General features: G+C 59.8%; 104 protein-coding genes, 1 tRNA gene and 3 pseudogenes (2 of these 108 cut by a window edge). 75 read left to right on the top strand and 33 right to left on the bottom strand.

Annotated elements, in window-relative coordinates; all coding sequences use genetic code 11:
- From CFU_RS07770 to upp, 12 genes and pseudogenes are all read left to right on the top strand, one after another.
- Nucleotides 1–761 carry the 3' portion of an efflux transporter outer membrane subunit gene (locus tag CFU_RS07770; protein ID WP_041741507.1) on the top strand. It extends 715 nt beyond the left edge of the window, so the window shows 761 of its 1,476 coding nt (coding positions 716–1,476); its start codon lies beyond the left edge, outside the window; the stop codon is at nt 759–761.
- Between the two features lie 216 nt (nt 762–977).
- Entirely contained in the window at nt 978–1,268 is a 291-nt protein-coding gene (locus CFU_RS07775) for a type II toxin-antitoxin system RelE/ParE family toxin (protein WP_041741509.1), read from the top strand.
- Nucleotides 1,269–1,277: 9 nt separating this feature from the next.
- The gene (locus CFU_RS07780; RefSeq protein WP_014005485.1) at nt 1,278–1,571 is read left to right on the top strand and encodes an addiction module antidote protein; all 294 of its coding nucleotides are present in this window, start codon (nt 1,278–1,280) and stop codon (nt 1,569–1,571) included.
- Nucleotides 1,572–2,000: 429 nt separating this feature from the next.
- On the top strand, nt 2,001–3,908 hold the full coding sequence (thrS, locus tag CFU_RS07785; RefSeq protein WP_041743122.1) for a threonine--tRNA ligase: 1,908 nt from the start codon (nt 2,001–2,003) through the stop codon (nt 3,906–3,908).
- Nucleotides 3,909–3,968: 60 nt separating this feature from the next.
- A complete protein-coding gene (gene infC, locus CFU_RS07790) occupies nt 3,969–4,493 on the top strand; it encodes a translation initiation factor IF-3 (protein WP_081466431.1) in 525 nt (174 codons plus the stop codon).
- Nucleotides 4,494–4,688: 195 nt separating this feature from the next.
- Nucleotides 4,689–4,886, top strand: coding sequence for a 50S ribosomal protein L35 (gene rpmI, locus CFU_RS23745; RefSeq protein WP_014005488.1), 198 nt, complete (start codon nt 4,689–4,691; stop codon nt 4,884–4,886).
- 23 nt (nt 4,887–4,909) lie between these two features.
- Nucleotides 4,910–5,269 carry a 50S ribosomal protein L20 gene (gene rplT / locus CFU_RS07795; protein ID WP_014005489.1) on the top strand — a complete coding sequence of 120 codons (360 nt, stop codon included), beginning with the start codon at nt 4,910–4,912 and terminating at the stop codon, nt 5,267–5,269.
- Between the two features lie 159 nt (nt 5,270–5,428).
- A pseudogene (gene pheS, locus CFU_RS07800) lies at nt 5,429–6,447 on the top strand (phenylalanine--tRNA ligase subunit alpha).
- Between the two features lie 98 nt (nt 6,448–6,545).
- Entirely contained in the window at nt 6,546–8,972 is a 2,427-nt protein-coding gene (gene pheT / locus CFU_RS07805; protein WP_014005493.1) for a phenylalanine--tRNA ligase subunit beta, read from the top strand.
- 114 nt (nt 8,973–9,086) lie between these two features.
- Entirely contained in the window at nt 9,087–9,530 is a 444-nt protein-coding gene (locus CFU_RS07810; RefSeq protein WP_014005494.1) for an integration host factor subunit alpha, read from the top strand.
- Nucleotides 9,527–9,931, top strand: coding sequence for a MerR family transcriptional regulator (locus CFU_RS07815; protein WP_014005495.1), 405 nt, complete (start codon nt 9,527–9,529; stop codon nt 9,929–9,931). The genes CFU_RS07810 and CFU_RS07815 overlap by 4 nt, the downstream gene beginning before the upstream one ends.
- Before the next feature lie 69 nt (nt 9,932–10,000).
- Complete coding sequence (gene upp / locus CFU_RS07820; RefSeq protein WP_014005496.1) at nt 10,001–10,651, top strand: uracil phosphoribosyltransferase; 651 nt, start codon at nt 10,001–10,003, stop codon at nt 10,649–10,651.
- 75 nt (nt 10,652–10,726) lie between these two features.
- On the opposite strand, the gene CFU_RS07825 is transcribed toward upp, so the two are convergent.
- The 4 genes and pseudogenes from CFU_RS07825 to CFU_RS07840 form a co-directional block, all read right to left on the bottom strand.
- Nucleotides 10,727–11,404: a type 1 glutamine amidotransferase domain-containing protein gene (locus tag CFU_RS07825; RefSeq protein WP_014005497.1), complete on the bottom strand. Its 678-nt coding sequence runs from the start codon at nt 11,402–11,404 to the stop codon at nt 10,727–10,729.
- A 27-nt stretch (nt 11,405–11,431) separates the two neighbouring features.
- Nucleotides 11,432–12,328, bottom strand: a pseudogene (locus tag CFU_RS07830) (NADP-dependent oxidoreductase); the annotation flags it as partial.
- A gap of 90 nt (nt 12,329–12,418) precedes the next feature.
- Nucleotides 12,419–13,576: an iron-containing alcohol dehydrogenase gene (locus tag CFU_RS07835; RefSeq protein WP_014005499.1), complete on the bottom strand. Its 1,158-nt coding sequence runs from the start codon at nt 13,574–13,576 to the stop codon at nt 12,419–12,421.
- Nucleotides 13,577–13,645: 69 nt separating this feature from the next.
- Entirely contained in the window at nt 13,646–14,260 is a 615-nt protein-coding gene (locus CFU_RS07840; RefSeq protein ID WP_014005500.1) for a TetR/AcrR family transcriptional regulator, read from the bottom strand.
- A 233-nt stretch (nt 14,261–14,493) separates the two neighbouring features.
- Between CFU_RS07840 and CFU_RS07845 the strand changes: the two genes are divergently transcribed.
- Complete coding sequence (locus CFU_RS07845; RefSeq protein ID WP_041741511.1) at nt 14,494–15,456, top strand: LysR family transcriptional regulator; 963 nt, start codon at nt 14,494–14,496, stop codon at nt 15,454–15,456.
- Nucleotides 15,457–15,488: 32 nt separating this feature from the next.
- On the opposite strand, the gene CFU_RS07850 is transcribed toward CFU_RS07845, so the two are convergent.
- Both CFU_RS07850 and CFU_RS07855 read right to left on the bottom strand, forming a co-directional pair.
- A complete protein-coding gene (locus CFU_RS07850; protein ID WP_041741512.1) occupies nt 15,489–16,601 on the bottom strand; it encodes an NADH:flavin oxidoreductase/NADH oxidase in 1,113 nt (370 codons plus the stop codon).
- Between the two features lie 22 nt (nt 16,602–16,623).
- Nucleotides 16,624–18,420, bottom strand: coding sequence for an ABC transporter transmembrane domain-containing protein (locus CFU_RS07855; protein WP_014005503.1), 1,797 nt, complete (start codon nt 18,418–18,420; stop codon nt 16,624–16,626).
- Nucleotides 18,421–18,704: 284 nt separating this feature from the next.
- On the opposite strand from CFU_RS07855, the gene egtD reads away from it, so the two are divergent.
- Nucleotides 18,705–19,667 (top strand): L-histidine N(alpha)-methyltransferase, encoded by a 963-nt coding sequence (egtD, locus tag CFU_RS07860; RefSeq protein ID WP_014005504.1) that lies wholly within the window; start codon nt 18,705–18,707, stop codon nt 19,665–19,667.
- A 26-nt stretch (nt 19,668–19,693) separates the two neighbouring features.
- The gene (egtB, locus tag CFU_RS07865; RefSeq protein ID WP_014005505.1) at nt 19,694–20,911 is read left to right on the top strand and encodes an ergothioneine biosynthesis protein EgtB; all 1,218 of its coding nucleotides are present in this window, start codon (nt 19,694–19,696) and stop codon (nt 20,909–20,911) included.
- A gap of 1 nt (nt 20,912) precedes the next feature.
- Here egtB and CFU_RS07870 read toward each other — a convergent pair whose 3' ends face one another.
- A complete protein-coding gene (locus CFU_RS07870; protein WP_041743127.1) occupies nt 20,913–21,836 on the bottom strand; it encodes a LysR substrate-binding domain-containing protein in 924 nt (307 codons plus the stop codon).
- 187 nt (nt 21,837–22,023) lie between these two features.
- On the opposite strand from CFU_RS07870, the gene CFU_RS07875 reads away from it, so the two are divergent.
- Nucleotides 22,024–22,641 carry an FMN-dependent NADH-azoreductase gene (locus CFU_RS07875; protein ID WP_014005507.1) on the top strand — a complete coding sequence of 206 codons (618 nt, stop codon included), beginning with the start codon at nt 22,024–22,026 and terminating at the stop codon, nt 22,639–22,641.
- 250 nt (nt 22,642–22,891) lie between these two features.
- On the opposite strand, the gene leuA is transcribed toward CFU_RS07875, so the two are convergent.
- From leuA to CFU_RS07910, 7 genes are all read right to left on the bottom strand, one after another.
- Nucleotides 22,892–24,598 carry a 2-isopropylmalate synthase gene (gene leuA, locus CFU_RS07880; protein ID WP_014005508.1) on the bottom strand — a complete coding sequence of 569 codons (1,707 nt, stop codon included), beginning with the start codon at nt 24,596–24,598 and terminating at the stop codon, nt 22,892–22,894.
- 551 nt (nt 24,599–25,149) lie between these two features.
- A complete protein-coding gene (locus CFU_RS23750) occupies nt 25,150–25,287 on the bottom strand; it encodes a DUF3096 domain-containing protein (RefSeq protein WP_014005509.1) in 138 nt (45 codons plus the stop codon).
- 362 nt (nt 25,288–25,649) lie between these two features.
- Nucleotides 25,650–25,976, bottom strand: a complete 327-nt coding sequence (locus CFU_RS07890) for a hypothetical protein (protein WP_014005510.1) — start codon at nt 25,974–25,976, stop codon at nt 25,650–25,652.
- A 94-nt stretch (nt 25,977–26,070) separates the two neighbouring features.
- Nucleotides 26,071–26,520, bottom strand: a complete 450-nt coding sequence (locus CFU_RS07895; protein ID WP_014005511.1) for a GNAT family N-acetyltransferase — start codon at nt 26,518–26,520, stop codon at nt 26,071–26,073.
- A gap of 46 nt (nt 26,521–26,566) precedes the next feature.
- The gene (locus CFU_RS07900; RefSeq protein WP_014005512.1) at nt 26,567–27,865 is read right to left on the bottom strand and encodes an MFS transporter; all 1,299 of its coding nucleotides are present in this window, start codon (nt 27,863–27,865) and stop codon (nt 26,567–26,569) included.
- A 213-nt stretch (nt 27,866–28,078) separates the two neighbouring features.
- A complete protein-coding gene (locus CFU_RS07905; protein WP_014005513.1) occupies nt 28,079–28,678 on the bottom strand; it encodes a hypothetical protein in 600 nt (199 codons plus the stop codon).
- Nucleotides 28,678–30,699 carry a hypothetical protein gene (locus CFU_RS07910; protein WP_148264785.1) on the bottom strand — a complete coding sequence of 674 codons (2,022 nt, stop codon included), beginning with the start codon at nt 30,697–30,699 and terminating at the stop codon, nt 28,678–28,680. Before CFU_RS07910 ends, CFU_RS07905 begins: the two co-directional genes overlap by 1 nt.
- Before the next feature lie 471 nt (nt 30,700–31,170).
- On the opposite strand from CFU_RS07910, the gene CFU_RS07915 reads away from it, so the two are divergent.
- Complete coding sequence (locus CFU_RS07915; RefSeq protein ID WP_014005515.1) at nt 31,171–32,118, top strand: LysR substrate-binding domain-containing protein; 948 nt, start codon at nt 31,171–31,173, stop codon at nt 32,116–32,118.
- A gap of 93 nt (nt 32,119–32,211) precedes the next feature.
- Here CFU_RS07915 and CFU_RS07920 read toward each other — a convergent pair whose 3' ends face one another.
- The 3 genes from CFU_RS07920 to CFU_RS07935 form a co-directional block, all read right to left on the bottom strand.
- Nucleotides 32,212–33,483 carry a hypothetical protein gene (locus CFU_RS07920; RefSeq protein ID WP_014005516.1) on the bottom strand — a complete coding sequence of 424 codons (1,272 nt, stop codon included), beginning with the start codon at nt 33,481–33,483 and terminating at the stop codon, nt 32,212–32,214.
- 504 nt (nt 33,484–33,987) lie between these two features.
- A complete protein-coding gene (locus CFU_RS07930; protein WP_041741517.1) occupies nt 33,988–34,392 on the bottom strand; it encodes a carboxymuconolactone decarboxylase family protein in 405 nt (134 codons plus the stop codon).
- Nucleotides 34,393–34,409: 17 nt separating this feature from the next.
- Nucleotides 34,410–34,805 carry a MerR family transcriptional regulator gene (locus CFU_RS07935; protein WP_014005518.1) on the bottom strand — a complete coding sequence of 132 codons (396 nt, stop codon included), beginning with the start codon at nt 34,803–34,805 and terminating at the stop codon, nt 34,410–34,412.
- 169 nt (nt 34,806–34,974) lie between these two features.
- Here CFU_RS07935 and CFU_RS07940 point away from each other — a divergent pair, with 169 nt between their 5' ends.
- The 7 genes from CFU_RS07940 to CFU_RS07970 all read left to right on the top strand — a co-directional run bounded on the left by CFU_RS07940 (nt 34,975) and on the right by CFU_RS07970 (nt 44,440).
- The gene (locus CFU_RS07940) at nt 34,975–36,000 is read left to right on the top strand and encodes an aldo/keto reductase (protein ID WP_014005519.1); all 1,026 of its coding nucleotides are present in this window, start codon (nt 34,975–34,977) and stop codon (nt 35,998–36,000) included.
- 123 nt (nt 36,001–36,123) lie between these two features.
- On the top strand, nt 36,124–36,792 hold the full coding sequence (locus CFU_RS07945; RefSeq protein ID WP_014005520.1) for a response regulator transcription factor: 669 nt from the start codon (nt 36,124–36,126) through the stop codon (nt 36,790–36,792).
- Entirely contained in the window at nt 36,789–37,838 is a 1,050-nt protein-coding gene (locus tag CFU_RS07950; RefSeq protein WP_014005521.1) for a sensor histidine kinase, read from the top strand. The genes CFU_RS07945 and CFU_RS07950 overlap by 4 nt, the downstream gene beginning before the upstream one ends.
- A gap of 450 nt (nt 37,839–38,288) precedes the next feature.
- Complete coding sequence (locus CFU_RS07955; protein ID WP_041741518.1) at nt 38,289–41,153, top strand: TonB-dependent receptor domain-containing protein; 2,865 nt, start codon at nt 38,289–38,291, stop codon at nt 41,151–41,153.
- 175 nt (nt 41,154–41,328) lie between these two features.
- Nucleotides 41,329–42,711 carry a pyridoxal-phosphate dependent enzyme gene (locus tag CFU_RS07960; protein ID WP_014005523.1) on the top strand — a complete coding sequence of 461 codons (1,383 nt, stop codon included), beginning with the start codon at nt 41,329–41,331 and terminating at the stop codon, nt 42,709–42,711.
- Nucleotides 42,708–43,907: a trans-sulfuration enzyme family protein gene (locus CFU_RS07965; RefSeq protein ID WP_014005524.1), complete on the top strand. Its 1,200-nt coding sequence runs from the start codon at nt 42,708–42,710 to the stop codon at nt 43,905–43,907. The genes CFU_RS07960 and CFU_RS07965 overlap by 4 nt, the downstream gene beginning before the upstream one ends.
- 8 nt (nt 43,908–43,915) lie before the next feature.
- Complete coding sequence (locus CFU_RS07970) at nt 43,916–44,440, top strand: tetratricopeptide repeat protein (RefSeq protein ID WP_041743131.1); 525 nt, start codon at nt 43,916–43,918, stop codon at nt 44,438–44,440.
- Nucleotides 44,441–44,523: 83 nt separating this feature from the next.
- Here CFU_RS07970 and CFU_RS07975 read toward each other — a convergent pair whose 3' ends face one another.
- Nucleotides 44,524–46,338 carry a M4 family metallopeptidase gene (locus tag CFU_RS07975; RefSeq protein WP_014005526.1) on the bottom strand — a complete coding sequence of 605 codons (1,815 nt, stop codon included), beginning with the start codon at nt 46,336–46,338 and terminating at the stop codon, nt 44,524–44,526.
- Between the two features lie 448 nt (nt 46,339–46,786).
- On the opposite strand from CFU_RS07975, the gene CFU_RS07980 reads away from it, so the two are divergent.
- Nucleotides 46,787–47,389, top strand: coding sequence for a CVNH domain-containing protein (locus CFU_RS07980; RefSeq protein WP_041741520.1), 603 nt, complete (start codon nt 46,787–46,789; stop codon nt 47,387–47,389).
- Nucleotides 47,390–47,395: 6 nt separating this feature from the next.
- Here the strand turns inward: CFU_RS07980 and CFU_RS07985 are convergent, their stop codons facing one another.
- Complete coding sequence (locus tag CFU_RS07985; protein WP_014005528.1) at nt 47,396–48,316, bottom strand: LysR family transcriptional regulator; 921 nt, start codon at nt 48,314–48,316, stop codon at nt 47,396–47,398.
- Between the two features lie 146 nt (nt 48,317–48,462).
- On the opposite strand from CFU_RS07985, the gene metE reads away from it, so the two are divergent.
- Nucleotides 48,463–50,751 (top strand): 5-methyltetrahydropteroyltriglutamate--homocysteine S-methyltransferase, encoded by a 2,289-nt coding sequence (gene metE / locus CFU_RS07990; protein ID WP_041741522.1) that lies wholly within the window; start codon nt 48,463–48,465, stop codon nt 50,749–50,751.
- Between the two features lie 75 nt (nt 50,752–50,826).
- Here metE and CFU_RS07995 read toward each other — a convergent pair whose 3' ends face one another.
- The 4 genes and pseudogenes from CFU_RS07995 to CFU_RS08010 form a co-directional block, all read right to left on the bottom strand.
- Entirely contained in the window at nt 50,827–51,405 is a 579-nt protein-coding gene (locus CFU_RS07995; protein WP_014005530.1) for an ATP-dependent Clp protease proteolytic subunit, read from the bottom strand.
- Nucleotides 51,406–51,524: 119 nt separating this feature from the next.
- Nucleotides 51,525–52,335 (bottom strand): annotated as a pseudogene (locus CFU_RS08000) (MetQ/NlpA family ABC transporter substrate-binding protein).
- A gap of 39 nt (nt 52,336–52,374) precedes the next feature.
- Entirely contained in the window at nt 52,375–53,034 is a 660-nt protein-coding gene (locus CFU_RS08005) for a methionine ABC transporter permease (RefSeq protein WP_014005532.1), read from the bottom strand.
- Nucleotides 53,034–54,074 (bottom strand): methionine ABC transporter ATP-binding protein, encoded by a 1,041-nt coding sequence (locus CFU_RS08010; protein ID WP_014005533.1) that lies wholly within the window; start codon nt 54,072–54,074, stop codon nt 53,034–53,036. Before CFU_RS08010 ends, CFU_RS08005 begins: the two co-directional genes overlap by 1 nt.
- 176 nt (nt 54,075–54,250) lie before the next feature.
- On the opposite strand from CFU_RS08010, the gene CFU_RS08015 reads away from it, so the two are divergent.
- Complete coding sequence (locus CFU_RS08015; protein ID WP_041741523.1) at nt 54,251–54,451, top strand: hypothetical protein; 201 nt, start codon at nt 54,251–54,253, stop codon at nt 54,449–54,451.
- 8 nt (nt 54,452–54,459) lie between these two features.
- A complete protein-coding gene (locus CFU_RS08020; RefSeq protein ID WP_041741528.1) occupies nt 54,460–55,242 on the top strand; it encodes a hypothetical protein in 783 nt (260 codons plus the stop codon).
- A 20-nt stretch (nt 55,243–55,262) separates the two neighbouring features.
- Here the strand turns inward: CFU_RS08020 and CFU_RS08025 are convergent, their stop codons facing one another.
- Nucleotides 55,263–55,793, bottom strand: coding sequence for a PaaI family thioesterase (locus CFU_RS08025; RefSeq protein ID WP_014005535.1), 531 nt, complete (start codon nt 55,791–55,793; stop codon nt 55,263–55,265).
- Between the two features lie 409 nt (nt 55,794–56,202).
- Here CFU_RS08025 and CFU_RS08030 point away from each other — a divergent pair, with 409 nt between their 5' ends.
- The 3 genes from CFU_RS08030 (at nt 56,203) to aceA (ending at nt 60,641) form a co-directional block, all read left to right on the top strand.
- Nucleotides 56,203–56,538: a hypothetical protein gene (locus CFU_RS08030; RefSeq protein WP_014005537.1), complete on the top strand. Its 336-nt coding sequence runs from the start codon at nt 56,203–56,205 to the stop codon at nt 56,536–56,538.
- A gap of 135 nt (nt 56,539–56,673) precedes the next feature.
- Complete coding sequence (locus CFU_RS08035) at nt 56,674–59,052, top strand: TonB-dependent receptor (RefSeq protein WP_081466432.1); 2,379 nt, start codon at nt 56,674–56,676, stop codon at nt 59,050–59,052.
- Between the two features lie 293 nt (nt 59,053–59,345).
- Complete coding sequence (gene aceA / locus CFU_RS08040; protein WP_014005539.1) at nt 59,346–60,641, top strand: isocitrate lyase; 1,296 nt, start codon at nt 59,346–59,348, stop codon at nt 60,639–60,641.
- A 120-nt stretch (nt 60,642–60,761) separates the two neighbouring features.
- Here the strand turns inward: aceA and CFU_RS08045 are convergent, their stop codons facing one another.
- On the bottom strand, nt 60,762–61,238 hold the full coding sequence (locus tag CFU_RS08045) for an Lrp/AsnC family transcriptional regulator (protein WP_041743134.1): 477 nt from the start codon (nt 61,236–61,238) through the stop codon (nt 60,762–60,764).
- Between the two features lie 214 nt (nt 61,239–61,452).
- On the opposite strand from CFU_RS08045, the gene CFU_RS08050 reads away from it, so the two are divergent.
- The 6 genes from CFU_RS08050 (at nt 61,453) to CFU_RS08075 (ending at nt 68,002) form a co-directional block, all read left to right on the top strand.
- Complete coding sequence (locus CFU_RS08050) at nt 61,453–62,430, top strand: ABC transporter substrate-binding protein (RefSeq protein WP_014005542.1); 978 nt, start codon at nt 61,453–61,455, stop codon at nt 62,428–62,430.
- Nucleotides 62,431–62,545: 115 nt separating this feature from the next.
- Complete coding sequence (locus CFU_RS08055) at nt 62,546–63,496, top strand: ABC transporter permease (RefSeq protein WP_014005543.1); 951 nt, start codon at nt 62,546–62,548, stop codon at nt 63,494–63,496.
- Complete coding sequence (locus CFU_RS08060; RefSeq protein ID WP_014005544.1) at nt 63,496–64,290, top strand: ABC transporter ATP-binding protein; 795 nt, start codon at nt 63,496–63,498, stop codon at nt 64,288–64,290. Before CFU_RS08055 ends, CFU_RS08060 begins: the two co-directional genes overlap by 1 nt.
- A 36-nt stretch (nt 64,291–64,326) precedes the next feature.
- A complete protein-coding gene (locus tag CFU_RS08065) occupies nt 64,327–65,589 on the top strand; it encodes a Glu/Leu/Phe/Val dehydrogenase dimerization domain-containing protein (protein ID WP_014005545.1) in 1,263 nt (420 codons plus the stop codon).
- A 45-nt stretch (nt 65,590–65,634) separates the two neighbouring features.
- A complete protein-coding gene (hppD, locus tag CFU_RS08070; RefSeq protein ID WP_041741530.1) occupies nt 65,635–66,711 on the top strand; it encodes a 4-hydroxyphenylpyruvate dioxygenase in 1,077 nt (358 codons plus the stop codon).
- Between the two features lie 202 nt (nt 66,712–66,913).
- The gene (locus CFU_RS08075; protein ID WP_014005547.1) at nt 66,914–68,002 is read left to right on the top strand and encodes a porin; all 1,089 of its coding nucleotides are present in this window, start codon (nt 66,914–66,916) and stop codon (nt 68,000–68,002) included.
- A gap of 45 nt (nt 68,003–68,047) precedes the next feature.
- Here the strand turns inward: CFU_RS08075 and CFU_RS08080 are convergent, their stop codons facing one another.
- The 3 genes from CFU_RS08080 to modA form a co-directional block, all read right to left on the bottom strand.
- A complete protein-coding gene (locus CFU_RS08080) occupies nt 68,048–68,725 on the bottom strand; it encodes an ATP-binding cassette domain-containing protein (protein WP_014005548.1) in 678 nt (225 codons plus the stop codon).
- A 10-nt stretch (nt 68,726–68,735) separates the two neighbouring features.
- Nucleotides 68,736–69,413 (bottom strand): molybdate ABC transporter permease subunit, encoded by a 678-nt coding sequence (gene modB / locus CFU_RS08085; RefSeq protein ID WP_014005549.1) that lies wholly within the window; start codon nt 69,411–69,413, stop codon nt 68,736–68,738.
- A gap of 68 nt (nt 69,414–69,481) precedes the next feature.
- Nucleotides 69,482–70,261 (bottom strand): molybdate ABC transporter substrate-binding protein, encoded by a 780-nt coding sequence (gene modA / locus CFU_RS08090; RefSeq protein WP_041741532.1) that lies wholly within the window; start codon nt 70,259–70,261, stop codon nt 69,482–69,484.
- Between the two features lie 193 nt (nt 70,262–70,454).
- On the opposite strand from modA, the gene CFU_RS08095 reads away from it, so the two are divergent.
- From CFU_RS08095 to pnuC, 10 genes are all read left to right on the top strand, one after another.
- Nucleotides 70,455–70,823, top strand: coding sequence for a winged helix-turn-helix domain-containing protein (locus CFU_RS08095; RefSeq protein ID WP_014005551.1), 369 nt, complete (start codon nt 70,455–70,457; stop codon nt 70,821–70,823).
- A 65-nt stretch (nt 70,824–70,888) separates the two neighbouring features.
- Complete coding sequence (locus tag CFU_RS08100) at nt 70,889–72,652, top strand: ClcB-like voltage-gated chloride channel protein (protein ID WP_014005552.1); 1,764 nt, start codon at nt 70,889–70,891, stop codon at nt 72,650–72,652.
- A gap of 150 nt (nt 72,653–72,802) precedes the next feature.
- Nucleotides 72,803–73,057 (top strand): GlsB/YeaQ/YmgE family stress response membrane protein, encoded by a 255-nt coding sequence (locus tag CFU_RS08105; protein ID WP_041741534.1) that lies wholly within the window; start codon nt 72,803–72,805, stop codon nt 73,055–73,057.
- Entirely contained in the window at nt 73,057–73,602 is a 546-nt protein-coding gene (locus CFU_RS08110; RefSeq protein WP_014005554.1) for a hypothetical protein, read from the top strand. The genes CFU_RS08105 and CFU_RS08110 overlap by 1 nt, the downstream gene beginning before the upstream one ends.
- Before the next feature lie 162 nt (nt 73,603–73,764).
- Complete coding sequence (locus CFU_RS08115; RefSeq protein WP_014005555.1) at nt 73,765–74,670, top strand: 23S rRNA (adenine(2030)-N(6))-methyltransferase RlmJ; 906 nt, start codon at nt 73,765–73,767, stop codon at nt 74,668–74,670.
- 299 nt (nt 74,671–74,969) lie between these two features.
- On the top strand, nt 74,970–77,075 hold the full coding sequence (locus tag CFU_RS08120; RefSeq protein ID WP_190275233.1) for a hypothetical protein: 2,106 nt from the start codon (nt 74,970–74,972) through the stop codon (nt 77,073–77,075).
- A gap of 224 nt (nt 77,076–77,299) precedes the next feature.
- Nucleotides 77,300–78,280: a formylglycine-generating enzyme family protein gene (locus CFU_RS08125; protein WP_050808514.1), complete on the top strand. Its 981-nt coding sequence runs from the start codon at nt 77,300–77,302 to the stop codon at nt 78,278–78,280.
- Nucleotides 78,281–78,434: 154 nt separating this feature from the next.
- The gene (locus tag CFU_RS08130) at nt 78,435–80,708 is read left to right on the top strand and encodes a TonB-dependent siderophore receptor (protein WP_014005558.1); all 2,274 of its coding nucleotides are present in this window, start codon (nt 78,435–78,437) and stop codon (nt 80,706–80,708) included.
- Nucleotides 80,709–80,726: 18 nt separating this feature from the next.
- Entirely contained in the window at nt 80,727–81,938 is a 1,212-nt protein-coding gene (locus CFU_RS08135; protein WP_014005559.1) for a phosphotransferase enzyme family protein, read from the top strand.
- The gene (gene pnuC, locus CFU_RS08140; RefSeq protein WP_041741536.1) at nt 81,938–82,531 is read left to right on the top strand and encodes a nicotinamide riboside transporter PnuC; all 594 of its coding nucleotides are present in this window, start codon (nt 81,938–81,940) and stop codon (nt 82,529–82,531) included. Before CFU_RS08135 ends, pnuC begins: the two co-directional genes overlap by 1 nt.
- Before the next feature lie 22 nt (nt 82,532–82,553).
- On the opposite strand, the gene CFU_RS08145 is transcribed toward pnuC, so the two are convergent.
- Nucleotides 82,554–83,771 carry an EAL and HDOD domain-containing protein gene (locus CFU_RS08145; protein ID WP_014005561.1) on the bottom strand — a complete coding sequence of 406 codons (1,218 nt, stop codon included), beginning with the start codon at nt 83,769–83,771 and terminating at the stop codon, nt 82,554–82,556.
- Nucleotides 83,772–84,261: 490 nt separating this feature from the next.
- Between CFU_RS08145 and CFU_RS08150 the strand changes: the two genes are divergently transcribed.
- The 4 genes from CFU_RS08150 (at nt 84,262) to CFU_RS08165 (ending at nt 89,581) form a co-directional block, all read left to right on the top strand.
- The gene (locus tag CFU_RS08150; protein ID WP_014005562.1) at nt 84,262–84,801 is read left to right on the top strand and encodes a fimbrial protein; all 540 of its coding nucleotides are present in this window, start codon (nt 84,262–84,264) and stop codon (nt 84,799–84,801) included.
- A 235-nt stretch (nt 84,802–85,036) separates the two neighbouring features.
- Nucleotides 85,037–85,810, top strand: a complete 774-nt coding sequence (locus CFU_RS08155; RefSeq protein WP_014005563.1) for a fimbrial biogenesis chaperone — start codon at nt 85,037–85,039, stop codon at nt 85,808–85,810.
- 90 nt (nt 85,811–85,900) lie between these two features.
- Nucleotides 85,901–88,489: a fimbria/pilus outer membrane usher protein gene (locus CFU_RS08160; RefSeq protein ID WP_014005564.1), complete on the top strand. Its 2,589-nt coding sequence runs from the start codon at nt 85,901–85,903 to the stop codon at nt 88,487–88,489.
- 36 nt (nt 88,490–88,525) lie between these two features.
- On the top strand, nt 88,526–89,581 hold the full coding sequence (locus CFU_RS08165) for a fimbrial protein (protein ID WP_014005565.1): 1,056 nt from the start codon (nt 88,526–88,528) through the stop codon (nt 89,579–89,581).
- Between the two features lie 23 nt (nt 89,582–89,604).
- Here the strand turns inward: CFU_RS08165 and CFU_RS08170 are convergent, their stop codons facing one another.
- On the bottom strand, nt 89,605–90,546 hold the full coding sequence (locus tag CFU_RS08170; protein WP_041741539.1) for a hypothetical protein: 942 nt from the start codon (nt 90,544–90,546) through the stop codon (nt 89,605–89,607).
- A gap of 122 nt (nt 90,547–90,668) precedes the next feature.
- Here CFU_RS08170 and greB point away from each other — a divergent pair, with 122 nt between their 5' ends.
- On the top strand, nt 90,669–91,226 hold the full coding sequence (gene greB / locus CFU_RS08175) for a transcription elongation factor GreB (protein ID WP_041743142.1): 558 nt from the start codon (nt 90,669–90,671) through the stop codon (nt 91,224–91,226).
- A gap of 36 nt (nt 91,227–91,262) precedes the next feature.
- Here greB and CFU_RS08180 read toward each other — a convergent pair whose 3' ends face one another.
- From CFU_RS08180 to CFU_RS08190, 3 genes are all read right to left on the bottom strand, one after another.
- Complete coding sequence (locus CFU_RS08180; RefSeq protein ID WP_014005568.1) at nt 91,263–91,955, bottom strand: glutathione binding-like protein; 693 nt, start codon at nt 91,953–91,955, stop codon at nt 91,263–91,265.
- Nucleotides 91,956–92,009: 54 nt separating this feature from the next.
- Nucleotides 92,010–93,158, bottom strand: coding sequence for a pyridoxal phosphate-dependent aminotransferase (locus tag CFU_RS08185; RefSeq protein ID WP_041741541.1), 1,149 nt, complete (start codon nt 93,156–93,158; stop codon nt 92,010–92,012).
- A 127-nt stretch (nt 93,159–93,285) separates the two neighbouring features.
- Nucleotides 93,286–93,777: a putative toxin-antitoxin system toxin component, PIN family gene (locus tag CFU_RS08190; RefSeq protein ID WP_085959138.1), complete on the bottom strand. Its 492-nt coding sequence runs from the start codon at nt 93,775–93,777 to the stop codon at nt 93,286–93,288.
- A gap of 304 nt (nt 93,778–94,081) precedes the next feature.
- Between CFU_RS08190 and CFU_RS08195 the strand changes: the two genes are divergently transcribed.
- The 23 genes from CFU_RS08195 to CFU_RS08305 all read left to right on the top strand — a co-directional run.
- Nucleotides 94,082–94,591, top strand: a complete 510-nt coding sequence (locus tag CFU_RS08195; protein WP_041741544.1) for a GNAT family N-acetyltransferase — start codon at nt 94,082–94,084, stop codon at nt 94,589–94,591.
- Nucleotides 94,592–94,667: 76 nt separating this feature from the next.
- On the top strand, nt 94,668–94,922 hold the full coding sequence (locus tag CFU_RS08200) for a hypothetical protein (RefSeq protein ID WP_041741546.1): 255 nt from the start codon (nt 94,668–94,670) through the stop codon (nt 94,920–94,922).
- An 89-nt stretch (nt 94,923–95,011) separates the two neighbouring features.
- Nucleotides 95,012–95,788: a peroxide stress protein YaaA gene (gene yaaA, locus CFU_RS08205; RefSeq protein ID WP_014005573.1), complete on the top strand. Its 777-nt coding sequence runs from the start codon at nt 95,012–95,014 to the stop codon at nt 95,786–95,788.
- Nucleotides 95,789–95,841: 53 nt separating this feature from the next.
- On the top strand, nt 95,842–96,837 hold the full coding sequence (locus tag CFU_RS08210) for a threo-3-hydroxy-L-aspartate ammonia-lyase (protein ID WP_014005574.1): 996 nt from the start codon (nt 95,842–95,844) through the stop codon (nt 96,835–96,837).
- Between the two features lie 126 nt (nt 96,838–96,963).
- A complete protein-coding gene (gene tpiA / locus CFU_RS08215; RefSeq protein WP_081466435.1) occupies nt 96,964–97,713 on the top strand; it encodes a triose-phosphate isomerase in 750 nt (249 codons plus the stop codon).
- A 57-nt stretch (nt 97,714–97,770) separates the two neighbouring features.
- Nucleotides 97,771–98,211, top strand: coding sequence for a preprotein translocase subunit SecG (gene secG / locus CFU_RS08220; protein WP_014005576.1), 441 nt, complete (start codon nt 97,771–97,773; stop codon nt 98,209–98,211).
- Nucleotides 98,212–98,296: 85 nt separating this feature from the next.
- Nucleotides 98,297–98,381, top strand: a tRNA-Leu gene (locus CFU_RS08225).
- A 146-nt stretch (nt 98,382–98,527) separates the two neighbouring features.
- Entirely contained in the window at nt 98,528–98,887 is a 360-nt protein-coding gene (locus CFU_RS08230; RefSeq protein WP_014005577.1) for an NADH-quinone oxidoreductase subunit A, read from the top strand.
- Nucleotides 98,888–98,890: 3 nt separating this feature from the next.
- The gene (locus CFU_RS08235; RefSeq protein WP_014005578.1) at nt 98,891–99,367 is read left to right on the top strand and encodes a NuoB/complex I 20 kDa subunit family protein; all 477 of its coding nucleotides are present in this window, start codon (nt 98,891–98,893) and stop codon (nt 99,365–99,367) included.
- A 9-nt stretch (nt 99,368–99,376) separates the two neighbouring features.
- Nucleotides 99,377–99,973 (top strand): NADH-quinone oxidoreductase subunit C, encoded by a 597-nt coding sequence (locus tag CFU_RS08240; RefSeq protein WP_014005579.1) that lies wholly within the window; start codon nt 99,377–99,379, stop codon nt 99,971–99,973.
- On the top strand, nt 99,973–101,226 hold the full coding sequence (locus CFU_RS08245; protein ID WP_014005580.1) for an NADH-quinone oxidoreductase subunit D: 1,254 nt from the start codon (nt 99,973–99,975) through the stop codon (nt 101,224–101,226). Before CFU_RS08240 ends, CFU_RS08245 begins: the two co-directional genes overlap by 1 nt.
- Nucleotides 101,227–101,302: 76 nt before the next feature.
- Nucleotides 101,303–101,806, top strand: coding sequence for an NADH-quinone oxidoreductase subunit NuoE (gene nuoE, locus CFU_RS08250; protein WP_014005581.1), 504 nt, complete (start codon nt 101,303–101,305; stop codon nt 101,804–101,806).
- Nucleotides 101,803–103,098: an NADH-quinone oxidoreductase subunit NuoF gene (nuoF, locus tag CFU_RS08255; protein WP_014005582.1), complete on the top strand. Its 1,296-nt coding sequence runs from the start codon at nt 101,803–101,805 to the stop codon at nt 103,096–103,098. Before nuoE ends, nuoF begins: the two co-directional genes overlap by 4 nt.
- A gap of 48 nt (nt 103,099–103,146) precedes the next feature.
- The gene (gene nuoG, locus CFU_RS08260) at nt 103,147–105,489 is read left to right on the top strand and encodes an NADH-quinone oxidoreductase subunit NuoG (protein ID WP_014005583.1); all 2,343 of its coding nucleotides are present in this window, start codon (nt 103,147–103,149) and stop codon (nt 105,487–105,489) included.
- Nucleotides 105,489–106,556: an NADH-quinone oxidoreductase subunit NuoH gene (nuoH, locus tag CFU_RS08265; protein ID WP_041743144.1), complete on the top strand. Its 1,068-nt coding sequence runs from the start codon at nt 105,489–105,491 to the stop codon at nt 106,554–106,556. The genes nuoG and nuoH overlap by 1 nt, the downstream gene beginning before the upstream one ends.
- Nucleotides 106,557–106,572: 16 nt before the next feature.
- The gene (gene nuoI, locus CFU_RS08270; protein ID WP_014005585.1) at nt 106,573–107,061 is read left to right on the top strand and encodes an NADH-quinone oxidoreductase subunit NuoI; all 489 of its coding nucleotides are present in this window, start codon (nt 106,573–106,575) and stop codon (nt 107,059–107,061) included.
- A 112-nt stretch (nt 107,062–107,173) separates the two neighbouring features.
- A complete protein-coding gene (locus CFU_RS08275; RefSeq protein ID WP_014005586.1) occupies nt 107,174–107,845 on the top strand; it encodes an NADH-quinone oxidoreductase subunit J in 672 nt (223 codons plus the stop codon).
- 12 nt (nt 107,846–107,857) lie between these two features.
- Nucleotides 107,858–108,166 (top strand): NADH-quinone oxidoreductase subunit NuoK, encoded by a 309-nt coding sequence (gene nuoK / locus CFU_RS08280; protein ID WP_014005587.1) that lies wholly within the window; start codon nt 107,858–107,860, stop codon nt 108,164–108,166.
- 84 nt (nt 108,167–108,250) lie between these two features.
- Nucleotides 108,251–110,344, top strand: coding sequence for an NADH-quinone oxidoreductase subunit L (gene nuoL / locus CFU_RS08285; protein ID WP_014005588.1), 2,094 nt, complete (start codon nt 108,251–108,253; stop codon nt 110,342–110,344).
- Between the two features lie 41 nt (nt 110,345–110,385).
- Complete coding sequence (locus tag CFU_RS08290; protein WP_014005589.1) at nt 110,386–111,870, top strand: NADH-quinone oxidoreductase subunit M; 1,485 nt, start codon at nt 110,386–110,388, stop codon at nt 111,868–111,870.
- Nucleotides 111,871–111,911: 41 nt separating this feature from the next.
- The gene (nuoN, locus tag CFU_RS08295; RefSeq protein ID WP_014005590.1) at nt 111,912–113,423 is read left to right on the top strand and encodes an NADH-quinone oxidoreductase subunit NuoN; all 1,512 of its coding nucleotides are present in this window, start codon (nt 111,912–111,914) and stop codon (nt 113,421–113,423) included.
- 4 nt (nt 113,424–113,427) lie between these two features.
- The gene (locus CFU_RS08300) at nt 113,428–113,742 is read left to right on the top strand and encodes a DUF2818 family protein (protein WP_014005591.1); all 315 of its coding nucleotides are present in this window, start codon (nt 113,428–113,430) and stop codon (nt 113,740–113,742) included.
- A 90-nt stretch (nt 113,743–113,832) separates the two neighbouring features.
- A protein-coding gene (locus CFU_RS08305) for an NUDIX domain-containing protein (RefSeq protein ID WP_014005592.1) crosses the window boundary here: on the top strand, nt 113,833–114,190 show its 5' portion. The gene runs 200 nt beyond the window's last position; 358 of the gene's 558 nt are visible here — the first part of the coding sequence; the start codon lies at nt 113,833–113,835; its stop codon lies off the right edge, out of view.

Consider the following 114,190-nt stretch of genomic DNA (forward strand, 5'->3'; position numbering starts at 1 on the left):
CCGCGCTGGCGCAGAGCGAGGCCAGCTTGCCGCCTTTGCAAAAATCGCTGGCGCAGCAGCGCGACCGGCTGACGGCATTGGCGGGACGTTTCCCGAGCCAGGAGCTGGAGCAGAAATTCGACCTGGCCAGCCTCAGCCTGCCGCAGAAGCTGCCTCTGAGCCTGCCGTCCAGCCTGGTGCGGCAGCGGCCCGATGTCCGCGCGGCTGAAGCGCAGCTGCATGCCGCCAGCGCCGCTGTCGGCGTTGCTGCCGCCAACATGCTGCCGCAGATAACCCTGAGCGCGAATATCGGCAGCGCCGCCGCGCGGATGGGCGATCTGTTCACCGCGGGCACTGGCCTGTGGAGCCTGGTGGGCGGCCTGACGCAACCGCTGTTTGCCGGCGGCGCGCTGCTGCACAAGAAGCGCGCCTCGGAAGCCTTGCTGGAACAGGCCGCGGCTGAGTACAAGAGCACGGTGATCCTGGCGTTCCAGAACGTCGCCGACAGCCTGCGCGCCTTGCAGTACGACGCCGATGCATTGCGGGCCCAGGATGCCGCCGAACGCGCGGCTGCCCGCAGCCTGGAAATTTCGCGCAAGTCGGTGCAGCTGGGTGAAGCCAGTCCGCAGACCTTACTGACGGCGCAAGGAGCCTACCAGCAAGCCGTGATCAGCCTGGCGCAGGCGCAGGCGGCGCGCTTTGCCGATACCGCCGCCTTGTTCCAGGCTTTGGGCGGGGGCTGGTGGAATCGCGGCGAGGCCCTGGCTGCGACAGCCAGGTAGAAGGATTTGCGTAGAAAGCTGTCGTCGCAGATTGCTTATTTGTGAGTACTCGCGGCCGATTTCCGCGCCACTCCCTATGCCATTTCTTAAATATCATTCAATTGACGCTGGCACCGATGTGACATCCGTAACCTAAGCAAGCTCGGCCGCGCTGCATCATGCAGCGTTTACGGGAGCCTGATTTGACGGAATGTAATTCATGGGATACAGTTGTCTGTGAAGATTATTCAAACCACTCCGATATTTGATCATTGGTTTGCTTCATTGCGCGACCGCAGCGCCAAGGTGCGCATCCAGATGCGCATTGATCGTGCCGAGCTGGGTAATTTTGGCGATTGCGCACCGGTCGGAGAGGGTGTTTCCGAGATGCGGATTCATTTTGGCTGCGGCTACCGCATATATTTTGTGCAGCGTGGCGATGAAATGGTGGTATTGCTTGCCGGTGGCGGGAAGTCGACACAAAGCAAGGACGTCAAGATGGCATTGAAGCTGGCGCGGAAACTTTAGGAGTAACACATGGGAACGATCAAACTGCGTCAGTGGGATTCTGCCGAGCATCTGCAAACCGGCGCCGATATCGTTGCCTATTTCGATGCGTGTCTTGAAGAAGCGGGCGACGATCCTGCCTTCATCGCGCATGCCTTGGGCAATATTGCGCGCGCACGCGGCATGAGCCAGGTGGCGCGGGATGCCGGCCTGGCGCGCGAAAGCCTGTATAAGGCGTTGTCCGGCGAGGGCAATCCAGAGTTCGGGACCATTCTGAAAGTCATGAAAGCGCTTGGGCTGAGGCTGCATGCGACGGCGGCATAAATCAGGACTGACAGGCGACAAGCTGATTGTGGGTGACGATAAGGCGGGACTTGAAGATAGGGTGCGCGCGGGTTCTTTTTTGGCAAACACGCAACACGATATCTTGCGCACTTGCCATGCCACGTGGATTTTCTGGTATGATCGGAAGCATCCTGTTGCCATCGCTGTTATCACTATCTGCGCTGGACGACTGCAACGAATTCAACATCTGTAAGAGCGAGAAAGGCATCCCGGTTATGACACCGCGAACTACCACCACAATCTGTGAGCGACGCTAGTCGAGGCCTTTTTCTACCTGCATGATGAAAAAAGCGCGGCTGGTCCGCGTTTTTTTTCGTCCGCGTTTTTGTTAAGCACACCTTAGTTAAGTACACCTTAATTTCATTCAATCCGGCATGGTCCCGAGCGACCGCCGATATGGGGCTCAAAATGATAGCAGTCAAACTTCCCGATGGTTCACAGCGTCAATTCGATGCGCCGCTGACTGTGGCGCAGGTCGCCGCCAGCATCGGCGCCGGCCTGGCCAAGGCGGCGCTGGCCGGCAAGGTCGACGGCAAGCTGGTGGATACTTCTTTCCTGATCGAGCGCGATGTCGAGCTGGCCATCGTCACCGACAAGGATGCCGACGGCCTGGAAGTGATACGTCATTCGACCGCCCACTTGCTGGCCTATGCGGTGAAGGAATTGTTTCCCGATGCGCAGGTGACTATCGGCCCGGTGATCGAAAACGGCTTCTACTACGATTTCGCCTACAAGCGCCCGTTTACTCCGGAAGACTTGCTGGAAATCGAAAAGAAGATGGCCGAGCTGGCGAAGAAGGATGAGCCGGTGACACGCAAGGTGGTGGCGCGCGACGAAGCCATCGCCTATTTCGAATCGATAGGCGAGGCTTACAAGGCTGAACTGATCGGCTCGATTCCGCAGGACCAGGAAGTTTCGCTGTACACCGAAGGCAAGTTCACCGACCTGTGCCGCGGTCCGCACGTGCCGTCGACCGGCAAGCTCAAGGTGTTCAAGCTGATGAAGCTGGCCGGCGCCTACTGGCGCGGCGATGCAAAGAATGAAATGCTGCAGCGGGTTTACGGCACCGCCTGGGCCAAGAAGGACGAACAGGAAGCTTACCTGCACATGCTGGAAGAAGCGGAAAAGCGCGACCACCGCAAGCTGGGGCGCGCGCTCGACCTGTTCCATTTCCAAGATGAAGCGCCAGGCCTGATTTTCTGGCATCCGAAGGGCTGGACCATCTGGCAGCAGGTTGAGCAGTTCATGCGCCGCGTCTACCAGGACAATGGTTATCAGGAAGTCAAGGCGCCGCAGATCCTGGACCGCTCCCTGTGGGAAAAGACCGGCCACTGGGAGAACTATCGTGACAACATGTTTACAACCGAGTCGGAAAACCGCAGCTACGCGCTGAAGCCGATGAACTGTCCGGGCCATATCCAGATTTTCAATTCAGGCCTGCACAGCTACCGCGACCTGCCGCTGCGTTACGGCGAATTCGGCCAGTGCCACCGCAACGAGCCGTCCGGCGCCTTGCACGGCATGATGCGGGTGCGCGGTTTTACCCAGGACGACGGTCACATTTTCTGTACAGAAGAACAAGTGCAGGAAGAAGTGGCGGCCTTCGACAAGGTGGTGCGCCAGGTGTACACCGATTTCGGTTTTACCGAAGTGGCGGTGAAGCTGGCTTTGCGCCCTGAAAAGCGGGTCGGCGCGGACGAAGTCTGGGACAAGGCGGAAAGCGCCCTGCGCGAAGCGATCCGGGCTTCTGGCACGGAATGGGAAGAATTGCCGGGCGAGGGCGCGTTCTACGGCCCGAAAATCGAATATCACCTGAAAGATTCGATCGGCCGTTCCTGGCAGTGCGGCACCATGCAGGTCGACTTTTCGATGCCGGGCCGACTCGGTTCGGAATATGTCACCGAAGACAACGGCCGCAAGGTGCCGGTCATGCTGCATAGGGCGATTGTCGGTTCGCTCGAGCGTTTTATCGGAATCCTGATCGAAAATCACGCCGGTGCGATGCCCTTGTGGCTTGCTCCTGTGCAAGTTGTTGTTTTGAATATCTCCGACGCCCAGTCAGAATATGTTAAAAATGTTGCACAAACGCTGAAAAAACAAGGGTTTAGAGTAGAGACCGATTTGCGTAATGAGAAGATTACCTATAAAATACGGCAGCATTCTTTGCAGAAGCCGCCTTATATACTGGTTGTCGGTGATAAAGAGCGGGATGCAAACACAGTGGCCGTGCGAGCGCGGGGCAATGTCGACCTGGGTGTGATGCCTATCGACGTACTGGTGGAGCGCCTCAAGAACGAGGTTGAAACCAAAGCCTGAACGGGGCGACCCGAAGCGCAAGAGCACGGCTTAATTATTTGATTTTTAAAGGAAACTGCAATAGCTACGGACAAGTCACATCGCATCAACGGCGAAATTACTGCGCCAGAATTGCGCTTATCCGGTGTCGAGAACGAAGCACTCGGTATCGTCAGTCTGGCTGAGGCCTTCCGCCTAGCGGAAGAGGCAAACGTCGATCTGGTGGAAATCGCACCGACCGCGCAGCCGCCAGTAGCCCGTTTGATGGACTACGGCAAGTTCAAGTACCAGGAACAGAAGAAGGCGCACGAGGCCAAGTTGAAGCAGAAGGTCATCCTGGTGAAGGAAGTCAAATTCCGCCCGGGCACCGATGATGGTGATTACAACATCAAGCTGCGCAACCTGACCCGCTTCCTGGATGAAGACGGCGACAAGGTCAAGATCACGCTGCGTTTCCGCGGCCGTGAAATGGCTCACCAGGACATCGGCATGCGCATGCTGGAACGTCTGAAGCAAGACCTGGAGCCGTACGGACAGGTCGAGCAGTGGCCGAAGATGGAAGGGCGCCAGATGATCATGATCATTGGCCCGAAGAAGAAAAAGTAATTCGATTTTAGGTGGACTGGATGAGCAATCGTCCGGATCGCCCAAAAGCAGCAGACCAGATTCTGCTGCGAAATCCAGTTGTGGCTGTCGTGCAGCTGGGTTTAAACAAGTGAGAGCAGGCATCCAAGCGTAACGTCATGTTGCCACCTGCAATCATGTTAAAAAAGGAGCTGTCCCTCGAGGACAGATAGTGTCATGCCAAAAATGAAAACGAAGAGCAGCGCCAAAAAGCGCTTTCGCGTCCGTCCAGGTGGAACCGTTAAACGCGGTCAAGCTTTCAAGCGTCACATCCTGACCAAGAAGACCACCAAGAACAAACGTCAATTGCGCGGTTCCGTCGGTGTCCATGAAACAAACATGGCTTCCGTCTCACGCATGTTGCCAACCGCTTAACCTCACACTATTAAGGAGTTATTATGCCTAGAGTAAAACGTGGGGTTACAGCTCGTGCCCGTCATAAAAAAATCTTGGTGCAAGCCAAGGGTTACCGCGGTCGCCGCAGTAAAGTCTATCGTGTAGCCAAGCAAGCGGTTATGCGCGCTGGTCAATACGCATACCGTGACCGTCGCAACAAGAAGCGCGTATTCCGTGCATTGTGGATCGCCCGTATCAACGCCGCTTCGCGTGAGCATGGCGTTACGTACAGCGTATTCATGAACGGTCTGAAGCGTGCTTCGATCGAACTGGACCGTAAGGTTCTGGCTGATATGGCAGTGATGGACAAGCCAGCGTTTGCTGCGATTGTCAATCAAGTCAAGGCCAACATCGCTGCGTAACTCATTTACGTATTGCGTAGTTTTGCCATCGCCGCGTAGTTCCGCGGCTTGGCAATCCCGAGCGGGGCAGAGGTCAACACCTTGTGCCCCGTTTGTGTTTTTAACCGCTGGTTTTTATTTTATCAGCGTATTTCGGCTTCATTGGAGCAGGAAAACTGCATGAACTCCCTAGAACAATTAGTAACGCAAGCTCAGGCTGATTTCAGCGCCGCCGCGGATGCCGCCGCGCTGGAAAATGCCAAGGCCAAGTATCTTGGCAAGACCGGCCAGATCACCGAGCAGATGAAGGGGCTGGGCAAGCTGGCGCCGGATGAGCGCAAGGTCCAGGGCGCAGTCATCAACAAACGCCAAAGAGCAGATCGAAGCCGCGCTGAATGCGCGCCGTGACGCCTTGGCCAACGCACAGATGCAAGAGCGCCTGAACGCGGAAGCAATCGATGTCACCTTGCCGGGCCGCGGCCGCGGCGTCGGCGGCATCCACCCGGTGATGCGCTCGTGGCAGCGCATCGAAGAAATTTTCCGTTCCATCGGTTTCGACGTGGCCGACGGCCCCGAGATCGAAACCGACTGGACCAACTTTACCGCATTGAACAGCCCGGAAAACCATCCGGCGCGTTCGATGCAGGACACCTTCTACATCGACGGCAAGGACACTGAAGGCAAGCAGCTGCTGCTGCGCACCCATACCAGCCCGATGCAGGTGCGTTATGCGCGCATGAACAAGCCGCCGATCAAGGTCATCGCGCCGGGCCGTACTTACCGCGTCGACAGTGACGCCACCCATTCGCCGATGTTCCACCAGGTCGAAGGCTTGTGGATCGCCGAAGACATCAGCTTCGCCGACCTCAAGGGCGTCTACCTGTAATTTCGTCAAGGCTTTCTTCGAAACCGACGACCTGCAAGTGCGCTTCCGCCCATCCTATTTCCCGTTCACCGAGCCTTCGGCCGAGATCGACATCGCCTTCGGCAGCGGTCCGCTGAAGGGACGCTGGCTGGAAGTCTCGGGCGCCGGCCAGGTGCATCCTAACGTGGTGCGCAACATGGGGCTGGATCCGGAACAGTTCATCGGTTTTGCCTTCGGTTCCGGCATCGAACGCCTGACCATGCTGCGTTATGGCATCAACGATCTGCGCCTGTTCTACGAAGGCGACCTGCGTTTCCTGAAACAATTTAACTAAAAGCTCCTCGCCGAAGACGCTGCGACAGGCTTGCCCTTGTGCCTCGCCGATCCAGCGTTCCTTGCTTCTGTGACTAAAGGTTTTTGAAGGTTTTACCTATGCAATTCTCTGAAAGCTGGCTGCGTTCCATGGTCGATCCGAAGATGACTTCGGACGAATTGTCCCATCTGCTGACCATGTCGGGTCTTGAAGTGGAAGAGGTCGAGCCGGTTGCGCCGCCCTTTACCAATATCGTGGTCGGCCTGGTGGTCGAGACCGCCAAGCATCCGAACGCCGATCGCCTGAATGTCTGCCAGGTCGATGTCGGCGCCGGCACCATGCTCAATATCGTGTGCGGCGCGCCGAACGTGCGTCCTGGCCTGAAAGTGCCATGCGCGATGGTCGGCGCGATCCTGCCGCCGGGCGCGGACGGCAAGCCGTTCGAAATCAAGCTGGGCCAGCTGCGCGGCGTCGAATCGCAGGGCATGCTGTGCTCGGCGCGCGAACTGAAACTGTCGGAAGACCATGGCGGCTTGCTGGAGTTGCCGGAAGATGCGCCGGTCGGCAAGAATTTCCGCGATTATTTCGAACTGAACGATCTCAAGTTCACCATCAAGCTGACGCCGAACAAGGCGGACTGCCTGTCGGTGCTGGGCGTGGCGCGCGAAGTGTCGGCCCTGACCGGCACGCCGCTGAAGCAGCCGGTGTTCAAGACTGTCAGCGCCAATATCGCTGAAACCTTGCCGGTCAAGATTTCGGCGCCGGACCTGTGCGGCCGTTTCTCCGGCCGCGTGATCCGCGGCCTGAACGCCAAGGCGACGACGCCGCGCTGGATGAAACAGCGCCTGGAGCGCAGCGGCCAGCGTCCGATCTCGGCCCTGGTCGACATCTCCAACTATGTCATGCTGGAGCTGGGACGTCCTACCCACGTGTTCGACCTCGACAAGATCCACGGCGGCCTCGATGTCCGCTGGGGCAAGGCAGGCGAATCGCTCAAGCTGTTGAACGGCAATACCGTCAGTGTCGATGACTGGATCGGCGTGATCGCCGATGACCGCCAGATCGAATCGCTGGCCGGCATCATGGGCGGCGACGCCACCGCGGTATCGCTGGAAACGCAAAATATCTACCTGGAGGCCGCATTCTGGTGGCCGCAGGCGATACAGGGCCGCGCCCGCCGTTTCAATTTTTCGACTGACGCCGGCCATCGCTTCGAGCGCGGCGTCGATTTCGCCACCACGGTCGAGCACATCGAACGCATCACCGCCTTGCTGGTCGAGATCTGCGGCACGCCTGAAACCCAGGTCGGCCCGGTCGACGACCAAAGCGTCAACCTGCCGAAGCGCGATCCGGTCAAGGTGCGCACCGCGCGTGCGATCAAGGTCATCGGCGTACCATTGTCGGACAGCCAGATCGCCGATATCTTCACGCGCCTGGGACTGGGCTTCACCCAGGACAACGGCGTGTTTTCGGTGACGCCGCCGTCGTATCGTTTCGATATCGAGATCGAAGAAGACCTGGTCGAGGAAATCGCCCGCGTCTACGGTTTTGAAAATATCCCGGCCTTGCCGCCGGTGGCGCCGAACGCCATGTACATCGCGCCGGAAAACCAGCGCTCGCTGTTCTCGATCCGGCACCGGCTGGCCGACCTGGATTACCAGGAAGTGATCAATTTCAGCTTCGTCGAAGAAGCCTGGGAAGCCGACTTCGCCGGCAACCTGCAACCGATCAAGCTGCTCAATCCGATTGCCAGCCAGATGAGCGCGATGCGTTCGTCGCTGGTCGCCAGCCTGGTGGCCAACGTCAAATACAACCTGAACCGCAAGCTGAACCGGGTCCGCATTTTTGAAACAGGCGCCGTGTATACACGCAACCAGGAAGTCCAGAACGGGCCGCTGGCGGTCGCCGGTTTTGAACAGCCGAAGCGGGTCGCAGGCCTGGCCTATGGTCCGCACGCCGACGAGCAATGGGGACAGGCCAGCCGCACCGTCGATTTCTTCGACGTCAAGGCCGACCTGGAAGCCTTGTTTGCGCCGGCGGCTTTGCGTTTCACCAAACTGGAGCATCCTGCTTTGCATCCGGGCCGTTCGGCGCAGGTGCTGCTGGGCGACGTTGCGGTAGGTTTTATCGGCGAATTGCACCCGCGCCTGCAGCAGAAATACGAGTTGCCGCTGGCCCCGGTTGTGTTCGAAGTCGACGCCTTGGCGTTGCAGCAACGGCAAGTACCTGCGTATGTCGAGATTTCGAAATTCCCGGCCGTGGTGCGCGATCTCGCAGTGGTGGTCAAACAAGCCGTTTATGCACAGGATTTACTGGATGTTTTTGCTGCTGAGCAGCAAGGCAATCCAGCCTGCCGGATTCTGCAAGCCATTGTTTTATTTGATGAATATCATGGCAAAGGACTGGAAAATGACGAAAAAAGTCTTGCTTTCCGTTTTACCTTGCAAGATACTGAAAACACCCTTCAAGATGACACTGTAGAAGCCGCCATGTCGGCTTTGATCGCTGCTGTCAGCAAGGTGCCAACAGCAAGATTGCGCGCCTGATCTGTAATTGAATGGCTTGATTAAACCTGCAGCAAATGCCGGCGCGCTCGAGACACAGCGGCACGAAAAAAAACGGCAGCGGCAATCCCAAAAAGACAGGGGCGTAACAACAGAATGAACAATATGCAGACAGTAGAATTCGAATCCGTTCTGGACGCCGATCTGAATCGGGCGATGCGTGAAGCGCAAGCCCGTTCGCAGGCAGAAAAGAATTTGCCGACATTGACCAAGGCGGAACTGGCTGAACTTTTGTTTGAACAGGTTGGCCTCAACAAGCGTGAGGCCAAGGACATGGTGGAAACGTTTTTCGATGAAATCCGCGATGCGCTGGAACGCGGCGAATCCGTGAAATTGTCGGGTTTCGGCAATTTCCAGCTGCGCGACAAACCGCAGCGCCCGGGCCGCAATCCGAAGACCGGGGAAGAAATTCCCATCACTGCGCGCCGCGTGGTCACTTTCCACGCCAGTCAGAAACTCAAGGGCATGGTTGAAGCCGCAAGCCTGCAGCCGATCCAGCCTATCCAACAGTTTGCCGCTGCCCTCCCAGCTAATTCATGAACGATCGCATTAGTAAATCCGAGCTTGTCGTGCTGCCGCCGATCCCGGCCAAGCGTTATTTCACCATAGGCGAAGTCAGCGACCTGTGCGGCGTCAAGCCGCATGTGCTGCGTTACTGGGAACAGGAATTCACCCAGCTCAAGCCGGTCAAGCGGCGCGGCAACCGCCGTTATTACCAGCACCACGAGGTGCTGCTGATTCGCCGCATCCGCGAATTATTGTATGAACACGGCTTCACCATCAGCGGCGCCCGCAACAAGCTCGATGGCCGCCTGGGCGGCGCAGCCGAAGCCGAGCTGGCCGAGGCCCGGCAAAACGAAGTCGATCTGGTCGAAGTGCGGCACGAGCTGGAACAGATACTCGATTTGCTGATACCGAAGGTCGAGCAAGCCACTCAGTGAATATTGAGTGAATATTGAATAAACTAGGGAGAGCAATCTCCCTTTTTTGTATTTGGAATAATTACACTTATGCTCAGCGATCCGCGTTTTCCCAATCTTTTCATCCTCAACCACCCGCTGATCCAGCACAAGCTGACCCACATGCGGAGCAAGGAAACATCGACCCGCACATTCCGCCAGCTGCTGCGTGAAATCACGCTGCTGATGGGCTACGAAATCACGCGTGACCTGCCGCTGACGACACAGCAGATCGAAACGCCGATGCAGAGCATGCAGGCGCCGGTGATTGCCGGCCGCAAACTGGCGGTGGTGCCGGTGCTGCGGGCAGGGATAGGCATGAGCGACGGTTTGCTGGACCTGGTGCCGTCGGCGCGGGTCGGGCATATCGGGGTGTATCGCGACCCTGACACGCACCAGCCGGTTGAGTACCTGGTGCGCTTGCCAGACCTGGCGGAGCGGATCTTCATCGTATGCGACCCGATGGTGGCAACCGGCAATTCGGCAGTGCACGCCGTCGACGTGCTGAAAAAGCGCGGCGTCGGCGACGAGCAAATCATTTTCCTGGCGCTGGTGGCGGCGCCGGAAGGCGTGCAAGTATTCCAGGATGCCCATCCCGGCGTCAAGCTGTACGTGGCAAGCCTGGATTCGCACCTGGACGAACATGCCTATATCGTGCCCGGACTGGGCGACGCCGGCGACCGCATCTTCGGCACCAAATAATCCACCGCGGCAGTTAAATAGGGTCAGAGTCGAATTATTTTAATTCGACTCTGACCCTATTTAATGGGAGCTATATCAGCCCAGCAGTTTCAGCACCTGCTGCGCCACCGCAACCGAAGAAGCCGGATTTTGTCCGGTAATCAAATTGCCGTCGGCAACGGCATAGCTCTGCCAATCGGCCAGCTTGCTGTAATTTCCTCCCAGACGGTTCAATTCAGCCTCCACCAGGAACGGCACGATATCGGTCAACTGCACGGCCGCTTCTTCGCTGTCTGAAAAGCCGGTGACTTTCTTGCCTTTCACCAGCGGGCTGCCGTCTGCCGCGCGTACATGGCGCAGCACGCCGGGTGCGTGGCATACCGTCGATACCGGCTTGCCGGCGGCATACATGGTTTCGATCAGTGCGATCGAATCCTTGTCTTCCGCCAGATCCCACAAGGGGCCATGGCCGCCCGGGTAGAACACGGCGTCGTACGATGCCGCCTGCACGGTCGACAGCTTGCTGGTCGATGCCAGTGCAGCCTGCGCTGCGCCATCTTTGCGAAAACGTTCGGTGGCTTCGGTTTGGGCATCGGCTTCGTCGCTCTTCGGGTCGAGCGGCGGCTGGCCGCCCTTTGGCGAGGCCAGGGTGATGTCGGCGCCGGCGTCGAGGAAGGCGTAGTAGGGAGCTGCAAATTCTTCCAGCCAGAAACCGGTTTTCTTGCCGGTATTGCCGAGCTGGTCGTGGGAAGTAAGCACCATTAATATTTTCATCTGGATTCCTTTTGAGTGTCTGATAGGTTATTCGTCGCCAACGCGTATCACCAGCTTGCCGAAGTTCTTGCCTTCCAGCAGGCCGATAAAGGCTTGCGGCGCATTCTCCAGGCCGTCGACGATGTCTTCCCGGAACTTGATTTTGCCGGCGGCGAGCCAGCCGCTCATGTCCTTGAAGAACTCTTGGTAGCGATGGTAGTAGTCGAAGATGATGAATCCTTGCATCTTGATGCGGCGTACCAGCAGCTTGCCCATCAGTCCCGGCAGATGATCCGGGCCTTCCGGTTTGCCGGCGGCGTTATAGTTGGCGATCAGGCCGCATACCGGGACCCGGGCGTGCAGGTTCAGCAACGGCAGGACTGCGCTGAACACGGCGCCGCCGACGTTTTCGAAATAGACATCGATGCCTTTGTCACAGGCCGCCGCGAGCTGCTGCGGGAAGTCGGCGGCGCGGTGGTCTACGCAGGCGTCGAAACCCAGTTCTTCCACCGCATACTTGCACTTGTCGGCGCCGCCGGCGATGCCGACCACGCGGCAGCCCTTGATCTTGGCGATCTGCCCGACCACCGAACCGACCGCGCCGGTGGCTGCCGCCACCACCACTGTCTCGCCGGGCTGCGGCTGGCCGATGTCGAGCAAGCCCATGTAGGCGGTGAAACCTGGCATGCCAAGCACGCCCAGGGCGTAGGATGGCTTGCCGAGTTTTGCGTCGAGTTTGGTCAGGCCCTTGCCATCCGACAGCGCATAATCCTGCCAGCCGCTGTAGCTGAGGACCAGGTCTCCGGCCTTGTAATCGGCGTGTTCCGAAGTTTCGACCCGCGACACGGTGCCGCCGACCATCACTTCGCCGATTTCGACATGTGCCGCATAAGAAGGGGCGTCGCTCATGCGTCCGCGCATGTAGGGATCGAGCGACAGGTTTACTTTGTGGCATGGGGTGACTCCTTCAGTGGAATGAGCGCCGGCGGCGGCCCGCCGGCATGGGCGAAATCAGTTGTGCATATCAGTTGCGCATTACAGGGCCGCTTCGAGGATAGTGCGGCTGACGGCCAGGGTATGGTCCTGGTGTTCGCCCAGCGCTGTCATGCCATGCTTGTCCAGCTGCCCGAGCACGGTCTCGACCGCATCCTGGCCCAGTTCATAGTCCGCCAGGCGGGTCTTGATGCCCAGGCTTTCGAAGAAGTCGCGGGTGCGCTGGATAGCCAGGTCGATGCGCGCATCTTCGCTGCCTTCGGTGATTTGCCAGACGCGTTCGGCATACTGCAGCAGCTTGGCGCGTTTGCTGTTGCGGCGCACCGACAGCAACGACGGCAGCACGATCGCCAGCGTGCGCGCATGGTCGATATCGTATTGCGCGGTCAGTTCATGGCCCAGCATATGGGTGGCCCAGTCCTGCGGCACGCCGGCGCCGATCAGTCCATTGAGCGCCAGGGTTGCGACCCACATCAGGTTGGCGCGGGCATCGTAGTCGTCCGGTTCGGCCAGCACTTTCGGCCCGGTTTCGATCAGGCTCAGCAGCAGGCCTTCGGCGAAACGGTCTTGCACCTGGCCTTGCACCGGATAAGTCAGGTACTGCTCGACGGTATGCACGAAAGCATCGACCACGCCGTTGGCGATCTGCCGCGGCGGCAAGGTGAAAGTCTTGGTCGGATCGAGGATGGAGAATTGCGGGAACACCAGCGGGCTGTGGAAAGCCAGCTTGGCTTGTATCGATTTGCGGGTGACGACGCCGCCGTTGTTCATTTCCGAGCCGGTCGCCGGCAGGGTCAGCACGCTGCCGAAGGGCAGGGCGCTGGTGATGTTGGCGCCGCGCTTGACGGCGATATCCCAGGCTTCGCCCTCAAAATTCGCCGCCGCGGCGACAAACTTGGTGCCGTCGATGACCGAGCCGCCGCCTACCGCCAGCAGGAAATCGATCTTTTGCGCGCGGACTTGCTCAACTGCCTGCATCAGCGTTTCGTAACTTGGATTGGGTTCGATGCCGGCGAACTCATGGATTTCGCGTTTGCCCAGCGCAGCCTTGACTTCGTCCAGGGTGCCGGTTTTCTGGGCGCTGGCGCCGCCGTACAGGATCAGCACGCGGGCATCATGGGGAACCAGGCCGTTAAGTTTGGCGATGGTGTCGCGGCCGAAGACGATCTTGGTGGGATTGTAGAATTCAAAATTCAGCATGTGTTTTCCTTGGGAAGTGATCCGCTCGTGGCGGAGCGGTAAAAAAAATGCGCGAACCGGTGTCGCGCTTCAGTTTGGTATTGGTGGCGGCGCCAGGATGTTGAGGGTGACGTCCATGGCGTTTTCGAGTGCGCTGCGGTCGCGCTGGAGTTTGGCCAGCAGGCTGGCGCCCAGCCACAGCTGGTAAAGCATCTGCGCTGTCTTCTGCGGCTCCAGTTCGATCCGCAGCGAGCCGTCCGCGATGCCCTCGGCGATGCAGTCGGCCAGGCGCGCCATGACCTGCGTCGTGCCTTCGCACAAGGCCAGGCGCATGTCGTCCGACAGGTCGGAGACTTCGGCGCTGAGTTTGACCACTAGGCATTTGTCCATCGCTTCCGCGCCGGACTGGGTGTCGAGCCAATGGCCCCAGTAACGCAGCAGCCGTTCGCGGGCGGGTTCCTGCGCCGGCTGCAGCGTAACCTGCAAGACTTCATCCATCGCCTGCAGGTAGTTGTCGACGTACTGCTCCATCAGGGCCCGGCCGTATTGTTCCTTCGAGCCGAAGTAGTGGTAGAAGGAGCCCTTGGGTATCGCCGCGGCGTTCAGGATTTCACTGAGGCCGACGCCGGAAAAGCCTTTGACGGCGATGATCCTTTGTCCGGCGTCCAGGATGTGGCGCTTGGTGGTGTCGTATTTGTCTCTCATGGTCTAGCCATTCTAATCCAAAATTAGACCGGTCGTCTAATGAGGCTCGTTTTTACTGTAATTTCCCTATGGAAAGCCTAATCCGATTCGATACCTGAGGTAGCGCCTGTCGTGCTCAGGCGACGGCTACCCATGCTTATGCATATCCGTTATGCTAGTGGGGTTTATTGTGCGATTTTCTTGCGCATTTTTGTCTAAACGTTCGCATTCCTATACTAATTCTAGCGCCGCCCATGACATCGCGTACCAACCACCACCTCGATACCTATCTGCTGCGTGTCTTGCACACCTTGCTGGTGGAAAAAAGCGTCTCGCGCACCGCCATCAAGCTGGGACAATCGCAGCCGACCATCAGCAATACGCTCAAGCGCCTGCGCGAGCTGACCGGCGACGCCATCCTGGTGCGCGGCAAGACCGGCATGGTGCCTACCGAACGCGGCCAGGAGTTGCTGGCGCTGGCGAAGCAGGGGCTGGAAGTCATAGAAAAAATCGCGGCGCCGGTAGCGGCGTTCGAGGCCGACAGCACGGCGCGGGTATTCCATATCGCCACACCGGATTACCTGAACATGCTGCTGATTCCATCCATCATCGAGCAGCTGCGGCGGCGCGCGCCTGGCGCCAGCCTGATGGTGCACGCGCTGGATGCCAACCTGGACTACGCCAGCGCGCTGGAAAACGGCCGCTTCGACCTGGTGATCGGCAACTGGCCCGACCCGCCCGAGCATCTGCACCTGGCGCAACTGTTCGATGACGATGTGGTGTGCATGATGCACCGCGACCACCCGGTGGCGAAGAAGGGCCTGACCCTCAAGTACTACCTCGAAATGCCGCACCTGGCGCCCACGCCCTATATTGAAGGGCACCGCAGCGGGATTGACGTCGCCCTGGCCGAGCAAGGCCTGAAGCGCAACGTGCAGGTGACGATCCCGTATTTTGCGCTGGTGCCGCATGTGCTGGCGAAATCGGACCTGATTTTCACTACCGGCCGGCAGTTTGCCGAGCATATCATCGAAGACTGGCCGATCGGCATGTTCACGCTGCCGTTCGATATGCCGAAGATGCGTTTCTACATGCTGTGGCATGCGCGTTCTCATGTGGCGCCGGACGTGGTGTGGCTGCGGCGCCTGATTGCCGAGGTGTCGGCCGACCTCGGCAAATCAAGCGGCAAGTCAGGCGCCAGGCAGCCGGCGCCGTAATTCTGGCAGAGCCGGCCCCGGCTCACTTATCGCTATTCGTTATCGCTATAGTCGACGTTCGGCCGCTGCGGCGATTTGCGTGAAGTCGCGCGCATGTATTGCGGCGCCCATGAAGTGACATCGTGCAGCGCATCGGCCGCGTGCAGCGGCCAGTAAGGATCGCGCAGCAGTTCGCGCGCCATCAGCACCAGGTCGGCCTGTTCGGTGCGCAATATGTGTTCGGCCTGGCCGGGATCGGTAATCATGCCGACCGTGCCGCTGGGGATGCCGGCTTCATTGCGGACCCTGGCCGCGAACTGGGTCTGGTAGCCTGGCCCTACCGGAATCGCGGCGGCTGCGATATTGCCGCCGCTGGAAACGTCGATCAGGTCAACTCCGGCTTCACGCAGCAAGCGGCTCAGGGCCACCGTTTCATCCACATTCCAGCCTCCGTCGATCCAGTCCGTGGCCGACAGGCGCACCAGCAGCGGCAGCTGTTCCGGCCAGACCTGGCGTACCGCCGCCACCACTTCCAGCGCCAGGCGCGCGCGGTTTTCAAACGTGCCGCCGTACTGGTCGGTCCGATGATTGCTGATCGGCGACAGGAACTGGTGCAGCAGGTAACCATGCGCCGCATGGATTTCGACTACCTTGAAACCGGCTTGCTGGGCGCGCAGCGCGGCGTCGGCAAACGCTTTGACGACACCCTTGATGCCGTCGACGGTGAGCGCGCTGGGCGTGGTGTAGTTAGTGTCGAACGGAATCGCCGACGGACCGTCGGTGCGCCAGCCGCCCTGGTCGGGATGGACCCGACCCTGCTGTTCTTCCCACGGACGCCAGACGCTGGCCTTGCGCCCGGCATGCGCCAGCTGGATGCCGGCTACCGTGCCTTGCTGCTCGATAAAGTGCGTGATGCGGCGCAACGGCGCAATGTGCTCGTCTTTCCAGATACCGAGATCCTGCGGCGAGATGCGGCCCTGCGGCAGCACCGCGCTGGCTTCGAAAATGATCAGGCCGGCGCCGCCGACCGCGCGGCTGCCAAGATGCACCAGGTGCCAGTCGTTGGCGAAGCCGTCTTCCGCCGAATACTGACACATGGGGGCAACCGCAATCCGGTTTGCCAAGGTGACGCTGCGCAGCGTCAGCGGAGAAAATAAAAAGGTCATGTTGTTCTTCCTGTGGGTTGGTTCATGCGTCGGCCAGGCCGTTGAACTGCAATGCCGCCAGGCTTGCGTACAAGCCGTTTTGCGCCACCAGTTCGGCGTGGCTGCCGGTTTCAACTATATGGCCGTGCTCCAGCACGATGATGCGGTCGGCGCGCTGCACGGTGGCCAGGCGATGGGCGATGACCAGGGTAGTGCGGCCCACCATCGCCGCTTCCAGCGCGCCTTGCACCGCACGTTCCGATTCCGCGTCGAGCGCGCTGGTGGCTTCGTCCAGCAGCAACAGCGGCGGATTTTTCAGCAGCGCGCGGGCAATCGCAATACGCTGCCGCTGGCCGCCCGACAGGCGCACTCCGCGCTCGCCGAGGAAGGCCTGGTAGCCTTCCGGCAGGCGTTCGATGAATTCGTGGGCGGCCGCCATTTTCGCGGCCGCGATGACTTCGGCGTCGCTGGCGCCGACCCGGCCGTAGCGGATGTTCTCCATCGCATTGGCGGAAAAAATGACGGTGTCTTGCGGCACGATGCCGATCGCGCTGCGCAAGGTATGCAGGTCGAGATACTTGATGTCGACGCCGTCGAGCTTGATGCTGCCTTGCTGCGGATCGTAGAAGCGCAGCAGCAGCTGGAACAGGGTGGTCTTGCCGGCGCCCGAAGGGCCGACCACGGCGACCGTTTCACCCGGCCGGATGTCTAGCGACAAGGCAGACAGGGCGGCGCTCTCGGGGCGCGACGGGTAACGGAAACCGATGTTCTCCAGGGTCAGCGCCGCGCCTTGCGCGGTGCGCGGCGGCAGCGTATCCGGCAGCAGCACCGATTGCACCGGCGATTGCGCCGCCAGCAGTTCCAGCAGCCGTTCGGTGGCGCCGGCGGCGCGCTGGGCGTCGCCCAGGACTTCCGCCAGGGCGCCGATGGAGCCGGCCAGCAAGGCCGCATACAAGATGAACTGGCCGAGTTCGCCGCCGCTCATGCGGCCCTGGACCACGGCGTGCGCGCCCAGCCACAGCACAAACACGATGGCGCCGAACACCAGCAGGATCGCCATCATGGTCAGCACGGAGCGTGCGCGTATGCGCTGCATCGCGGTGCCGAAGGCATTTTCAATCGAGACCCCGAAACGCTGCGCTTCAATGCTTTCATGGGTAAATGCCTGCACGGTCGGCATCGCGTTGAGGATCTCGCCAGCCATCGCCGAGGCATCGGCGACACGGTCTTGCGAATCGCGCGACAGCTTGCGCACGCGGCGGCCGTACCAGACGATCGGCAGCACCACCAGCGCCAGCATCACCAGGATGATCGCGCTCAGCTTGACGCTGGTGATGAACAGCATGACCATGCCGCCGACGAACAGCAGAGCGTTGCGCAAGGCCATGGAAATACTGGTGCCGACCAGCGCCTGGATCAGGGTGGTGTCGGTGGTGATGCGCGACAGCACTTCGCCGGTCTTGGTGGTTTCGAAGAACTGCGGGCTCTGCGTGACGACATGCGAATAGACCGCGCTGCGCAAATCCGCCGTGACCCGTTCGCCCAGCCAGGACACCATGTAGAAGCGCGCAGCGGTAGCCACGCCCAGCACGCAGGCGACGCCGAACAGAGCCAGGAAATACATGTCAATATGGTTGGCCCCCTGGATGCCGCCGGCGCTGAAGCCAAGGTCGATCATCTGCCGGAACGCATAGGGAATCGCCAGCGTGGCGCCGGCCGCTACCAGCAAGGCCAGGCTGGCCATCACGAACTGCCGTTTATACGGAGCCAGGAAGGGAACCAGCCCGACGAGCGTGCCCAGACTGCTTTTTTGAGGTTCTTTGGAAGTTATGGTTGTCATGTCGGTTTCAGTGGAGGCTGTGCAATTGCCTGCAAGCCTGGTCTGGCAACGCTGGCGCAAGATGCGTAGGAAAAATGTGTTTGTGCCAATATTTTTTGCATTTGTATTGCAATCCGTTAAGAGACCGGCCGCGCATTGTATTCTCTTGAAAGGGAACTTCAACCGTCAATCGAATATCGATATACTTTGTGCAGCATGCTGAGCTTGAAAGGGCAGCTTGCTAGTGTAGTGGATGTTGCGCGATAGCGCAGGCCCTCAATCGAGCGCCATCTCAGGAGAATCCCTTGGCTCAATTGTCGCAAGTGGCGCAAACCAGCGTGGCGCCAGAAGAAATCGAACAGCAGCTGGTAGCCGGCCTGCTGGCCGTGCACGCTCATACCTCTCCTAAATACCTCTACGATGTGCTCGGCTCGCGCCTGTTTGCGGCGATCTGCGAACTGCCTGAATATTATCCGACCCGCACCGAGGCGGCGATTTTCGCGCAGTACGAACAGCAGATTGCGGCCGCGGTCGGACCTGCTTCAGTCTTCATCGACCTCGGGGCCGGCAACTGCAGCAAGGCGGCCCGCCTGTTCCCGAGCTTGCAGCCGCGCCAATACGTGGCGGTCGACATCTCGGTGCAGTTCGTGGCGGAAGCGGTGAGCGCGCTGCAGCAGCAGTTCCCGCAGATCAGGATGACTTGCCTGGGCATGGATTTTTCCGCCGAACTGGAACTGCCGCCGACGCTGGACATGCATCACCGCCAGTTCTTTTATCCGGGATCGTCGATAGGCAATTTTGCGCCGCTGGAGGCATTGATGTTCCTGCGGCGGATTCGCAAGGCCATGGCCGGCAGTAACAGCGGTTTGCTGATCGGGGTCGACCTGATCAAGGACAAGGCGATCCTGGATGCCGCTTACGACGACTCGCTAGGCGTCACCGCGGCGTTCAACCTGAATCTGCTGCATCATGTGAATCGTTTGCTGGATGCCGATTTCCGGCCCGCCGACTGGCGCCACCGCGCTTTCTACAATAGCGCGCAGTACCGTGTTGAAATGCATCTGGAAGCCAGGCGCGAGCTCACCGTCCACTGGCAGGACGGCGGCGAACGGCGGTTTGCGCGCGGCGAGCGCATCCATACCGAAAGCAGCCATAAATACACGCGCAAGGGATTTATCGAAATGCTGCAGCTGGCAGGCTTCGGCGCCGTGCAGACCTGGACCGATCCCGACGACTGGTTCATGGTCTGCCATGCCCAGGCCGCCTGAACAAAAACAACCCAGACAGGAACGCAATGCACAAGCTGGCGAAAGCTTTTTCCACGATCCGCGACCAGACCAGCCGGCTGATGCAGCCGCTGTCGGCAGAGGATTGCTGCGTGCAATCGATGCCCGACGCCAGTCCGGCGAAATGGCACCTGGCGCACACCACCTGGTTTTTTGAAACCTTCATCCTGGAACGGTTCGAGCCTAGCTTCCAGCCGTTCCATCCAGCTTTCCGGGTGCTGTTCAATTCGTATTACGAAGGAGTCGGCGAGCAGCATCCGCGCGCCCAGCGCGGCCTGATGACGCGGCCGGCCCTGGACGAAGTGCTGGCGTACCGGCAAAACGTCGATCAGCGGCTGCTGGCTTTGCTCGGGCAAACGCTGGCGCCGGAGCAGGCAGAGCAGCTGTCGGTGCTGGTTGAACTTGGATTGCAGCATGAGCAGCAGCACCAGGAATTGATGCTGACCGATATCAAGCATCTGCTGGCCATGAATCCCTTGCTGCCGCCTTACCTGGCGTCCCATGCGGTGGTGGAAGCCGGCGCCGCTACAGCAGCAGCGGCAGCCTTGTCATGGCAGTCGTACGAGGCCGGGATTGTCGAGGTCGGCCATGCCGGGCAGGGGTTTTTCTTCGATAACGAAACGCCGCGCCACCGTCAGTTTGTCGAATCGTTTTCGATGGCGTCGCGGCTGGTCAGCAATGGCGAGTACCTGGCGTTTGTGGAAGACGGCGGCTACCGCAATCCGCTGCTGTGGCTGGCGGCCGGCTGGGAATGGGTGCAGCAGCAGAAACTGACGCGGCCGCTGTACTGGCAGAGCGCGCATGCGCAATTCGATTCCGCCTGGCGCGAATTCACCTTGCAAGGCCTGCAACCGCTGGCCCTGCATGAAGCGGCTACCCATCTTTCCTTTTTCGAAGCCGAGGCTTATGCACGCTGGGCCGGCGCCCGTCTGCCTACCGAGGCCGAATGGGAGTATGCGGCGGCGAGCCAGTCCGCGGATTATTTTGGGGTGGCATGGCAATGGACCACCAGCAGCTATGCGCCGTATCCCGGCTACGTCGCCTTACCGGGCGCGGTAGGCGAATACAACGGCAAGTTCATGGTCAACCAGTATGTGCTGCGCGGCTCGTCCTCCGCCACGCCGGCCGGCCACGCGCGCCTGAGCTACCGCAATTTTTTCCCCGCGACCGCGCGCTGGCAGTTCAGCGGGATCCGCCTGGCGCGTTCCGCTGAACGTACTCCCTGAGTCAGCGCGGGCAGTTGCCGGGAGCAGCCCGCATCTTGCTGAGATGTTCGATCAGGAAATCGACAAACACGCGTACTGCCGGCAGCAGGCCTCTCTGGGTCGGATAGACCACTTGCAGGTGGCCGGCCGGCGTGCTCCAGTCCGGCAGCACATGCACCAGGCTGCCTTGGTCCATCTCCTCCATGCAGTATTCGGTCGGCAGCATGGTCAGGCCGAGGCTGTGCAGCGCCGCCCGTTTGCGCAAGGAAAAATCTTCCGCCGCCAGCCGCGGCTCCGCCACTAGTTCGAAACGTTCCTTGTCGGGCCCGTCCAGCATCAGATGGACCCGGCGGTCGCGCTCGACCGCGCCCAGGAACGGCAATTTGGTCAGGTCGCGCGGATGCCGCGGGGCAGCGTAGCGCGACATCAGTTCCGGCGTCGCCACCAGCACGCCGGAAGCGGCGCGCAGCCGCCTGGTGGCCAGGTTCGGGTCTTCGTCTTCGAGAGCCCTTACCCGTACTGCGACATCCACCCCTTCTTCCAGCAGGTTGACGCGGCGGTTGGTAAACAGCAAATCGATATTCACCTTCGGATAACGCTCCAGGAAGGCCGGCAACGCGGTCGCCACCTCCGACTGGGCGATCGCCACCACGCAAGTCACCCTGACCGTGCCGCTCGGTTCCGCCAGCGAACTGGTCACCGCCAGCTCCGCCGCTTCGGCGGCGGCAATCACTACCTGGCAATGCTGGTAGTAGCGATTGCCGAGGTCGGTCAGGGCGATGCCGCGCGTATTGCGCTGTAGCAAGCGTGCACCAAGGCGGCTTTCCAGTTCCGCTATGCGCCGTGAAAGGCGCGACTTGGGGATGCCCAGGCTGCGGCCGGCGGCCGTGAAACCGCCTTCCTGCACCACATTGGCAAAAAAATACAGGTCGTTTAAGTCTTGCATGGCAGTCATCCATTGTTCCGTATGTAGAACAATATATCTTATTTTTGCTATCTAGTTCTATTTATGAGCAGGGGGTAGCATGTCTCCAATGGTTCAGAAACCAGGTTAATCAAACTCTGTTGGCATCGCGATATTACGGACGCTATAGATTTTGACCCACTCTTAATTTAATCGAACGGCATATATCATGAAACTTTTACATATTGATTCCAGCATCCTCGGCGACGCTTCGGCTTCGCGCCAACTGACCCGTGAAGTAGTGGCGACGCTGCAAGCAGCGGATTCCGATCTTGAACTGACTTACCGCGACCTTAGCAAAGACGTCACCGCCCATTTGAGCGGCGCCACCTTCGCCGCCAAGGGCACGCCTGCGGAAAAACGCAATCTGTCGCAAAAGCTGGAAGTGGAACTCAGCGAAGCGATCCTTAACGAATTCATGGCCGCCGACGTGATCGTGCTCGGTGCGCCGATGTACAACTTCAGCGTGCCGACCCAGCTCAAGGCATGGATCGACCAGATCAGTATCGCCGGCGTTACTTTCCGTTATAGCGAGAAGGGCCCGGAAGGCCTGGCCACAGGCAAGCGCGTCGTGATCGTGTCGACTGCAGGCGGCAAGCATGCCGGCGGCCCTACCGGCATCGCTCATGAAGACTACCTGAAACTGGTGTTCGGCTTCCTCGGGATTACCGATATCGAAGTGGTTCGCGCCGACGGCCTTGCTTACAGTCCTGAAGCGAAAGAAGCCGGTTTTGCAGCAGCTCGTGCGCGTATCAGCGATCTGACCAGCGCAGTGGCGATGGCCTGAAAGACAGGGCAGAAATGAAAAAACCGCTACGTGGTAGCGGTTTTTTTTTCGTCTGCTGCTGATAGCGGCAATCGGTGCCTTGCACTTGGTAGGGTGGGCAGATTTCTGCCCACGCTGAATTCACTCCTGGAATAACCAGCGTTCCGCGTGGGCACAGGTGCCCACCCTACGGCTGCTGAGGGCACGGTAATGCCCAGGCTGCACCGGAACGGTTGCCGCGTGATCGCCACGGCAACCGGCTAAACAAAAACTAGGCTGCCGCAGCGTTGCCGCCGATTTCCTGGTTGGCGGCCTGGCCGGCGATTTCAATCTGGCGGTTGACTGCGCTCAGGATCGCCTTGAACGAGGCGGTCAGGGTATTGGCGTCGATGCCGACGCCGAAGCCGGTAGGGGCGTCGTTCAGCCGCAGTTCGATGTAGCTGGCGGCTTGCGCATCGGCGCCGGCGCTGATTGCGTGCTCATGGAAATCCATCAGCTTGATGTCCAGTCCCAGCGCGTTGACGAAGGCGTCGATCGGGCCGTTGCCGTGGCCGCTCGAGGTGTGCGCCTGGCCGTCGCGCACGATGTCGATTTCGATCCTGACCGGCTGCGCCTGGCTCGAGTCTTCGCTCATGCGGTGGCCGCGGTACACATATGGCGTTTGCTTGTCCAGGTACTCTTGCTTGAAGATGTTGTAGATGTCGCTGGCGGCGATTTCCTTGCCGGTGGCGTCGGCCGCTTTCTGGATCGCACGGCTGAATTCGATCTGCAAGCGGCGCGGCATGGCCAGGCCGTATTCCTGTTCCAGCAGGTAAGCCATGCCGCCTTTGCCGGACTGGCTGTTGACGCGGATCACGGCATCGTAGCTGCGGCCGAGATCGGCAGGATCGATCGGCAGGTAAGGGATTTCCCAGATGGCGTCGGCTTTTTGCGCGGCGAAGCCTTTCTTGATCGCATCCTGGTGCGAACCGGAGAAGGCGGTGAACACGAGGTCGCCGACATACGGATGGCGCGGGTGGACCGGAATCTGGTTGCAGTCTTCGACGCACTGGCGCACTTCGTCGATGTCGGAAAAATCGAGGCCCGGGTTGACGCCCTGGGTGTACAGGTTCAACGCCAATGTGACCAGGTCGACGTTGCCGGTGCGTTCGCCATTGCCGAACAGGCAGCCCTCGACCCGGTCGGCGCCGGCCATCACGGCCAGCTCGGCGGCGGCGACGCCGGTGCCGCGGTCGTTATGCGGATGGACGCTGATGATGGTGGCGTCGCGCCGGGCCAGGTTGCGGTGCATCCATTCGATCTGGTCGGCGAATACGTTCGGCGTGCTGCATTCGACGGTGGTCGGCAAATTGAGGATGACTTTGCGGGTAGGGCTTGCGTGCCAGGCTTCGACCACGGCGTCGCAGACTTCTTTCGAGAAATCCAGTTCGGCCATGCTGAATGTCTCCGGCGAATATTCGTAGCGCCACTGGGTTTCCGGGCGGGCGTCGGTCAGTTCCTTGATCAAACGTGTGCCGGACACGGCGATTTCCTTGACTTCGTCGCGGCTCTTGTCGAACACAATGCGGCGCCATGCGGGAGCGATAGGATTATACAAATGGACGATCGCTTGTTTGGCGTTCTGCAGCGAATCCACGGTGCGGCGGATCAGGTCTTCGCGCGACTGGGTCAGGACGATGATGGTGACGTCGTCCGGGATATGGTTTTCTTCGATCAGCTTGCGCACGAAATCGAAGTCGGTCTGCGAACCGGAGGGAAAACCGACTTCGATTTCCTTGAGGCCTATCTTCACCAGCAACTTGAAGAAACGCAATTTGCGGTCGGCATCCATCGGTTCGATCAAGGCTTGGTTGCCGTCGCGCAGATCGGTGCTCATCCAGATCGGCGGCGCACTGATGACCTGGTTGGGCCAGGTGCGGTCGCTCAATGGAATCGGCGGGAACGGGCGATATTTGACAGCAGGGTTGTGCAACATCATGGTAGGCCTCTCTTGGAGCTAGTGATTGTGCTGAAGAAAAATGAAACGGAATGGTGCGGTGGCGGGAGGGTTGCCTGACTGCCACTCGAAAATCAACGCGAGGCCAGGCAACCGATCGCTAGCGATAGCAGGGATAGGGTCGGCAAGCGCAAGATATCGAGCGCGTTGCTGTGGCGAAAAAAGGTAAAGCGGATTGGCTGGGATTGCATGGGATCGTGCTCTTTAAAATCGGGATTCCGTCTTGGAAACTCAGGAATCTCAGTTTTACTACCGTTGATTTCTTGACTGGCACCGGTGTTGCTTTTGTTGCCAGTTGCGTCCCCGTCAGAACGGGGTCGAGATCATAGTGCGCGTAGTAGCGATAGCGCTAGTAGCGGCACTAGCAGCATCGCTGGCAGGGCGCCGGCAATGTGCAGTAGGGAGCGGGATTGGATGCGTGTGGAAAACATGTACTTAATGTATGAGATAAAGCCGGATCTTGTCAAGCGCCGCTTGCCGCATGGCGGAAAATATAGCGGAATCCGTGCAGATATGGCCGCCGCAGGGCGTTGTTAGCGGCCAAACAGGCCGATCAGGCCGATGACGATCAGGTACAGGGCGATGATGTAGTTCAAGAGGCGCGGAATCGCCAGTATCAATACCCCGGCGATCAGCGAAACGATGGGGGTCAGGTGCAGGCTGGTAATCATGTGCGCTCCTTTTTTCGAGTAGGGAATAGCTGTGTTGCTGACTCGATGGTACGTCGCCGGCACTCATTCCTGTGTAGGACAATGTCGCCCGATAGCGTAGGAGTTGCACTGATTCTGGCGGGAAAAAAACGGCTTGGCTATCCACTGCGGCAGGAGGAGATACTGCAGCAATGTTGGCTAATGCCGATAAGGACACACACTCCGTCAGGTACCCGAGCTGGAACTTGGCGGTCATCGTCAGCAACGGGCAGGTCGTTGGCGATCACCATTCCAGGCCGGACAAGAGACGGATTTACTCCCTTCCCGGGGAATCCGTCGGCGGTTTCGCAAATCTGCTGAAACTGCCTTAAATCAATAGGGCGCTACAGCGCGCGGGTGCCTGAAATCAGGCGCGTAATAAATGCCGAACGCTCGGTCTTTTGTTTGGGCAAGGCGCGTTCGATTACCGCGGTCCATTGCTCCGACAACTGCTGGCAGGTGGCGCGCAGCACCGGCGCCAGTTCCGGCCAGTCGGACAGGGTGCGCAGATGCCGTTCAATCGTCCTGGCCGACTGCACGCAGGCGTCGTTTGCCAGGTTGTGCATATTGTATTGAGAAATCAGATGCAGCACCGCCGAGATCAAGAGTTCAGGCGGCGTGCGATATTCCTCGGCTGCGGCTGGATCCGCCGCATTGCGTGAACCGTTCATCAGATGCTCCTTGCTCGGCTGGTTTTAAATAGTAATGATTCTCATTTAAATTATTGTCCAAGCCGATCCCGAATGCAAGCACTTTGCTGTTTTTTTATTTCCCGCGCTGGCCAGGCCAGCAGACCATCAGGTGTTCAGCATCTTCCTGGCTGATCTCCTTGAAGCCGAGCGCTTCGTACAGGCGCCTTGCCGGATTGCCGGTCAATACTTTCAGCGCCGTCGGCAATTGCTCACGGGCGGCCTGCTCCAGCACATTCTCGATGATGGCCCGGCCCAGCCCTTGTCCCTGGAATTGCGGCGCGATCTGGATCTGCGCGATATACCACCGGTCTTGCTCGCGGTAAGCTTTCAGCAAGCCGGCATCCTGGCCGCCGATGGCGACGATCCGTGCGTGTTCGAACTGGGCCAGCACGCGGGCCAGCTGCGATGCCTCGTCGCGCGCAGCGTTGACGCGCGCCAGGTGTTCGCTCATGGTCGCATGGCGCAGAGCAATCAGGAACGGCAGGTCGGCAGTGGTGGCGCTTCTGAATTCCAGGGCTTGCATGCCATCCTTTCTGTCGGCGATATGAGCCGATGCAGGCAGTCGCGGTTTATTTGTTCACCAGGTGCTTGGGCACCGACAGCGTCAGCAAGGCGCCCAGCACCAGCGACGCCGCCAGCACGAACATGCCGCTGTTGGTGCTCTGGGTCTGGTCTTTCAGCCAGCCGACCAGGTAGGGGCTGACGAAACCGGCCAGGTTGCCGAGCGAGTTGATCAGCGCAATCCCGGCCGCCGCCGCCGCGCCGCCGAGAAACGCGGTCGGCAAGCTCCAGAACAGCGGCAGCACGGTAATGATGCCGATGGTAGCCAGGGTCAGCGCCGACATCGCCAGCAGGGTATTGTGGTCATATACTGTGCTGAGGATCAGGCCGATGCTGCCGAGCAGCGCCGGGATCGCCACATGCCAGCGGCGTTCGCGCCGGCGGTCGGCGCTGTGGCCGATCAGGATCATGGCGACGGCGGCGCTGGCGTAGGGAATCGCGGTCAGCAGGCCGATGTTGAAGGTGTCGGTGACGCCGGTCGCCTTGATGATGGTCGGCAGCCAGAAGCTGACGCCGTACAGGCCCATGACGAAACAGAAGTAGATCAGCGCCATCAGCCACACGCGCGGGTTGGCGAACATCTGGCCGAGCGAAGCTTCCGCTTTCTGGCTGCTTTCGGCTTGTATCTGCGATTCCAGCAACTGCTTTTCCGCCTCGCTCAGCCAGGCGGCGCCGCGGATCCGGTCTTGCAGGTAAAAGATCACGACCATGCCCAGCAGCAAGGACGGAATCGCTTCCAGGATAAACATCCATTGCCAGCCTGCCAGGCCGTGCACGCCCGGCATGGCTTTCATGATCCAGCCTGATAAAGGCCCGCCGATCACGCCCGAGATCGGCACGCCGGTCATGAACAGCGCCGTCATCTTGCCGCGCCGATGCGCCGGATACCAGTAGGTCAGGTACAGGATCACGCCCGGGAAAAAGCCGGCTTCGGCCACCCCTAGCAAAAATCGCATCACGTAAAACGTGGCTGGGCTGTCGACAAAAATCATGGCGCCGGAAACGATGCCCCAGGTGATCATGATGCGGGCGATCCAGAGCCGGGCGCCGACCCGGTGCAGGATCATGTTGCTGGGTATTTCAAAGATGAAGTAGCCGATGAAAAAAATCCCCGCGCCGAGGCCGTAGACGGTTTCGCTGAATTTCAGGTCGTTGAGCATCTGCAGCTTGGCGAAGCCGACATTGACGCGATCCAGGTAGGAGGCGACATAACAGAGGAACAGCATGGGCAGCAGGCGCCAGGTGACCTTGGCGTAGGTTGCGGCTTCGAATGCACTGCTGGCTGGCGTGTTTGAATTATCTGACATGTCTCTCTACCTGTTGGTTTAATTATAAGAAACGAGGGAAGAATCCGGCCTGGCCGGGATGCCGGATTGGAATGCATTGTAGCTGCACCACGATGGAATGGCTACGGCGCGCTGGCGTCGGCCACGGTCTGGGGAAGACCTCGAATTGCAAGCGGATGATTGGAGGGGAACGATGTGACCCGCGCAGTTTTGAGCTGCGCGGGTTCATCTGGTTCAGCGTTTGCGGCAACCGAGATCATCGCGCAGATACCAGTCCGCGCGCGGCTCGGTTTCCTGGGCAATGCCGGGAGTGGCTTGCGGTATCCGCGCCTCGAGCAGGACAAACTGCCAGCAGTGCCCGGCCCGCTCGCGCAATCTGACCGGTTTGTCGAGTTCTACCGGCTGTGCTGCCGCCGGGCCGTCGATGCGGATGTTGCCGCCGGCGTCCCGCTCCAGGAAGTAACCAGGCAGCAGTTCGCGATGGAACGGACCGTTGACTGTCATCCTGAGCCAGGGCGTCTTGGCGCGAGGAGCACGCAAATCAAGCGACTGGATCGCCCCGGCCGGATGCATGGTGCGGCGGAGCGTGACGTATTGCGCACCGAGATGCCCGGGCAAGGCAGCCGGCCACGGCGCTATCCTTGCCGGTTCCTGTTTGCCAAGATCGATCACCAGTGCGCCGTCGGCAGCGACATCCAGGCGCTCGGCCAGCAGCGTCTGAGCCTCGAAAGGAACGCCGTCAAACCGCAACGGCGCGGCTGTGTCGTAGGCGGCGCAGCCGAGCAGCAGGGCGCCGCACAGGCACAGCCTGAAGGAGCGCGGCAAGGCAACCATTAGCGCGCCGACCTCATGTTCGCCAGGTCCCTGAGCAGGCTGGCCGGCGGCGCATCTTCCTTGACCAGCGTGCCGAGCACCGGCAGGCTGGCCGTCCTGCTGCTGGCTTTCGACTGGGCCGAGCCTGGCAGCGGATCGCTATGCGAATTGAGCACCAGCTGCAGTTTGCTCCAGTCGTCGTTGTCGCTGAGGATGCCTGCGCCGGACCCGTTCAGGTCCATGCGATAGCGTTTTGCCTGCTGCACGCCATCGTAGTTCCAGTCGCCGTAGGCGCCGGCGTCATGGCCGCGTCCGATATTGTCGCTCTCCAGCAGCGAGGCTTCGTTCAGGTTGGCGCCAGAGCCATTCGAGTAATCGATCCTGAAACTGTTGGTCATGGGGCCGTCGTCCAGCGCGCTGGACGGCATGGCATCGGCTGCATATCCCGGCACTGCCACGTGGTTCGTTGTATTGATGGTGTGATACCAGCGCTGGGTCGGCCCCATGCCTTTCGGGTTGGTGGGCAAGCCGTCCAGCTGGTACAGGTAGTTCATGATGCTGAAATAATTGGGTTTGTAATTGGCGTCCTCGAATCCGCCGTGATGCAGGCCGATGGTGTGGCCGAATTCGTGCATGATGGTGCCGGCCTGGTAATTGATCAAGAGATTCTTGTATTTCTGGACGGTCAGGTCGAGGCCGCTGAATCCCCATTTTCCAAGCGTCACCAGGAATTTGTTGCCAGGCAGTTCGGCGATGCCGGAACTGCCTGAGCTGCCGTCGGATTTCTGCGAGGAGGCCATCAGCATGTAGCGGAACACCGGCTTGCGGCGGACATCGAGCGAGCCGCTGGAATACTGGTAGAGGGAGCCGCAGTTTGCGTCCTGCGGGTCGTCAGGCGTGTTGGTGCATTTGTCAAACACCTGCGCGCGGCTGACGTCGCCCGACAAATTGAAATCTGCAGGGGCGAGCGCCGCGTTGAACAGGTTGCCGGCGTCGAAATGCACTTGGGTGTTGTGCGCCCGGAATGCCGCCACTACTTTTTGCAATGCTTCCTTGCGCGGACTCAAGGCCGGATCCGTGCTGGTCATGTAGTCGACCTGGATGAACAGGTCTTTCTGGCCTTTGCGCGCGCCCAGGCTGTACAGGTCCAGGCCGGCGAACTTGCCGCCGGCGACTTTGGCGGTGTCCGGAATGCCATCATTGTCGCTGTCCACCGTGCCGGCGGGCACGTCATTAGGGCCGCCCGGGGTGGGGAACTGCACCAGGGTCCAGTCGCTCTTGCCGGCGCTGGCTCTGAAGTCGCTGCTCAGGCGCACGATTGAACGATCGAAGTTGTCGAGCGGATCGAGCGTCCTGGCTGATACGAAGTTCGGCAAGACGGGAAATGCGGCTGCATTGTCGCCGTTCCAGGCGGCCGCCGTGGTCGGCTTGGCGGCTTCGCTACCGAAGCGGACAAAGTCCACTGTCTTGCTGTCGGCGACGGTCACCAGCTCGACAAAACCGGCCTTGTCGGTCCAGTACGGCAGGTATGTGCGGTTGCTTCCGGTGGCCGGCGGCTGCGGTGCGACCGAGGCCAGGATGTAAGCCGATTTGCCTGTGTCCTTGAGATAGGTGGAGGATTTGCCGGCAAGGACAAAATAGCCGCCGGCCGGGATATCGATCTTCGGCAGGTCGAATGTCACCGGATTCGCGCTCAGCGCCTTGCTGGCGTTGTCCAGCCCATTGGCGCGCAAGCGGTAGTCGTTCAAATGAATCGCTGCCGGTGAATTGTTGAATACTTCGACCCAGCTGACTCCCGCCGTTCCGCGATAGTTCGCCGCCACTTCGCTGAAATACAAGCCAGGAGGAACGGCTGCTGCCTGCGGCGCCGGCGATTGCGCCTGGGCCTGCGGGGAAGCGGCTTTTGCCTGGGCAGTAGTGAGATTGCCGCCATTGCCGTTGCCATCGCCGCAGGCGCTGAGGGTTGCGGCAAGGATCACCGGTAATGAAGCCTGCGTTATTCTTTTAGATCCAAGACTGAACAGATAGGATTTGATATGCATAGGAACTTTCAGTGATATAGAAATGACGGTTTTCGCGTAATCGAAATGACGGATAAGCCTTTCATCTGCAAAAACCTGCGCTGTGCTGTTGGCGTGGGTGGATCCGGATTCCTCCTTCATCAAGGGCTTGCGATATTTGGCCTGTGCGTCGGGCTGCGGCCAGGCGACGGAAGCGGGAGACGGCAGGCTGTGCGGGTGCTCGCCGGTCTCTTATTAGGATTGCCCGTCAACAAGAAAAAAGGGGACATGCTTTGCTGAAATTATTTATATCGATTTGCCTGGATTCTGCGGGCGCTTGCTAAGTGTTTGATTGTGCAGGGTGCACATTGCCTGACTGTGCATGACTGAAGGGGCTGAAGGCGATGGCAGGATTGCAATTCGGCGGTGCCGGAACCGGGATGAAATGCGTCTGATTGCCATGAACTCAACTATACTCAGCGGATTCACCCACAGCACTGAGGTTCCTATTTCATGGAGTTGCGCCAACTGCGCTATTTTGTCGCCATCGTCGACCACGGTTCGCTGTCGCGCGCGGCGCGGGTCTTGCATATCGCCCAGCCGGCCTTGACGCAGCAGGTCAAGCAGCTGGAGGATGAACTGGCGGCGCAACTGCTGCATCGCTCGGCGCAAGGGGTGATCGCTACTGATGCCGGCAAGATTTTCTACGAACATGCGCAAGCGATCCTGAAACAGGTGACCGACGCCAGGTCGGCCGTCGCCCAGTCCACCGACAAGCCGGCCGGCACTGTCGCGCTCGGCATCCCGCAAAGTGCTTCCGGCATCCTGGCCTTGCCGTTGCTGACCGCGATGCGCGCCCGCTATCCGGATATTTCGCTGCAATTGACCGAGGAGCTGACCGGCAACCTGATCGAGCAGCTGAAGACCGGCCGCATCAACCTGGCGGTGCTGTTCAACGATGGCCAGCTGACTGCGTTTGCCACCACGCCGCTGGTGGAAGAGGAAATGATGTTCATCACGCGCAGCGGTTCCCGGTATGCCAGCGCGCGCCGTTCGATCACATTCGCGCGCGCCGTCAAGGCCAGGCTGATATTGCCCGGCATGCAGCACGGCGTGCGGCCGCGCATCGAAAGCGTTGCGCGCGCCGCCGGCCTGACGCTCGACAACGTGGTCGAAATCAGTTCGGTGACGATCATGAAATCGGCCATCCTGGCCGACATCGGCGCCACCATCCTGCCGGTAGCGCCGCTGCTGCCGGAAATCAAGCGCGGCGAGATGAGCGCTTACTCCATCAGCGCCATCAGCGGCGAAAAGCTGTCGCGCACGCTGACCCTGTGCGCCTCGAAGAATATTCCGCTGACCACGGCGGCGGCTGCCGTGGAGCGGCTGGTGCTGGAGGTGACCGACGAGCTGTGCCGCAGCGGACAATGGCTGCATGCGAAAATTCTAGCGCGGCCTTGATCGCCTTGTGGGCATGGAAACCTGAATGGCGCCGACCGCATCTCGCCGACCGCGCCGGTTTGCCAATCCGGCGCCTGGTCTTCGCGTCCTGCCTCAGTTCAGCAATCCGTTGGTTGCGTCATTGATGCTCTTGACCGAGAACGTTACCGGGAAAGACGAGGGCGACGACGTGGCAGGCTGCGCCAGGCCGTACCACTTTTTGTAGCCGTCGAAATCCAGCGTGACGGCTTTCCTGAATTTCTTCTTATCGTCTTCGCTCCTCGCCGCATATACCGCGTTTGGCGTGGAATCGGTGGCGATCAGCATCAGCAGGTTTTTCCCGTCGTTTTCAGCGTTTGCCAGGATGGCGTGAATCCGCGCTCCCCAGGCGGTCTTGCTCATTTCGCTAGTTTGGAAACTGGTGTAAAAGCCTGGCTGGTATGTGATGTAGCCATTGATGGTCATGGCCAGGCCGACTTCCAGCGCGGTATGGTGGTAACCCGTAACAATCGCGGCCAGCGGCAGCAGCAGGATATTGGGGTCGAACGATTTTCCCTGGCCGTTGAGGAAGTTGCTGATGACTTCCACCGCCCAGATCGTATCCGAGGTGGTGCCGGAAATCGACGCGCCTTCGGGCAGGCCCAGGACCTTGTCGATGGCACGCACGATATCGCCCGGCAGCAGGGGGCGGAAGAATGTATTGCCCGTTCTGACATTTTGGTAGTCAAGCCCCAGCACGTCCGCGACTTCTTTCTCGATGGTCGCGGCGTTGAAGTTTGGCGGCGTGGTCCGCTGCCTCGCCTTGCGGTCGAACGCCATGTTGCCGTAGGCCGTGGTGCGGTATGCCGGACGCGTGCTGCAGAAAAAATCCCAGCCCACGGTTGCCGGCTTGTCGGCTGGCGCGGTCGGCACGGCCAGCGTGAGCGCGGCTGAGGTAAAGTGACCGGCTGGAACGGCTTTGGGGTCGAGATGGAGGTTTTCTGCGACTCCGCCAAACAGGCGAAGTATTTCGCCAATGATCTTCGGATCGCGTTTGCCTTTGTCTGCGCACATCGCTGCGATGTGGTTTTTCGCGACGGTAAACGGCTGGTCCGAACTTCCAAGCAGGGTGCTGACGCCTGGGGTCCACATTTTCAGCTTGCTTTCAGCGACATAGGCGGCTTTGGCGGCGTTCATGAGCGTCGCCATTTTCTGCTGGTCCCCGGAAGCAATCTGCTGGTTGACGGAATTCAGGATGTTCAACGCGCAGGCGGCGATCTGGTTCGCCGTCGCGCTTAAGTAGGGATCCGTATCGAACAGATTGCATAGGTCCCGCGCCATCGTGAATTCATTGACTGCCTTGTCAAGTTTGAGTTTGTCGACATTCGGTGCATTGAGCTTTTCCATGGATTACTCCTGTTATCTGGTGGATGTTTAAGAACCGGAGTCTTGCGACCTTCCTGTTCCTGATCCACCATACGGAGCTTGGCGCCTGGATTCCTGACCATTTATGGCTGTGCGTGCGAAGCCGTGCCTGCCTGCGCGAGCCTGGCGAGGAAACCGTTGGCATGGATAACAGAGCGGGGAAAACGAATGGAAATTTCGATTGCCTGGACGAGCATGTTTGTCGATGGCAGGCGGGCTATCGTTTTTTCTTATAGCCCTATCCAGAATCAGTATTTCCTGCGGGCGGCGCTGCTCCCTTAGACTTCAGTCACAGCAGAGTTCAATGCGTGCTCGTGTTGTGATGGCCACCACCATGGCCGCGTGGCCTGACAGTCGGACACCTTATCGGGTGTTCACATGGCAGGTTTTTCCGGATCATCATTCTGGGAATATATGGAAAATCGTGCAGCTCCGTCCTGATCAAACGGAGCGAGCCGGAATCACGAATGATCCCGGCCACATTTTTTATTGTGTGTTTTCCTGGCGCCGGGCCAGCTCGTCGTGTTCGGCAAATACCTCTTTCGCCGCGAACATGCCGTTCAATGCCGCCGGAAACCCTGCATACAGCGCCATCTGCATGATCGTTTCGGTGATTTCCAGGCGCGACAGGCCAACGTTCAGGGCCGCCGCCAGATGTACCTTCAATTGCGGCTGGGCTGTGCCCATTGCGGTAAGCGCCGCCACCGTCGCCAGTTCGCGCTGCTGCAGGCTGAGGCCGGGGCGGGAATAAATTTCGCCGAAACCGAATTCGATGACGTAGCGCCCGAGGTCGGGAGAAATATCGGCCAGGCTGTCGATCACCTTTTCGCCGGCGATGTCGTCGACTTCCTTCAAGCGTTGCAAACCTCTTTCATAAGTGCTTTGTTCCATGTGTTTCTCCAAGTGAGTCATTCGTGGTGGTTGGCCTGCAGCTGCTGTTCCATGCGGGCATACAGGGCGACCTTGTCGCGCAGCATGCCCAGCGTTTCCTGCAGTTCCAGCAGTTCCGCTTCCAGTGCAACCGTATGCTGCTCCAGCAATGCCTTGCGCTCTGACACGCTGGCAAGCCGGTCTCCCCGCCTGCGCAGTTCGGCATAACGCAGCATCTGCTGTATCGACATGCCGGTAGCGCGCAGCCTGAGCAGGAATGCGATCCAGTTCAGGTCTTCCTGGCGGTACAGGCGATGCTGGTTGCTTTGCCTTGGGACAGGATCGATCAAGCCTATCTTTTCGTAATAGCGCAAAGTGTGGATGCTGAGTCCGGTGGCTGTCGCTGCTTGCTGGATCGTGATGGAAGTGGCCATGGAATAAAGTTTAGAAGTTAGAGTGCACTCTAGGTCAAGCGTTTATTATCGCAGCCCTGCAGTTTGTTCACCGCAATGGTCCGCCAAAAGTCGGGATAGGCATTACGGGATATGATTACCTGACCAGTTCCTCCTGCTTTATCCCATTTCTTTAAACGAAAGGCTCATCATGGAATACCGACGTTTAGGAGCATCCGGATTCAAGGTGCCGGCGCTCAGTTTCGGCACCGGCACGTTTGGCGGCAAAGGCGATTTTTTTGGCGCGTGGGGCAATACCGATGTCGCCGACGCCAGGCGGCTGGTCGACATTTGCCTCGATGCCGGCCTGACCATGTTCGACAGCGCGGACATCTACTCCGACGGCGTAGCCGAATCGGTGCTGGGCGAAGCGATCAAGGGCCGGCGCGACCGCGTGCTGCTGTCGACCAAGGCAACCTTCCGCACCGGCGAGGGACCGAATGCGGTCGGCTCTTCCCGCTTCCACCTGATCCGGGCTTGCGACGCCGCGCTCAAGCGCCTCGGCACCGACTACATCGATCTGTTCCAGCTGCACGGATTCGATGCCCTGACCCCGGTCGAAGAAGTGCTGTCGACGCTGGACGACTTGGTGCGCGCCGGCAAGATCCGTTATGCCGGCGTGTCGAATTTCTCCGGCTGGCACCTGATGAAATCGCTGGCGACGGCTGACCGCTACGGCTACCCGAGATATGTCGCCAACCAGACCTATTATTCGCTGATCGGCCGCGACTATGAATCGGAACTGATGCCGCTGGGCCTCGACCAGGGCGTCGGCGCCGTGGTCTGGAGCCCCCTGGGCTGGGGCCGCCTGACCGGCAAGATCCAGCGCGGCCAGCCGCTGCCGGAGCAAAGCCGCCTGCACAAGACCGCGGACATGGGGCCGCCGGTGGCGGATGAGCTGTTATACCGGGTGGTGGACGCATTAAAGGAAATCGCTGCGGAAACCGGCAAGACCATCCCGCAGATCGCGCTGAACTGGCTGTTGCAACGGCCGACTGTCGCCACCGTGGTGATCGGCGCCCGCAACGAGGAGCAGCTGCTGCAGAACCTGGGCGCCATCGGCTGGAACCTGAGCGCCGAGCAGGTCGCCAGGCTGGACGCCGCCAGCGCGGTGACCGTGGCCTATCCGTACTGGCACCAGCGCGGCTTCACGGAGCGCAATCCGCTGCCGGTCTGATAGCCCGGTTGCACCGTTATCGTTTTTCGCCATCGAGATTGCAAAAATAAATGCTGAAACAGCTGCATCCTTATTAAAATCAGCGGCTTAATTGTAAGCAACCGTTGCAGCTAAGGAAATCAAGTGCATATTCTTTTGGTGGAAGACGATTCGGTGCTGGCGGACGGCATCCTGCGCATCTTCAAAGGCCACGGCATGGTGGTCGACGTGGTACGGAACGGCAACGACGCCGATGCGCTGCTGCAGCGCACGGAAATTTCGGTGGTAGTGCTGGATATCGGCTTGCCGGGCATGGACGGCTTTGAAGTGATCCGCCGCCTGCGCGCGCGCGGCAGCCACATCCCGGTGCTGCTGCTGACCGCGCGCGATTCGGTGCAGGACCGGGTCTACGGCCTGGAGCTGGGGGCCGACGATTACCTGGTGAAACCGTTTGCCACCCAGGAGCTGGTGGCCAGGGTGCGCGCGCTGTTGCGCCGCAGTGCGCCGCAGCCGCTGGAGATGCACTTGGGCGGACTGTCGCTGAACACCTCCTCACGGCGCGCAAAAATCAACGGCAAGGCGATCGAGCTGTCGGTGCGTGAATGGGCAGTGCTTGAATACCTGCTGCAGCAGGCGTCGCGCGTCGTATCGCGGCAGCAGATCATCGACGCCATCCTGCCCTGGGGCGCGGAGCTGACGCTGAACGCGGTGGAGGTGTACATATCCAGGATCCGCTTGAAAATCGCCGATGCCGGCATCGAGATCCGCACCATCCGCGGTTTCGGCTACATGCTGGAAAAAACAGAAGCATGACCAGCATCCGAGTCAGGCTGCTGAAATGGCTGCTGCTCCCGCTGCTGATGGTCAACCTGGCCGGCGCCGGCCTGGCTTATTGGCTGGCCGGGAGTCCGGGCCGGATTGCTTTCGACCAGACCAGTATCTTGACGGGACTGGTGTGGCTGGAAGCGGGGCTGGCGCTGCTGCTGGCGATCGTCATCTGGCTGGCGCTCGGCAGGGGATTGCTGCCGCTGAAAAAAATGACGGCCGACCTCGAGGCGCGCAGCGACGACGACTTGTCTGCGCTGGACCAGCGTCATGTGCCGCTCGAACTGAGCCCGGTGGTGACCGCCATCAACCGCCTGCTGGACAAGGTGCAGCAGGACGCCAAGGCGCAGCAGAATTTTCTTGCCAACATGGCGCACCAGCTGCGGACGCCGCTGGCCGGCTTCCGTACCCAGCTCGAATGGCTGCGGCAGAAGCACGCCGGCGAACCGGAGAGCGCGCATTCGATCGCGCTGATGACGTCGTCGACCGAACGCATGATCCGCCAGACCAACCAGCTGCTGACGCTGGCGCGCGCCGAACCGGCCAAGTTCGAGAAGGAGCGCTTGCGGGTGGTCGAGCTGAACCGGTTGGTGGAAGAATCGATCCAGCATTTTGTCGAGCAGGCGCACCGGAAGAATATCGACCTTGGCTTCAACCTGCAGCCGACGCGCGTGATGGGCGATCATTTCCTGCTGCGCGATCTGATCGACAACCTGATCGACAATGCCATCCGCTATTCTCCCCAAGGCGGCAAGGTGACAGTCAGTTCGCTGCATGGCAAGGACGGCGGCATTTTCTCGGTGGAAGATTCCGGTCCCGGGATCAAGCCTTCCGAGCAGGAACTGATCTTCAACCGCTTCCGCCGCCTAGACGACAGCGTTGCCGGCAACGGCCTCGGATTGGCGATCGTGCGCGACATCGCCAAGGACCATGGCGCCCGGATCATGGTCGAGCCGGCGACGGCTGGCGGCACGGTGTTCTCGGTGCTTTTCCCGTTTCCTATCCTGGGCGCGCCGTCAAGGCTGCCTGAGTAAGCCGCTGGCGTTTATCCGGTCCCAAGCCTGAACCGTTGTTCATCTTCCGGCTGCCCGTCCTGCGCTGATTTGTTCCGCCAGCGCAAAAGTCCTATTCCCAAACTGCACATTGTTGTACGCCGCAGATTCCTTCATTCTCCATGCTTGCAGATATTTCTATATGGAAATATCGACGCGAAGCCAAGCGGCAAGCGGGTCTGCATGGCTTAACGTCAATATTTCCGAGTGGCATATTTGTTGCTTAGTGTTTCTCCGGAAATGTTTCGGATTGTAATTGCCTGAGGCAATACGAGAAATTTCTGCTGGAGATGATTGCCGCAAAAGAAATCTTTGCGCCAGAAATTGGTGCAACGGTGTCCGATGCATCGCCCAAAAGGCGATTAACAAATGGTTGTATCCGTTAAAAAAATGAGATTTCTACTCTGTTACTTACCCATGGGGAGTGTGGTTATGATGAAAGAAAAAAGGCTGCAACGTTCGCTGCGACTGATGTTTTCCGGCGGCGTCGCCGTCGGATTCGGCTTGCTGGCGCAATCGGTGCATGCGCAGGAGACCAGGACCGACGACGCGCCACAACAGATGCAACGCGTTGAAATCACAGGCTCGTCGATCAAGCGGATCACCAAGGAAGGCGCTTTGCCGGTGCAGACGCTGACCCAGGAAGACATCGCCAAGAGCGGCGCCAACAGCGTCGCCGACCTGATCCAGGCCTTGCCGGCGATGCAGGGATTCATCCCGCAATCGAGTTCGGTCAACGGCAACGGCGGCGGCGTCGAGACAGCTTCCATCCATGGCATCGGCTCCGGTTACACCCTGGTGCTGCTGAACGGGCGGCGCATCGCCAAATCGGCAATCTCCCACAACGACTATGCGGTCAACCTGGCCAGCATCCCGCTGGCGGCGGTAGAGCGGGTTGAAATCCTGACCGACGGCGCTTCCGCGCTATACGGCTCCGACGCGATCGCCGGCGTGGTCAACTTCATTCTCAAGAAGAATTCCACCGAAGCGACCATCACTGCGACCTACAATGCGCCGACCAAGGCCGGCGGCAAGAGCTTTAACGTCGGCATCTCCAAGGGTTTCGGCGACCTTGATAAAGACGGCTACAACGTGCTGCTGGCATACAGCCACGACGAGCAAAAAAACCTGGTCGCGGGACAACGCGGGTTTGCCAGCAGCGGCGTGGTGCCGTTCAGCGTCGGCGGCCAGAATTATTCGCTCTACCAGCTGAGCAGCTATACCGCTCCGGGCGGCGTTTCATTGCGCCATGCCGACGGTTCCGATCCGACCCAGTTTTCGCCGGACTTCCTGAAAAACGGCACTTGCGGACCGAATACTTTCCAGGCCGGGAATTATTGTAAATTCAACTATGCGGCGACGGTCGAGCTGATACCGGAATCGCAGCGCGACAGTTTTGTCGTATCGGGCAACCTGAAGCTCAACAGCGCCACCAACCTGTTTGCCGAGGCTGTCGCTTCGCGTTATTCCATTACGCCGCAATATGCGCCGTCCGCCCAGCCTTTGGCGCTGTCGCTGAACAGCCCCCTGTACGCCAAATACGTGACGCCTTACCTGGCGCAGTTGGGAGAAAATCCTGCAAACATCAACGGCGCGGTGATGAACCTGCGCCTGGTGGATGCCGGCGGCCGCACCGATGAGTACCGCACCGACGCCCTGCACCTGGCGTTCGGCGTGGACGGCAATGCGCTGGGCTGGGACTACAACGCGTCCTACACCCATTCGCAAAACAAGTTCTACGACAAGGCGATCAACGGCTATCTCAGCAACAATACGTTCCAGAATATCGTCGCCGCCGGCGGTTTTGATCCGTTCGCGCCGTCGGGATCCGGGGTAGCCGCGCTGGCGCCGGCCGTATTGCACCAGACGCTGGATCAGGCGACCTCCAAGCTCGACATCATCAACGCGCATGCTTCCCACGACCTGTTCAAGGCGCCGGGCGGCATGTCGCAAATCGGCCTGGGCGTGGAAGCGACCAAGGAGCAGCATACCGACAGTCCTAGCGCGATTTTGCAAAGCACCAACGCGCTGCAGCCGAACTTTACCGATTCCATCATCGGCGGCAACGCCGGCGCCTTGCCGTTTTCGGCGAGCCGGATGAACTACGGGACGTTTGCCGAAATGCTGGTGCCGGTCATGAAGAACCTGGACGTCACGGCGGCGCTGCGTTACGACAGCTACGACGCTGCGAAAAACGATGCGAACTTCGACAACGCCGGCAATCCGCTCGGTTCCGCGACCCAGGGCAATTCCGCCAGCAAATCCACCTACAAGATTTCTGCCCGCTGGCAGCCGGTCGAGTCCTTGCTGCTGCGCGGTTCCTACGGCACCGGCTTCAAGGCGCCGACCCTGTCGCAGATCACTTCGCCGATCCAGTTCAGCGGCAATACCGCGCAACAGCACCCATGCCCGGTGTCGGCGCCCGATCCAAGGGCTGCCGGCTGCCAGGGTGTGACCCAGTATGACGTGCTGCAAGGCGGCAACCAGCTTTCCGGCTCCAGCGGCCTGAAGCCGGAAACCTCGAAGCAGAGCACGGTCGGCTTCCGTCTTGAACCGATACGCAACCTGTCGATCGGTTTCGACCTGTGGACCGTCAGCATCAAGAACCAGATCAGCATCCTGCAGGAAAATATCGCGTTCGCCAATCCAGCCGCTTATTCCAACCTGTTCACCTTGTTCAACGACCCGATCCAGGGATCGCAGACAATCGCCTTCCTGCAGACCCCGGTCAACCTGGCCAGCGCCAAATACCAGGGCATAGACTGGGACCACAGCTTCAAGACCAAGACCCCGATCGGCGACATGAGCCTGCAATGGACCGGCACCTACATGCTCAAAGCCGAACAGGACTTCCCGGGCACCGGCACCCAGAGCAGCCTGGGTAAATACGGCGCCGACCAGAACGTGGTGTTCCGCGTGATTTCGCGCCTGGCAGGATCGTGGAAACAGTCGGATACCTGGACCCACACCTTGACCGCCAACTATCGTTCCGGCTATCACGACCAGACCTATACGGCCGACGACGCCACGGTCCGCATCGTCAATCCTGACGGTTCCTACGGCGCTTTCGTCGCCATGCCTAACCACGAGGTGGCGTCTTACACCACGTTCGACTGGCAAACCAAGATGACGGTCAAGAAGGGCCTGGAGTTCACCGGCGGCATCAAGAACCTGTTTGCCCGCACTCCGCCTTTGTCGCTGGTGACAGCGGGCGGCGGCAACCAGGTGGGATACGATGCCCGTTACACCGATCCGCTGGGACGCCAGTTCTACATAACCGGCACCTACAAGTTCTAAAAGCTTTGTAAGCTGCCAGGCCGGCCGGATGCGATGTTTGCATCCGGCCGGTTTTTTTTCGTCGTACCGTTTCCTTGCACCAAAATGTTACAGTGAAGAACTGATAAGATAGGTCGATCAACTTGATTGAAGCAGACGGCGAATGCTGTCGATTTTCTAACAGGAAGGCCTGCCCATGAACTTATCGAGCCGCCCAGCGGTGCTGGACCTGATCGGCAATACCCCATTGATAGAAGTGACGCGGCTGGACACCGGCCGCTGCCAGCTGTTTCTCAAGCTGGAATCGCAAAACCCTGGCGGCTCCATCAAGGACCGCATCGGCTTGTCCATGATAGAAGCGGCTGAACGCGATGGCCGCCTGCAGGCCGGCGGCGTCGTGATCGAAGCTACCGCCGGCAATACCGGCCTGGGCCTGGCGCTGGTGGCTTGCGCCAAGGGTTACCGCGTGATCCTGGTGGTGCCGGACAAGATGTCGGGAGAAAAAATACAGCACCTGAAAGCGCTGGGCGCCGAAATCCATATCACGCGCTCGGACGTCGGCAAAGGCCATCCGGAGTATTACCAGGATTATGCCGCGCGCCTGGCGCGCGAAATGCCGGGCACCTTTTATGCCGACCAGTTCAACAATCCCAGCAATCCGCTGGCGCATGAACAAAGCACTGCCCCCGAGATCTGGGAACAGTGCGGGCACAAGCTCGACGCCATCGTCTGCGGCGTCGGCTCGGCCGGCACGCTTACCGGCCTGACGCAGTTTTTCCGCAAGGCGCAGCCAGCGCTGGAGTTTGTGCTGGCCGATCCCAAGGGTTCCATCCTGGCCGAATACATCAATACCGGAAAAATAGAATCGACCCCGGGTTCCTGGGCAGTGGAGGGCATCGGCGAGGATTTTGTGCCGTCCATCGCCGACCTGTCCGGCGTCAAACACACTTATACGATCAGCGACGAAGAAAGCTTCAGCAGCGCACGCGAACTGGTGCGCGCCGAGGGCATCCTTGGCGGTTCTTCCACCGGCACGTTGCTGGCGGCGGCGCTCCGTTATTGCCGTGAACAGAGCCAGCCCAAGCGGGTCGTCACCATCGTCTGCGATACCGGCACGCGTTACCTGTCCAAGGTCTACAACGACAACTGGATGCACGACCAGGGCTTGCTCAAGCGCGAGACCGTGGGCGACCTGCGCGACATCATCGGCCGCCGCTACGAAGAAGGCGGCGTCATCAGCGTGGCGCCGGGCGACACCTTGATGACCGCGTTCAACCGCATGCGCAGCGCCGAGATTTCGCAGCTGCCGGTGATCGACGGCGCGGAGCGGCAAGTAATCGGGATCATTGATGAATCCGATTTGCTGCTGAAAGTCGCCGCCGACGCTGCCCATTTCAGCCAGCCGGTAAGCAGCACCATGACCAGCGCGATAGAAAAACTGGCGCCGACCGCAAGCGTCGATGCGCTACGCAGCACCCTGGCCCGCGGCCTGGTCGCCATCATTGCCGACGGCGACCGCTTCTACGGCCTGATTACCCGTTTCGATCTACTCAACCATCTTCGAAGGAGCCTTTCATGAGCAACAACAAGGATAGCGGCCAGCCGTCCGACCTGCATTTCGCCACGCGCGTGATCCACGCCGGGCAAAGCCCCGATCCCACCACCGGCGCCATCATGCCGCCGATCTACGCCACCTCGACGTTCGTGCAGCAGAGTCCAGGCGTCAACAAGGGGCTCGACTACGGCCGCTCGCACAACCCGACGCGCTGGGCGCTGGAGCGCTGCGTGGCCGACCTGGAACAGGGCTCGCAAGGTTTTGCCTTTGCCTCCGGCATGGCTGCCGCGGCCACCGTGCTGGAGTTGCTGGACAGCGGAGCCCACGTGGTCGCCGGCGATGACCTGTACGGCGGTACTTACCGCCTGTTCGACAAGGTGCGCAAGCGCAGCGCCGGCTTGTCCTTCAGCTTCGTCAACCTGGTCGACCCGGCCAATCTGCTGGCGGCGATACGGCCGGAAACCAAGATGGTCTGGGTCGAGACGCCGACCAACCCGATGCTGAAGCTGGCCGACCTGGAAGCGATCGCCAAGATCTGCCGCGAGCGCGGCATCATCGCCGTCGCCGACAATACTTTCGCCAGCCCGATGGTGCAGCAGCCGCTCACTTTCGGCTTCGATGTCGTGCTGCATTCCACCACCAAATACCTGAACGGCCATTCCGACATCATCGGCGGCATCGCCGTGGTCGGCCGCGAAGCGCGCCAGGCGGAATGGCGCGAGCGCCTGGCTTTCCTGCAGAATGCGGTGGGCGCCATCGCCGGGCCGTTCGACAGCTTCTTGGCTTTGCGCGGCGTCAAGACGCTGGCGCTGCGGGTCCAGCGCCATTGCGAAAACGGGCTGGAACTGGCCAGCTGGCTGGAAAGCCAGCCGCTGGTAAAACGGGTCCATTATCCGGGCCTGGCTTCGCATCCCCAGCACGAACTGGCGCAGCGCCAGATGCAAGGTTACGGCGGCATCATCTCGGTCGAGCTCGACACCGACCTGGCCGGCGCCAGGCGCTTCCTGGAACGCTGCGAGATCTTTGCGCTGGCGGAGAGCCTGGGCGGGGTGGAAAGCCTGATCGAGCATCCTGCCATCATGACCCACGCCACCATTCCGGCGGAACACCGGGCCAAGCTCGGCATCAGCGATGCGCTGGTACGGCTGTCGGTCGGGGTGGAAAACATCGACGACCTGAAACATGACATGCGCAACGCGCTGGCGGCCATCAGGCAATGAGCGACGGCATGCCCGATTGGGAGGCGCGTGTCGCTGCGCTCTGGAAGCAGGTTGACTCGGTGACGCCGGAAGAGCTGGTCAGCCGCATCGACCTGCTGGCTGCCGAGCGGCCTGCAGACGATCCTCTGGCTTTGTTCGAGCGGGCTTGCGCGCGCGATACGGCCGGGTTGGAATCGGCGGCGGAGCCGCTGTACCGGGCCGCCTTGGCAAGCCATGGGCTCGATCCCTATCGCCAGGCGCGGGCAACCATACAGCTTGCCAGCACCTTGCGCATTCTTGGGCGGCTGGAGGAAAGCGAACGGCTGGTCAAGGCGCAACTCGAGCGCTATGCAGAAGCGGGTTATGGTTTGGCGCTGTACGACGAAACGCGAGCGACCCTCGCTTTGACGTACCTGGTCCAGGGACGGGCGGTCGAAGCAGCGTGCCTTGCGCTCACTACGCTGGCGCCGCATTTGTCGCGCTACAATCGTTCGATAGCGGCCAACGCCGCTGAAATCCTCAAGAACACCGCCACTGCCTCCAACTGGTCCTGATCCTGCATTAAAGCAAGGATCCGGGCCGTTCGCCCATATGCAAACGTAAGCAAGCGAGCGGCCCGGTTCGGTTCGTCCGCCGGTTACTGGTAGTTGGCGACCAGGCTAGCGTTGCTGACAGTGCGGTAGGCATTCAGCAGCAGGTAATAGGTTCCTGCCTTCGGTGCGCTGATTGTCACGCTTTCCGAATTGGTGCCGCCTTCCGATTTGCCGTCATAGGAACTGGTGGTCGGCGTGGCGTTCCACTTGACGTAGATGTCGCCGTCACCGCTGCCGCCGGACAACTGGAAGCTCAGGTTCCTGGCGCCGGCCGGCACCGTGATGCTGTACACGTTGCTGGCGCCGGTGGCAAGCGAGATGCCTGTGACCGGCACGCCCTTGACCAGCACGTTGCCGCTGCTGGTGCTGCAGCTGACGCCCACCGCCTTGAATGCAGCGGTAACGTCGGCCACCACGTAGCCGCGGCTGGTGGCGGCTTTCTCGACACCGCAAGCGCCCTGGTTAAAGGTGCTGTTGGCGGTCCAGTACAGGTGGTTGGCGTCGGCCATCACTTCGAACGCCTTGCGGGTGCTCCAGCCGGCGGTGGTCGCCAGCAGGTAGAACGCCTTGTTGTACACGCCGCTGCTGTAGTGGACGTCGAGGCTGCTGGTGTAGTTCTTGGCGTTGTCGATCGAGCGGCCGTCCTGGGTCGGATTGGCCATGTAGCGCAGCGCGCCGGTGGCCTTGAAGATTTCCGTGCCGACCAGGAAGTCGTTGCTGCCCTTCATGTAGTTTTCGGAAGCTTCGCCGGCCATGTCGGAAAAGGCTTCGTTCATGCCGCCCGACATGCCGCTGTACACCAGGCCGGAATTCTGCTCGGTGAAGCCGTGGCTGACTTCATGGCCGGAGACGTCCAGCGCCACCAGGGGATAGAAGGTGGAAGCGCCGTCGCCGAAATTCATGGCGCTGCCGTCCCAGAAAGCGTTTTCATAGCTGTTGCCGTAGTGGACCTTCATGTACAGGGTCTGGCTGATAGGGCGCAGGCTGAGCCAGTCGCGGTACATGTTGAACACCACGTTGCCGAAGTAGTGGGCGTCGTTCAGCGGCGAAAACGCGCCGTTGACAGCCTTGTAGGTATTGCGCGGGCAGGTGAAATGGAAGGGCGTGGTACCGCTGGTGCCATTCTGCAAATCGACGGTGATCACATTGGTGGTGATCATGTTGCAGTTGCTGTCGACAATCAGCGGGCCGTATTTTCCGCCGGGCTGGTACTCGTATTGGCCGGTCTTGGCGTTGCCGCCGGGACCGCTGGCTTCGTAATGGGTGATGCCTTCCCATTTTTTCAGGATGGCGCCGGTGTTGGCGTCAATGATGAAATACGGACGGCTTGGTTTCGCTGCGCTCTTGTTGACGAAGGACACCACATAGATCAGCTGCGCCACGTTATTGCTGCCGAGCTGGACATACAATTTGGCTTGCTCGTTCTCGGTCACCGCGGCGCGGGCGATCGATTTGGCTTGCAGCAGCACGTCAGTCGCGGCATAGACAGGTTTGGCGCTGGGCAGGTCGTTCTCGATATTGCGGATCAGGCTGCCGGACATGGCTGGCTGCGCCTGGCTGGCGCTGCGCTGTTCGACAATCGCCTGGTCCCACAGCGGCACGCCCTGGAAATATTGCTGGTAACGGGTGACGACCTTGCCGTTGGCGTAGTTCTGGCTGCGCAGCGGTTTCAATTCATCGGCGGTCAGGCCGAGAAAGGCTTGCGCGGTTATCGGGCCAGGTCCGGCTTGTTTTGCTGCAGCTGCCTGCGGCGTGTAGCTTTCAAGATCAATGCGGTCGGCTGCGATGGCGCTTGAACTTGCGGCTAGCAGTAGCGACAGAAATAAAGGGCCTTCGACGTGACGTAATACTGGCTTCATGTTATCTCACTCTCTTTAAATGGATGCGTGGATATTTCATAAGTTTGACCAGATACTTCGCGAACAAAAACACTACCGGCAGTCCAGGGCGGTTCCCGGCCCGATCGATTCGCACGCTGGATTGCTTGCGGCAATTACGATTGATTCAGCGTGTACAACACGTACAAGGAGCCGTTGACCACCAGGACGGCGGCGATGACTTTCACAAATCAAATACGTGACTAAAGTTACGTATTGTTACAAAATGAATGCCATGCGGCAACATACCTGCATTCCCAATGCTCAAATAGCTGTCATTTCTTACAGGGTGGCGCGGCGCTGGATTGCCGGCGAAGGAGGGAAACGGGAAGATATTTCGCAGTCGGACGTCCGCAAGAAACGTTAAGAGTCCTGTTCTGTCGAAGTACAATTACAGATATACAAAACGTTTCATTGAATGGAGAAAAAAATGAAAATCAAATCCATGTTGGGCCTGATTGCCTGCTGCGGTTCGTTCGCCGCCTGTGCCGCAAGCCCGTATGACGACGGTTATCCCCAATATCCATCTGCCGCGCCTGGTTACTATGGCGATGCGCCTGTTGTCGCTTATGGCGGATACGGAGATTCTCCTTCGTACGGCGACCGCAATGACGATCGTTATGGCGATCGATATGGCGACCGCGACAATTGGACGCCGCCCGGCAGCTACCGCGATTCCTGCCGCGATATCGTGGTCCGGCGCGGCATGCTGGAAGCCACTTGCGGCGGCGACAATGGCGGCAGAAGAACAGCGATCCCGCTGTCGTCCTGCCGCAGCGGCAGTTTTGAAAACATCAACGGCAACCTGCAGTGCATGGGCGGCGGTGGACGTGGCGACTACGGCGGCTCCAGCCGCGACTTGCCGCCGGGGAGTTACCTCCAGTCTTGCTCCGAGATGCGGATGCGAGGCGGCGTGCTGGAAGCAACCTGTGGCGGTAGCGACAACCGCAGGATACGGTCTTCCATCTCAGTGCGTTCCTGCAGGAGCGGCAGCATCGCCAATATCAACGGCTACCTGCAATGCGACCGCTAGCAGCCGTCAAAGCAGTTCCACGCTCAGCAAATTGAGGTAGCAGCTCTCGCGCGTGGTGCTGACAAAGTCGGCCAGGTACGATTGCTGCGACATTTCCGGCAGGCAGGCGGCATACAGCCGCCCGGTCAGGCCGGCGGCGGTGATCCGCTTGGCCAGTACGTAGTCGCGCGTCAGGTAATTCTGCGCAGCCCAGATCGGCAAGGTAGCGATGCCGCGCCGGCTGGCGACCAGCTGCAGCATCGCCACCGTCAGTTCGGTGGTGCGGCGCGCGGTCTGGATGCCGGCCGGCTTCAATACCTGGCGCACCACATCCAGCATGTCGTCCGGCACCGGATAGGTAATCAGCGTGTCGCCGGCGAAATCTTCCGCCACCAGGTATTCCTTGCCCGCCAACGGGTGGTCGTGCGCCACCAGCGCCACGATCTCGAAACTGAACAAGGCGTGGTAATCGACTTTTTCATCGGGATCGACTTCCGCCACGATCGCGACATCGGCGCGATGCTCATATAACAGCCCGACCGGATCGGCCTGGAAGCCTGAGACGATATCCAGTTCCACTTCCGGCCAGCGCTTGCGGAAGATATCCATGGCCGGCATCAGCCAGTCGAAACAGGTATGGCACTCCACCGCAATCCGCAACTGGCCGGCTACGCCTTGCGCTAGCCGCACCAGGTCGCGTTCGCTTTCCGCGACCTGCGGCAATACCGCATCCGCCAGTTTCAGCAAACGTTCGCCGGCCGGGGTAAACCGCACGGGCACCGATTTGCGTTCAAACAAGGTGGTGCCATGATGGTCTTCCAGCTGCTTGATCTGGTGCGACAGCGCCGACTGGGTGACGTTGAGCAGCGTCGCCGCGCGCAGCAGGTTGCCGGCTTCGCGCAGGGCATGCAGGGTTTTCAGGTGCCGTAATTCCAGGATGGATTGCATATTGATTGCTCGTTATTTGCTTAATTGATAATTGAAATTCTGTGTATTAGTAAAATTCAAGTTGATTCTTAATATTTATCGTTTGAATCATAATCCAAGCTGGCCCAACATGCGAGTCATCGAACTTGTTTTTTATGGAGATAAAGATGGCATTGGCACACGTATTAGGGTTTCCGCGCATTGGCGCTCACCGCGAACTGAAATTCGCCCAGGAGTCGTTCTGGAAGGGCGCTTCCGATGAAGCCGCTTTGCGCGCCACCGGTGCCACGCTGCGCGCCCGCCACTGGCAGGCGCAGGCCGATGCCGGCCTGGATTTCGTCACCGTCGGCGATTTTGCCTGGTACGACCAGGTGCTGGGCACGCTGGCCTTGCTGGGCGCGATTCCAAGCCGCTTCGGCTTCGCGCCGAAACAGCTGACCCTGGCCGATTATTTCACCCTGGCGCGCGGCAGCAAGCAGCACTTCGCGATGGAAATGACCAAATGGTTCGACACCAACTATCACTACCTGGTGCCGGAATGGACCGCCGATGTGCAGTTCGACGGCGGCGTCGACTGGCTGCACGACGAGATTGCCGAAGCGCGCGCGCTCGGCCACAAGGTCAAAGTGGCGCTGGTCGGCCCGCTGACGTTGCTTTATCAAGGCAAGATCAAATCGGGCATAGCCCACAAGCTGGACCTGCTGCCTAAAGTGGTGGCCGGCTACCAGCAACTGCTGCAGCGCCTGCACGCCGCCGGCATCGAATCGGTGCAGATCGACGAGCCTATCCTGGCGCTGGAGCTGGACGCCGCCTGGCGCAACGCTTTTGCCCCGGTCTATGCGCAGTTGGGTGATGCCGCGCCAGCCTTGCTGCTGACGACTTATTTCGGCGAAGTCAGCGAACATGCTGAACTGCTGCGTTCGCTGCCGGTGGCCGGCGTCCACCTGGACCTGGTGCGCGGCGCCGGACAGCTGGAGCAGATCGCTGCCGGCTGGCCGCAAGACAAGGTGCTGTCGCTGGGCGTGGTCGATGGCCGCAACCTGTGGCGCACCGACCTCGACCAGGTGCTGACCAAGCTCAAGCCACTGCAGGCGCAACTCGGCGATCGCCTGTGGGTGGCTTCCAGCTGCTCGCTGCTGCATGTGCCGGTCGATCTCGCCAACGAGCCCAAGCTTGATGAAGAATTGAAAAGCTGGCTGGCGTTCGCCACCCAGAAGCTGGCCGAAATCGTCGCCCTCAAGCAAGCCTTGAACGGCAACACGGCGGAAGTCGAAGCACAGTTCGTGGCTTCGCGCGCTGCCCAGGCCAGCCGCCGCAGCTCGAGCCGGATCCACAATCCGCTGGTGCAAAAGCGCCTGGCGGCAGTGACCGCGGCCGATGCCGAGCGTTCCGCCGGTTTTGCCGCGCGCATCGCCAAGCAGCAAGCGAAATGGCAGTTGCCGGCTTTCCCGACCACCACTATCGGGTCGTTCCCGCAGACCGCCGAAATCCGCCAGGCGCGCGCCGCCTACAAGCGCGGCGAGATCGGCCACCTGGATTACCTGGACAAGATGCGCGAAGAAATCCGCGTCGTGGTGGAGAAGCAGGAACAGCTCGGCCTTGACGTGCTGGTGCACGGCGAGCCGGAGCGCAACGACATGGTGGAGTATTTCGGCGAACAGCTGTGGGGCTACGCCTTCACCGCCAACGGCTGGGTGCAAAGCTACGGTTCGCGCTGCGTCAAGCCACCGATCATTTATGGCGACGTCTACCGTCCGGAAGCGATGACCGTCGGCTGGAGCCAGTTTGCCCAGACTCTTACCTCGAAGCCGATGAAGGGCATGCTGACCGGCCCGGTGACCATGCTGCAATGGTCCTTCGTGCGCGACGACCAGCCGCGCGAAACCACGGCGCTGCAAATCGCCTTGGCCCTGCGCGACGAAGTGTGCGACCTGGAAAAGGCCAACATCGGCATGATCCAGATCGACGAACCGGCGTTCCGCGAAGGCTTGCCGCTGAAATCGCGCGACTGGCCGCATTACCTGGACTGGGCGGTGCGCGCATTCAAGATCAGCGCGGCCGGCGTCGGCGACGAAACCCAGATCCACACCCACATGTGCTATTCGGAATTCAACGACATCCTGCCGTGGATCGCCGCGATGGACGCCGACGTCATCACGATCGAGACTTCGCGTTCGGACATGGAGCTGCTGGACGGTTTCGGCCAGTTCGCCTATCCCAACGATATCGGCCCGGGCGTCTACGACATCCACTCGCCGCGCGTGCCGCAAGTCGACGAAATGGAACGCTTGCTGCGCAAGGCGCGCGGCGTGATTCCCGATGCGCGCCTGTGGGTCAATCCGGATTGCGGCCTGAAAACCCGCGGCTGGCCTGAGACTTACGAAGCGCTGGAGAACATGGTGCTGGCGGCCAAGCGCTTGCGTGAGACGGTAGAGCAGGAACGCAAGGCAGCGTAAGGCTGAATGAAAAAAAGGGGGCGAGTATTACTCGCCCCCTTTTTTTATGCTGTTGCGGTTGGTCGCAACGCCGGCTCAGGAAACTTCCTTGGCGCTAACGATGGATTTGGACACCAGGCCGTACTCTATCGCTTCCGGCGCCGACATCCAGAAATCGCGGTCGATATCGACCATGACTTTTTTCGGGTCCTGCCCGGTTTCCTTGGCGATCAAGGCGCCTATCCGTTCGCGCACGCGGATGATCTCGCGCGCCTGGATGGCAATGTCGGAGGCCTGGCCGCCGACGCCGCCGCTTGGCTGATGGATCAGGAAGCGCGTGTTCTGCAGGCAGAAGCGGCGTTCCTTGGGCACCGACAGGAACACGTTGACGGCGGCGCTGCCGACCCAGCCGCTGCCTATCATGTTGACCGGCGCATCGATGAAGCGGATCACGTCATGGATCACATCGCCCGATTCCACGTGGCCGCCCGGCGAACAGACCAGGAAATTGATCGGCGCCTTGGATTCGCCGGAGAGGGCGATCAATTGGCGCACGGTATCGCGCGCTACGGTGTCGTTGATTTGGCCGAACAGCAGTACGGTGCGTGACTTGAACGCTTTCTCTTCCAGGAAGGCGTCGCGCTGGGATGCATTGGTTTCCACTTTTTCTTCCATGATGTGCCTCTAAGGTGTTGGGGAGTTCATTAACTGCAAAAGAGCCAGTGTAAACCAAAAAGCCCCCGCAAATCGCGGAGGCTTCTTTTGTTATTGCTGTCTGACTGTGGTCAGGGCGATCAGAATGCCGGCACCACTGCGCCTTTGTATTTTTCTTCAATGAATTTCTTCACTTCCGGCGAGTTCAATGCTACAGCCAGTTTCTTGATGGCGGCGCTGTCCTTGTTGTCCGGACGGGCCACCCAGCAGGTTGGCGTAAGGTGAATTGGCATCTTCGATGAACAGCGAATCCTTGACTGGATTGAGCTTGGCTTCAATCGCATAGTTGGTGTTGATCAGGGCCAGGTCGACCTGGTTCAGCACGCGCGGCAGGGTAGCTGCTTCCAGTTCCTTGAACTTCAGGTGTTTGGGATTCTCGATGATGTCCTTTTGGGTCGCCGAGATATTGCCAGGATCCTTCAGCTTCAGCAGGCCCTGGCGCGACAGCAGCAGCAAGGCGCGGCCGGAATTGGACGGGTCGTTGGGGATGGCGACCGTGGCGCCGTCCGGCAAGTCGGCCAGTTTCTTGTACTTGGTCGAATAACCGGCGAACGGCTCGACGTGGACCTTGGTGATCACGACTTCGATATCGTTCTTGTGGCTCTTCTTGAATTCATTCAGGTAAGGCTGGTGCAGGAAGAAGTTGCCGTCGACCCGTTTCTCGTTGGTCTGCACTGCCGGCTGGATATAGTCGGTGAACACCTTGACCTGCAGGTCGACGCCTTCCTTGGCCAGGATCGGTTTGACGAAGTCGAGGATTTCCGCATGCGGCACCGGCGTAGCGGCGATCACCAGCTTGTCGGCGGCTTGCGCAGGGGCAGCGGCGATCAGGCTGAAGGTCGAGAACACGGCCGCAGCCAGTCCCAGAGACAGTGAAAATTTGCGTGACATATAAACTCCCTTTTTTTGATTTTAAAAAAAACAGAAAAATTACTTGCGCGTGAAATGCTGCACCAGCCGGTCGCCGGAAAACTGCAGCGCCTGCACCAGCACTACCAGTACAGCAACGGTGGTGACCATGACTTCGGTCTGGAAGCGCTGGTAGCCGAAGCGGATCGCCAGGTCGCCCAGGCCGCCGCCGCCGATCACGCCGGACATGGCGGCGTAGGACATCAGGGCAATCGCGGTGACGGTAGTGGCGGCGATCAGGCCGGGCAGGGCTTCCGGCAGCAGCGCGCCGAAGATGATCTGGCGCTTGTTGGCGCCCATGGCCTGGCAGGCTTCCACCACGCCGCGGTCGATTTCGCGCAGCACGTTTTCCACCAGGCGCGCGAAGAACGGCGCGGTGCCCAGCACCAGCGGCGGAATCGCGCCCTGCACGCCGAGCGAGGTGCCGACCAGGATCACCGTGACTGGGATCATCACGATCAGCAGGATCAGGAACGGCACCGAGCGCAGCACGTTGACGACCAGCGACAGCGCCCGGTAGATGCCGCGCTGTTCCAGCAGCTGGCGTTTGCCGGTGATGAACAGCAGGATGCCGAGCGGCAGCCCGAGCAGTATCGTGAACAGCAGGGAAAAACCGGTCATGGCCAGGGTTTCCCAGGTGGCTTGCCAGATGTCGCCCCAGTCGATGAGTGAGAAATCCATTATGCGAGCACCTCATGACGAATGTTGTGCTGGTCCAGCGTGGTGAAGACTTGCGCTACATCGGCCGGTTCGCCGCGCAGTTCCACCAGCAGCTGGCCGTAGGGCGTGTCCTTGATGCGGGCGATGGTGCCTTGCAGGATGGTGATCAGCGCCGGCGTGGCGGCGGCGATGCTGCTCAGGATCGGCTGGTAGGTGATGTCGCCGACATAGGTCAGGCGCACCAGCAGCCCGCGCAGCTGGCTGGCGCCCGTCGCTGGCAGCAATGCCGTCTCTGCAGAAAACGGCGTGCTTTCGGCGACCATGCTTTGGGTTACCGCATGCTGTGGATGGAGGAATACTTCGGCTACCTCGCCGCTTTCGACGATGCGGCCGGCCTCGATCACCGCAACGCGGTCGCAGATGTTGCGGATCACCTGCATCTCGTGCGTGATCAGTACGATCGTCAGGCCCAGCTTGCGGTTGATGTCGAGCAGCAGGCGCAGGATCGCTTGTGTGGTCTCCGGATCAAGCGCGGAAGTGGCTTCGTCGCATAACAGCAGGTGCGGGGTATTGGCCAGCGCACGGGCGATGCCGACCCGCTGTTTCTGGCCGCCGGACAGTTGCGCCGGATATTTGTCGCGGTGCTCGCCTAGCCCCACCAGGTCCAGCAGTTCGCTGACCCGGGCCGCGCGTTCCTGCGGCGTGTATTTGCCGGTGATCTTCAGCGGCCAGTCGATGTTGGCGGCCACGGTCTTGGCGCCCAGCAGGTTGAAGTGCTGGAAAATCATGCCGATGCGCTGGCGCAGCCGGTGCAGGCCGCTGTTGTCGAGCGCGGTGATGTCTTCGCCCTCGATCAGGACTTTCCCGCTGGACGGGCGTTCCAGCATGTTGAGGGTGCGGATCAGGGTGCTTTTGCCGGCGCCGGAGCGGCCGATGATGCCGAAGATTTCACCCTTTTTGATGTGCAGGTTGATGTCGGACAATGCGGCGACGGGCGTGCCGGCGGTTTTGGCATTGCGTTCCAGCGGGTAGGTTTTATGCAGGTGCTCGATGCGGATCACAGGTTTGCTTCACAGGTTCAGTCAGGCTTGCCATTTTATCAGCGACCCTATATACACCAAAGTTATATCTTGTTATTTGCATATAACAATCTCGTAGTTAAGCCGCTTATTGACGAGGGAAGATATTGTGATGAGAACATGCAAACGATGTTTTTTTATGGCATAGTAAAGAAACTATGAAAGCACCTCAGAGCGAATTGGCCAAAAAAATTCTTGCTGACCCGCAGGCTGCGCAGCAGTTGCGCGCGTATCTTGCCAGCAAGAACTCGAGGTCGTCGTTGTCCACCGCTGTCCCGCCTGACAATGTGATCAGCTTGCATTCTGAGCAAGAGGGCACGGTCCGCTACCGGATTACCGTCGTTCCCATCGCTGCCTGAGCGTATTGATGAATGTAGCGCTGCCTGCTTTCATTATCTTCCTGCTGTTGCTCCCCGGTTTTATCGCCCGCTCCCGTTTCAAACGCGCAGAGCGCGTTTCCTTTGATTATTCCCCATTCGGTCAGATTGTCACCGAGGCGGTGTTGTGGGACTGCATTTTCCACTCCGTGTGGCTGCTGCTGTCTGCAGTCTTGTTTGGACGCGTATTGCAGCCGCTGCTGTTGCTGGAGCTGCTGTCTTCTGATCCAGCCAGCCAGTCCAGGGCGATTAATGGGATCGCCTTGGAATTTTACTGGATCGGTTTCTACTTCCTGAGCTTGTATGGTGGAGCCTGGCTGGTGCCGACTGTATTCCGGCTGCTCATCATCCGCTTCCGGTTAGACGGGACCGGCCGTTTTTCCCCCTGGCTGCGCTTTAACCAGGCGCCGTGGTACTACCTGCTGACCGGCGCCGATTCTGAAGAAGGCAGGCCGCCGGATCTGATCGCGGTATCGGCGATCGTCGACGTGGCTGGCCAGGCGGTACTGTTTACCGGTCTCCTGACGGATTATGTTTTTGACGTCGACGGTGTCCTCGACCGGCTCATCCTGCAGCAGGTGATGCGTCGTCCGCTGGTCGCCGACAAGGAGAACGACGCCACGGTGGAGCAGGACCTGGCGCGCTTCTATGGCGTCGACGGCAATTATTTTGTGCTGCGCTATAGCGAAGCGATTACCTTGAACATCGAATACATCAAGCTGGCGAAACTGGCGGCGGAAACGCCAGCCGACGACAGCGCTCGGCCAGGCTAGCCGCTACTTCGCGATCATTCTCAGGGCAGGGGAAACACCAGGCAGGTAGTGGTCGCATGCGCATAGATCTTGCCTTCGACGTCCACGATATTGGCTTCCGCCACGCCGACCCTGCCGCCGACCTGGATCACTTTGCCTATGGCGCGCACCGGTCCGGTTTTATCCGTGAGCGCACGGATCAGGTTGACCTTCAATTCCAGTGTGGTGTAGCCGCTGCCTTTGGGCAGCGCCGACTGCACCGCGCATCCCAGCGCCGAATCCAGCAAGGTGCAAAAGTAGCCGCCATGCACGCTGCCGATCGGGTTGTAATGCTGCATGGCAGGCGTCCCCTGGAACACCACGCGGCCGGGTTCGGCTTCGATCAGGTTGAAGTCCAGTGTTTGTGCAATCGGCGGAATCGGCAATTCACCTCTCAGGATGGCTTGTAAAAATTCAACGCCGCTGTATTGCTTCAGCTGTTCCAGCGAGGCGACGCCCGGGGCTGCCAGCCTGGCGCGCACGGCGCTATCTTCGGCCTGCCATTGCGCCACGGTTTCTTCACGGTTGGACATGCATTCTCCTGTTCGTTTGCTGTTTATTGTTGTTTATTGCTGGTGGGGTTGATCGAGCTTGCCGCCGCTTTGGCGCAAGCCCAAACCAAGGCAATCGATTGTAAGCGGAATTTTATCCGCGCATCGGACAGGGAAGCGGTGCGGCCATCGTTGCGTTGGTTTCTCGGTTTGCCTGATGAACAACATGTGGCTTGATCCATGCAACTGTGTTGCAATTGGCTTGCAAGCGATGCCGGTTCCCGATTACACTCGCTGTTTCAGCTCTTTGATTTTTCACCAAAGACATCACCAGGCCGAATCGCATGCATCGTCAGCAAACCAGTTTCACCATGTCAACGCCGTGCTTTGCACGCGCGACCGGTGCGCCTGTGCCTGATGCCGGCCTGCCTGGCAACTGCACGGGTGCCGCATGCGGCTGATCGTCGAACCGCATTTCCACGCCAGGCGCCGGTTCAAGCTGCGCCTGCAGCAGTTCGCGTTATGGCTGGCGCTGGCTATCCTGGTGCTGCAACTGGTCGGGATGGCCTTCCATCACCACAGCCTGGCCGAAATCTCATCCGATTGCGTCAGCTGCGACCTGGCTGCCGATTTCCCTTCTCCTGTCCCATCCAGCCCGGTGCCGGTGCTGACGCCGGTGCTGGTATTCGCCTACCGTACGGCTGTCGAACTGGTGTACGTCTTTATCCCGGCGCAGAAGCATTACCTCACTCCGCATTCTCAAGCTCCTCCAGCCCCGGTCGTTTGACCTTCCTTGTTTTTCCCTATTGGTTCTGACCTAAGGCAGCCCTGAGGCTGCGCCTTTTCCGGTTCGCGTTTGCCCGCCCGGAAACGAGGAGTCGGTTATTCGTGGGGATGTTTCCCCCTTACTGGAGTTTTGAGAATGAACACACGCTTGTTGCGTCCACTACAACTAAGCGCCCTGATTGCGCTCGCTTACGGTTTTGCCGTTCCTGCCGCTTATGCGCAATCCGCCGCCAAACAGATCAGCGGCGCCATCCATGATGCGCTCGGCCATCCCTTGTCTGACGCCACGGTCGCCTTGAAAGATGCAAGCGGCAACGCCGTCGGCAGCACCCGCAGCGACCAGCAGGGACACTTTGTCTTTAGCGACATCGCGCCCGGCAGCTATGCGATCAGCGTCGGCAAGCCTTCCTTCCAGTCGGAGAACGGTACGGTGACAGTGGCCGACGAAGCCGGCGCGACTACCGATATCACCTTGCAAGCGAGCCGGGCCGGCACGGTCACGGCCAGCAATGCAGTGGTGGTCACCGCCGATCGCCTGGACCGCGCCAGGAACGGCATCCAGGTAGAAACCGGCAGCAGCATCTATCGCATCGGCCGCAAGGAAATCGCCGCCATGCCGCAAGGCGAGGACACAGCGTTCAATGAAGTCTTGCTGCGCGCGCCCGGGGTGGCCCAGGATTCCTTCGGCCAGCTGCACGTGCGCGGCGACCACGCCAACCTGCAATACCGCCTGAACGGCATCATCCTGCCGGAAAGCATTTCCGGCTTTGGCCAGACCCTGGACACTCGCTTTGTCGACAGCGTCAGCGTCCTCACCGGCGCCTTGCCGGCGCAATACGGTTACCGCACCGCGGGCGTGGTCGATATCCATACCAAGAACGGCGAGCTGCAGAACGGTGGCAATATCGGCGTGCAGATCGGCAGCAACAATACGCGCCAGGTCAGCGGCGATGTGAGCGGCAGCACCGATTCCTTCAGCTACTACATCAACGGTTCCTTCGAAGCCAACAACCTGGGCATCGAAAACCCTACCGGCGCATCCAGCGCCTTGCACGACCGCACTTTGCAAAACAAGGCCTTCGGCTATTTCTCTTACCTGCTCGATGCCGATACGCGCGTCAGCCTGATCCTCGGCAATTCGGACGGCCGTTTCCAGATACCGAACAGCGCCGGCCAGACCCCGGGTTTCCAGCTGGACGGCGTGACCGATTTGCCGTCGGCCGACCTCAACGAACGGCAGCATGAAACCAACCGCTACGGCATCCTTGCCCTGCAAGGTAAAATCGGCTCCGACATCGATTACCAGGTGGCGGCATTCAGCCGTTATTCGAAAGTGCTGTTCGAGCCGGACCAGACCGGCGACCTGTTGTATACCGGCGTCGCATCGCGCGTGTTGCGCACCGGCCTGGCGAACGGCCTGCAGGCTGACGGCAGTTATCGCCTGAACGCCAGCCATACGTTGCGCGCCGGCATCAACTACACCCGCGAGAACTTGAAGAACAGCGACAACTCGCTGACTTTCCCTGCGGACGACAGCGGTGCGCAGCTGTCGACGCAGCCGATCTCGCTGGCCGACAGCAGCCAGAAGACCACCAACCAGACCGGCATCTATCTGCAGGACGAATGGAAACTGAGCGATACAGTCACCTTGAATTACGGCGCCCGCGCCGACTGGGTGAATGCCTATGTCAGCGCCAGCCAGTTCAGTCCGCGTATCGGCGTGGTGTACCAGATGACGCCGCGGACTACCTTCCATGCCGGTTATGCCAGGTACTTCACGCCGCCCGCCAGCGAACTGATTGGCTCCAACACCATCACCAGCTTCAACGGCACCACCAACGCCCCGGCCAACAACCAGAACGACCCGGTGCAGGCCGAGAGCTCGGATTATTACGACCTGGGCGTCAACCACCAGCTGACCCAGCATGTGACGGTGGGGCTGGACGGCTACTACAAGAAAGTCAAGAACATGCTGGACGAAGGGCAGTTCGGTTCGGCCTTGCTGTACACGCCGTTCAACTATGCGCAGGGCAAGGTGTACGGCCTGGAGCTGACCGTGAACTACCACAAGGACAACCTGTCGGCCTACCTGAACCTGGCGCGCTCTACCGCGCTCGGGAAAAACATCGTGTCGAGCCAGTACAACTTCGGCCAGGATGAACTGAACTACATCTCCAGCAACTGGGTGCACCTGGATCACGATCAAAGCATTACTGCTTCGACCGGGGTTTCCTATCTGTGGCAGGGCACGACGCTGACCGCGGATGCATTGTTCGGCAGCGGCTTGCGCAGCGGTTTCGCCAATACCGAGCATTTGCCGGCGTATACCGAAGTCAACCTGGGCGCCAGCCATACCTTCAACGACAGCCCGATCGGCAAGTTCACCACGCGCCTGAGCGTGATCAACCTGTTCGACAAGGTCTATGAAATCCGCGACGGCTCGGGCATCGGCGTCGGCGCGCCGCAGTTCGGCCAGCGCCGCGCTTTCTACCTGGCGCTGACAAAATCGTTCTGAAGCAGGGGATAGACGGGAAATTCGCGGGGAGCTTGCTCCCCGTTTTTTTTTGCATATTTCAGGATATGACATGCGTTTCATAATGTGAAATATTGAAATGCGAAGCACCATTTTCATATTTCACTCTCAGGGATTTTATTTCATATCGCAAAAAATGAAAGTTAAGTTATTGAATTTAAAGAAAATAAAAATACTTATATGTCTTATATAAGACATTGTTGCCTCGCACAGATAGGCCTACTATTTAGTCATCGGATTTGATTTCACTTTTTGTTTTTAACAGGAGAACGACGATGACTACACGTGAACAGCAAGTTGCAGCACTGGCCAAGGACTGGGCCGAGAATCCACGCTGGAAGGGCGTTACCCGCAATTATTCTGCAGAAGACGTGGTGCGTCTGCGCGGTTCGGTCCAGATCGAACACACGCTGGCAAAACGCGGTGCCGACAAACTGTGGAAGTTGCTGCACGAAGAGCCATTCGTCAACTCCCTCGGCGCACTGACCGGCAACCAGGCGATGCAGCAAGTCAAGGCAGGCCTGAAAGCGATCTACCTGTCGGGCTGGCAAGTCGCCGGCGACGCCAACCTGGCCGGTGAAATGTATCCCGACCAGTCGCTGTATCCGGCCAACTCGGTGCCGCTGGTGGTCAAGCGCATCAACAATACTTTCCAGCGCGCCGACCAGATCCAATGGTCGGAAGGCAAAAACGATATCGACTTTTTCGCGCCTATCGTGGCGGATGCGGAAGCCGGTTTCGGCGGCGTGCTGAACGCCTATGAACTGATGAAGTCGATGATCGATGCCGGCGCTGCCGGCGTCCACTTCGAAGACCAGCTGGCTTCGGTCAAGAAATGCGGCCACATGGGCGGCAAGGTGCTGGTGCCAAGCCGCGAAGCAGTTGAAAAGCTGAACGCTGCGCGCCTGGCGGCTGACGTTTCCGGCACTTCGACCCTGGTGATCGCCCGCACCGATGCCGAAGCGGCCGACCTGCTGACTTCCGACGTCGACGAGAACGACAAGCCGTTCCTGACCGGCGAACGCACCGTCGAAGGTTTCTACAAGACCCGCCCAGGCATCGAACAGGCTATCTCGCGCGCACTGGCTTATTCGCCGTACGCTGACCTGGTGTGGTGCGAAACCGGCAAGCCGGACCTGGCTTTCGCCAAGAAATTCGCGGAAGCGGTGCATGCCAAGTTCCCGGGCAAGATGCTGGCGTATAACTGTTCGCCATCGTTCAACTGGAAAAAGAACCTGGACGACGCCACCATCGCCAAGTTCCAGAAAGAACTGGGCGCCATGGGCTACAAGTTCCAGTTCATCACGCTGGCCGGTTTCCATGCATTGAACTACTCGATGTTCAACCTGGCGCACGGTTATGCCCGCAACCAGATGTCCGCATTCGTCGAACTGCAGGAAGCCGAATTTGCTGCCGCCGACAAGGGTTTCACCGCGGTCAAGCACCAGCGCGAAGTCGGCACCGGTTATTTCGATGCAGTGACCCAGGCGATCCAGCAAGGCCAGTCCTCGACTACCGCCTTGCACGGCTCGACCGAAGATGAACAGTTCTTCGAAGCCAAGGTTGCCTGATTTGCCGGATTAAAAGTGTATTGAATGCCGGTTAGCCGGCAAGCTGCAGGTGTTATCTCGCCGGTGGCCCATAAGGCCGCATCCCACAAGGATGCGGCCTTTTTTATTCGAACAGCCGGTTCATGCGGGAGGCAAGGGCAGCATGTTGGTCGACTTGATTTCGTCCAGGCAGACGCTGGAGCGCACACCGCTGACGCCGCGCATGCGCATCAGCTTTTCCATCAGAAAATCCGACAGCTCTTTCAAATCGTGCGCGGTGACCTTGAGCACATAATCAAAATCGCCGGTTACCGAGTAACATTCCAGGATCTGCGGCCATTCGTTGATGGCGTTCTTGAAGCCGGACAAGTCGTTGATATGTCCTTTTTCCATCGAGACGTGGACGAAGGCGATCACGAACAGGCCCAGGCTGGCTGGATTCAGGCGGGTTTCATAGCGTACGATAAACCCCGCTTCTTCCAGCCGCCGATGGCGCCGGTGGCACTGCGGGGCCGACAGATTGACCGCCTGCGCCAGCTCCAGGTTGGACACGCGGCCGTTCTGCTGCAGAAAAGTCAACATTTTACGGTCGATTTGATCGATGTCTATTTTGTGCAATTTATTCTCGATTTGCGGATTTTCTGCGAAATTATATTTCATAACCGGGTAAACATCGGCCTCAAGTCGCAAGCCAATTTTTAGCGTTAAAAGCTATACTTTTTTCAAAATAACATATGGCGCAGCAGCGGAGCATCATGAAACATGTTCCTGTTGCAATATAATAAAGAAGCCGATTTCCGGCAACCAAACTGACTCATTTGGAGACAAAGTCATGAAATTTCCTTTCTTGCGTTCCGCCATTGCATCCGTAGTCTTGCTTAGCCTGGCGGGCGTATCCGCTTCCGCTGCCTACGCTGCCGATAAAACGGTAGTGGTGACGGCCATCGTTGAACATCCGGCGCTCGACGCTGTGCGCGACGGCGTCAAGGACGAGTTGAAGGCGGCCGGTTATGAAGTCGGCAAGAATCTGAAGTTCGAATACCAAAGCGCGCAAGGCAACAACGCCACGGCGTCGCAGATCGCCCGCAAGTACGCCGGCAGCCAGCCGGATGTCGCGGTCGCGATCGCCACCCCGTCGGCCCAGGCGCTGGTGGCAGCCACCAAGACCGTGCCTATCGTATACGCCGCGGTGACCGATCCGGTCGCGGCCAAGCTGGTCAAGAGCTGGGATGCATCCGGCACCAATGTCACCGGCGTGTCCGACATGTCGCCGCTGGACAAGCAGATCGAACTGATCCGCAAGGTGGCGCCGAAAGCCAAGCGCATCGGCGTGATCTACAGCCCGGGCGAAGCGAATTCGGTATCCATCGTCGAGTCGCTCAAGAAGCTGCTGGCCGGCACCGACCTGACCCTGGTCGAAGGCGCCGCTGCCCGCACCATCGATGTGCCTAGCGCCGCGCAAAGCCTGGTGGGCAAGGTCGACGTCATCTACGCACCTACCGACAACAACGTCATGTCGGCCTTCGAAGGCATCGTCAAGGTGGCGGAACAAGCCAAGCTGCCTGTAGTAGCCGCCGACACCGACGCGGTAAAACGCGGCGCGGCTGCCGCCATCGGCCTCAACTACTACGACCTCGGCCGCCAGGCCGGCAAGATCGTGGTGCGCATCCTGAAGGGCGAAGCCGCCGGCAAGATCGCTTCGCAAACCAGCACGACATTCGAACTCTACGTCAATCCTAAAGCTGCGCTGAAACAGGGCCTGACCTTGCCGGCTGACCTGGTCAAGTCGGCCAAGGTGGTCGAGCAATAAGATGCGCGCGGATGGCGCTGCCATCCGCTTGCTGCATCGCTGGTGATTCTGTTTTGTTGGTGAACCGCCTGCCGCCTTGCCGGCAGGGCGGTCCCGAGCTTATTGAAGGAAGTTTATGTCGCTCATCGCTTCGCTAGGCGCCATTGAGATCGGCCTGATTTTTGGCCTGGTCGCGCTTGGCGTGTTCTTGTCTTTCCGTGTCGTCAATTTTCCCGACCTGACGGTCGACGGCAGTTTTCCCCTCGGCGGCGCAGTGGCCGCCACCTTGATCGTCTCCGGCTGGAATCCTTTCCTCGCCACTTTCATCGCACTGCTGGCCGGCGGACTGGCGGGCTGCGTGACAGCCTGCCTGAATGTCTACCTGAAGATCATGCAATTGTTGGCCAGCATCCTGGTGATGATCGCGCTGTATTCGGTCAACCTGCGCATCATGGGCAAACCCAACGTGGCGCTGATCAGCGAGCCGACGGTGTTCAGCATGACCAGCATCGGCGACCTGCCGGACTACTGGGTGCAGCCGCTGGTGATGCTGGTGATCGTGCTGATCGCCAAGCTCCTGCTGGATGCTTTTTTCGCGTCGGAAACCGGTCTGTCGATGCGCGCCACCGGCGCCAATGCGCGCATGGCGCGCGCCCAGGGCATTTCCACCAGCCGCCAGACGGTATGGGGCCTGGCGATTTCCAATGCGTTGGTAGCGCTGGCGGGCGCGTTGTTCGTGCAGACCCAAGGCGGCGCCGACATTTCGATGGGCATCGGCACCATCGTGATCGGCCTGGCAGCGGTGATCATCGGTGAAACCGTGCTGCCGGCGCGCAGCCTGGTGGTGACTACGGCGGCCTGTATTTTCGGCGCGGTGCTGTACCGCTTCTTCATTGCGCTGGCGCTGGACATGGATTTCATCGGTCTCAAGGCGCAGGATTTGAATCTGGTCACGGCCCTGCTGGTCGGCCTGGCGCTGCTGATTCCTAATTTCAAGCGCAGTTACAAGCGCATGCGCGGTAGTGGAAAACCCAAGCCTTCCGCCAGCATCAACACTGGCCTGGCGCCGCGCAAAGGGGAAAACTGATGTTGAAACTCGATAACCTGGAAGTCACTTTCAATCCCGATACGCCGATCGAAAACAAGGTCTTGCGCGGCCTGTCGCTGGAAATTCCTTCTGGCCAGTTTGTCACTGTGATCGGCTCCAACGGCGCCGGCAAATCGACCATGCTGAATGCAGTCTGCGGCGACCTGATGGTCGACAGCGGCAGCATCACCATCGACGGCACCGACGCCACCCGCCGTTCCAGCTGGCAGCGCGCCGACCTGGTGGCGCGCGTATTCCAGGATCCGATGGCAGGCACCTGCGAGAGCCTGACGATTGAAGAAAACATGGCGCTGGCCTGGAAGCGCGGCAGCCCGCGCGGCCTGCGTTTCTCCCTGAACCGCAACCTGCGCGCGCTGTTCCGCGAAAAGCTCAGCATCCTCGGCCTGGGCCTGGAAAACCGCCTGTCCGACCGCATGGGCCTGCTGTCCGGCGGCCAGCGCCAGGCGGTCAGCTTGCTGATGGCTTCGCTGCAGCCGTCGCGCATCCTGCTGCTGGATGAACATACCGCCGCGCTCGATCCGAAAACCGCGGCCTTCATCCTGAGCCTGACGGCCAAGATCGTCGAATCCGGAAAACTGACGGCAATGATGGTGACCCACAGCATGCGCCAGGCGCTCGACTACGGCACGCGCACCGTGATGCTGCACGAAGGCAAGGTGATCCTGGACGTGCATGGCGAGCAGCGCAAGGGCATGGACGTGCCGGACCTGCTGCGCATGTTCGAAACCACGCGCGGCGAAAAAATCGATGACGACAAGCTGTTGCTGGGCTGACCGGTCAGCAGCGCAGAAAACTCAGACAGGAGAAACATGAAGGCTTTATTGAATGCGTTCGAAAGCAGGGCGCCGGAAATTGTCTTTGAATGGCATGACGCGGAAACCCCGGCGCGCGGCTGGATCGTCATCAACTCGCTGCGCGGCGGCGCGGCCGGCGGCGGCACCCGCATGCGCAGCGGCCTGGACCGGCGCGAAGTGGAATCGCTGGCGAAGACCATGGAAGTCAAGTTCACCGTCTCCGGCCCGGCCATAGGCGGCGCCAAGTCGGGCATCGATTTCGATCCTGCCGATCCGCGCAAGGACGGCGTATTGCGGCGCTGGTACAAGGCGGTGACGCCTTTGCTGAAAACCTATTATGGCACCGGCGGCGACCTGAATGTCGACGAAGTGCATGAAGTGATTCCGATGACCGAGAGCTACGGCCTGTGGCATCCGCAGGAAGGCATAGTCAACGGCCATTTCCAGCCTAGCGACAGCGCCCGCATCCAGAAAGTCGGGCAGTTGCGCATGGGCGTGGCCAAGGTGGTGGAGGATGCGCGTTATACGCCGGCCGCCAGCCGCAAATACCTGGTGGCTGACCTGATCACCGGCTGGGGCGTGGCCGAATCCGTATTGCATTACTACCGCTTGTATGGCGGCAACGTGGCAGGCAAGCGCGTGATCGTGCAGGGCTGGGGCAATGTCGGTTCGACCGCGGCGTATTACCTGTCCAAGGCCGGCGCGCGCGTGGTCGGCATCATCGACCGTAACGGCGGCCTGGTGAAAGCCGAGGGTTACAGCCACGAAGAGGTGCATGCACTGTTCCTGAATAAGCAGGGCAACCAGCTGATCGCCGACGGCATGCTGTCGTTCGATGCCTGCAATGCGGCGATCTGGAGCGTCGGCGCGGACATCTTCCTGCCTTGCGCCGGCTCGCGCCTGGTGCGGCAGGAACAGGTGGACCAGATGGTCGCCCACGGCCTGGAAGTGGTCGCCAGCGGTGCCAACGTACCGTTTGCCGACAACGATATTTTCTACGGCCCGATCTATGAATACGCCGACACCAAGGTCGCCGTGATCCCGGATTTCGTCGCCAACTGCGGCATGGCGCGCGCCTTTGCGTTCCTGATGCAAAGCGAGGTGGAGATTTCCGACGAAGCGATCTTCGGCGACGTTTCGGCCACCGTGGCCGCGGCGCTGGAAAAATGCCACGGCCGTTCGGCCAGCCGTACCGGCATCGCCAAAGTCGCTTTTGAAATCGCCTTGCAACAACTGATTACGCCAGAAACCTCGGAATCTGCCGCTACCCGCAGCTGATCCGTTTAGACCCAGTCCACCAGACTTTATTTGCAGGAGTACATCATGTCCGATCTGTTTGAAAACCCCATGGGCCTGTGCGGCTTTGAATTTGTCGAGTTCGCCTCGCCCATCCCGAACGTGTTGGAGCCGGCATTCGAAGCCATGGGTTTCTCCAAGGTGGCGCGTCACCGCTCCAAGGATGTGACCCTGTATCGCCAGGGCGATATCAATTTCATCATCAACTACGAGCCGAAGAGCCCGGCCTATTATTTCGCCAAAGAGCATGGCCCGTCCGCCTGCGGCATGGCGTTCCGCGTCAATGACGCGCATCTGGCATACCAGCGCGCGCTGGAGCGCGGCGCCGAACCGATGGAAATCAACACCGGCGTGATGGAACTGCGTTTGCCGGCGATCAAGGGCATCGGCGGTGCGCCGCTGTATCTGATCGATCGTTTCACTCCCGGCAAATCGATCTATGACATCGATTTCGAATTCATCGACGGCGCAGAGCGCAACCCTGTCGGCGCCGGCCTGAAAACCATCGACCACCTGACCCACAATGTGTACCGCGGCCGCATGGCCCACTGGGCGGCGTTCTACGAGCGATTGTTCAATTTCCGCGAAGTCCGTTATTTCGACATCAAGGGCGAGTACACCGGCCTGACCTCCAAGGCGATGAGTGCGCCGGACGGCAAGATCCGCATCCCCTTGAATGAAGAGTCGTCCAAAGGTTCGGGCCAGATCGAGGAGTTCCTGATGCAGTTCAACGGCGAAGGGATTCAGCACATCGCTTTGCAAACTGACAACCTGGTGCAAACCTGGGACGCCCTGAAGAAAATGGGCACGCCGTTCATGACGGCGCCGCCGGCAACCTACTACGAAATGCTGGAAGGGCGCCTGCCGAACCACGGCGAGCCGACCGCCGAGCTGCAGATGCGCGGCATCCTGCTGGACGGCGTCTCGAACCAGGACGGCCAACGGCTGTTGCTGCAAATTTTCTCGGCGACCACGCTGGGCCCGGTATTTTTCGAGTTCATCCAGCGCAAAGGCGACGAAGGTTTCGGCGAAGGCAATTTCAAGGCGCTGTTCGAGTCCATCGAGCGCGACCAGATACGCCGCGGTGTACTGAAATCTGAATAAACTTAGTTGGATTTTAGCAACAACTTGTTTTTGGGGAAAGTTGTGCTGATATGATGTCCGCTCAGCTTTATCCCCGGCAACGCTGAAATGGCAGCGTGGTGTAGTAGCAGTGGCGGTAAAGCGATGGCGGGCGACGTGGGGAGCAGGCGTTGCCAGGCCATCGAATAAAATCTAAAAAATGTTTTAACTTACGGAGAGATGCATGAAAAAATATTCCTTGATGCTGGTAGCAGCAGGTTTGGCCAGCGGGAGCGCGATGGCCCAGACTAATGTCACGATCTACGGCATTGTCGACACCAGCATCCGTTATCTCAGCAGCGATAACGCAGCCGGGCAAAAAAACTTTGTCATCACCAATGGCGCGATCTCGAACAGCCGTATCGGCTTCAAGGGTACTGAAGACCTGGGCGGTGGCCTGAAAGCCATTTTCCGCCTGGAAAACGGTTTCAATTCCGATACTGGCAGCATGTCCAGCGCCAATACGCTGTTCAGCCGTCAATCCTACGTCGGCCTGAGCGGTTCTTTCGGCACGGTTACCCTGGGCCGCCAGCAAACTCCGTTGTTTGACCTGATGGCGGACCATTTCGATCCGCTGACCGTCGGCAACTACGACCAGAATGCATGGATGCCGGCCGGCGCCACCCTGATCCGCAATTCGAACATGCTGAAATACTACGGCACGTTCGGCGGCCTCGCCGCAGGCATCAGCTATGCTGCCGGCGAGAAGGCAGGATCGGTCAAGCTGGGCAGCCAGATCGGCGGCACCCTGGCCTATACGGCCGGCCCGTTCGCCATCGGCGGCGGCTTCCAGCAAACTGTCAGCCCGACCAATTCGGACTGGAAAGACACTGCCTACAACCTGAGCCTGTCCTACACGCTGGGCGCGGCCAAGCTGTTCGGCGGCTACTATCGCATCAAGGACAGCACCGGCACGACTCCGGCATATTTCGGCGTCACCAACAGTGCGGCTTCGATCAATGGCGGCATCGGCGGCGTCGAGCGCAAGGACGATGCTTACTTCCTGGGCGCGACTTACCAGGCTACTCCAGCCTGGTCGCTGACTGCTGCCGGCTACTATGACAAGAGCAAGAACGTCACGGTCGCCACCTTGGGCAACCTGGGCGACGGCACCCGTTACGCGCTGGTCGGCGTGGCGGAATATGCTTTGTCCAAGCGCACCCAGGTCTACGGTACGGTCGACTACAACAAGGCCAAGAATGCGGCCTTGTCGGAACTGGTTGGCAAGGATAGCGTGACCGGCGTTGCGGTCGGCATCCGCCACATTTTCTAAGCAAAGAAACCCGGTGATCAAAGCGCAGCTTCGGCTGCGCTTTTTTTATGTCCTGGCCGGCGGTGCGATCATGCCGTCGCGGATCTCGAAGATTTCATCGCCCAGCAGGGCCAGGTCGGCAGGGTCGTGGGTGATCACCATCATCGGCACGTTCAGCTGTTTTTGCAGCTCGGACAGTTCGCGCCGCATGCGGTCGCGCAAGTTCAGGTCCAGCGCCGAAAACGGTTCGTCCAGCAGCAGGATATCCGGCTCCAATGCCAGCGCCCTGGCCAGAGCCACGCGTTGCCGCTGGCCGCCCGACAGCTGGTGCGGATAACTGTTGGCGGCCGCGCTCAGTTCGAACGAGGCCAGCCATTTCCTGACCACCGGATGGTCGTGCGGACGGCGCAGGTTGAAGCAGCCCCGGCGCAAGCCGAAGGCCACGTTCTGCGCCACGGTAAGATGCGGGAACAGCGCATAGTCCTGGAACAGGTAGGCGACCTTGCGCTGCTGCGGCGGCAGGCAAATGCCGCCGGCGCTGTCGAACAGGGTGTTTTGCTTGAGGCGGATCAGGCCTTCATCGGGCGTCAGCAAGCCGGCGATCGCCTGCAAGGTCAGGCTCTTGCCGGCGCCGGAGGGGCCGTACAGCACCACCCGGTCGCTCTCGGTATGCAGCGCGATCTCGAGATTGAAGCCGCGGTCATCGGCTTGCAAATGCTTGCGTATGTTGATTTCGATAGTCATAGGAAATTCGTCATGACCGCCTGCGCTGCTGGCTTTTCGGTAACAGGCGGCCGGCGATCAGCAGCACCACGATGCAGGTGGCCGAAGTGATCAGCACCAGCAGGTTGGCGGTCTGGTCGTCGCCGGCCTGCACCGCTTCATAGATGGCGACCGACAGGGTCTGGGTGCGGCCTGGCAGGTTGCCGGCGATCATCAGGGTCGCGCCGAACTCTCCGAGCGCGCGCGCAAACGCCAGCAATACGCCGGCGGCAATGCCCTTGGAAGCCAGCGGCAGGGTGACGCGGAAGAACACGCCGGCTTCCGACACGCCCAGCACGCGGGCAGCATTTTCCAGTTGCACGTCGACATTGTCGAAAGCGGCGCGGGCCGATTTGAGCACCAGCGGGAAAGCGACGATGGTGGCGGCGATCACTGCGCCTTGCCAGGTGAATACCAGCTGGATGCCCCATTTTTCCAGCCAGGCGCCGAACACGCCGCGGCGGCCCAGCAGCACCAGCAGGTAATAGCCGAGCACGGTCGGCGGCAGCACCAGCGGCAGGGTCAGGATGGCGTCGACCAGGTCGCGCGCCGGCGAGCGCCAGCGCGATAAGCCATAGGCGGCAGCGACCCCGAACAGCATGTTGAGCAGGGTGGCCCAGCCTGCAACTTTCAACGACAGCAGCAGGGCAACCCAGACACCGCCGTTCATGGCTTCTGCTTTCTATTCACTACTAACCTTTATCGCTGTCAGGGGAGCTTGACGATAACACCCTGTCATCAGGGTTTCAAGAAACCGTAGCGCGCCAGCGTTGCCTGGCCGGCGGGCGACAGTACATAGGCGACGAACTTGGCGGCCATGTCGGCCTGCCTGGTGTTGCTGGTGACGGCGATCGGATAGCTGACTGCGGTTTGCGAAGGCACATGCAATGCGACCTTGACCTTGTCCGGCATGATCGCGGCGTCGGTGGAGAACACAAAACCGGCGTCGACTTCGCCGCGCGCCACATAGTCCAGGCTCTGGCGCACGTTTTGCGCCGGCACGCCCTTGGCCGCAACGACGTCCCACAGGTTGGCGTGTTCCAGCGCGGCCTTGGTGTAGCGGCCGACCGGCACCGAAGCAGGATTACCGTAGGCGACGCGCTTGACCGCCGGCTGCGCCAGGTCCTGCAATTGCTGTATGCGCAGCTGGCTGTCGGCCGGCACGATCAGCACGATCTGGTTGTTCGCAAAATTCTTGCGGCTGGCGGCCAGCACGGCCTTTTCGGCTTCTGCCTTGTTCATGGCTTCCTGGTCGGCCGAAGCGAAAACGTCGGCCGGCGCGCCTTTGATGATCTGCTGCAGCAAGACATCGGAGGCGGCAAAGTTGAGGATCACCTTGGTGTCGGGGTTTTGCGCTTCAAACGCCTGGCCGAGATCCTTGAATGCATTGGTCAGGCTGGCGGCTGCCGAGACCACCAGGTCGGCCGCATGGACAGTCGATGTCGATAGCAGCAACATCAGAGGCAAGGCGCTGGCAAGAATCAGGCGTTTAATCGAGTAATTGCAGCGGCGCAACATGGAGTATCTCCTGGGTGGTAGGTAGCAAGCGGGTGGCAAATTCTGACAACATCGAAATATATGGCAGGATATAGCGCAGGTCAACTCGCAATGTAGCTTTCCAACACGGAGTCAGTGCAAAATCTCGCCGGCATGGCGAATCTGCCAACAAAATACCTGATTTGCCGCCTGCCTCCTTGCTACAATCGCGCATATGGCAAATTCCAAATCGGTTCGGCTCAGAGTATTGCAGGGCGATGCAATCGCCTTCGGTCCAGGCAAGGCAGCGCTGCTGCTGGCCATCCATCAAAGCGGTTCGATTTCCGCCGCGGCCCGTTCGCTGGGCATGTCATATCGCCGCGCCTGGCTGCTGGTCGAAGCGATGAACCAATGTTTCAAGTCACCGCTGGTGGCGACTGCAACCGGCGGCGCCAAAGGCGGCGGCGCGCAAGTGACGCCGATAGGGCATGAAATCCTGGCGCGCTACCAGGCCATGCAAAACAAGGCGGAGGCCGCGGTTGCCAAGGATATGGCGTACTTCGACGCACTGATGGCGGCGCCGGACAATCCCGCGGGCGCTTGAAGCGGTAGCATTCCAGTCACTATTCCAATCACTGTCCTAACCACATCAGCTCGCCACCACACACCATGCCCTCAAGCAGCACTGTACGCAGCACGCTTTTAAGATACCGGATCCGCCTGCAACGCCTGTTCCATTTTTCCGAAAGCCATTCGATGCTGCTGTGGGCCGCAGTGGTCGGCTTCCTGGGCGCGCTGGCGACGGTGCTGTTCCGCGAGTGCATCTACGGCTTGCAGCAGCTGCTGACCGGCCATAGCGGCAGTTTTGTCGCCATGGCCAAGAGCTTGCCATGGTCGATGCGCTTGCTGCTGCCGGCCGCAGGCGGCCTGCTGGCCGGGGCGATCCTGGTGCTGGCGAAGCGCGTGCCGTCCAGCGCCACCTCGGATTACATGGAAGCGGTGGCGATCGGCGACGGCAACATCCCGGTGCGGCAGAGTCTGCTGCGCAGCCTGTCGTCGCTGGCAACCGTGGTCTCCGGCGGCTCGATCGGGCGCGAAGGGCCGATGGTGCAGCTGGCGGCGCTGGCAGCATCGCTGGTGGGCCGCTTCACCCACTTCAGCCCGGCCCGCCTGCGCCTGCTGGTGGCATGCGGCGCGGCGGCAGGGATCACCTCGGCTTACAACGCGCCGATTGCCGGCGCTTTTTTCGTCACCGAGATCGTGCTGGGCGCGATCGTCATGGAAAGCTTCGGGCCGGTGGTGGTGGCGTCGGTGGTCGCCAACATCACCATGCGCGAGCTGCCCGGCTACCATCCGGCATACGAGATGCCGCCGTTCCCGCCGGTGGCCGGCATCGAGATCCTGTGGTTTGTGCTGCTGGGCATCATGGCCGGCATCGCCGCGCCGCAATTCCTGCGCTTGCTGGCGTTCTCCAAGCATATGTTTACCCGGACCGCCTTGCCGCTGCCGCTAAGGCTGGGACTGGGCGGTTTGCTGGTGGGCCTGATTTCGGTCTGGATGCCCGAAGTCTGGGGCAACGGCTACAGCGTGGTCAATTCGCTGCTGCATACGCCGTGGCTGTGGTGGAGCGTCTTGCTGGTGCTGGTGCTCAAGGTGCTGGCCACCGCCATCACCACCGGTTCCGGCGCGGTCGGCGGCATCTTTACGCCGACCTTGTTCGTCGGCGCCGCCATCGGTTACCTGTTCGGCCAACTGCTGCATATCGTCCTGCCGGACCTTACCTCGGCGCCGTTCGCCTACGCCATGGTGGGCATGGGCGCTTTCCTGGCGGCGGCCACCAGCGCGCCGCTGATGGCGATCCTGATGATTTTCGAAATGACGCTGAGCTACCAGGTGGTGCTGCCGCTGATGCTGTCCTGCGTAGTGGCTTATTTCATCGCGCGCAGCATCAACGGCGCTTCCATGTACGACATCACGATCAAGCGCAATCGCGATGCGCAGGAACGAGTGCGCCTGCGCGGCATCCACATGAACGAACTGATCCGGCCGGCCGATACGGTGCTGCCGCTGACGGCGCCGTTTGCTGAAATCAGCGGCCTGTTCCTGAAATATCCGGTGAAATACATCTATATCGTCGACCAGCGCAATCGTTATTGCGGCGTGGTGGCCTTGCAAGACATTACCTCCTGCCTGCTGGCGAAGAGCGAGACGCAGGGGAAGGTGGCCGCCGATTTCATACGGCGCGAGTTCCTGCATGTGGTGACGCCCGAGATGTCGCTGGGCGACGCCTTGCAATCCTTCCTCGATCACCAGGGCGAACGGCTGCCGGTAGTGCGCAGCCATGAAGACCCGGAACTGCTGGGCGCGGTCTACAAGACATCCTTGCTGGATGCTTACTTCAGGCTGGACCGGTCGCAGGAACTGCATGCCTGAATAGTGTTGCCGAGACAATGTTTAACATAAATTTAGCGCTCATTTAATACGCAATCGCTGCGCGCGGCCGGAGTTTGCTCTATATTGGACGGCGGGTCACAGGCTGCTAGGCAGCCGCCCCGCAAACAACATCAACTCTTAGGAGCAGCAATGGGAATTCTGTGGACAATCATCGTAGGTTTCGTGGTCGGAGTGATTGCTAAATTTCTTCATCCGGGGAAGGAGAACATGGGTTTTATCGTGACTACCTTGCTGGGCATTGCCGGTTCGTTTTTGGCTGGATACATCGGCCAGGCCCTGGGCTGGTACCAGGCCGGCCAGGGCGCGGGTTTTATCGGTTCGATCGTCGGCGCCTTGATCCTGTTGCTGATTTACGGTTTTGTCAAAGGCAAGGCGGCTAGCTGATGCTGGATACCTGGCGCGATCGGCTGCCTGGGCGCAAGAAACCGTCCAGGCAGGCTGAGCTGGTCCTGATCCCGGCTACCGAGCATGCGCTGCACGCGGTGCGCCATCGCTGCCGGCAAATGGTGGCGAAGCGGGCCTTGCTGTCGGCCGGGGCTTCGGCGCTGCCGGTGATGGGCGTCGATATCGCGGTCGACATCCATCTGCTGTCGCGCCTGATCGAAGACATCAACGCCGAGTTCGGCCTGACGCCGCAGCAGATCGACAAACTCCAGCCGAAACTCAAGGTGGCGACCTACAGCACCATCGTCGGCCTCGGCAGCACGCTGATAGGGCGGGCGGTGACGCGTGAACTGATGCTGAAAATCCTGACCCGCAGCGGCGTCAAGGTACTCTCCAAGAATGCCACCCGGCTGGTGCCGATCGCCGGCCAGATGGTGTCGGCGGCGATTGGCTTCTCGGCCTTCCGGGCCATAGGCAACCGCCACATCGAGGCTTGCGTCGCGGTGGCGGAGGAAATGTTGAAAATGCAAGCTTCCGTCGAATAGCTTTTTCGTATCGATTGCCGCGATGGTAGAATGCGGGTCGTTTGCGCTGCGGGACTGTATTACGCAGCTCCCCCAAGCCATCTACGCCGCACCTTTACACAGCAGCCGACCGGCGCTTTGATGTAGAGTGTGGCAACACACTTCACCACGATAGAGTTTCCTATGTTGAGTTACCGCCATGCCTTCCATGCGGGCAATCATGCCGACGTGCTGAAGCACTTGGTCACCATCCAGCTGTTGCGCTACCTGGGCCAGAAAGACACCTCCTACATGGTGATCGATACCCATGCCGGCGCCGGCGTGTATGCGCTGGACGGCGGTTATGCCTCGAAAAACGCCGAGTTCGAGACTGGCATCAGCCGCCTCTGGGACCGCAAGGACCTGCCGCCGGCGGTGGCGGAATATCTGCATGTGGTGCGGCAGCTGAACCCGGACGGCAAGCTGAAGTTCTATCCCGGTTCGCCGTATTGCGCCGACGCCACCATGCGCGAGCAGGATCGCTTGCGCCTGTTTGAACTGCATCCGAGCGACAGCAAGATCCTGACCGACAACTTCCGCCGCCTAGAAGCCGAGCGCGAGCGCAGCAATGGGCGCGGCAAGCGCGTCATGATCCAGCAGGGCGACGGTTTCATCGGCCTGAAATCCTTGCTGCCGCCGCCGTCGCGGCGCGGCCTGGTCCTGATCGATCCGCCGTATGAGGTGAAAGAGGATTACCGCCACGTCAAGAACACCATAGAAGATGCGCTCACGCGTTTCTCCACCGGCACTTACGCCGTCTGGTATCCGCTGCTGAACCGCATGGAGTCGCGCCAGATGCCGGACAAGCTGAAGCGCATGAAAGCCAACGGCTGGCTGAACGTCACGCTGACGGTGAAGACGCCATCGCCGGACGGCTTCGGCCTACACAGCAGCGGCATGTTCGTGATCAACCCCCCGTGGACGCTGGAACCGATGCTGAAAGAAGTGATGCCCTACCTGGTGAAAGTGCTGGGCACCGATTCCGGCGCCGGATTTACGCTGGAATCGGGGCAGACCAAGGCAGTCGATACCGGCACCCGGCGCGTGTAGTACTCGAGAATTCAGATAAGAAAATCCTGAGAGTTTCATTTGAAACTCTCAGGATTTTTTCTTTTTTGAGGGGTGATTGGAAGTGGGGGCGGCAGTCAGTGGATCATGCTGGGTAGCGACGACAATAACGTCATAATTTAGTTCAAAATATTTTACGAAAAGCAACACATCACTATTGTTACAAATAATCACATACTGTTACAATCGGCCCACAATTGGAACTCTATCAACAAAGCCATTCAGATTGATGTAGCTAATACTGGGTCCGCATAACAATTTGTGTAAGAAAGATAATGATAATGAAAAAAGTGTTCTTCTCTTTATTAGTGACGTTATTTCTCAACGCATGTGGTGGTGGCGGCGGCGGAGATGGCGGGAGCCCTTCGCCAGGACCTGGTCCTGCACCCGCAGCCGTGGCGCTGACCTTCACGCCGTCCACGATCACCCAAACTCTTACTACAGGGGTGTCGAGCAAAATCAATTTTGCCGCTACAGTAAATAAGCCATCCGATTTCAATGGGGCATCTGCCGTTTATGCCTATTTTGTTGATGATGTCGGAGTATTGTTGCCGAATACGCAAATATCGCAAAATTCGACGACACAATACAGCGTTGCACTCTATACGTCCCCGACCTTGTCCGTAGGGACCCATAAAGGAAATCTCACGGTCAAGCTCTGCCGCGACAGTAATTGTGCCGGCCAATTCCCTGGTTCGCCTATGCTGCTGCCCTATACCTTCACGGTTAGCGCGCCTGCGGTCTTGCCGCCGCCTCCAGTATCGCCGACGCCTCCAGTATCGCCGACGCCTCCAGTATCGCCGACGCCTCCAGTATCGCCGACGCCCCCAGTCTTGCAGACCTTTGGCGCAACCCCGAGTATAGTTCTTACCCCAACTATGTACCTGGGCGCTGCCGCCCCGGATCCCGCCACTATCACTATTCATGGGGAAGGCAGAACCTGGACCGCGACAACCGATGCCTCGTGGTTGAAACTTAGTAATACGGCAGGGGCAGGGAATGCCAGTTTGACACTTACTTACACGCCGTCGTCGCTGCAAGTAGGGGTGTACACGAGCTTAATCCAGATCAAATCAACCGATGGGCAGAGTGTTGGTTTGCCAGTTACGCTCACAGTTAAGCCTGTCTCATATAAATTATTAGCGTCGGAAACGGGCGTCGCCTTGACAGCAACCCCGGCATGGTCGCGCCTGACCCGGACACTGCAGATCAATGATGGTTCTGGCCATGGTGGAAGCTGGGGCGCAAGCTCCGATCAAACATGGTTAAATGTCACGAAGAGCGGCAATAATCTCACGCTTAGCGCAAATCCAGCCAGCTTGCCTTCAGATGCGATCAGCTATGCGACCGTTTCCCTCAGTTCCGCGGATCTTTCCATAACCACACCCGAAGTCATCAAGGTCGCTTTGTGGAAAGGCAGCACGACGCCAACGTTAGCCACGCAGGTAAAACAAAGCTATACAAATGTCATTGCCGACCCGATTCGTCCGCTGATCTATACGCATAACAGCGGATCTTCCATTGATGTCTACAATGTCTATACCTCACAAAAGACTGCTACGCTCACTGGACTCGGCACCACCCTAGGCAATATGACTATCAGTCCAAACGGCGATAAGCTATATGTTCTAGACATGGCTACGAGTAGCCTGGTTGCCGTTGATTTGGCTACTCCAACCAAAGTCAATACATGGAACTTGAACTCCGCATTAACAAGTGCGACACGTATAAAAGCAATTCGGCCGAATGGTGTAGAAATCATCATCACCAACATCGGTAGCGCATACTTGGCATCAAATGGTAAACTTGTTACGAACCTTACAAACAGTAGTATCAACGGCGGAGATTTGGCTGCCACCGCGGATGGCAAAAAAGTCTATGTTCAGAACGAAGGTATGAGTCCGTCTTCCATCTGGGCTTACAGCGTCGACTACTCCGAATTGGCTGGCGGTACCTTGGTGGTTTCGCTATTGTCGCCGCCTACGGGAGCCACCGGCATATCCAGCGGGCCAACAATGTCCAATGGCGCAGACATCGCTGTCAGCGCCGATGGCAGCCGAGTATACACAGCCAACGGCGCACCTTACCGGTGCAGCTCGCTGTCCCCGGTCGACTTGAGTTTTATCAGCGCCCTTCCTGGAGGAGACGCGTATCCCAATAATGTCAAAGTTGGCAGCGATGGCAGGGTTTTTTGTGGCATCTCCGGCTGGTACAGTTCGTCTGATGTATGGGTACATGGCGCCGACGGCACTTTAATACGTAGTTTTAAATTCGCCGGATATGCAAAAAATCTGCTTGATCGTCAAATGGCTATATCTGGAGATGGCTTGATGCTGGTGGGCATTACCAACGATCCTCTTTTGGCCATTGTGCCGGTTGGTCCATAAAACACCCTGAACAGGTTGTCACGTAAAAACGGCGTACATGCAATATGTATGTCGTTTTTTTTTGAGAAAAGCGCATTGCCATCTGTCGGCGCCAAAATATGCGGGCAGGCAGATTCGCATGGGCTGAGGCCGGCTACGCAGGATTCTTGCTTTCGGTTGATTTTGATGCATTGCGCGCTTTCCGGTGGGCTATACTTCGGCTCTTCGACGATGGAGGTTATGCAATGTTTCGACGTTCCCTGCGCTACATCCTGCCTGCGGTTTTGGCGTTTATCTTCAATCTGGCGCATGCCGACGGCGAGGCAAACAAGCCGGGCACGGTCTTCCAGGACTGCACCGAAGCCTGTCCCAAGATGGTCTGGTTGCCGACTGGCTCTTTCAGCATGGGATCAAGCGCAACGGAAAGCGGCCGCTTCGGCAATGAAGGCCCGGTGCACACGGTAACAATCGCTTATCCGCTGGCAGTTGGGCAGACCGATGTGACTCGCGGCGAATTTGCGCAGTTTGTGCAGGAAACCGGATACAGCGCGGAAGGCGATTGCTACGCCTGGGAAAAAGCCAACACGTTTTTTTCCACTGAAGTCTGGAACGTGGCTGCCGACCGCAGCTGGCGCAAGCCGGGTTACGCGCAAGACGACAGCCATCCCGTGGTCTGCGTCAACCTTGCCGATGTAAAGGCTTATACCGGCTGGCTTAGCGCCAAGACAAAAAAACCATACCGGCTCCTGACTGAGGCGGAGTGGGAATATGCGGCGCGCGCCGGCACGACGTCGATTCGATACTGGGGAGACGACGCCGTCATGACCTGCCAGTTTGCGAATGTCGCCGATCACTCCTGGCAGCCGACATCCGTCGCCAATAAAGAAGCGGCATTCAATTGCGCAGACAATTTCGCGCATTCTTCGCCGGCAGCAAGCTTCCAGCCGAACCAGTTCGGGCTGTATGACATGCTGGGCAATGTCTGGCAGTGGACTTCCGACTGTTATACCGACAACTATGCGGCCAGCCCCGCGGATGGCAAGCCGACCATGAGCGGTCCGTGCACCGGCCGTACGTTGCGTGGCGGTTCCTGGGATTTCGGACCAAGGTTCGTGCGCGCCGCACGCCGCCTGCGGACTCCGCCGGCGTTCCGCAAGAACCAGGTCGGATTCCGGGTCGCACTGGCCGTTTCTTCGTCAGCAGCTGTTTCGTCAGCGGCTCCTTGATACAAGCGTCCGCCGGCATTGGTTGCCGGTTTTCTGCATTTCTTGAGCCTTGGCGGGCGATTGGACGGATAATGCTGGTCCTGTTTCAATCGCGCGTGGGTTTTTGAGGAAATGCACGGATTTATTGTTTGTTTGATAGCTTGTTGGCGAAATAATGGCGAATAAAATTAAAAGTGGTGCAGTGACCGGCAGCCGGGTCGCGCGGCAAACCAGAAGAAAGCTGCTGATTACCTTGATTGCTGCAGCGACCGCCAATATGGCACATGCTCAAAGCGACAGCGATCAGCCGAACAAATCAATGACCGGGGCCAGGCAAAGCGGACCGGCGCCGGCAGTCAGCGAGACAGCCTTGCCGACCGTTACTGTGACCGGCGCCGGAACCGGCGCCGACAGTTATCGCAGGAGCTCGGCGTCGATCGCTACATTCGGCGACGCCTCCCTGCTTGACACGCCGGCTTCGATCTCAGTCATTACCCGCGGCCAGCTGGACGATCAGCAATCGCGCCTGTTGAGCGAGGTGGTGCGCAACGATGCCGCGGTCGGCGACAATTACGCGCCGGTCGGCTACTACGAAAACTTCACCATCCGTGGCTTCGCACTGGACCTGGCGTCCAGCTACCAGATCAACGGCATGAGCATTGCCGGCGAACAGAACGTTGCGCTGGAAAACAAAGAGAGCGTCGAAATCCTGAAGGGCCTGGCCGGCCTGCAAAGCGGCATGGCGGCGCCCGGCGGCCTGATCAACTATGTGACCAAGCGGCCGGCCGACGTGCGTTCGGTGACGCTGGAAACCGATTCGCGCGGCTCACGTTACCTGGCGGCCGATATCGGCGCCTTGTTCGGCGAGCAAAAACAATTCGGCATCCGCATCAATGCCGCCCACGAAACGCTGCATTCGTATGTGAACGACGCCGACGGCGAGCGCAATTTCGCCTCGCTGGCAGCTGACTGGGTGATCACCCCGCAGGCACGGCTGCAATTCGACGCCGAGTACCAGCATCGGCAACAACGCTCGGCGCCCGGCTACCAGCTGCTGGGCGGCACAGCCATCCCAAGCAATGTTTCGCCAGACAAGCTGCTGGGCGCGCAGCCGTGGGCCAAGCCGGTGACGATCAATTCGCTGAACCTGAACCTGCGCCTGGACCTCGACCTGGCGCCGGACTGGCATGCATATGTGGCGGCCAGCCGCAGCCGGGTGGTGATCGACGATAACTCGGCCTTCCCGTACGGCTGCGGCTACGGCAGCACTTGCGGCGAAGGCGGCACCCCGGCCCGCTATTTCAGCGCCAGCGGCGATTTCGATATCTACGATTACCGGTTCCCGGACGACACCCGCCGCAACGACCAGCTACAAGCTGTGCTGCAGGGCCGTTTCGATACCGGCAAGCTGCGCCACGACCTGACCCTGGGCGCCAGCACTTTCCGCCGCACCGTGGCGCAGAGCGACGGCGTCAATGAATACGTCGGCAGCGACAATATCTATAACCCGAACCCGATCGTATACGCGCCGTCGACAGCGACGCCGGATGCTTCCTACCTGCGCCTGGACAGCCGGCAAAAATCGCTGTTTGCGGTCGACCGCCTCAGCTTCAACCCGCAATGGCAACTGATCGCCGGCGCGCGCCAGGTGTGGGTCAACGAACGGGCGTTCGACATCAGCGGTGCGGCGACGCGCACCACCGACAAGACATTGCTGCTGCCGCAAATCGCCCTGGTCTACAAACCGCAAGCCGACCTGTCGCTGTATACCAGCTACAGCAAAGGCTTGACGATGGGCGGCCAGGCGCCGTGGTGGACCGAGAACGCCTATGCCTTCCTGGCGCCGACCGTATCGCGCCAGATCGAAGCCGGCGTCAAGTACGACTGGCGCGGCCAGCTCAGCCTGAGCGCGGCGATCTTCCAGATGAGCAAGCCTTACGAATATCCGATGCCTGATGCAGGCGGTTTCAGTTACGTCCAGCAAGGCACCGAAACCCACCGCGGGATAGAACTGAGCGCAGCCGGCCAGGTCAGCAAGCAACTGCGGCTGACGGCCAGCCTGGCCTTGATCCAGGCGCGCGCCGAAGATACCGGCACGGCGGCCTACGACGGCCACCAGGCGATCAACGTGCCGCGCCTGCGCGCCGCCTTGTACGCCGCGTATGCCGTGCCCGAGGTCGCCGGCCTGAGCCTGCTGGGCGGTTGGCAGTACAGCGGCAGCAAAGCGGCGACGCGGGAAGGCAACGTCGATGTGCCGGCCTACCATCTGTTTAACGCCGGCCTGCGCTACAAGACCAGCTGGTGGGGCCGCTCCACGGTGCTGCGCCTGAGCGTGGACAATCTGTTCGACAAGCGCTACTGGAAAGATGTCGGCGAATACATCGGCGACGGCTATCTGCACCTGGGCGCGCCGCGCACGGCGCGGCTGTCGGTCCAATACGATTTCTGATATAGGCCGGGACGTCGCATGAACGAACCAAGACAAGATGCTGCTGCGGACAATGGCACGGTGCTGAGCCACGGCATGGGTTTTGACGTGGTGGCGTCGAGCTGGCCTGCGCTGACCCTGGACGAGGTGGCGCGGCTGTTGCGCCACTATCCGCAGGCCGGCGCCGTCACGCGCCTCGGCTGGCACAGTCCGCGGCCGTTTTCCAGCGCCTGCGTGGCGGACACCGGGTCCGGTCCCTTGTTCATCAAACGCCTGTTGCGCGAAATACGGACTGTCGACGAACTGACGGACGAGCATCGCTTCATGGCGCACCTGCGGCAGCGCGGCCTGGCGGTCAGCGAGGTATTGCAAGCCGGCGACGGCAGCACCGCCCATGCCGACGGCGGCTGGACCTACGAGGTGCAGCGCGTCGGCCAGGGCGTCGACCGCTATCGCGACGCCACCTCCTGGACCCCTTTTGTCAGCACCGAAGACGCCGCAGCGGCCGGCAGTGCGCTAGCCAAGCTGCATCTTGCCGCCCGCGGCTACGACGCGCCTGCGCGCAGCACCAAGCTGCTGGCTTCCGGTTTTACCTTGTTCAATACCGAAGATCCGCAACACGTGCTGGAACGGATCGGGCGCTACATACAGCAACGGCCGGCGCTGGCCGACTATCTGGCGCAACGCGACTGGCGGCAGCAAGTGACGCAGGTGCTGCTGCCGTTCCATGCGCGCCTGGGGCCGCTGCTGGGTGGCCTGGCGCCCTTGTGGACGCATAACGACTGGCATGCATCCAACCTGCTGTGGCAAGCGCAAGAACCTCCTGCGGTGGCGACAGTGGTCGATTTCGGCCTGGCCGACCGCACTTGTGCGATCTACGACCTGGCCATCGCGATCGAGCGCAACATGATCGAATGGCTGGTTTTGCCGTCGACGCCGCCTGCTGCCCAGCGGCCGCTGGTGCATATCGGCCAGTTGGACGCCATGCTCGACGCCTATGAAGCAGTGCGGCCATTATCGGTGCTGGAAGCGGCCGCCTTGCCGGCGCTGCTGCCGCTGGCGCATGTCGAATTTGCGCTGTCGGAGCTGGCTTATTTTCACGGCGTGCAAAAATCCGCCGAGAATTCGGCGCTGGCTTACGATACCTATTTCCTCGGCCATGCCGAATGGTTTGGCAGCGATGCCGGCCGTTACCTGCTGGACCACCTGCAGCGCCGCTGCGACCGTAAAACCCGCCCACAGGAGTCTTGATGTCAGGTCTGGAAATCAGTGCAGTCATATTGAGCGCTCTGGCAGTCTGGCTGACCGCGCGCCGCCATCTGTGGTGCTGGCCGGTCGGTCTGGTCTCGGTGCTGCTGTATGCGCGCATATTCCTGGTGGCTAAACTGTACTCGGACCTGTTGCTGCAGCTGATCTTCGCCGTCATGCAGCTGTACGGCTGGTGGCAGTGGAAGAGGGGCGTATCGGACCAGGATGGCCAGCATATCCAGCCGCAGCGCCTGCCGAAGCAGGGTTTGCTGATCGGGCTGCTGGCCGGCGCCGCGGGCAGCGTGGTGCTGGGTTACGTCATGGCCAGCTTCACTGACGCCCACATCCCATGGCTGGATTCGGCGCTGACCAGCTTCAGCCTGGTGGCCCAGTTCTGGATGGCGCGCAAATACGTCGCCAACTGGTGGCTGTGGATCGCGGTCGACATCATCTATGTCGGCGTGTATATCTATAAAGACCTGGACCTGACCGCAGGACTGTATGCGGCGTTCATCGTGCTGGCGGTCATCGGCTTGCGCAACTGGCAGCGGCAGCTGCCGGGAAATCACCCGCCGGCCGCCGCCGCGGCGCTTTGACCGAGGCCGGCGGCAGCGCCGTTTATGCTGCCGGCACGCCGAGTTTCTGCGCCCATGCCAGCGCCGACAGATGCGCCAGGTTGACTTCCTTCGGGCTGATCTTGAGCGAACTGGCCAAGGGGCCGACCAGCGGCGAATTCAGTTCGCAGGCTTCTGCCAGCGCTACATAAGGACCATACGGTCCGGAACGGGTCAGCAACGCCGCAGCCACCTGGTCGGACAGCTTGATGCTGGCCAGCACTTCCTCCATGCTGACGCCCAGCAGCCGGTCCAGCAACGAAAAAATCCCCGCGACAAACAGGTTTTCCGATTCGCCCCTGGGCAGGTATTTTTGTCCCAGCAGTTCCGAGAAACGGCCGCGGATGATCGCGGTTTCCATCAGCACCGGCGAATAGCCGCTGCTGCTGGCGGTAGCCAGCAGCAGGGACAGCCACTGGAACAGCGCTTCGTAACCGAGCAGGGCGAGGGCGGCGCGCAATGACTGGACTTCAGTCTTCAGGCCGAACGCCGCGGAGTTGATGAAGCGCAGCAGTTCATAGGACAGGCCGGGATCGCGCTTGAAGATTTCTTCGATCTTTTGCAGGTTCTCGTTCTTGGCGACCAGGTTCATGATCTGCACGATGATCTGCTGCGCCGGGTTCAGGCCGGTGGCGCGCTTGCCGGGGCGCGGCGTCAGGTGCAGCTTGCCGATGAAGGCATCCAGTCCCAGCATGGCGCAGGCGTCATAGTCCTGCCAGTTGCTGACCGGCCGGCCAACCATGCGCAGCGACGATTTTTTCAGCGCGGCGTAACGGCGCGCCTGCGCCGCAAAATCGCCGGCGGAAAATCGTACTTCGAGATGAGAGATGTCGGCGGGCAGGGCGCCGCCGCTGAGCTCGGCGCCGCGCAGGGAGATGCCGTAGCCGGCAGCGCGCAGGGTCTTTACCGCGGCCACGGCGCCAGGGTTGGCCAGGTCGCCGTGCTTGAGCGTCAGCACCGTGCTGGCGGGCGGCATTCTTTTGATCGCCGCGCCGTTCAGCAGGGCCGGAGATGCTTCCAGGAACAGCAGCTTCTTGCCCAGCAGCCAGCCGCTTTTTTCGTCGCTCAACTGGTCGGCGACGAAACTCAGCAACGCATGCAAGTCCTCTTCATCAGCCTCGCCATCGGCGCCGCCGGTTTCCTGCCAGGTAAGGTCGTAGCCGACCACGCCTTGTTTCGGGCCAAGCAAAGGTTCTCGAACTATGAAATTGTCATTACGCATCTTGGATTTTTTATGGTGGATGGTGAAGGGAACTGCAAAACCGGTTTTCCTGGATGCTGCAGTGTTAACGTTAACGGCCGTTTCCTGGAGAAATTGAGCGAATATCGTCGTCCACCAGGAAATGTGTCATGAACTTTAAAAATGTTGTCGTATTCGCACGACAAAATCACACATTGCCACCAGGAATTTATGGCGTTTCCACCAAAGAATTGATTGCCGTCAGGATTCCTCCAGATTTTTCATGAGGCCCGGAAAGGCGCGCCAATATTGGGTTTGTGGCATTTATTTGATTGTTATAAATAATAATAAATATACAAATATTATTAAATTTCAGCGTCATTTATTGCGGTCTAATAACTAGTGATGGTTAGTAATTGTTAAACATTGTCATGAATGCACTTTTGTGACTTTTTACCCCTAGAATGTGCTTCGCCGTGTTGGCAATTCATTAATTTGAATCGAACATCCACTTTATATCTGAGGGTAAAAAATGAAACAAATGACTATCGCTAAGTTGGTTGCAGTTGCTGCTGCAGGTCTGTTGTCCCAAGCGGCCTTTGCTGACGGCGGCACCGTTAACTTCAACGGCAATATCGTTGATTCCCCATGCACAGTCGATCCATCCAGCCAAAACATCACCGTACCTCTGGGCGACGTGTCGCGCACAGTGTTCGGCGCCGTTGCCGGCAAGAAGTCGACACCATCGAAGTTCACCATCCTGCTGACCGACTGCGGCCCAACAGCCAAGGGCGCAACCGTGACCTTTACCGGCACCACCGACGCTATCGTGAAAGACGACCTGGCGATCGCTAACGCTGGCCAAGTCGGCGTGACTGCTGCAACTGGCGTGGCGATCGAGCTGGGCGACTCCGCCGGCACCAAGATCCCTGTCGGTTCGGCATCGGGCACTTACGTTCTGGGTCTGGGCAACAATCCTTTGAAGTTCCAGGCTGCCTACATCTCGACCAGCACTGCAGTGACCGTCGGTCCAGCTAACTCGACAGCGCAGTTCGTCGTTGCTTACCTGTAATCGACGCGCTTTGCAAAAATCCTAAAACAGTTTTATCCCGTTTCGGCCAGCTATGAGAAACGGACAGCCTGGCGCTTGCGACGGCCAGGTTTTAAGGATGGGCTGGTTTGCCGCAACGGTAGCGGCAAGCCGGCCATCATTTTTCCGCACCACCCATGCATCAATTTGTGAGCACGCAAGTCCTGTGCTTGCTTAGAAATTTGTGCATAGGACATTTTGATAGACGAGGTCTTCCATGTTAGGCAAACAATTCTTCACTTCTGCGGTGGTCGGCGGCGTGCTGGCGTTCAGCGCACTGTCGGCCGGCGCCGGCGTGATGCTGGGCGGCACCCGCGTGATCCTGGGCGAGAAAGACCGACAGGCGTCGATTCCGCTGAAGAACACCGGCACTGCGCCATACGTCGTGCAAACCTGGATCGATGCCGGCGAAGGCAAGAACAAGACGCCGCTGCTGGTGACACCGCCTTTGGCGCGCATGGATCCCGGCGCGGAAAACATCTTGCGCATCGTCCGCATTGCAGGCGACTTGCCGAGCGACCGCGAATCGGTGTTCTGGCTCAACGTCAAGGAAATCCCGGAAAAATCGGATCAGCAGAACGTACTGCAAGTCGCTGTGCGCACCCGCATCAAAGTGTTCTATCGGCCGACCGGCCTGGCCGGCAAGCCTGACGAGGCGCGCGGCCTGGTCACGCTGTCGGTGGTGCCAGGCGAGGACGGCAAGGGCGCTGCGCTGCGGGTGAGCAATCCGAGCGCTTACAACATCACGTTTACCGGTTTCAAGATCAACGGCAACAAAGAGCAGACCAGGGCCGGCATGGTGCCGCCTTTCGGAGCACTCGATTTTCCGTTGACCGTTATCAGCGCGCCGCAGGCGATCGAGGCCAGCTACACCACGATCAACGACTACGGCGGTGAAACACCGGAAGTGACGGCCAAGGTCGCGGTTGGCGGCGCCGGATCGCAAGGACAGCAGCCGGCCACGGAAACCGCGCCTGCCGCAGGCAAATAACACCGCCATCGTCTCCCAGATAGCAAGCAACGGATCCTGTCAAGGCAAGTCAGTCTGCCGCGCAAGGCAGAAATAAAGGAAGGGAAAGCTGTGATCAGATTGTCGCATCAACGCAAACCGGTACGCCTGGCGCTGTCCGCGATTACGCTGGCCGTACTGGCGCAGGTGGCGCACGCCCAAGGCCAGGGCGGCTCGATATTCAACGAGCAGTTCCTGGACATCGGCGGTGATCAAAGCCGTGCCGACCTGTCCTTGTTCGCGTTCGGCAACCGGGTCTTGCCAGGCAGTTATCTGGTCGATGTCAGCCTCAATGAAAGCAGCGTTGGCCAGAGCCAGGTCAATTTTGTCGACAACCTCGACGAAGCGGCGGACAGCAAGAGCGCCCAGGCCTGCATCACCCGCAGCATGCTGGAGGGCTGGGGCGTCAAGGTAGAAGTGTTCCCGGTGCTGATGGCGGCCGGCGACCAATGCGTTGACCTGGCAAAGGTGATTCCCGGTTCCAGTATTTCTTATAATGGCGAGAAACTGCGCCTGACGCTCAGCATTCCGCAGGCCGCCATGAAGCGCCAGGCGCGCGGCGCCATCACTCCGGACAAATGGGACAAGGGCATCAATGTCGGGATGCTGGACTATCAGTTTTCGGCGGCGCGCTATGATGGTGGCAACAACTTCGGCGGCAACAACACCGGCAGCAGCGTCAACGGCATCACCGATTTCAACGGCAACCCGAGCACCGCCACCAGCCAGGCCCGCAATACCTTGTACGCCGGCCTGCGCGGCGGCTTCAACCTGGGCGACTGGCGCTTCCGCAATTTCTCGACCTACAACCGCGGCCTCGACGGCCAGGGCCACTGGCAGTCGGTGACTTCCTACCTGCAGCGCGATATCGCTGCGCTGGGCGGCCAGCTGACCCTGGGCGACAGCACCACGCCGGGCAATTTCTTCGACTCTTTCCAGTTCCGCGGCGTCCAGCTGGCGTCCGACGACGGCATGCTGCCCGACAGCCAGCAAGGTTATGCGCCAACCATCCGCGGCGTGGCGCAAACCAACGCTCGCGTCACGGTGCGCCAGAACGGCTTCGTGGTGTACAGCACCTACGTCGCACCCGGTCCTTTTGTACTGGACGATTTGTATCCGACTTCCACCAGCGGCGACCTGGAAGTGACGATTACCGAAGCGGACGGCCGCGAAACCAAGTTCAAGCAAGCGTTCTCCGCCGTGCCGACCTTGTTGCGCGAAGGCGTCTGGCGCTACAGCGCTACCGCCGGCCAATACCGCAACGGCCTGGGATCGAATGTCAGCGGCTCCAAGCCGTTTTTCATGCAGGGCACCGTGGCGCGCGGCCTGGGACGGGAATTTTCGCTGTACGGCGGCCTCATCGGTTCCGAGATCCATCAGTCCGTAGTGTTCGGCGTCGGCAAGAACCTGCGCGATTTCGGCGCCATCTCGGCGGACCTGTCGCAGGCGCATACCAAGGGACCATTCAATCAGAGCTACGACGGTCAGTCGCTGCGCTTCCTGTACGCCAAGTCGTTCGAGAATTACGGCACCAGCGTGCGCATGGCTGGTTATCGTTATTCCACCGGCGGCTTCCGTACGTTCCAGGAAGCGGCGCAGATGCAGGACCTGCAAAGCGGCCAGGTGCTCAACAACCGTCGCAGCCAGCTGCAGCTGGATTTCGCCCAGCAGCTGGGCAGCCGTGGCGGCAGCGTCTACGCCTCGGCGCAGCAGCAAAGCTATTGGGGCACGGACCAGAAGACACGCCTGATCCAGCTCGGTTATTCGAATTTCTACAAGCAGTTCACCTACAGTTTTACCTATAACAACAGCACCAACCTGAGCGGACCGTCGAGCCGCCAGCTGATGGTGTCCTTGTCGATGCCGCTCGGCGACAGCCGTTCCTACGCCCGTTACTCGGCGACCCAGGGCAATGACGGCGAGGTCAGCCATCAGGCCAGCGTCTACGGTTCGGCGCTGGATGACGGCCGCCTGACCTATAACGTATCGACGACGCATTCGAACCGCAGCGACAACAGCGGCAGCGCTTCTGCCAGCTACCTGTCGCAATACGGTCGCTTCGACTTCGGCCGCGCGCAAGGTTCCGGCTACGGCCAGACCACACTGGGTGTGGCGGGCGGCCTGGTGGTGCATGGCGGCGGCGTAACTTTGTCGCAGCCGCTGGGCGAAACCATGGCGCTGGTGGAAGCGCCGGACGCCGCCAATGTCGGCTTCGAGGTGTATCCAGGCGTCCGTACCGATAGTCGCGGCAATGCGGTGCTGGCGAACCTGAGCCCGTACCGGATCAACCGCCTGGCGGTGCGCACCGAAGACCTGGGCGATGAAGTGGAAATCAAGAACGCCGCCATGGATGTGGTGCCGACCCGCGGTGCGGTGGTGCTGGCCAAGTTCGAGACTGCGATAGGCCTGCGCCTGATGCTGACCCTGAGCGACAAGAGCGGCAAGCCGCTGCCTTTCGGCGCCAGGGTCGAGAACGAGCAGGGGCAAGAGATGGGTATCGTCGGCAGCGAGGGCCAGACCTTCGTTACCGGCGCCAAGGATGCCGGCGCATTCAGCGTCAAGTGGGGCCAGAGCGCGGCTGAACAATGCAGGGTCAAATACCAGGTGCCGGTCGAGAAGAATCCGGCGCCGATCCGTCAAATGAATGCGCAGTGCGAGTGAGCACAATATGCACGCAAGGAAAACAAGGATGATGTCATGAGCAACGGGAATAGCGTATTCAGCAGATGCGCGCGAACATTGGCGGAGCGGCGCCGCAGCCTGTCCGGCATGCTGCTTTTTATCGGCCTGTTGGCCAGCGCTCAGCTGGTGCAGGCAGCCTGCTTTAAGAATCCGTCTTATACGGAAAAAACGATCAACATGTTTTTCGGCAAGGTCTATCTGCCGAGCGACCTGGCTGTGGGAGCGCTGATTGCAAGAAAAGAATTCAACCTGCCGCTGAAAGGCGGGCAACTCGACAAGCCATGGAATTGCACCAACGGCGGCGTGGTAAACGGCGACATGCTGCAAGGACAGATGATCACGGGATACGATCATGTGTACTCCACCAACGTCACCGGAATCGGCGTTCGCCTGTCGCGTTATTTCACAGGGGCAGACTCCACATATTATGCCCACACCCGCACCACTACTAGCGATTTCGGTCTTTTCGACGCCAATTCCAAGTTTGTCGTCGAGCTGTTCAAGACCGGCCCCAAGACAGGCAGCGGTCCGCTGGCGCCGGGCATCTACACCAAGTATTACAGCGTTGCGGACAATCTATCCGTGCTCACCACGTATCTCGATGTCAACGCCATTACTATTGTTACGCCTACCTGCACGGTTGACGTCGGTTCAAAGAATATAGCGGTCAACCTGGGCTCCGTTTCCAGGAGCAACTTCAAGGGAGTCGGCAGTTCGGCCGGCGAGAAGGATTTCAACATCAAGCTCAATTGCCAGCGCGGCGAGAACACCCAGAACATCATTGCATTGAATATGGCGGCGACATCCGATCCCACCAACAAACCGGGCGTCTTGCAGCTGACCCAGGAACCTGGCGTGGCGACCGGGGTTGGCATCCAGGTGCTGGATCAGACCAGGACGCCGGTGAAATTCACGACCTCTACTGTTGCCGACACCAATTCCATCAATGTCGGTCCTTCCGACGATATCCAGTACGTGGTGCCGTTCAAGGCCAGGTACTACCAGACCACGCCCAACATCAATACCGGCAAGGCCAACGGCACCGCGACGTTTACGATCGTATATCAGTAGCGGACGGATGCGCCGGCTGCCGCCTAAGGGCGCGGCGCGAGAGACTGGTTCTGTGCGGCGCGCTGCTGCAGCAGCGTCAGCCAGCGTTCGCCGCATTCGGCGTCGCTGATGCACAGCGCATAGTCGGGCACGGTGCGGGCAGCGCGTTCCAGCAGCTGGATGTCGGCTTCGTGCTGGCGGGCGACATGCGGATCTTCCAGGAACAATACGCGCCGGCATTGCTGGCGGTCCAGGATCAGTTCGGCGATCTGGGCGTCCCCGCCCAGCGGGCCGCTGAGGAAGGGCTTGACCCAGTTGCGGCCGGCTTGCTCACCCTTGATTTTCTGCGCCAGCTTGTTGAGCAGGCTGCCGGTGGTGCCGGTGGCGCAGCGGAATGCAAACTGGTCGAGCAGGGCGAAATGGCGTTCCGCAATATCCAGCATGCGGTCTTTCATGGCGTCGTGGGCGATCAGCGCGATGCCTTCCTGCGCCAGCTCGAAGGTCGGGTCCAGCGCCGGATTCGGCGCGGCGCCGGCCGCCATCGCTTCCAGTTCCAGCCACTCACGAGCACCGGCCAGCGTCGACAGGAATGGCTTGCCATGGATTACGCATTGCCGTTTCAAGGCCACCGCTTCCGGAAAGGTCGACGAAGGATCGACCGGGTCCATCAGGTAAATCACTGCATCCAGGGTGCGCGCCGGATCGGCGTCGACCACCCGCGACACCAGCTTCATCAAACCGCCGTGGCGGCCGTAGGGAAAACGTTCGATATGCGGATAGTGTTCCAGCAGGCCCAGCTGCTGCATCGCGTCCAGCGTGCGCCCGACCACCACCAGCTGCGGTTTCAGCTGTTGTTCGATGCTGTGGCGACTGCCGGTAAGCAGCTGCGCCAGCGCCGAATCCGGGCCCTGCTGGTGGCTGCGGTTGGCGGCGAGGCCGATCCGGAACGGAGCGGAAGAGGCATTGCGGGATGAGAAGGAAGGCATATGGCGGAAGTCAGTACGGGCAACATTGCACTGGCCTGACTTTACCATACAGCCATGCAAGAAAAGCCATGGTTCCGGGCTAAATCGGCATCCGTAGTCTATTTGGAACTACAATGTCAGCCATGAACAAGGCATTTGTAAAAGAATCCGAAGGCGATGACGACGATCTCGAATTCGGATTGCCGGCGATTCCTCCCGGCACCAAGAATTACATGACCCCGGAAGGCTATCAACGCATGAAGGACGAGCTGTTGCGCCTGATTGACGTGGACCGGCCGGAAGTGGTGCGCATCGTTTCCTGGGCCGCTTCGAACGGCGATCGTTCGGAAAACGGCGATTATATCTACGGCAAGCGCCGGCTGCGCGAAATCGACCGCCGCATCCGCTTCCTGACCAAACGGCTGGACTTGGCCGAGGTGGTCGATCCGAGCGTGCATCATGGCCGCGACCAGGTGTTTTTCGGCGCCACGGTGAGTTACCAGAACCATGCCGGCGAAGAGCATACGGTGACTATCGTCGGCATCGACGAACTCGATCCGCTGCACGGCAAGATCAGCTGGATTTCGCCGGTGGCGCGGGCCCTGACCAAGGCCCACGAAGGCGAGAGCGTGACCCTGATGACGCCGGCCGGGATTGACGAGCTGGAAATACTGGCGGTCAGCTACCCCGAGCCGCAGTAGCAGGCAGCAGGATGGGCAAGGCCCATCCTCGCGTGCTTACCGTTTCTGGTACTGCTGGCTGCCGAACAGGATATCGCGCGCCTTGTCGTCGGTCAGCGGCTTGCGGGCCGAGGTCAGCACCTCGACCCCGCGTTTTACCGCCGGCCGTTCGCTGATCGCATCGAACCAGGTTTTCAGGTGCGGATATTCATCCAGTTCTATGCCCTGGTTTTTCCAGGAACGAAGCCACGGGAAAGTGGCGATGTCGGCGATCGTGTATTCGTTGCCGGCCAAGTAAGGATGCTGCGACAACTGCTTGTCGATCACGCCATACAGGCGCTTGGCTTCGTTGGTATAGCGGTTGACCGCGTACTCTATCTGTTCCGGTGCGTAGATGCGGAAATGGTGGGCCTGGCCCAGCATTGGCCCGACGCCGCCCATCTGGAACATCAGCCATTGCAGGGTGTTGAATTTTTCGCGGTCGGTATGGCCGAGGAAGCGGCCGCTCTTGCCGGCCAGGTAGAGCAGGATCGCGCCCGATTCGAACAGCGAAATCGGTTTGCCGTCGGGACCGTCGGCATCGACGATGGCGGGGATCTTGTTGTTGGGTGAAATCGACAGGAAATCCGGCTTGAACTGGTCGCCGGCGCCGATGTCGACCGCATGTACCCGGTAAGGCAGGCCCAGTTCTTCCAGCAGGATGTGGATCTTGTGGCCGTTCGGCGTGGCCCAGCTATAGACATCGATCATGGCTGTTTCCTTTGTTGTGCAATTGCGTGTTTGAATTATGCGAATGAGTTGTGCTTAGATTTTTGCCAGCCGCTGCAGCGCCTGCTGCAGGGTCTGGTCTTGTTTGGCGAAGCAGAAGCGGACGATGCCCGATTCGCGCGGAGACTGGTAGAACGCCGACACCGGAATCGCCGCAACGCCGATTTCGGCAGTCAGCCAGATCGCAAAATCCGCTTCGCTCAGCGAGGAAATGGCGGAGTAGTCGACGCACAGGAAATACGTGCCGTCGGCCGGCAGGAGCTTGAAGCGGGTGTGCTTCAAGCCAGCGCGGAACAGGTCGCGCTTGCGCTGGTAAAACGCCGGCAGTTCGAGATAGGGTGCGGGATTCTGCATGTACTGCGCAATCCCGTGCTGCACCGGCGTATTGACGGTGAAAATATTGTATTGATGGACCTTGCGGAATTCCGCGGACAGCATCGCCGGCGCCGCCACATAGCCGATTTTCCAGCCGGTGACATGGTAGGTCTTGCCGAAGCTGGAAACGACAAAGGCGCGCGCCGCCAGTTCCGGATCGCGGCAGACCGATTCGTGGCGGGCGCCGTCGAACACCATGTGTTCGTAGACTTCGTCCGACAGGATCAGGATCTCGGTGCCGCGCACGATATCCTTGAGCGCTTCGATGTCGGCCGGCTTCAGCACGCTGCCGGTCGGGTTGTGCGGCGAGTTGATCATGATCATGCGGGTGCGCGGGCTGACTGCCGCGGCAATCCGGTCCCAGGGCACCTGGTATCCGTCCGCGCCCAACGTCATCTGCACCGGCACAGGCTTGCCGCCGGCCAGTTCGATCGACGGCACGTAGCTGTCGTAGGCCGGTTCAATCACGATCACTTCGTCGCCCGGATGGACCGCGCACATGATGGCGGTCAGCAAGCCTTGGGTAGCGCCGGCGGTGACCGTGATTTCGGTGGCCGGATCGTAGCTGTGGCCATAGATCTTGTCGATCTTGGCGGCGATGGCCTGGCGCAAGGCCGGCACGCCGGGCATCGGCGGATACTGGTTGAAGCCGTTTTTCATGGCGTCGCCGACAGCGTCGACCAGCGCCGGATCGCAATTGAAATCGGGAAAGCCTTGCCCCAGGTTGACCGCGGATTTTTCGCTGGCCAGGGTCGACATCACCGTGAAAATGGTGGTGCCGACTTTGGGCAATCTGGATTGAAGCTGCATGAGCCTGGAGTCCGCGCTGGCGGCGCCGTCGGGAATTCTTAAATCGCGATTCATCTGCTGTCTATCTAGGTGTCTGGATTTCGCATTTTAGCGTTTTGTCCGAGACTGCACAGGGTTGCGCGTATTCCTAGGTGCCGGCCGGATTCCATGCCTGCGGCGCGACGATGGCGAAAAGCCCGGCCTTGGCGGTCTTGCGCGCCAGTTTCAGCAGTGCCTTGTCCTTGGTGATCAGGATGGTCGCGTTGGCGCCCAGCGCCAGCTCCAGGAATTTCTGGTCGTCGCGGTCGGTGCAGATGGGCAGGCGGATGCCGGGACGCGGGCTCAGCGCCTCGGCCTCCAGGCAGGTGATCAAGGCGTCGAATTCAGCATTGCAGGCCGGCCGGGTGTCGTCGGTGACGGGCAGATGCGAATAATGCAACACCATTTGCCATTCCTGGCGGCAGTCGGCGCGGGTCACGGCTTCCACCGCGCCGCTTTGCAAGGCGCTCATCAGGCTGGCCCAGCGCGGGTCGCGAAAGACAAACAGGTCGAGGCAGACGTTGGTGTCGATCACGATGCGGGGTTTGGTCTGGCTGGCCTGGAGCGGCATTGGCAAGTCTGCGGGTTGATCAGGGTTCATGCGGGTTTCCATCAAACGATAGCGCGCATTTTACCTCGGCCGGCGATCATGAAGTCGCCCGGCTGCGCCAAGGCGCGCGTCACTTCCGCCCGGACTCCGCGATAACCGGCGGCTTCGCCTTCCTGTTCGCCATAGGTGCGGTAATAAGCCGGGTCTCAAAATCGAAATCCAGGTTGGGGAGGGCGATCAGGACGGTTTTTCGGGTTGCGTTCATGGAGGGGCTAGACGGGTCGCCTAGACAAGCTTCCAGGCATTGCTTATGCTGCGATCCTACAGGGAAATACCTGATTCCAAGGAAAAATCGATGACAGTTCTTGCCACAGAGCGGCTGGTCTTGCGCAAGCTGACCACGGACGACGCCGGGTTTTACCTGCGCCTGGTGAACGAGCCTTCATGGCTGCAGTTCATCGGCGACAAGGGCATACGCAGCGTGGAAGCGGCGCGCGCCGCGCTGCTGAGCGGGCCGATGGCAATGTACGAGAGCCACGGTTTCGGTTTCTACATGGTGGAGCTGAAGGACAGCGCCACGCCGATCGGCATGTGCGGCCTGATCAAGCGCGAGACCCTGCCGGACGTCGACATCGGTTATGCCTTTGTGCCGGAGTTCTGGGGCCAGGGTTACGCTTACGAAGCAGCGTCGGCGGTGCTGGCGTTCGGCAACCAGACCTGCGGCCTGCAGCGGATAGTGGCGATTACCGCGCCGGACAACCACCAGTCGATCCGGCTGCTGGAAAAGATCGGCTTGAAGTTCGAAACATTGCTGGAGTTGAAGGGCGACGGCTCGCTGACCAAATTGTTTGCCTGTCAATTTTAGCCTCACCTTGCCGGGATGCGCGGCAGGCGCCAGCGTGCTATGGTGGCAGTTCGCAATGTCACTTCAGGAGGCTGCGATGAAGCTGATTGAGCAGGATGAAATGGAAGATTTCCAGGCGATCTTGCAGGCGCGGCAGCTGGCCGCGGACGACTTCGAATTGCATCAGGTCGATACCACCGATCCCAAAACCGATGAAATATTCGGATTGACCGGTTTTGTCACGGTGAGCAGGAAATCGAATGGACACAAGAAACAATATCCGATCGGCGACGGTTCCAGCTGGGTAACCGAATTCGAGCGGGACCTGCAGCGAGGTGCTTTCGCAGGGTAATTAAGCGCCGATAGCAAGCTGCCGCCAGCGCCGTTATGTTTGTTTCGGTATCATTGCGGACATTCTCAGGTTTATTTGGATAGGTTCACATGCTGATTGTTTTGTCGCCCGCAAAATCCCTCGATTACAGCACTCCCAGCACGACCGAAACACACACCACGCCGGATTTCATCAGCCATTCGGCCGAGCTGATCGGCGTCCTGCGCCAGCTGTCGCCGGCCCAGGTCGGCAGCATGATGAAAATCTCCGATCCGCTGGCGCAGCTCAATACCGCGCGTTTCGCTTCGTGGTCGAAGAAATTCACCAGCGCCAATTCGAAGCAGGCGATCATGGCTTTCAACGGCGACGTCTACGAGGGCCTGGATGCGGCCTCGCTGAGTGCAGCGCAGCTGAACTACGCACAGAGCCGGATCCGGATCCTGTCCGGCCTGTACGGCGTATTGCGGCCGCTGGACCGGATGCAGCCGTACCGGCTGGAGATGGGCACCAGCCTGGCCAATCCGCGCGGCAAGAATCTGTATGCGTTCTGGGGCGACACCGTGACCCAGGCCTTGAACCAGCAGCTGGGCCAGCAAAAATCCGACACGCTGGTGAACCTGGCATCGGAAGAATATTTCAAGGTGGTGCGGCCGAAGGTGCTGGCCGCCAGCATCGTCACCCCGGTATTCGAGGATTGGAAAAACGGCAAGTACAAGATCATTTCGTTCTACGCCAAGCGGGCACGCGGACTGATGGCGCGTTACGCGGCGCTGAACAAGATCCGCGATGCGGAAAAGCTGAAGGATTTTGACCTCGACGGTTACCGTTATATTCCGCAGGATTCCGACGGCGGACGCTGGATGTTCCGGCGCCGCCTGGCGGAATAACTGCATCGATGCGGCATGGCTGTCTGACTCGGATTAACTATTAAGGAAGAAAAATGGCTGCAAGCGAACTTGTTGAATTGGCTGTCACTTACCAGGATATCGCCGCTGCCGCCAAGCGCCTTGAGGGCATCGCCTACAAGACGCCGGTGCTGACTTCCAGCCAGGCCGATCATCACGCGGACGCCAGCGTGTTCTTCAAGTGCGAAAATTTCCAGCGAGTGGGCGCTTTCAAGTTCCGCGGCGCCTATAACGCCATCAGCTGCCTCAGCGAAGAGCAGAAGCAGCAGGGCGTGGTGGCGTTTTCATCCGGCAACCATGCGCAGGGCATGGCGCTGGCGGCGCGCATGCTGGGCGTGCATGCCACCATCGTCATGCCGAGCAACGCGCCGGCGATGAAGCTGGCGGCGACGCGCGAATACGGCGCCGAAATCATCCTGTACGACCGCGAGCGCGAAGACCGCGAGGTGATCGCCGCGCAACTGTCGGCTGAACGCGGTTGCGCCGTGATCCCGGCATACGATCATGCGGACGTGATTGCCGGCCAGGGCACGGCGGCGAAAGAGCTGTTCGATGCAGTGGGGCCGCTCGATTACCTGTTCGTATGCACCGGCGGCGGCGGTTTGCTGTCCGGTTGCGCTATCGCCGCGGCGCAATTGTCGCCTGGCTGCATCGTCATCGGCGTCGAGCCGGAGGCGGGCAACGATGCGCAACAATCGTTGCGGACAGGCAATATCGTACATATCCCGGTGCCCGACACGATTGCCGACGGCGCCCAGACGCAGCATGTCGGCAAGCTGGTGCTGCCTATCCTGCAGGCGTATGTAAAAGACATCGTTACCGTCAGCGACGACCAGTTGCGGACCCAGATGCGCTTCTTTGCCGAGCGCATGAAGATCGTGGTCGAGCCGGCAGGCTGCCTGGCGGCTGCCGCGGTGATGCACAGGGTGTTGCCGTTCGCGGGCGAAAAAGTAGGGGTGATAGTGAGCGGCGGTAATGTCGATATGGAACTTTTTGCGCGCAGTATTGCTGCTGCGAAACCATTTTTCTGAGTCCGGCCAGGCAAAAACAGCTGCTGCGACCGTTGAATCGTATGCCTTATATTTCCTGCCGGTTTGACCGTCTTCCCTGCGAAGCGTTAGAATGCCGGGTTATTGAAAACTTGGGCCTCGGTAAATATGCGTCGTAAACTTGTAGCCGGTAACTGGAAAATGAATGGCAGTCTGGTTGCCAATGCTGCATTACTGGCGGAAATCAAGGCCGGGCTGGCGGTTGCCGCTTGCGATATTGCTATCTGCGCACCGGCTCCTTATTTCGCGCAATGCCAGGCCGAGCTTGCCGGATCGGCAATTGCCTGGGGCGGACAAGACGTTTCCGCGCACGCCGGCGGCGCTTATACCGGCGAAGTTGCGGTCAGCATGTTGCAGGATTTTGCTTGCCGCTACGTTATCGTCGGCCATTCCGAGCGGCGCGCTTATCACGCGGAAAGCGACGGACTGGTGGCGCAAAAGGCGCTGCGTGCCTTGCTGGCGGGTGTGACGCCAATTGTCTGCGTCGGCGAAACCCTGGTCGAGCGTGAAGCCGGCCAGACCGATGCGGTAGTAGGGCGGCAGCTGGCGGCGGTGCTGGATGTGCTGGATGCAGCCGACCTGGCTCGGATCGTGGTGGCGTATGAGCCGGTATGGGCGATCGGCACCGGCAAGACAGCGACGCCGCAGATGGCGCAAGATGTGCACCTGGCCTTGCGCGCCATGCTGGCAGGGAAGAATCCCACGGCGGCAGTTGAAGTAAAGATTTTGTATGGCGGCAGCATGAAGCCTGACAACGCTGCCGAATTGCTGGCCATGCCGGACATAGACGGCGGCCTGATTGGCGGCGCAGCGTTGAAGGCGGTTGATTTTCTGGCGATTGTCGCTGCAGCCCGGTAGTTCGATAGTCCGGATTTAGTAAAAATAAAGCATTAACTCTTCTTGGAAATCTATTAAATGAACACAGTATTTAACATCATTGTCATCGTTCAGGTGTTGTCGGCGTTGACGATCATCGGCCTGGTGCTGCTGCAGCATGGCAAGGGTGCCGACATGGGCGCGGCTTTCGGCTCCGGCGCTTCCGGCAGCCTGTTCGGCGCTACCGGCTCTTCGAATTTCCTGTCGAAGTCGACCGGCGCGGCGGCAGCGCTTTTCTTTATCGCGACATTGGCATTGGTGTACTTGGGGAATCATCGTTCGGCGGTTACCGGCGGCGTGATGGAAAATCTGCCTGCGGCTTCGGCCCCGGCAGCGGCAACTCCAGCAACAGCGGCGCCTGCAGCAGCAATTCCAGATACATCGGCGGCGCCGGCGGCAGCTTCCGGATCGGCTAGCGCAGCAGCTTCCGTGCCGACACCGTCGACCGGCAGCGCGCAGTCGAATCAAATTCCAAAGTAAGACTAGTCCCACAGTGAAATTGCTGACTTTTAATCCGATTGTGCATTGAACAAAAGTACCAAATCAGGTTAAAATACGCGCTTATGCCGACGTGGTGAAATTGGTAGACACGCTATCTTGAGGGGGTAGTGGCGAAAGCTGTGCGAGTTCGAGTCTCGCCGTCGGCACCAAAGAATATGAGGCCAGCAACGGTTGCCCCTGCGCTGGCTTTTTGTCGAGGAACTTGTGGCGTGGTTTGCCGGATTGGGGGCGTCAGGTTTGAGGATTCGAACCGGCAAATCATTCTGCTAATCGTTCAAACTACTGGCGCAAAATCGTGAACCTCGAAAATTATTTTCCCGTCCTGCTGTTTATTCTGATCGGTATCGCGGTTGGCATTGCCCCGCAAGTGCTTGGTCGTGTACTTGGGCCGCATCGGCCCGACTCCCAAAAAACTTCTCCATACGAATGCGGTTTTGAAGCATTCGAAGACGCGCGCATGAAATTCGATGTGCGTTATTACCTTGTCGCCATTTTGTTCATTTTGTTCGATCTGGAAACCGCATTTTTCTTCCCGTGGGGGGTTGCCATGCGCGACCTCGGTTGGCAGGGCTTTATCACGATGATGGTGTTTATCGCCGAATTCGCGGTGGGCTTCTGGTACATCTGGAAGCGCGGCGCTCTGGATTGGGAGTAAGCCATGTCTATTGAAGGTGTATTGAACGAAGGCTTTGTCACCACTACTGCTGACAAACTGATCAACTGGACCCGTACCGGTTCGCTGTGGCCGATGACGTTCGGCCTGGCCTGCTGTGCCGTCGAAATGATGCATGCCGGCGCCTCGCGTTACGACATGGACCGTTTTGGTGTAATCTTCCGGCCGTCGCCGCGTCAGTCCGACGTGATGATCGTGGCTGGCACGCTGTGCAACAAGATGGCGCCGGCCTTGCGCAAGGTGTACGACCAGATGCCGGAACCGCGCTGGGTGATTTCCATGGGCTCCTGCGCCAACGGCGGCGGCTACTATCACTACTCGTATTCGGTGGTGCGCGGCTGCGACCGCATTGTGCCGGTCGACATTTACGTGCCTGGCTGCCCGCCGACTGCGGAAGCGCTGCTGTATGGCATCATCCAGCTGCAAAACAAGATTCGCCGCACCAATACGATTGCGCGCTAAGAGAGCACCATGACGACCAAACTGGAAACCCTGGAAGCCGCCGTGCGCAATGCGCTTGGCGACGACCTGCAAAGCCTGGCCGTGGCCTTCGGCGAGATCACGATCGTGGTCAAGGCTTCGAATTACCTGTCGGCGATGCGCGTGCTGCGCGATCACGCCGATACCCGTTTTGAAGAACTGATCGACCTCTGCGGCGTCGATTATTCAACCTATGGCGACGGCGCCTGGGACGGCGCCCGTTTTGCGGCGGTTTCCCACCTGCTGTCGATAGAGCACAACTGGCGCCTGCGGGTGCGCGTGTTTGCACCGGATGACGAAATGCCGATGCTGGCCTCGCTGACCGATATCTGGGCCTCGGCCAACTGGTATGAGCGCGAAGCTTTCGACTTTTTCGGCATCCTGTTCGAAGGTCATAACGACTTGCGCCGCATCCTCACCGACTACGGCTTCATCGGCCATCCGTTCCGCAAGGATTTCCCGGTGTCGGGTTATGTCGAGATGCGCTACGACGCTGAACAAAAACGCGTAATTTATCAACCCGTAACGATTGATCCGCGCGAGATTACGCCGCGGGTGATTCGTGAAGAACATTACGGGATCAAATAATGGCAGAAATCAAGAACTACACGCTGAACTTCGGCCCGCAGCATCCGGCCGCGCACGGCGTTTTGCGCCTGGTGCTGGAGCTCGACGGTGAAGTGATCCAGCGCGCCGACCCGCATATCGGCCTGCTGCACCGCGGCACCGAAAAGCTGGCGGAACAGAAAACCTACCTGCAATCCGTGCCCTACATGGACCGCCTCGACTACGTGTCGATGATGTGCAACGAGCACGGCTACGTAATGGCGATCGAACGCCTGCTGGGCCTGGAAGTGCCGCTGCGCGCGCAGTACATCCGCGTCATGTTCGACGAAATCACGCGCCTGCTGAACCACCTGATGTGGATCGGCGCGCATGCGCTGGACGTCGGCGCGATGGCGGTGCTGCTGTATGCATTCCGCGAACGCGAAGATTTGATGGATTGCTACGAAGCAGTGTCCGGCGCCCGCATGCATGCGGCGTATTACCGTCCGGGCGGCGTTTACCGCGACCTGCCGGACACCATGCCGCAGCACAAGGCGTCGCTGGTGCGCAACGCCAAGGCGATCAGCGCCCTGAATGAAAACCGCCAGGGTTCCCTGCTGGACTTCATCGAAGATTTCACCGTGCGCTTCCCGAAATACGTGGATGAATACGAGACGCTGCTGACCGACAACCGCATCTGGAAACAGCGCCTGGTCGGCATCGGCGTGGTGTCGCCGGAGCGTGCCAAGGCGATGGGCTTTACCGGCGCGATGCTGCGCGGTTCGGGCGTCGAATGGGATTTGCGCAAGAAGCAGCCGTACGAAGTGTACGACTTGCTGGACTTCGACATCCCGGTCGGCAAGAACGGCGACTGCTACGACCGCTACCTGGTGCGTGTGGAAGAAATGCGCCAGTCCAACCGGATCATCAAGCAATGCGTAGAATGGCTGCGCAACAACAGCGGTCCTGTGATGACGACCAACCACAAGGTTGCGCCATCGTCGCGGATCGACATGAAATCGAACATGGAAGAGCTGATCCATCACTTCAAGCTCTTCACTGAAGGTTTCCATGTGCCGCCGGGCGAAGCGTATGCCGCGGTCGAGCATCCGAAGGGCGAATTCGGCGTCTACATCGTCTCCGATGGCGCCAACAAGCCGTACCGCCTGAAAATCCGTGCACCTGGCTTCCCGCATCTGCAAGGTTTGAACGAAATGGCCAAGGGCCACATGATCGCCGATGCCGTCACCATCATCGGCACGCAGGATATCGTGTTCGGCGAAATTGACCGTTAAGTAGTCTGCTGTTGCTACGCAGTTATTACCACGCAGTTATTACTAATTAACTACTAGCGCAAAACACCGCGCACGAATGGCCAACGACATGTTGTTAAGTCAAGATACATACAAAAAGATCGATCGCGAAGTAGCGAAATTCCCCGCCGACCAGAAACAGTCGGCGGTGATGGCCGCACTGGCGATTGCGCAGGATGAAAAGGGCTGGCTGGCGCCGGAAACCATGCAGGATGTCGCAGACTACCTGGGCATGCCCGCCATCGCGGTGCAGGAAGTCGCGACCTTTTACAATATGTACAACACCAAGCCGGTCGGCAAGCACAAGATCAGCATCTGCACCAATTTGCCATGCCAGCTGTCCGGCGGCGAGCGCGCGGCGGAGCATCTGAAGCACAAGCTCGGCATCGATTTCCGCGAAACCACGGCCGATGGCCTGTTCACGCTGGTCGAGGGCGAATGCATGGGCGCCTGCGGCGATGCGCCGGTGCTGCTGGTGAATAACAAACGCATGTGTAGCTGGATGTCGAACGAAAAGATTGACGGCTTGCTCCAGGAACTCAGTGAGGTAGCCCCCAAATGACCAGCCTGCACAACCGTCATATCAATCCGCTGATCCTGGCCAACCTGGACGGCGACAACTGGCACTACGCCGATTACGTCAAGCGCGGCGGCTATACCGCCCTCAAGCGCATCCTCTCCGAAGGCATCACCCCGGAACAAGTCATCGCCGAACTGAAAGCCGGTTCGCTGCGCGGCCGCGGCGGCGCCGGTTTCCCGACCGGCCTGAAGTGGAGCTTCATGCCGCGCCAGTTCCCGGGACAAAAATACCTGGTCTGCAACACCGACGAAGGCGAGCCTGGCACATTCAAGGATCGCGACATCATCCGCTACAATCCGCATTCGCTGATTGAAGGCATGGCCATCGGCGCTTACGCCATGGGCATTTCGGTCGGCTACAACTACATCCACGGCGAAATCTGGTCCGGCTACGAGCGCTTCGAAGAAGCGCTGGACGAGGCCCGTGCGGCAGGCGCCCTGGGCGACAAGATCTTCGGCAGCGAATTCAATTTCCAGCTGCACGCATTCCATGGCTACGGCGCATACATCTGCGGCGAAGAAACGGCCTTGCTGGAATCGCTGGAAGGCAAGAAGGGCCAGCCGCGCTTCAAGCCGCCGTTCCCGGCCAGCTTCGGCCTGTACGGCAAGCCGACCACGATCAACAATACCGAGACTTTCGCGGCCGTGCCTTTCCTGCTCAACATGGGCGGCGCAGCCTACCTGGAACTCGGCAAGCCGAACAACGGCGGCACCAAGATCTTCTCGATCTCGGGCGACGTCGAAAAGCCGGGCAATTACGAAGTGCCGCTGGGTACGCCGTTCGCCAAGCTGATGGAGCTGGCCGGCGGCATGCGCGGCGGCAAGAAGATCAAGGCCGTGATCCCTGGCGGCTCGTCGGCGCCGGTGATCAAGGGCGACGTCATGATGGACACCGACCTCGATTACGATTCGATCGCCAAGGCTGGCTCGATGCTGGGCTCGGGCGCCGTGATCGTGATGGACGAAACGCGCTGCATGGTGAAATCGCTGCTGCGCCTGTCGTACTTCTATTTCGAGGAATCCTGCGGCCAGTGCACGCCATGCCGCGAAGGCACGGGCTGGCTGTACCGTCTGGTGCACCGGATTGAAACCGGCCACGGCCGTCCGGAAGACATGGATCTGCTGGATACGGTAGCCGGCAACATCATGGGCCGCACCATCTGTGCGCTCGGCGATGCGGCAGCGATGCCGGTGCGCGGTTTCCTGAAGAATTATCGCGAAGAATTTGAATATCACATCGAGCATAAGCATTGCTTGGTGCCGGCATACGTTTAAGCCTGCGCAAGCAGCGTGCAAAACACTTAGGCAAGAAAAGCAAAAGCCATGGTTGAAATCGAAATAGACGGCAAGAAAGTGGAAGTCCAAGAGGGCAGCATGGTAATGGATGCTGCCAACAAGATTGGCACTTACATTCCGCACTTCTGCTATCACAAAAAACTCTCTATCGCGGCCAACTGCCGCATGTGCCTGGTCGAGGTGGAAAAAGCGCCGAAGGCGCTGCCGGCCTGCGCCACGCCGGTGACCGCCGGCATGATCGTGCGCACCGCCAGCGAAAAGGCCACCACTGCGCAAAAGAGCGTGATGGAATTCCTGCTGATCAATCACCCGCTGGATTGCCCGATCTGCGACCAGGGCGGCGAATGCCAGCTGCAGGATCTGGCGGTCGGCTACGGCAAATCGTCTTCCCGCTACGAAGAAGAAAAGCGCGTAGTGGCGCCGAAAGACGCCGGTCCGCTGATCTCCATGCAGGAAATGAGCCGTTGCATCCAGTGCACCCGCTGCGTCCGTTTCGGCCAGGAAATCGCCGGTGTGATGGAATTCGGCATGGTCGGCCGCGGTGAGCATTCCGAGATCACTACCTTTGTCGGCAAGACCGTCAACTCCGAACTGTCGGGCAACATGATCGACCTGTGCCCGGTCGGCGCCTTGACATCCAAGCCGTTCCGCTACAGCGCCCGCACCTGGGAATTGTCGCGCCGCAAATCGGTCAGCCCGCATGACGGCCTGGGCGCCAACCTGGTGGTGCAAGTCAAGTCCGGCAAGGTGATGCGCGTGCTGCCGCTGGAAAACAACGACGTCAACGAATGCTGGCTGTCGGACAAGGACCGCTTCGCCTATGAAGGCTTGAACAGCGACGAGCGCCTGACCAAGCCTATGCTCAAGCAAGACGGCAAGTGGCAGGAAGTCGAATGGCAGACCGCGCTGGAATATGTGGCGCACGGCCTGCGCAATATCCGCCACGAGCATGGCGCTGACGCCATCGCCGCTGTCGGCACTCCGTATTCGACGCTGGAAGAATTGTCGCTGCTGCAAAAAGTGGCGCGCGGCCTGGGTTCGGAAAACATCGATTTCCGCCTGCGCCAGTCCGACTTCGCGCTGGATGGCAAGGTCATGCCATGGCTGGGCATGTCGATCAACGAATTCGCACAGCTCGACCGCACCTTCATCATCGGCTCGTTCCTGCGCAAGGATCATCCGCTGCTGTCGGCGCGGGTGCGCCTGGGCATCAAGCGCGGCGCCAAGCTGAGCATCCTGCACGCCACCGACGACGACCTGCTGATGCCGGTCGCCAACAAGATGATCGTGGCGCCGTCGGCCTGGCTGTCGGCCCTGGGCCAGGTCGCGGTCGCCGTGGCGCAAGCCAAGAGCATTGCGGTTCCTGCCGGTTTCGAGAATGTCGAAGCCTCGGCGGAAGCCAAGCAGACCGCCGCCAGCCTGCTGTCCGGCGAATCCAAGGCAGTATTGCTGGGCAACGCCGCCGCACAACATCCGCAAGCTTCGCAGCTGCACGCAGTGGCGCAATGGATTGCACAGCAGACCGGCGCCAAGTTCGGTTACCTGACCGAAGCCGGCAACACCGTCGGCGGCTACTGGGCCAACGCCTTGCCTGCCGCGGGCAAGGGCCGCAATGCGCAACAGATTTTCGCACAGCCGCACAAGGCTTACGTGTTGTTGAACGCCGAGCCTGAGCTGGACAGCTTCGATCCGCAAACTGCTGTTGCAGCGCTGAAGCAGGCCGAGATGGTTGTGACCTTGTCGGCTTACAAGCACGGCGCGGAATACTCCGACGTGCTGCTGCCGATTGCGCCGTTCACCGAAACTTCCGGCACTTTTGTCAACTGCGAAGGCCGCGCGCAAAGCTTCAACGGCACCGTCCGGCCAATGGGCGATGCCCGTCCGGCATGGAAAGTGCTGCGCGTGCTGGGCAACCTGCTGGGCTTGCCTGGTTTCGACTACGACACTTCGGAAGCGATTCGCGATGAAGTGCTGGGCACCGGCGAAGTTGCCGCGGCCAACCTGGCGGCACGCCTGAACAACATCAGCGACCTGCAACCGCAAGCCGTGGCGCAAACCGCCGACGGCGCGCTGGAACGCATCGCTGACGTGCCTATCTATTTTGGCGACGCCGTAGTGCGTCGCGCCGTTTCGCTGCAAGAGACCGTGGACGGCCAGGCGCCGCAAGCATGGCTGTCTGCTGCGCTGGCGGCAAAACTGGGCATCGCCGCCGGCGACCGCGTCAATCTCAAACAAGGGCAGGGCGCTGCCGCGCTGGCGGCGGCGATTGATCCTGCGTTGCCGGAAAACGTGGTACGCGTCGCAGCTTCGCATGCCTCGACCGCGGCACTGGGCGCAATGTTTGGTTCTATCGTAGTGGAGAAAGCATGATGGATCATTTCATCGCTGCCATCAATGCCACCGGCGCCGACTGGTTCGGCTTCATCTGGCCGCTGATCTGGAACCTGATCAAGATCATCGTCGTCGTCGTGCCGCTGCTGCTGTGCGTGGCCTACATGACTTACTGGGAGCGCAAGCTGATCGGCTGGATGCATATCCGCCTCGGCCCTAACCGGGTCGGTCCGGCCGGTCTGCTGCAGCCGATCGCCGACGCCCTCAAGCTGCTGCTGAAGGAAGTCACCTTGCCGGCGCGCGCCAACAAGGTCTTGTTCTTCATCGCACCGATCATGACCATCATGCCGGCGCTGGCCGCCTGGGCAGTGGTGCCGTTCGGTCCGGAAACCGTGCTGGCCAACGTCAACGCCGGCCTGCTGTTCGTGATGGCGATCACTTCGATGGAAGTCTACGGCGTGATCATCGCCGGCTGGGCTTCCAACTCCAAGTACGCCTTCCTCGGCGCGATGCGCGCTTCGGCGCAGATGGTGTCCTACGAAATTTCGATGGGCTTCGCCCTGGTGATCGTGCTGATGGTGTCCGGCAGCCTGAACCTGACCGATATAGTGATGGCGCAAAGCAAAGGTTATTTCTACGATCACGGCGCTGCGTTCCTGTCGTGGAACTGGCTGTCGCTGCTGCCGGTGTTCCTGATCTATTTCATTTCGGGCATTGCCGAAACCAACCGTCACCCGTTCGACGTAGTGGAAGGCGAGTCGGAAATCGTTGCCGGCCACATGATCGAGTACTCGGGCATGTCGTTCGCGATGTTCTTCCTGGCCGAATACGCCAACATGATCCTGGTCTCCATCCTGACCACGCTGCTGTTCATGGGCGGCTGGGCCTCGCCGCTGGCGATGCTGGACTGGATCCCGGGCTGGATCTGGCTCGGCGCCAAGACCTTCTTCATGCTGTCGGTGTTTATCTGGGTGCGTGCATCGTTCCCGCGTTATCGCTATGACCAGATCATGCGTCTCGGCTGGAAAGTATTCATCCCCTTGATTCTCGCCTACCTGGTGATTGTCGCTGCCTGGATTCAAAGTCCATGGAATATCTGGAAGTAATGGAAGGTTAGTGAAAATGGAAGCCATCAAGGATTTTTTCGGCAGTCTGATGCTGCTGGAGTTGCTCAAAGGGTTGCGGCTGACCGGCCGTTACCTGTTTGCGCGCAAGATTACCGTGCTGTTCCCGGAAGAAAAGACGCCGCAATCGCCGCGTTTCCGCGGCCTGCACGCGCTGCGCCGCTACCCGAACGGCGAAGAGCGCTGCATCGCCTGCAAACTGTGCGAAGCGGTTTGCCCGGCGATGGCGATCACCATCGAGTCCGAACAGCGCGCCGACGGTTCGCGCCGCACCACGCGCTACGACATCGACCTGACCAAATGCATTTTCTGCGGTTTCTGCGAAGAGTCTTGCCCGGTCGATTCGATCGTCGAGACCCACATCCTGGAGTACCACGGTGAAAAGCGCGGCGATCTGTACTACACCAAGGAAATGCTGCTGGCCGTGGGCGACCGCTACGAACCCGAGATTGCCGCGGCGCGCGCTGCGGATGCTGCATATCGTTAATTATTGAGCCGTTTGTTTAGTCAGTTGAGTACAGAGCAATTCGGCGCACGGCGGCGCCTCTTAAACTCTGTCCCGCAAATAACTAACTTTCGCAATTTGTTTATAGGCCATTATGGAATTTAAGACCTTCTTGTTCTACGCGTTTTCGGTGGTGCTGGTGATCGCCGCCTTGCGCGTAATCACCGCACGCAATCCAGTGCACGCCGCGCTGTTCCTGGTATTGTCGTTTTTCTCCGCGGCCGGCATCTGGATGCTGCTGAAAGCCGAATTCCTGTCCATCGTGCTGGTGCTGGTGTATGTCGGCGCGGTGATGGTGCTGTTCCTGTTCGTGGTGATGATGCTCGATATTAACCTCGACAAGATGCGAGAGGGATTCTGGGGCTACTTTCCGCTGGCGGCCACCGTCGGCACGGTCATCGTGCTGGAAATGGCCGCGGTCATCTTCCACGGTTTCCAGGGTTCCGAAGCCGACGTTCCCGCCATCTCGGCCAACATCGGCAACACCAAGGAGCTGGGCAAGCTGATCTACACCGAATATGTGTACGCGTTTGAAATCGCCGCCGTCATCTTGCTGGTGGCGATCGTCGCCGCGGTAGCCCTGACGCTGCGCCGCCGCAAGGACACCAAGTATTTCTCGCCTTCCGCTGCAGTCAAGGTCAAGAGCACCGACCGGGTTCGCATCGTGAAGATGAAGTCGGAAGCCAAGGTCGATCCGGTCGCGCCCGCGAATCCTGCCGCGCCCCTTGCAACTCCGCCGGCCGCACCAGCGGCCCCACAAAAATAACAAGGACGCAATATGGCAATTTCGCTCGCTCATTATCTGATCCTTGGCGCGATCCTGTTTTCGATCGGCATCGTCGGCATTTTCCTGAACCGCAAGAACCTGATCGTATTGCTGATGGCAATCGAACTGATGCTGCTGGCGGTGAACATGAATTTCATCGCCTTCTCGTATTACCTGGGCGATGCGGCAGGGCAGATTTTCGTTTTCTTTATCCTCACGGTAGCAGCTGCCGAATCGGCAATTGGCTTGGCCATCCTGGTGGCGTTGTTCCGTAACCTGGACACCATCAATGTGGAAGATCTGGACAGCCTGAAGGGCTAGGCTGACGAGGTGTGGCGCCGGCGGCCTGGCTGCCGGCACATGGAATACGCAGACAACAAATAACGAATAAAGATAAGGTTCATCATGGCGGGGCAACTTAACCCACAATTACTTCTTGCCGTACCGTTGGCGCCGCTGGCTGGCGCTGCGATCGCGGGCTTATTCGGCACCAAATTCTTCGGCAACCTGGTCGGTCGCAAGACCTCGCACACGGTCACGATCCTGGGCGTGCTGATCGCCCTGATCATTTCCGTGCAGACCTTGCTGGCGGTGATCGACGGCGCCAGCTTCAACGGCACCTTGTACACCTGGATGACGGTCGGCGGCGTCAAGCTGGAAATCGGCTTCCTGGTCGACAGCCTGACGGCCATGATGATGTGCGTGGTGACCTTTGTCTCGCTGATGGTGCATATCTACACCATCGGCTACATGAAAGACGACGAAGGCTATAACCGCTTCTTCGCTTACATCTCCCTGTTCACGTTCTCGATGCTGATGCTGGTCATGAGCAACAACTTCCTGCAGCTGTTCTTCGGCTGGGAAGCGGTGGGCCTGGTGTCGTACCTGCTGATCGGTTTCTGGTACACCCGTCCGACCGCGATTTTCGCCAACATGAAAGCGTTCCTGGTCAACCGTGTCGGCGACTTCGGCTTCATCCTCGGCATCGGCCTGCTGCTGGCGTATTCCGGTTCGATGAACTACAGCGAAGTGTTCGCGCAAAAAGGCATGCTGGCGCAATTGACGCTGCCGGGCAGCGACTGGATGCTGCTGACGGTTGCCTGCATCTGCCTGTTCATCGGCGCCATGGGCAAGTCGGCGCAGTTTCCGCTGCACGTCTGGCTGCCGGATTCGATGGAAGGCCCGACCCCGATTTCCGCACTGATCCACGCCGCTACCATGGTGACCGCCGGCATCTTCATGGTGACCCGCATGTCGCCGCTGTTTGAACTGTCCGACACCGCCTTGTCGTTCATCCTGATCATCGGCTCGATTACCGCCTTGTTCATGGGTTTCCTCGGCGTGATCCAGACCGACATCAAGCGCGTGGTGGCTTATTCGACCCTGTCGCAGCTCGGCTACATGACCGTGGCCCTGGGCGCATCGGCCTACTCGGTGGCGGTATTCCACCTGATGACGCACGCTTTCTTCAAGGCCTTGCTGTTCCTTGGCGCCGGTTCTGTCATCATCGGCCTGCACCACGACCAGGACATGCGCAACATGGGCGGCCTGCGCAAATATATGCCGATCACCTGGATCACTTCGCTGGTCGGCTCGCTGGCGCTGATCGGTACGCCGTTCTTCTCCGGTTTCTATTCGAAGGACAGCATCATCGAAGCGGCGCATGCATCGACCCTGTTCGGTTCCGGTTTTGCTTATTTCGCCGTGCTGGCCAGCGTGTTTGTCACGGCTTTCTACTCGTTCCGCATGTACTTCATGGTGTTCCATGGCGAAGAGCGCTTCGGCAAGGCCCACGACGCTCACGCAGCACATGCCGCCAATGATGCGCACGCCGCACACGATGCACACGGCGCCCATGTCGATCATCACGACGAAGAAGATGAACACGAGCACCACGGCCTGGCTCCCGGCCAGAAGCCGCAGGAGTCGCCTTGGGTGGTGACCTTGCCGCTGATCCTGCTGGCGATTCCGTCGGCCGTCATCGGTTTCCTGGCGATCGAGCCGATGTTGTACGGCAGCTTCTTCAAGGACGTGATTTTCGTCAACGAAGCGCACCATGCCATGGAAGAGCTGCGCCATGAATTCCAGGGTCCGGTCAGCATGGTCAGCCATGCTTTCGCCTCGGCGCCGTTGTGGCTGGCGATCGCCGGCGTGGCGGCGGCGTACTACTGCTATATGGTCAACCCGCGCCTGCCGGCGGCGATCAAGCAGAAGGCCGGTCCGATCTTCACGCTGCTCGACAACAAATACTATATGGACAAGTTCAACGATGTGGTGTTTGCCGGCGGTGCCCGCCTGCTCGGCCGCGGCTTGTGGAATGCCGGCGACCGTGGCCTGATCGACGGCCTGATCGTCAACGGCAGCGCCAAGGCAGTCAGCTGGTTCTCGAAAATCACCCGTCTCTGGCAGTCCGGATACATCTATCACTATGCATTCGTGATGATTATCGGGGTGCTGGGTTTCCTGGTTTGGTTCATGCCGTTTCCGTTTGCCAAATAAGCTGGCGAAGCAAACTCAGTTAGGTTAGATCAATAACAAATATGTCAACTTTCCCTCTTCTCAGCCTCGCGATCTGGTGTCCGGTCGCGTTCGGTATCCTGGTCCTGGCAGTAGGCCGCGACGATAATCCAACCCTGGTGCGCTGGCTGTCGCTGCTCGGCGCAGCGGTCAGCTTCGTAGTGACGCTGCCTCTGGTCTGCGGCTTCGACAATGCCTTCCACGGCATGCAGTTTGTTGAAAAAACCACTTGGATCGACCGTTTTAACGTCAATTACTACCTCGGCATCGACGGCATTTCGCTGTGGTTCGTGCCGTTGACAGCGTTCATTACAGTGCTGGTGGTGATTTCCGCCTGGCAGGTGATCGAGAAAAAAGTCGCGCAGTACATGGGTGCTTTCCTGATCCTGTCGGGCCTGATGATCGGCGTCTTCTGCGCGCTGGACGGCATGCTGTTCTACGTGTTTTTCGAAGCCACGCTGGTTCCGATGTTCATCATCGTCGGCGTCTGGGGCGGCGCCAACCGCGTCTATGCCGCGATCAAGTTCTTCCTGTACACCCTGATGGGTTCGCTGCTGATGCTGATCGCCTTGCTGTACCTGTACATCCAGTCGGGCGGCAGTTTCGAGATCCTGACCTGGCACCAGCTGCCGCTGACGATGACCGCGCAGATCCTGATTTTCCTGGCGTTCCTGATGGCGTTCGCCGTCAAGGTGCCGATGTGGCCGGTGCATACCTGGCTGCCGGATGCCCACGTGGAAGCGCCGACCGGTGGTTCCGTGGTGCTGGCGGCCATCATGCTGAAGCTGGGCGGCTACGGCTTCCTGCGTTTCTCGCTGCCGATCACGCCTGACGCCAGCCACTACCTGGCCGGTTTCATCATCACCCTGTCGCTGATCGCGGTCATTTATATCGGCCTGGTGGCGCTGGTGCAGAACGACATGAAAAAGCTGATCGCCTATTCGTCGATCGCTCACATGGGTTTTGTTACCCTCGGTTTCTTCATTTTCAACGATATCGGCCTGCAGGGCGGCATCGTGCAAATGATCTCGCACGGTTTTGTATCGGGCGCGATGTTCCTTTGCATCGGTGTCCTGTACGACCGCATGCATACCCGCCAGATCGCCGAATACGGCGGCGTGGTCAACGTCATGCCGCGTTTCGCCGCCTTGTTCGTGCTGTTCTCGCTGGCCAATTCCGGCCTGCCGGGCACCTCCGGTTTCGTCGGCGAGTTCATGGTGATCCTGGGTGCGGTCAAGTTCAATTTCTGGATCGGCCTGCTGGCGGCGACCGCCTTGATCCTGGGCGCGGCGTATTCGCTGTGGCTGGTCAAGCGCGTGGTGTTCGGCGCCATCACCAATTCGCATGTGAAAGAAATGCTGGACCTGAACAAGCGTGAGTTCGTCATGCTGGGTGTGCTGGCGATCGCCGTCATTGCGATGGGCGTGTATCCGGCGCCGTTCACCGATGCGATGCAAGTATCGGTGGCCGACCTGTTGAAGCATGTCGCGGTTACCAAGTTAAACTGATTACACAGCGCAAGCGTTGCATAAAAATAAGCGGCAAATAAATGAATAACATGAATCTGATCCCTGTTTATCCGGAAATCTTTCTGCTGATTGCGACTTCGGTCGTGCTGCTGATCGATATGTTCGTTTCGGATGCCAAGCGCTACCTTACCTATTACCTGACGCTGGCCGTGCTGGCCGTGTGTTTCGTATTGACGTTTGGCGCATTCCAAAGCGGGGAGACGGTTTACACCTTCCACAACATGTTCGTCTCGGATCCGCTGAGCAGCCTGCTGAAGCTGGTGTCTTACGTGGCGGTGGCGATCACGCTTGTGTATTCGCGCCGTTATGTGAGCGAGCGCGGCATGGTCGGCGGCCATCTCGGCGGCGAGTTCTACCCGTTGGCGCTGTTTACCCTGCTGGGCCAGATGGTGATGATCTCGGGCAGCAATTTCCTCAGCATCTACCTCGGCCTGGAACTGATGTCGCTGTCGCTGTATGCGCTGGTGGCGTTGCGGCGCGACAGCGCCGGCGCGACTGAAGCAGCCATGAAATATTTCGTGCTGGGCGCGATGGCTTCCGGTTTCCTGCTGTACGGGATGTCGATGCTGTACGGCGCCACCGGTTCGCTCGACCTGATTGAAGTCACCCGCGCCGCATCTTCCGGCGGCATCAACCCGACCGTGCTGCTGTTCGGCGTGGTGTTCATCGTCGCCGGCCTGGCGTTCAAGCTGGGCGCCGTGCCGTTCCACATGTGGGTGCCTGACGTCTACCAGGGCGCACCAACTGCGGTTACCCTGCTGCTGGGCGGCGCGCCCAAGCTGGCGGCTTTTGCGATTTGTTTCCGCCTGCTGGTGGAGGCGCTGTTGCCGCTGGCGACCGACTGGCAGCAAATGCTGACCGTGCTGGCGGTGCTGTCGATGGCGATCGGTAACATCACTGCGATTGCCCAGACCAATATCAAGCGCATGCTGGCGTATTCGACCATTTCCCACATGGGCTTCATGCTGCTCGGCCTGCTGGCCGGCGTGGTCGACGGCAACCTGTTTTCGACCGCCAATGCGTATAGCTCGGCCATGTTTTATGCAATCACTTACGTGATGACCACGCTCGGTACCTTCGGCGTCATCATGCTGTTGGCGCGCTCCGGTTTCGAAGCGGAAAACATGGACGACTTCAAAGGCTTGAACCAGCGCAGCCCGTGGTTCGCCGCGGTAATGCTGGTCCTGATGCTGTCGCTGGCGGGGATTCCGCCGATGATGGGTTTCTACGCCAAGTTGTCCGTGCTGCAGGCTGTGCTCGGCACCGGCAGCGGCCAGCTCTGGCTGGTGATTGTGGCAGTGCTGTTCTCGCTGATCGGCGCCTTCTACTACCTGCGCGTGATCAAGCTGATGTATTTTGACGAGCCGCAAGACAGCTCGCCGATCGTCGCCCACCTCGATGTGCGCGTGTTGCTCAGCCTGAACGGCCTGGCGGTGCTGGTGTTGGGCTTGTGGCCAGGCTGGCTGATGGATGCCACCACTGCAGCCATCGTGAAGACCTTGACCTCATTCCTCGGCAGAGTAGTGCAGTAACCCTGTGAATGTTTCTCTCTCCAGCTGGTTCGTGATCCTGTTGGCGCTGCTGGCTGCCAACCTGCCGTTTATCAACGAACGCCTGTTCGCCCTGGTGCCGCTCAAGTCCGGCGGCCAGGCAGCGGTCAAGCCGGTCTGGGTGCGTTTGCTTGAGCTGTTTGCCCTGTATGCGCTGGTTGGTTTGTTTGCCTATGTGCTGGAAGCGAATATCGGCAATACCTTTCGCCAGGGCTGGGAATTTTATGCCGTGACCGGCTGCATGTTCCTGGTGCTGGCCTATCCCGGCTACGTGCTGCGTTACTTGAAGAAGCATCGCTGACCTGGCTTCCTGCCTGGCGGCTCGGCCCGCAGCCAGCGCCTGCATTACAATCTTCCACTCGTCTGCCTTATCTTTCCTCGGAGTTCCCGCATGGATAGTCACCTGATAGAAACCCGGATCGCCAGCGCCGAAGCTTATGACGGCGACTTCCTCAAAGTGCAGCGCGATACGGTGCAGCTGCCCGACGGCAAAGCGACCACGCGCGAATACATCAAGCACCCTGGTGCAGTAGTCATCCTGCCGCTGTTCGAAGATGGTTCGGTCTTGCTTGAACGCCAATACCGTTATCCGCTGGAGCGCGTGTTCATTGAATATCCGGCCGGGAAAATCGATTCGGGCGAAGATCACCTGGACTGCGCCAAGCGCGAATTGCTGGAAGAGACTGGTTATACCGCGACCGAATGGCAGCACGTCTGCACCATCCACAATGCGATTGCCTATTCCGATG

This window comes from Collimonas fungivorans Ter331 (genome assembly GCF_000221045.1).
Taxonomy (GTDB): domain Bacteria; phylum Pseudomonadota; class Gammaproteobacteria; order Burkholderiales; family Burkholderiaceae_D; genus Collimonas; species Collimonas fungivorans_A.

What these genes read in the sequence shown, in the direction of transcription:
- CFU_RS07780 (WP_014005485.1), top strand. Translation starts at nt 1,278, where the DNA reads ATGGGAACGATCAAACTGCGTCAGTGGGATTCTGCCGAGCATCTGCAA.
- thrS (WP_041743122.1), top strand. Translation starts at nt 2,001, where the DNA reads ATGATAGCAGTCAAACTTCCCGATGGTTCACAGCGTCAATTCGATGCG.
- rpmI (WP_014005488.1), top strand. Translation starts at nt 4,689, where the DNA reads ATGCCAAAAATGAAAACGAAGAGCAGCGCCAAAAAGCGCTTTCGCGTC.
- rplT (WP_014005489.1), top strand. Translation starts at nt 4,910, where the DNA reads ATGCCTAGAGTAAAACGTGGGGTTACAGCTCGTGCCCGTCATAAAAAA.
- pheT (WP_014005493.1), top strand. Translation starts at nt 6,546, where the DNA reads ATGCAATTCTCTGAAAGCTGGCTGCGTTCCATGGTCGATCCGAAGATG.
- CFU_RS07810 (WP_014005494.1), top strand. Translation starts at nt 9,087, where the DNA reads ATGAACAATATGCAGACAGTAGAATTCGAATCCGTTCTGGACGCCGAT.
- CFU_RS07815 (WP_014005495.1), top strand. Translation starts at nt 9,527, where the DNA reads ATGAACGATCGCATTAGTAAATCCGAGCTTGTCGTGCTGCCGCCGATC.
- upp (WP_014005496.1), top strand. Translation starts at nt 10,001, where the DNA reads ATGCTCAGCGATCCGCGTTTTCCCAATCTTTTCATCCTCAACCACCCG.
- CFU_RS07825 (WP_014005497.1), bottom strand. Translation starts at nt 11,404, where the DNA reads ATGAAAATATTAATGGTGCTTACTTCCCACGACCAGCTCGGCAATACC.
- CFU_RS07835 (WP_014005499.1), bottom strand. Translation starts at nt 13,576, where the DNA reads ATGCTGAATTTTGAATTCTACAATCCCACCAAGATCGTCTTCGGCCGC.
- CFU_RS07840 (WP_014005500.1), bottom strand. Translation starts at nt 14,260, where the DNA reads ATGAGAGACAAATACGACACCACCAAGCGCCACATCCTGGACGCCGGA.
- CFU_RS07845 (WP_041741511.1), top strand. Translation starts at nt 14,494, where the DNA reads ATGACATCGCGTACCAACCACCACCTCGATACCTATCTGCTGCGTGTC.
- CFU_RS07850 (WP_041741512.1), bottom strand. Translation starts at nt 16,601, where the DNA reads ATGACCTTTTTATTTTCTCCGCTGACGCTGCGCAGCGTCACCTTGGCA.
- CFU_RS07855 (WP_014005503.1), bottom strand. Translation starts at nt 18,420, where the DNA reads ATGACAACCATAACTTCCAAAGAACCTCAAAAAAGCAGTCTGGGCACG.
- egtB (WP_014005505.1), top strand. Translation starts at nt 19,694, where the DNA reads ATGCACAAGCTGGCGAAAGCTTTTTCCACGATCCGCGACCAGACCAGC.
- CFU_RS07870 (WP_041743127.1), bottom strand. Translation starts at nt 21,836, where the DNA reads ATGCAAGACTTAAACGACCTGTATTTTTTTGCCAATGTGGTGCAGGAA.
- CFU_RS07875 (WP_014005507.1), top strand. Translation starts at nt 22,024, where the DNA reads ATGAAACTTTTACATATTGATTCCAGCATCCTCGGCGACGCTTCGGCT.
- leuA (WP_014005508.1), bottom strand. Translation starts at nt 24,598, where the DNA reads ATGATGTTGCACAACCCTGCTGTCAAATATCGCCCGTTCCCGCCGATT.
- CFU_RS23750 (WP_014005509.1), bottom strand. Translation starts at nt 25,287, where the DNA reads ATGATTACCAGCCTGCACCTGACCCCCATCGTTTCGCTGATCGCCGGG.
- CFU_RS07890 (WP_014005510.1), bottom strand. Translation starts at nt 25,976, where the DNA reads ATGAACGGTTCACGCAATGCGGCGGATCCAGCCGCAGCCGAGGAATAT.
- CFU_RS07895 (WP_014005511.1), bottom strand. Translation starts at nt 26,520, where the DNA reads ATGCAAGCCCTGGAATTCAGAAGCGCCACCACTGCCGACCTGCCGTTC.
- CFU_RS07900 (WP_014005512.1), bottom strand. Translation starts at nt 27,865, where the DNA reads ATGTCAGATAATTCAAACACGCCAGCCAGCAGTGCATTCGAAGCCGCA.
- CFU_RS07905 (WP_014005513.1), bottom strand. Translation starts at nt 28,678, where the DNA reads ATGGTTGCCTTGCCGCGCTCCTTCAGGCTGTGCCTGTGCGGCGCCCTG.
- CFU_RS07910 (WP_148264785.1), bottom strand. Translation starts at nt 30,699, where the DNA reads ATGCATATCAAATCCTATCTGTTCAGTCTTGGATCTAAAAGAATAACG.
- CFU_RS07915 (WP_014005515.1), top strand. Translation starts at nt 31,171, where the DNA reads ATGGAGTTGCGCCAACTGCGCTATTTTGTCGCCATCGTCGACCACGGT.
- CFU_RS07920 (WP_014005516.1), bottom strand. Translation starts at nt 33,483, where the DNA reads ATGGAAAAGCTCAATGCACCGAATGTCGACAAACTCAAACTTGACAAG.
- CFU_RS07930 (WP_041741517.1), bottom strand. Translation starts at nt 34,392, where the DNA reads ATGGAACAAAGCACTTATGAAAGAGGTTTGCAACGCTTGAAGGAAGTC.
- CFU_RS07935 (WP_014005518.1), bottom strand. Translation starts at nt 34,805, where the DNA reads ATGGCCACTTCCATCACGATCCAGCAAGCAGCGACAGCCACCGGACTC.
- CFU_RS07940 (WP_014005519.1), top strand. Translation starts at nt 34,975, where the DNA reads ATGGAATACCGACGTTTAGGAGCATCCGGATTCAAGGTGCCGGCGCTC.
- CFU_RS07950 (WP_014005521.1), top strand. Translation starts at nt 36,789, where the DNA reads ATGACCAGCATCCGAGTCAGGCTGCTGAAATGGCTGCTGCTCCCGCTG.
- CFU_RS07955 (WP_041741518.1), top strand. Translation starts at nt 38,289, where the DNA reads ATGATGAAAGAAAAAAGGCTGCAACGTTCGCTGCGACTGATGTTTTCC.
- CFU_RS07960 (WP_014005523.1), top strand. Translation starts at nt 41,329, where the DNA reads ATGAACTTATCGAGCCGCCCAGCGGTGCTGGACCTGATCGGCAATACC.
- CFU_RS07965 (WP_014005524.1), top strand. Translation starts at nt 42,708, where the DNA reads ATGAGCAACAACAAGGATAGCGGCCAGCCGTCCGACCTGCATTTCGCC.
- CFU_RS07970 (WP_041743131.1), top strand. Translation starts at nt 43,916, where the DNA reads ATGCCCGATTGGGAGGCGCGTGTCGCTGCGCTCTGGAAGCAGGTTGAC.
- CFU_RS07975 (WP_014005526.1), bottom strand. Translation starts at nt 46,338, where the DNA reads ATGAAGCCAGTATTACGTCACGTCGAAGGCCCTTTATTTCTGTCGCTA.
- CFU_RS07980 (WP_041741520.1), top strand. Translation starts at nt 46,787, where the DNA reads ATGAAAATCAAATCCATGTTGGGCCTGATTGCCTGCTGCGGTTCGTTC.
- CFU_RS07985 (WP_014005528.1), bottom strand. Translation starts at nt 48,316, where the DNA reads ATGCAATCCATCCTGGAATTACGGCACCTGAAAACCCTGCATGCCCTG.
- metE (WP_041741522.1), top strand. Translation starts at nt 48,463, where the DNA reads ATGGCATTGGCACACGTATTAGGGTTTCCGCGCATTGGCGCTCACCGC.
- CFU_RS07995 (WP_014005530.1), bottom strand. Translation starts at nt 51,405, where the DNA reads ATGGAAGAAAAAGTGGAAACCAATGCATCCCAGCGCGACGCCTTCCTG.
- CFU_RS08005 (WP_014005532.1), bottom strand. Translation starts at nt 53,034, where the DNA reads ATGGATTTCTCACTCATCGACTGGGGCGACATCTGGCAAGCCACCTGG.
- CFU_RS08015 (WP_041741523.1), top strand. Translation starts at nt 54,251, where the DNA reads ATGAAAGCACCTCAGAGCGAATTGGCCAAAAAAATTCTTGCTGACCCG.
- CFU_RS08020 (WP_041741528.1), top strand. Translation starts at nt 54,460, where the DNA reads ATGAATGTAGCGCTGCCTGCTTTCATTATCTTCCTGCTGTTGCTCCCC.
- CFU_RS08025 (WP_014005535.1), bottom strand. Translation starts at nt 55,793, where the DNA reads ATGTCCAACCGTGAAGAAACCGTGGCGCAATGGCAGGCCGAAGATAGC.
- CFU_RS08030 (WP_014005537.1), top strand. Translation starts at nt 56,203, where the DNA reads ATGCGGCTGATCGTCGAACCGCATTTCCACGCCAGGCGCCGGTTCAAG.
- CFU_RS08035 (WP_081466432.1), top strand. Translation starts at nt 56,674, where the DNA reads ATGAACACACGCTTGTTGCGTCCACTACAACTAAGCGCCCTGATTGCG.
- aceA (WP_014005539.1), top strand. Translation starts at nt 59,346, where the DNA reads ATGACTACACGTGAACAGCAAGTTGCAGCACTGGCCAAGGACTGGGCC.
- CFU_RS08050 (WP_014005542.1), top strand. Translation starts at nt 61,453, where the DNA reads ATGAAATTTCCTTTCTTGCGTTCCGCCATTGCATCCGTAGTCTTGCTT.
- CFU_RS08055 (WP_014005543.1), top strand. Translation starts at nt 62,546, where the DNA reads ATGTCGCTCATCGCTTCGCTAGGCGCCATTGAGATCGGCCTGATTTTT.
- CFU_RS08060 (WP_014005544.1), top strand. Translation starts at nt 63,496, where the DNA reads ATGTTGAAACTCGATAACCTGGAAGTCACTTTCAATCCCGATACGCCG.
- CFU_RS08065 (WP_014005545.1), top strand. Translation starts at nt 64,327, where the DNA reads ATGAAGGCTTTATTGAATGCGTTCGAAAGCAGGGCGCCGGAAATTGTC.
- hppD (WP_041741530.1), top strand. Translation starts at nt 65,635, where the DNA reads ATGTCCGATCTGTTTGAAAACCCCATGGGCCTGTGCGGCTTTGAATTT.
- CFU_RS08075 (WP_014005547.1), top strand. Translation starts at nt 66,914, where the DNA reads ATGAAAAAATATTCCTTGATGCTGGTAGCAGCAGGTTTGGCCAGCGGG.
- CFU_RS08080 (WP_014005548.1), bottom strand. Translation starts at nt 68,725, where the DNA reads ATGACTATCGAAATCAACATACGCAAGCATTTGCAAGCCGATGACCGC.
- modB (WP_014005549.1), bottom strand. Translation starts at nt 69,413, where the DNA reads ATGAACGGCGGTGTCTGGGTTGCCCTGCTGCTGTCGTTGAAAGTTGCA.
- modA (WP_041741532.1), bottom strand. Translation starts at nt 70,261, where the DNA reads ATGTTGCGCCGCTGCAATTACTCGATTAAACGCCTGATTCTTGCCAGC.
- CFU_RS08095 (WP_014005551.1), top strand. Translation starts at nt 70,455, where the DNA reads ATGGCAAATTCCAAATCGGTTCGGCTCAGAGTATTGCAGGGCGATGCA.
- CFU_RS08100 (WP_014005552.1), top strand. Translation starts at nt 70,889, where the DNA reads ATGCCCTCAAGCAGCACTGTACGCAGCACGCTTTTAAGATACCGGATC.
- CFU_RS08105 (WP_041741534.1), top strand. Translation starts at nt 72,803, where the DNA reads ATGGGAATTCTGTGGACAATCATCGTAGGTTTCGTGGTCGGAGTGATT.
- CFU_RS08110 (WP_014005554.1), top strand. Translation starts at nt 73,057, where the DNA reads ATGCTGGATACCTGGCGCGATCGGCTGCCTGGGCGCAAGAAACCGTCC.
- CFU_RS08115 (WP_014005555.1), top strand. Translation starts at nt 73,765, where the DNA reads ATGTTGAGTTACCGCCATGCCTTCCATGCGGGCAATCATGCCGACGTG.
- CFU_RS08120 (WP_190275233.1), top strand. Translation starts at nt 74,970, where the DNA reads ATGAAAAAAGTGTTCTTCTCTTTATTAGTGACGTTATTTCTCAACGCA.
- CFU_RS08125 (WP_050808514.1), top strand. Translation starts at nt 77,300, where the DNA reads ATGTTTCGACGTTCCCTGCGCTACATCCTGCCTGCGGTTTTGGCGTTT.
- CFU_RS08130 (WP_014005558.1), top strand. Translation starts at nt 78,435, where the DNA reads ATGGCGAATAAAATTAAAAGTGGTGCAGTGACCGGCAGCCGGGTCGCG.
- CFU_RS08135 (WP_014005559.1), top strand. Translation starts at nt 80,727, where the DNA reads ATGAACGAACCAAGACAAGATGCTGCTGCGGACAATGGCACGGTGCTG.
- pnuC (WP_041741536.1), top strand. Translation starts at nt 81,938, where the DNA reads ATGTCAGGTCTGGAAATCAGTGCAGTCATATTGAGCGCTCTGGCAGTC.
- CFU_RS08145 (WP_014005561.1), bottom strand. Translation starts at nt 83,771, where the DNA reads ATGCGTAATGACAATTTCATAGTTCGAGAACCTTTGCTTGGCCCGAAA.
- CFU_RS08150 (WP_014005562.1), top strand. Translation starts at nt 84,262, where the DNA reads ATGAAACAAATGACTATCGCTAAGTTGGTTGCAGTTGCTGCTGCAGGT.
- CFU_RS08155 (WP_014005563.1), top strand. Translation starts at nt 85,037, where the DNA reads ATGTTAGGCAAACAATTCTTCACTTCTGCGGTGGTCGGCGGCGTGCTG.
- CFU_RS08165 (WP_014005565.1), top strand. Translation starts at nt 88,526, where the DNA reads ATGAGCAACGGGAATAGCGTATTCAGCAGATGCGCGCGAACATTGGCG.
- CFU_RS08170 (WP_041741539.1), bottom strand. Translation starts at nt 90,546, where the DNA reads ATGCCTTCCTTCTCATCCCGCAATGCCTCTTCCGCTCCGTTCCGGATC.
- greB (WP_041743142.1), top strand. Translation starts at nt 90,669, where the DNA reads ATGAACAAGGCATTTGTAAAAGAATCCGAAGGCGATGACGACGATCTC.
- CFU_RS08180 (WP_014005568.1), bottom strand. Translation starts at nt 91,955, where the DNA reads ATGATCGATGTCTATAGCTGGGCCACGCCGAACGGCCACAAGATCCAC.
- CFU_RS08185 (WP_041741541.1), bottom strand. Translation starts at nt 93,158, where the DNA reads ATGCAGCTTCAATCCAGATTGCCCAAAGTCGGCACCACCATTTTCACG.
- CFU_RS08190 (WP_085959138.1), bottom strand. Translation starts at nt 93,777, where the DNA reads ATGAACCCTGATCAACCCGCAGACTTGCCAATGCCGCTCCAGGCCAGC.
- CFU_RS08195 (WP_041741544.1), top strand. Translation starts at nt 94,082, where the DNA reads ATGACAGTTCTTGCCACAGAGCGGCTGGTCTTGCGCAAGCTGACCACG.
- CFU_RS08200 (WP_041741546.1), top strand. Translation starts at nt 94,668, where the DNA reads ATGAAGCTGATTGAGCAGGATGAAATGGAAGATTTCCAGGCGATCTTG.
- yaaA (WP_014005573.1), top strand. Translation starts at nt 95,012, where the DNA reads ATGCTGATTGTTTTGTCGCCCGCAAAATCCCTCGATTACAGCACTCCC.
- CFU_RS08210 (WP_014005574.1), top strand. Translation starts at nt 95,842, where the DNA reads ATGGCTGCAAGCGAACTTGTTGAATTGGCTGTCACTTACCAGGATATC.
- tpiA (WP_081466435.1), top strand. Translation starts at nt 96,964, where the DNA reads ATGCGTCGTAAACTTGTAGCCGGTAACTGGAAAATGAATGGCAGTCTG.
- secG (WP_014005576.1), top strand. Translation starts at nt 97,771, where the DNA reads ATGAACACAGTATTTAACATCATTGTCATCGTTCAGGTGTTGTCGGCG.
- CFU_RS08235 (WP_014005578.1), top strand. Translation starts at nt 98,891, where the DNA reads ATGTCTATTGAAGGTGTATTGAACGAAGGCTTTGTCACCACTACTGCT.
- CFU_RS08240 (WP_014005579.1), top strand. Translation starts at nt 99,377, where the DNA reads ATGACGACCAAACTGGAAACCCTGGAAGCCGCCGTGCGCAATGCGCTT.
- CFU_RS08245 (WP_014005580.1), top strand. Translation starts at nt 99,973, where the DNA reads ATGGCAGAAATCAAGAACTACACGCTGAACTTCGGCCCGCAGCATCCG.
- nuoE (WP_014005581.1), top strand. Translation starts at nt 101,303, where the DNA reads ATGGCCAACGACATGTTGTTAAGTCAAGATACATACAAAAAGATCGAT.
- nuoF (WP_014005582.1), top strand. Translation starts at nt 101,803, where the DNA reads ATGACCAGCCTGCACAACCGTCATATCAATCCGCTGATCCTGGCCAAC.
- nuoG (WP_014005583.1), top strand. Translation starts at nt 103,147, where the DNA reads ATGGTTGAAATCGAAATAGACGGCAAGAAAGTGGAAGTCCAAGAGGGC.
- nuoH (WP_041743144.1), top strand. Translation starts at nt 105,489, where the DNA reads ATGGATCATTTCATCGCTGCCATCAATGCCACCGGCGCCGACTGGTTC.
- nuoI (WP_014005585.1), top strand. Translation starts at nt 106,573, where the DNA reads ATGGAAGCCATCAAGGATTTTTTCGGCAGTCTGATGCTGCTGGAGTTG.
- CFU_RS08275 (WP_014005586.1), top strand. Translation starts at nt 107,174, where the DNA reads ATGGAATTTAAGACCTTCTTGTTCTACGCGTTTTCGGTGGTGCTGGTG.
- nuoK (WP_014005587.1), top strand. Translation starts at nt 107,858, where the DNA reads ATGGCAATTTCGCTCGCTCATTATCTGATCCTTGGCGCGATCCTGTTT.
- nuoL (WP_014005588.1), top strand. Translation starts at nt 108,251, where the DNA reads ATGGCGGGGCAACTTAACCCACAATTACTTCTTGCCGTACCGTTGGCG.
- CFU_RS08290 (WP_014005589.1), top strand. Translation starts at nt 110,386, where the DNA reads ATGTCAACTTTCCCTCTTCTCAGCCTCGCGATCTGGTGTCCGGTCGCG.
- nuoN (WP_014005590.1), top strand. Translation starts at nt 111,912, where the DNA reads ATGAATAACATGAATCTGATCCCTGTTTATCCGGAAATCTTTCTGCTG.